The organism is Helicobacter pylori NQ4053 (genome assembly GCF_000274605.1).
GTDB classification, from domain to species: domain Bacteria; phylum Campylobacterota; class Campylobacteria; order Campylobacterales; family Helicobacteraceae; genus Helicobacter; species Helicobacter pylori_CV.
This window is the reverse complement of sequence record NZ_AKNV01000006.1, coordinates 57672-173014: the sequence shown is the minus strand read 5'-3', so window position 1 is coordinate 173014 and position 115343 is coordinate 57672. Positions and strand designations below refer to the sequence as shown.

102 protein-coding genes, 4 tRNA genes, 1 rRNA gene and 4 pseudogenes (2 of these 111 cut by a window edge) are annotated in these 115343 nt (G+C 39.2%); 63 read left to right on the top strand and 48 right to left on the bottom strand.

The features are described 5' to 3' along the window. Together AYS37_RS05955 and AYS37_RS05950 are read left to right on the top strand one after the other, a co-directional pair. A pseudogene (locus AYS37_RS05955) lies at positions 1 to 464 on the top strand (HP1184 family multidrug efflux MATE transporter) (it extends 915 nt beyond the left edge of the window). 25 nt (positions 465 to 489) lie between these two features. After that, on the top strand, positions 490 to 1641 hold the full coding sequence (locus AYS37_RS05950) for a cation:proton antiporter (protein WP_000542869.1): 1152 nt from the start codon (positions 490 to 492) through the stop codon (positions 1639 to 1641). Positions 1642 to 1649: 8 nt separating this feature from the next. On the opposite strand, the gene AYS37_RS05945 is transcribed toward AYS37_RS05950, so the two are convergent. Both AYS37_RS05945 and AYS37_RS05940 read right to left on the bottom strand, forming a co-directional pair. Then, positions 1650 to 2411 (bottom strand): tRNA 2-thiocytidine(32) synthetase TtcA, encoded by a 762-nt coding sequence (locus AYS37_RS05945; protein WP_000312858.1) that lies wholly within the window; start codon positions 2409 to 2411, stop codon positions 1650 to 1652. Positions 2412 to 2428: 17 nt separating this feature from the next. After that, positions 2429 to 3721, bottom strand: a complete 1293-nt coding sequence (locus AYS37_RS05940) for an MFS transporter (RefSeq protein WP_341536703.1) — start codon at positions 3719 to 3721, stop codon at positions 2429 to 2431. Between the two features lie 178 nt (positions 3722 to 3899). Between AYS37_RS05940 and AYS37_RS05935 the strand changes: the two genes are divergently transcribed. From AYS37_RS05935 to deoD, 4 genes are all read left to right on the top strand, one after another. Then, positions 3900 to 3977, top strand: a tRNA-Met gene (locus tag AYS37_RS05935). 105 nt (positions 3978 to 4082) lie between these two features. After that, positions 4083 to 5339, top strand: coding sequence for a NupC/NupG family nucleoside CNT transporter (locus tag AYS37_RS05930; RefSeq protein ID WP_000577840.1), 1257 nt, complete (start codon positions 4083 to 4085; stop codon positions 5337 to 5339). A gap of 11 nt (positions 5340 to 5350) precedes the next feature. Further along, complete coding sequence (locus AYS37_RS05925) at positions 5351 to 6592, top strand: phosphopentomutase (RefSeq protein ID WP_001172207.1); 1242 nt, start codon at positions 5351 to 5353, stop codon at positions 6590 to 6592. After that, complete coding sequence (deoD, locus tag AYS37_RS05920; RefSeq protein WP_000200507.1) at positions 6589 to 7293, top strand: purine-nucleoside phosphorylase; 705 nt, start codon at positions 6589 to 6591, stop codon at positions 7291 to 7293. Before AYS37_RS05925 ends, deoD begins: the two co-directional genes overlap by 4 nt. Before the next feature lie 145 nt (positions 7294 to 7438). Here the strand turns inward: deoD and AYS37_RS05915 are convergent, their stop codons facing one another. Further along, a complete protein-coding gene (locus tag AYS37_RS05915; protein WP_001129176.1) occupies positions 7439 to 7951 on the bottom strand; it encodes a GIY-YIG nuclease family protein in 513 nt (170 codons plus the stop codon). Further along, complete coding sequence (locus AYS37_RS05910; protein WP_001874715.1) at positions 7911 to 9209, bottom strand: Eco57I restriction-modification methylase domain-containing protein; 1299 nt, start codon at positions 9207 to 9209, stop codon at positions 7911 to 7913. Before AYS37_RS05910 ends, AYS37_RS05915 begins: the two co-directional genes overlap by 41 nt. A 670-nt stretch (positions 9210 to 9879) precedes the next feature. On the opposite strand from AYS37_RS05910, the gene hopQ reads away from it, so the two are divergent. From hopQ to AYS37_RS05890, 3 genes are all read left to right on the top strand, one after another. Further along, positions 9880 to 11802 carry a Hop family adhesin HopQ gene (hopQ, locus tag AYS37_RS05905; RefSeq protein WP_000751532.1) on the top strand — a complete coding sequence of 641 codons (1923 nt, stop codon included), beginning with the start codon at positions 9880 to 9882 and terminating at the stop codon, positions 11800 to 11802. Positions 11803 to 12286: 484 nt separating this feature from the next. Next, positions 12287 to 13594, top strand: coding sequence for an NCS2 family permease (locus AYS37_RS05895; RefSeq protein ID WP_000505423.1), 1308 nt, complete (start codon positions 12287 to 12289; stop codon positions 13592 to 13594). 128 nt (positions 13595 to 13722) lie between these two features. Beyond that, positions 13723 to 14946, top strand: coding sequence for a sugar MFS transporter (locus AYS37_RS05890; RefSeq protein WP_001174210.1), 1224 nt, complete (start codon positions 13723 to 13725; stop codon positions 14944 to 14946). A gap of 272 nt (positions 14947 to 15218) precedes the next feature. On the opposite strand, the gene AYS37_RS05885 is transcribed toward AYS37_RS05890, so the two are convergent. From AYS37_RS05885 to AYS37_RS05865, 5 genes are all read right to left on the bottom strand, one after another. After that, positions 15219 to 15770, bottom strand: a complete 552-nt coding sequence (locus AYS37_RS05885; protein ID WP_000120142.1) for a hypothetical protein — start codon at positions 15768 to 15770, stop codon at positions 15219 to 15221. A 121-nt stretch (positions 15771 to 15891) separates the two neighbouring features. Further along, positions 15892 to 16725, bottom strand: a complete 834-nt coding sequence (locus AYS37_RS05880; protein WP_001874711.1) for a transporter substrate-binding domain-containing protein — start codon at positions 16723 to 16725, stop codon at positions 15892 to 15894. Between the two features lie 48 nt (positions 16726 to 16773). Then, positions 16774 to 17520, bottom strand: a complete 747-nt coding sequence (locus AYS37_RS05875; RefSeq protein ID WP_001274192.1) for an amino acid ABC transporter ATP-binding protein — start codon at positions 17518 to 17520, stop codon at positions 16774 to 16776. Position 17521: 1 nt separating this feature from the next. Further along, positions 17522 to 18193 (bottom strand): ABC transporter permease subunit, encoded by a 672-nt coding sequence (locus AYS37_RS05870; protein WP_000538551.1) that lies wholly within the window; start codon positions 18191 to 18193, stop codon positions 17522 to 17524. Between the two features lies 1 nt (position 18194). Then, positions 18195 to 18848 carry an amino acid ABC transporter permease gene (locus AYS37_RS05865; protein ID WP_001162490.1) on the bottom strand — a complete coding sequence of 218 codons (654 nt, stop codon included), beginning with the start codon at positions 18846 to 18848 and terminating at the stop codon, positions 18195 to 18197. 179 nt (positions 18849 to 19027) lie between these two features. Between AYS37_RS05865 and AYS37_RS05860 the strand changes: the two genes are divergently transcribed. Next, positions 19028 to 21121 carry a carbon starvation CstA family protein gene (locus AYS37_RS05860; protein ID WP_195182785.1) on the top strand — a complete coding sequence of 698 codons (2094 nt, stop codon included), beginning with the start codon at positions 19028 to 19030 and terminating at the stop codon, positions 21119 to 21121. A gap of 510 nt (positions 21122 to 21631) precedes the next feature. On the opposite strand, the gene hofH is transcribed toward AYS37_RS05860, so the two are convergent. Both hofH and pgi read right to left on the bottom strand, forming a co-directional pair. Continuing rightward, positions 21632 to 23047, bottom strand: coding sequence for an outer membrane beta-barrel protein HofH (hofH, locus tag AYS37_RS05855; RefSeq protein WP_000710272.1), 1416 nt, complete (start codon positions 23045 to 23047; stop codon positions 21632 to 21634). Positions 23048 to 23352: 305 nt separating this feature from the next. Next, positions 23353 to 24990 carry a glucose-6-phosphate isomerase gene (gene pgi, locus AYS37_RS05850; RefSeq protein WP_000957648.1) on the bottom strand — a complete coding sequence of 546 codons (1638 nt, stop codon included), beginning with the start codon at positions 24988 to 24990 and terminating at the stop codon, positions 23353 to 23355. 63 nt (positions 24991 to 25053) lie between these two features. On the opposite strand from pgi, the gene AYS37_RS05845 reads away from it, so the two are divergent. Continuing rightward, complete coding sequence (locus AYS37_RS05845; RefSeq protein ID WP_000944805.1) at positions 25054 to 26214, top strand: HP1165 family MFS efflux transporter; 1161 nt, start codon at positions 25054 to 25056, stop codon at positions 26212 to 26214. A gap of 6 nt (positions 26215 to 26220) precedes the next feature. Here the strand turns inward: AYS37_RS05845 and AYS37_RS05840 are convergent, their stop codons facing one another. Together AYS37_RS05840 and ccoS are read right to left on the bottom strand one after the other, a co-directional pair. After that, complete coding sequence (locus tag AYS37_RS05840) at positions 26221 to 27192, bottom strand: NAD(P)-binding domain-containing protein (protein WP_000076653.1); 972 nt, start codon at positions 27190 to 27192, stop codon at positions 26221 to 26223. 26 nt (positions 27193 to 27218) lie between these two features. Further along, entirely contained in the window at positions 27219 to 27410 is a 192-nt protein-coding gene (gene ccoS / locus AYS37_RS05835; RefSeq protein ID WP_001090948.1) for a cbb3-type cytochrome oxidase assembly protein CcoS, read from the bottom strand. A gap of 128 nt (positions 27411 to 27538) precedes the next feature. Between ccoS and AYS37_RS05830 the strand changes: the two genes are divergently transcribed. The 3 genes from AYS37_RS05830 to ybeY all read left to right on the top strand — a co-directional run bounded on the left by AYS37_RS05830 (position 27539) and on the right by ybeY (position 29181). Further along, entirely contained in the window at positions 27539 to 28120 is a 582-nt protein-coding gene (locus tag AYS37_RS05830) for a DedA family protein (protein WP_001874710.1), read from the top strand. Positions 28121 to 28210: 90 nt separating this feature from the next. Then, positions 28211 to 28705, top strand: coding sequence for a flavodoxin (locus AYS37_RS05825; RefSeq protein ID WP_000516063.1), 495 nt, complete (start codon positions 28211 to 28213; stop codon positions 28703 to 28705). A 53-nt stretch (positions 28706 to 28758) separates the two neighbouring features. Next, complete coding sequence (gene ybeY / locus AYS37_RS05820) at positions 28759 to 29181, top strand: rRNA maturation RNase YbeY (RefSeq protein WP_000889560.1); 423 nt, start codon at positions 28759 to 28761, stop codon at positions 29179 to 29181. A 243-nt stretch (positions 29182 to 29424) separates the two neighbouring features. On the opposite strand, the gene fic is transcribed toward ybeY, so the two are convergent. The 6 genes from fic to fliW all read right to left on the bottom strand — a co-directional run bounded on the left by fic (position 29425) and on the right by fliW (position 38192). Further along, positions 29425 to 29958 carry a protein adenylyltransferase Fic gene (gene fic / locus AYS37_RS05815; protein ID WP_000549896.1) on the bottom strand — a complete coding sequence of 178 codons (534 nt, stop codon included), beginning with the start codon at positions 29956 to 29958 and terminating at the stop codon, positions 29425 to 29427. A 27-nt stretch (positions 29959 to 29985) separates the two neighbouring features. Beyond that, entirely contained in the window at positions 29986 to 30759 is a 774-nt protein-coding gene (gene proC / locus AYS37_RS05810; protein WP_000404508.1) for a pyrroline-5-carboxylate reductase, read from the bottom strand. A gap of 13 nt (positions 30760 to 30772) precedes the next feature. After that, the gene (gene hopL / locus AYS37_RS05805; RefSeq protein ID WP_000592753.1) at positions 30773 to 34483 is read right to left on the bottom strand and encodes a Hop family outer membrane protein HopL; all 3711 of its coding nucleotides are present in this window, start codon (positions 34481 to 34483) and stop codon (positions 30773 to 30775) included. Between the two features lie 23 nt (positions 34484 to 34506). Next, the gene (gene hopI, locus AYS37_RS05800; RefSeq protein WP_001179064.1) at positions 34507 to 36603 is read right to left on the bottom strand and encodes a Hop family outer membrane protein HopI; all 2097 of its coding nucleotides are present in this window, start codon (positions 36601 to 36603) and stop codon (positions 34507 to 34509) included. A gap of 108 nt (positions 36604 to 36711) precedes the next feature. Further along, complete coding sequence (gene murG / locus AYS37_RS05795) at positions 36712 to 37773, bottom strand: undecaprenyldiphospho-muramoylpentapeptide beta-N-acetylglucosaminyltransferase (RefSeq protein WP_000666670.1); 1062 nt, start codon at positions 37771 to 37773, stop codon at positions 36712 to 36714. A gap of 11 nt (positions 37774 to 37784) precedes the next feature. Next, entirely contained in the window at positions 37785 to 38192 is a 408-nt protein-coding gene (gene fliW / locus AYS37_RS05790; RefSeq protein ID WP_001105858.1) for a flagellar assembly protein FliW, read from the bottom strand. Between the two features lie 136 nt (positions 38193 to 38328). Between fliW and valS the strand changes: the two genes are divergently transcribed. The 9 genes from valS (at position 38329) to AYS37_RS05745 (ending at position 48219) form a co-directional block, all read left to right on the top strand. Beyond that, the gene (gene valS, locus AYS37_RS05785; RefSeq protein WP_001874708.1) at positions 38329 to 40947 is read left to right on the top strand and encodes a valine--tRNA ligase; all 2619 of its coding nucleotides are present in this window, start codon (positions 38329 to 38331) and stop codon (positions 40945 to 40947) included. A gap of 15 nt (positions 40948 to 40962) precedes the next feature. Beyond that, positions 40963 to 42309, top strand: a complete 1347-nt coding sequence (gene ffh / locus AYS37_RS05780; RefSeq protein ID WP_000484783.1) for a signal recognition particle protein — start codon at positions 40963 to 40965, stop codon at positions 42307 to 42309. A gap of 73 nt (positions 42310 to 42382) precedes the next feature. Beyond that, positions 42383 to 42613 (top strand): 30S ribosomal protein S16, encoded by a 231-nt coding sequence (gene rpsP / locus AYS37_RS05775; RefSeq protein ID WP_000216129.1) that lies wholly within the window; start codon positions 42383 to 42385, stop codon positions 42611 to 42613. Between the two features lie 16 nt (positions 42614 to 42629). Then, positions 42630 to 42983 (top strand): KH domain-containing protein, encoded by a 354-nt coding sequence (locus AYS37_RS05770; RefSeq protein WP_001292067.1) that lies wholly within the window; start codon positions 42630 to 42632, stop codon positions 42981 to 42983. After that, positions 42984 to 43538: a ribosome maturation factor RimM gene (gene rimM / locus AYS37_RS05765; RefSeq protein ID WP_000254328.1), complete on the top strand. Its 555-nt coding sequence runs from the start codon at positions 42984 to 42986 to the stop codon at positions 43536 to 43538. Beyond that, positions 43539 to 44228, top strand: coding sequence for a tRNA (guanosine(37)-N1)-methyltransferase TrmD (gene trmD / locus AYS37_RS05760; RefSeq protein ID WP_000672948.1), 690 nt, complete (start codon positions 43539 to 43541; stop codon positions 44226 to 44228). It abuts the gene before it with no gap. 21 nt (positions 44229 to 44249) lie between these two features. Next, the gene (rplS, locus tag AYS37_RS05755) at positions 44250 to 44606 is read left to right on the top strand and encodes a 50S ribosomal protein L19 (RefSeq protein ID WP_000797699.1); all 357 of its coding nucleotides are present in this window, start codon (positions 44250 to 44252) and stop codon (positions 44604 to 44606) included. 583 nt (positions 44607 to 45189) lie between these two features. Beyond that, the gene (locus tag AYS37_RS05750; protein WP_001874706.1) at positions 45190 to 45975 is read left to right on the top strand and encodes an NYN domain-containing protein; all 786 of its coding nucleotides are present in this window, start codon (positions 45190 to 45192) and stop codon (positions 45973 to 45975) included. A gap of 739 nt (positions 45976 to 46714) precedes the next feature. Continuing rightward, a 16S ribosomal RNA gene (locus AYS37_RS05745) occupies positions 46715 to 48219 on the top strand. Between the two features lie 888 nt (positions 48220 to 49107). On the opposite strand, the gene AYS37_RS05740 is transcribed toward AYS37_RS05745, so the two are convergent. Next, the gene (locus tag AYS37_RS05740; protein ID WP_000356265.1) at positions 49108 to 49437 is read right to left on the bottom strand and encodes a putative type II toxin-antitoxin system PemK/MazF family toxin; all 330 of its coding nucleotides are present in this window, start codon (positions 49435 to 49437) and stop codon (positions 49108 to 49110) included. Positions 49438 to 49554: 117 nt separating this feature from the next. On the opposite strand from AYS37_RS05740, the gene AYS37_RS05735 reads away from it, so the two are divergent. From AYS37_RS05735 to AYS37_RS05605, 27 genes and pseudogenes are all read left to right on the top strand, one after another. After that, positions 49555 to 50856, top strand: coding sequence for a DUF2130 domain-containing protein (locus AYS37_RS05735; protein WP_001157458.1), 1302 nt, complete (start codon positions 49555 to 49557; stop codon positions 50854 to 50856). Positions 50857 to 50898: 42 nt separating this feature from the next. Continuing rightward, positions 50899 to 53162 (top strand): annotated as a pseudogene (locus tag AYS37_RS05730) (ATP-binding protein). Positions 53163 to 53185: 23 nt separating this feature from the next. Further along, complete coding sequence (fmt, locus tag AYS37_RS05725; protein WP_001223520.1) at positions 53186 to 54097, top strand: methionyl-tRNA formyltransferase; 912 nt, start codon at positions 53186 to 53188, stop codon at positions 54095 to 54097. Further along, positions 54094 to 54731 (top strand): annotated as a pseudogene (locus AYS37_RS05720) (biotin--[acetyl-CoA-carboxylase] ligase). Before fmt ends, AYS37_RS05720 begins: the two are co-directional and overlap by 4 nt. 5 nt (positions 54732 to 54736) lie before the next feature. Then, entirely contained in the window at positions 54737 to 55528 is a 792-nt protein-coding gene (gene soj, locus AYS37_RS05715; protein WP_001874698.1) for a chromosome partitioning ATPase Soj, read from the top strand. Between the two features lie 3 nt (positions 55529 to 55531). After that, positions 55532 to 56404 carry a ParB/RepB/Spo0J family partition protein gene (locus AYS37_RS05710; RefSeq protein WP_001107415.1) on the top strand — a complete coding sequence of 291 codons (873 nt, stop codon included), beginning with the start codon at positions 55532 to 55534 and terminating at the stop codon, positions 56402 to 56404. Positions 56405 to 56514: 110 nt separating this feature from the next. Continuing rightward, positions 56515 to 56949 carry a FoF1 ATP synthase subunit B' gene (locus tag AYS37_RS05705; RefSeq protein ID WP_001027621.1) on the top strand — a complete coding sequence of 145 codons (435 nt, stop codon included), beginning with the start codon at positions 56515 to 56517 and terminating at the stop codon, positions 56947 to 56949. A 3-nt stretch (positions 56950 to 56952) separates the two neighbouring features. Then, positions 56953 to 57468 (top strand): F0F1 ATP synthase subunit B, encoded by a 516-nt coding sequence (locus tag AYS37_RS05700; protein ID WP_000498428.1) that lies wholly within the window; start codon positions 56953 to 56955, stop codon positions 57466 to 57468. Further along, positions 57469 to 58011 (top strand): F0F1 ATP synthase subunit delta, encoded by a 543-nt coding sequence (locus AYS37_RS05695; RefSeq protein WP_001153289.1) that lies wholly within the window; start codon positions 57469 to 57471, stop codon positions 58009 to 58011. A gap of 22 nt (positions 58012 to 58033) precedes the next feature. After that, positions 58034 to 59545 (top strand): F0F1 ATP synthase subunit alpha, encoded by a 1512-nt coding sequence (atpA, locus tag AYS37_RS05690; RefSeq protein ID WP_000080532.1) that lies wholly within the window; start codon positions 58034 to 58036, stop codon positions 59543 to 59545. A gap of 14 nt (positions 59546 to 59559) precedes the next feature. Beyond that, on the top strand, positions 59560 to 60465 hold the full coding sequence (gene atpG / locus AYS37_RS05685) for an ATP synthase F1 subunit gamma (protein ID WP_000002184.1): 906 nt from the start codon (positions 59560 to 59562) through the stop codon (positions 60463 to 60465). 32 nt (positions 60466 to 60497) lie between these two features. Next, positions 60498 to 61898, top strand: a complete 1401-nt coding sequence (atpD, locus tag AYS37_RS05680) for a F0F1 ATP synthase subunit beta (protein ID WP_001874697.1) — start codon at positions 60498 to 60500, stop codon at positions 61896 to 61898. Between the two features lie 10 nt (positions 61899 to 61908). Then, positions 61909 to 62280, top strand: a complete 372-nt coding sequence (atpC, locus tag AYS37_RS05675) for an ATP synthase F1 subunit epsilon (protein WP_001196330.1) — start codon at positions 61909 to 61911, stop codon at positions 62278 to 62280. Positions 62281 to 62290: 10 nt separating this feature from the next. Then, the gene (locus AYS37_RS05670) at positions 62291 to 62869 is read left to right on the top strand and encodes a MotA/TolQ/ExbB proton channel family protein (RefSeq protein WP_000887328.1); all 579 of its coding nucleotides are present in this window, start codon (positions 62291 to 62293) and stop codon (positions 62867 to 62869) included. A 43-nt stretch (positions 62870 to 62912) separates the two neighbouring features. Beyond that, on the top strand, positions 62913 to 63314 hold the full coding sequence (locus AYS37_RS05665; protein WP_001105112.1) for an ExbD/TolR family protein: 402 nt from the start codon (positions 62913 to 62915) through the stop codon (positions 63312 to 63314). An 18-nt stretch (positions 63315 to 63332) separates the two neighbouring features. Continuing rightward, positions 63333 to 64121 (top strand): energy transducer TonB, encoded by a 789-nt coding sequence (locus AYS37_RS05660; protein WP_000045107.1) that lies wholly within the window; start codon positions 63333 to 63335, stop codon positions 64119 to 64121. Next, positions 64118 to 65371 (top strand): Tol-Pal system protein TolB, encoded by a 1254-nt coding sequence (gene tolB, locus AYS37_RS05655; protein ID WP_001270010.1) that lies wholly within the window; start codon positions 64118 to 64120, stop codon positions 65369 to 65371. The genes AYS37_RS05660 and tolB overlap by 4 nt, the downstream gene beginning before the upstream one ends. Before the next feature lie 66 nt (positions 65372 to 65437). Further along, positions 65438 to 65977, top strand: a complete 540-nt coding sequence (locus AYS37_RS05650; protein ID WP_000831151.1) for an outer membrane protein Omp18 — start codon at positions 65438 to 65440, stop codon at positions 65975 to 65977. A gap of 7 nt (positions 65978 to 65984) precedes the next feature. Then, on the top strand, positions 65985 to 66980 hold the full coding sequence (locus AYS37_RS05645) for a hypothetical protein (protein ID WP_000825170.1): 996 nt from the start codon (positions 65985 to 65987) through the stop codon (positions 66978 to 66980). Further along, on the top strand, positions 66967 to 67524 hold the full coding sequence (locus AYS37_RS05640; RefSeq protein ID WP_001179295.1) for an FKBP-type peptidyl-prolyl cis-trans isomerase: 558 nt from the start codon (positions 66967 to 66969) through the stop codon (positions 67522 to 67524). Before AYS37_RS05645 ends, AYS37_RS05640 begins: the two co-directional genes overlap by 14 nt. A 32-nt stretch (positions 67525 to 67556) precedes the next feature. Then, entirely contained in the window at positions 67557 to 67763 is a 207-nt protein-coding gene (locus AYS37_RS05635; RefSeq protein ID WP_001088955.1) for a hypothetical protein, read from the top strand. 63 nt (positions 67764 to 67826) lie between these two features. Next, entirely contained in the window at positions 67827 to 68030 is a 204-nt protein-coding gene (locus tag AYS37_RS05630) for a flagellar biosynthesis anti-sigma factor FlgM (protein WP_001874695.1), read from the top strand. A gap of 150 nt (positions 68031 to 68180) precedes the next feature. After that, a complete protein-coding gene (locus tag AYS37_RS05625) occupies positions 68181 to 69119 on the top strand; it encodes a DNA cytosine methyltransferase (protein WP_025445981.1) in 939 nt (312 codons plus the stop codon). Between the two features lie 130 nt (positions 69120 to 69249). Continuing rightward, entirely contained in the window at positions 69250 to 69684 is a 435-nt protein-coding gene (locus tag AYS37_RS05620; protein WP_000260886.1) for a hypothetical protein, read from the top strand. Between the two features lies 1 nt (position 69685). Continuing rightward, positions 69686 to 71506 (top strand): flagellar hook-associated protein FlgK, encoded by a 1821-nt coding sequence (gene flgK, locus AYS37_RS05615; RefSeq protein ID WP_000508865.1) that lies wholly within the window; start codon positions 69686 to 69688, stop codon positions 71504 to 71506. A gap of 176 nt (positions 71507 to 71682) precedes the next feature. Next, positions 71683 to 73386, top strand: coding sequence for a gamma-glutamyltransferase (ggt, locus tag AYS37_RS05610; RefSeq protein WP_001254493.1), 1704 nt, complete (start codon positions 71683 to 71685; stop codon positions 73384 to 73386). Between the two features lie 243 nt (positions 73387 to 73629). Continuing rightward, the gene (locus AYS37_RS05605; RefSeq protein WP_000540111.1) at positions 73630 to 74400 is read left to right on the top strand and encodes an HP1117 family Sel1-like repeat protein; all 771 of its coding nucleotides are present in this window, start codon (positions 73630 to 73632) and stop codon (positions 74398 to 74400) included. A gap of 238 nt (positions 74401 to 74638) precedes the next feature. Here AYS37_RS05605 and AYS37_RS08665 read toward each other — a convergent pair whose 3' ends face one another. Further along, positions 74639 to 74839, bottom strand: a complete 201-nt coding sequence (locus AYS37_RS08665) for a hypothetical protein (protein WP_080023698.1) — start codon at positions 74837 to 74839, stop codon at positions 74639 to 74641. Between AYS37_RS08665 and AYS37_RS05600 the strand changes: the two genes are divergently transcribed. From AYS37_RS05600 to uvrB, 3 genes are read left to right on the top strand one after another with little or no spacing between them, the layout of a single operon-like run. Next, on the top strand, positions 74808 to 77777 hold the full coding sequence (locus tag AYS37_RS05600) for a DUF3519 domain-containing protein (protein WP_000775279.1): 2970 nt from the start codon (positions 74808 to 74810) through the stop codon (positions 77775 to 77777). The two genes, AYS37_RS08665 and AYS37_RS05600, sit on opposite strands and share 32 nt — an antisense overlap. Next, positions 77774 to 78511 (top strand): hypothetical protein, encoded by a 738-nt coding sequence (locus tag AYS37_RS05595; RefSeq protein WP_001108947.1) that lies wholly within the window; start codon positions 77774 to 77776, stop codon positions 78509 to 78511. Before AYS37_RS05600 ends, AYS37_RS05595 begins: the two co-directional genes overlap by 4 nt. Before the next feature lie 48 nt (positions 78512 to 78559). Further along, entirely contained in the window at positions 78560 to 80536 is a 1977-nt protein-coding gene (gene uvrB / locus AYS37_RS05590; protein ID WP_000923857.1) for an excinuclease ABC subunit UvrB, read from the top strand. Positions 80537 to 80560: 24 nt separating this feature from the next. Here uvrB and AYS37_RS05585 read toward each other — a convergent pair whose 3' ends face one another. From AYS37_RS05585 to AYS37_RS05560, 6 genes are all read right to left on the bottom strand, one after another. Next, the gene (locus AYS37_RS05585; protein WP_000816844.1) at positions 80561 to 81394 is read right to left on the bottom strand and encodes an outer membrane protein; all 834 of its coding nucleotides are present in this window, start codon (positions 81392 to 81394) and stop codon (positions 80561 to 80563) included. 297 nt (positions 81395 to 81691) lie between these two features. Continuing rightward, positions 81692 to 83014, bottom strand: coding sequence for an adenylosuccinate lyase (gene purB, locus AYS37_RS05580; RefSeq protein WP_000893890.1), 1323 nt, complete (start codon positions 83012 to 83014; stop codon positions 81692 to 81694). A 107-nt stretch (positions 83015 to 83121) separates the two neighbouring features. Then, positions 83122 to 84066: a thiamine pyrophosphate-dependent enzyme gene (locus AYS37_RS05575; protein ID WP_000238175.1), complete on the bottom strand. Its 945-nt coding sequence runs from the start codon at positions 84064 to 84066 to the stop codon at positions 83122 to 83124. 12 nt (positions 84067 to 84078) lie between these two features. Then, entirely contained in the window at positions 84079 to 85302 is a 1224-nt protein-coding gene (locus tag AYS37_RS05570) for a 2-oxoacid:ferredoxin oxidoreductase subunit alpha (RefSeq protein WP_001129858.1), read from the bottom strand. A gap of 9 nt (positions 85303 to 85311) precedes the next feature. Beyond that, positions 85312 to 85704: a 4Fe-4S dicluster-binding protein gene (locus AYS37_RS05565; RefSeq protein WP_000656179.1), complete on the bottom strand. Its 393-nt coding sequence runs from the start codon at positions 85702 to 85704 to the stop codon at positions 85312 to 85314. A 15-nt stretch (positions 85705 to 85719) separates the two neighbouring features. Continuing rightward, on the bottom strand, positions 85720 to 86280 hold the full coding sequence (locus tag AYS37_RS05560) for a pyruvate flavodoxin oxidoreductase subunit gamma (protein WP_000486454.1): 561 nt from the start codon (positions 86278 to 86280) through the stop codon (positions 85720 to 85722). Positions 86281 to 86570: 290 nt separating this feature from the next. Here AYS37_RS05560 and AYS37_RS05555 point away from each other — a divergent pair, with 290 nt between their 5' ends. Beyond that, a complete protein-coding gene (locus tag AYS37_RS05555) occupies positions 86571 to 87233 on the top strand; it encodes an outer membrane protein (protein ID WP_001874693.1) in 663 nt (220 codons plus the stop codon). A 6-nt stretch (positions 87234 to 87239) separates the two neighbouring features. On the opposite strand, the gene AYS37_RS05550 is transcribed toward AYS37_RS05555, so the two are convergent. Next, positions 87240 to 88547 carry a hypothetical protein gene (locus tag AYS37_RS05550; RefSeq protein ID WP_000576595.1) on the bottom strand — a complete coding sequence of 436 codons (1308 nt, stop codon included), beginning with the start codon at positions 88545 to 88547 and terminating at the stop codon, positions 87240 to 87242. A 170-nt stretch (positions 88548 to 88717) separates the two neighbouring features. Between AYS37_RS05550 and AYS37_RS05545 the strand changes: the two are divergent. After that, positions 88718 to 90012 (top strand): annotated as a pseudogene (locus AYS37_RS05545) (glycosyltransferase family 8 protein). Positions 90013 to 90023: 11 nt separating this feature from the next. Here AYS37_RS05545 and AYS37_RS05540 read toward each other — a convergent pair. The 4 genes from AYS37_RS05540 to AYS37_RS05525 all read right to left on the bottom strand — a co-directional run bounded on the left by AYS37_RS05540 (position 90024) and on the right by AYS37_RS05525 (position 94208). Continuing rightward, positions 90024 to 91070 carry an NAD(P)-dependent alcohol dehydrogenase gene (locus tag AYS37_RS05540; RefSeq protein ID WP_001265759.1) on the bottom strand — a complete coding sequence of 349 codons (1047 nt, stop codon included), beginning with the start codon at positions 91068 to 91070 and terminating at the stop codon, positions 90024 to 90026. A 170-nt stretch (positions 91071 to 91240) separates the two neighbouring features. After that, the gene (locus tag AYS37_RS05535; RefSeq protein WP_001126887.1) at positions 91241 to 92251 is read right to left on the bottom strand and encodes a glucokinase; all 1011 of its coding nucleotides are present in this window, start codon (positions 92249 to 92251) and stop codon (positions 91241 to 91243) included. Further along, positions 92238 to 92921: a 6-phosphogluconolactonase gene (gene pgl, locus AYS37_RS05530; RefSeq protein WP_000542234.1), complete on the bottom strand. Its 684-nt coding sequence runs from the start codon at positions 92919 to 92921 to the stop codon at positions 92238 to 92240. The genes AYS37_RS05535 and pgl overlap by 14 nt, the downstream gene beginning before the upstream one ends. Positions 92922 to 92930: 9 nt before the next feature. Then, the gene (locus AYS37_RS05525; RefSeq protein WP_000883588.1) at positions 92931 to 94208 is read right to left on the bottom strand and encodes a glucose-6-phosphate dehydrogenase; all 1278 of its coding nucleotides are present in this window, start codon (positions 94206 to 94208) and stop codon (positions 92931 to 92933) included. A 65-nt stretch (positions 94209 to 94273) separates the two neighbouring features. Here AYS37_RS05525 and edd point away from each other — a divergent pair, with 65 nt between their 5' ends. The 3 genes from edd (at position 94274) to hcpC (ending at position 97687) form a co-directional block, all read left to right on the top strand. Next, entirely contained in the window at positions 94274 to 96100 is a 1827-nt protein-coding gene (gene edd, locus AYS37_RS05520; protein ID WP_001124075.1) for a phosphogluconate dehydratase, read from the top strand. 18 nt (positions 96101 to 96118) lie between these two features. Continuing rightward, a complete protein-coding gene (locus tag AYS37_RS05515) occupies positions 96119 to 96745 on the top strand; it encodes a bifunctional 4-hydroxy-2-oxoglutarate aldolase/2-dehydro-3-deoxy-phosphogluconate aldolase (protein WP_001152795.1) in 627 nt (208 codons plus the stop codon). Positions 96746 to 96814: 69 nt separating this feature from the next. Further along, positions 96815 to 97687, top strand: a complete 873-nt coding sequence (gene hcpC / locus AYS37_RS05510) for a Sel1-like repeat protein HcpC (protein ID WP_000892771.1) — start codon at positions 96815 to 96817, stop codon at positions 97685 to 97687. 199 nt (positions 97688 to 97886) lie between these two features. On the opposite strand, the gene AYS37_RS05505 is transcribed toward hcpC, so the two are convergent. From AYS37_RS05505 to AYS37_RS05490, 4 genes are all read right to left on the bottom strand, one after another. Next, the gene (locus AYS37_RS05505) at positions 97887 to 98639 is read right to left on the bottom strand and encodes an SDR family oxidoreductase (RefSeq protein WP_000940258.1); all 753 of its coding nucleotides are present in this window, start codon (positions 98637 to 98639) and stop codon (positions 97887 to 97889) included. Positions 98640 to 98660: 21 nt separating this feature from the next. Beyond that, complete coding sequence (locus AYS37_RS05500; RefSeq protein WP_000714296.1) at positions 98661 to 100196, bottom strand: hypothetical protein; 1536 nt, start codon at positions 100194 to 100196, stop codon at positions 98661 to 98663. Between the two features lie 551 nt (positions 100197 to 100747). Continuing rightward, a tRNA-Ala gene (locus tag AYS37_RS05495) sits at positions 100748 to 100823 on the bottom strand. 16 nt (positions 100824 to 100839) lie between these two features. Then, positions 100840 to 100916: transfer RNA gene (locus tag AYS37_RS05490), tRNA-Ile, on the bottom strand. Between the two features lie 116 nt (positions 100917 to 101032). Between AYS37_RS05490 and galE the strand changes: the two genes are divergently transcribed. Next, entirely contained in the window at positions 101033 to 102067 is a 1035-nt protein-coding gene (gene galE, locus AYS37_RS05485; RefSeq protein WP_001186107.1) for a UDP-glucose 4-epimerase GalE, read from the top strand. On the opposite strand, the gene truA is transcribed toward galE, so the two are convergent. Genes truA through AYS37_RS05465 form a run of 4 tightly spaced genes read right to left on the bottom strand, consistent with a single transcriptional unit; the run spans position 102061 to position 105502 of the window. After that, positions 102061 to 102789: a tRNA pseudouridine(38-40) synthase TruA gene (gene truA / locus AYS37_RS05480; protein ID WP_001203318.1), complete on the bottom strand. Its 729-nt coding sequence runs from the start codon at positions 102787 to 102789 to the stop codon at positions 102061 to 102063. The genes galE and truA overlap by 7 nt on opposite strands. Next, positions 102790 to 103827, bottom strand: a complete 1038-nt coding sequence (locus tag AYS37_RS05475; protein ID WP_000589935.1) for an LptF/LptG family permease — start codon at positions 103825 to 103827, stop codon at positions 102790 to 102792. A gap of 10 nt (positions 103828 to 103837) precedes the next feature. Continuing rightward, positions 103838 to 104467, bottom strand: coding sequence for a protein-L-isoaspartate O-methyltransferase (gene pcm / locus AYS37_RS05470; protein ID WP_001084546.1), 630 nt, complete (start codon positions 104465 to 104467; stop codon positions 103838 to 103840). A gap of 9 nt (positions 104468 to 104476) precedes the next feature. Then, on the bottom strand, positions 104477 to 105502 hold the full coding sequence (locus tag AYS37_RS05465) for a ribonucleotide-diphosphate reductase subunit beta (protein ID WP_000453975.1): 1026 nt from the start codon (positions 105500 to 105502) through the stop codon (positions 104477 to 104479). A gap of 198 nt (positions 105503 to 105700) precedes the next feature. On the opposite strand from AYS37_RS05465, the gene AYS37_RS05460 reads away from it, so the two are divergent. Beyond that, positions 105701 to 105785, top strand: a tRNA-Leu gene (locus AYS37_RS05460). A gap of 36 nt (positions 105786 to 105821) precedes the next feature. Here AYS37_RS05460 and pseC read toward each other — a convergent pair. The 6 genes from pseC to accB all read right to left on the bottom strand — a co-directional run bounded on the left by pseC (position 105822) and on the right by accB (position 111105). After that, positions 105822 to 106949, bottom strand: coding sequence for a UDP-4-amino-4,6-dideoxy-N-acetyl-beta-L-altrosamine transaminase (pseC, locus tag AYS37_RS05455; protein ID WP_001874690.1), 1128 nt, complete (start codon positions 106947 to 106949; stop codon positions 105822 to 105824). Further along, the gene (locus AYS37_RS05450; protein ID WP_000036581.1) at positions 106946 to 107545 is read right to left on the bottom strand and encodes a hypothetical protein; all 600 of its coding nucleotides are present in this window, start codon (positions 107543 to 107545) and stop codon (positions 106946 to 106948) included. The genes pseC and AYS37_RS05450 overlap by 4 nt, the downstream gene beginning before the upstream one ends. 92 nt (positions 107546 to 107637) lie before the next feature. Continuing rightward, positions 107638 to 108186, bottom strand: a complete 549-nt coding sequence (locus AYS37_RS05445) for a hypothetical protein (protein ID WP_000362790.1) — start codon at positions 108184 to 108186, stop codon at positions 107638 to 107640. Next, on the bottom strand, positions 108186 to 109148 hold the full coding sequence (locus AYS37_RS05440) for a type II restriction endonuclease (RefSeq protein ID WP_001193848.1): 963 nt from the start codon (positions 109146 to 109148) through the stop codon (positions 108186 to 108188). Before AYS37_RS05440 ends, AYS37_RS05445 begins: the two co-directional genes overlap by 1 nt. Before the next feature lie 92 nt (positions 109149 to 109240). Beyond that, a complete protein-coding gene (locus AYS37_RS05435; RefSeq protein ID WP_001874689.1) occupies positions 109241 to 110608 on the bottom strand; it encodes an acetyl-CoA carboxylase biotin carboxylase subunit in 1368 nt (455 codons plus the stop codon). A gap of 14 nt (positions 110609 to 110622) precedes the next feature. Further along, positions 110623 to 111105: an acetyl-CoA carboxylase biotin carboxyl carrier protein gene (gene accB / locus AYS37_RS05430; protein ID WP_001053767.1), complete on the bottom strand. Its 483-nt coding sequence runs from the start codon at positions 111103 to 111105 to the stop codon at positions 110623 to 110625. Positions 111106 to 111234: 129 nt separating this feature from the next. Here accB and dcd point away from each other — a divergent pair, with 129 nt between their 5' ends. Then, the gene (gene dcd, locus AYS37_RS05425; protein WP_000523106.1) at positions 111235 to 111801 is read left to right on the top strand and encodes a dCTP deaminase; all 567 of its coding nucleotides are present in this window, start codon (positions 111235 to 111237) and stop codon (positions 111799 to 111801) included. 159 nt (positions 111802 to 111960) lie between these two features. Then, positions 111961 to 114084 carry an outer membrane beta-barrel protein gene (locus AYS37_RS05420; protein WP_000916394.1) on the top strand — a complete coding sequence of 708 codons (2124 nt, stop codon included), beginning with the start codon at positions 111961 to 111963 and terminating at the stop codon, positions 114082 to 114084. Positions 114085 to 114167: 83 nt separating this feature from the next. Here the strand turns inward: AYS37_RS05420 and AYS37_RS05415 are convergent, their stop codons facing one another. Next, complete coding sequence (locus AYS37_RS05415) at positions 114168 to 114848, bottom strand: 16S rRNA (uracil(1498)-N(3))-methyltransferase (protein WP_001213175.1); 681 nt, start codon at positions 114846 to 114848, stop codon at positions 114168 to 114170. Beyond that, the gene (locus AYS37_RS05410; protein WP_000892089.1) at positions 114849 to 115280 is read right to left on the bottom strand and encodes a hypothetical protein; all 432 of its coding nucleotides are present in this window, start codon (positions 115278 to 115280) and stop codon (positions 114849 to 114851) included. It lies immediately after the preceding gene. A gap of 55 nt (positions 115281 to 115335) precedes the next feature. Between AYS37_RS05410 and hemH the strand changes: the two genes are divergently transcribed. Then, positions 115336 to 115343, top strand: the 5' portion of a protein-coding gene (gene hemH / locus AYS37_RS05405) for a ferrochelatase (RefSeq protein WP_001049086.1). The gene runs 1000 nt beyond the window's last position; 8 of the gene's 1008 nt are visible here — the first part of the coding sequence; the start codon lies at positions 115336 to 115338; the stop codon falls past the right edge of the window.

The window sequence follows — 115343 nt, the reverse complement described above, 5'->3', positions numbered from 1 at the left end:
ATTTAGAGCGCGTGAAAGAGGTGTTTGTTTTTGGTTTGAAAGCAGCGTTTTGTATAGGGATTGTTTTCTATGGCGCTTATTATTTCTTAGATGAATTTTTAATCAAGCTTTATTTGCAGCCAAGCGAACAAGACCCCCTTTTTATGCAAGAGACTAAAAGAGCGATGAATATTTATTATGTGGGCTATGTTTTTTTAGGCATGACTTTGTTGTGCGCGGTGTTTTTCCAATCCATTCAGCGCACTAAAAGTTCGTTTATCATCACGATTTCGCACACGCTGGGGTTTATCGTTATCCTATTGCCGATTTTAAGTCATTTCTATGGGATTAATGGCATTTGGGTAACTTACCCTATTGCGCAATTTTTAGCGTTTTTAGTAGCGTTAGGGGTAACTTATTATGAAATCAAAAAAGGGGTTTTTACCACTTATAAAGAGAAAAACCCTATCGCTTTGAAAACTTAACTAATAAATAAGGTAAAATTAAGACATGCATGCAGAATTTTTCACTTTCGCGCTCATTATGCTTTTAATTGTGATGGCCCCTTATATGTCTAGAATCTCTCGTTTGCCTATCACGGTTGTGGAGATTTTATTTGGGTCTGTTGGGGCGTATGTGGGTTTTATTGAGCCAACCAAGGGCTTTGAAATCATGTCTGAGATTGGCTTTTTATTTTTAATGTTTTTATGCGGTTTGGAAGTGGAAATTTATTTGTTTAAAAAATTAGGGGTTTCTCTTTTAAAACGCATTTTTGCTTATCTGTTGATTTTATACACGCTTTCGTTCATCCTTACTTTTAGCCTTAATTTAGAGCCTATTTTCATGGTGATTTTCCCTATTATTAGTTTGGGCATGATCATGACTTTAGTCAAAGATTATCGTAAAGAGATTTTGTGGCTTGATTTGGTTTTAAAAGTGGGCGTTATTGGGGAATTGTTGAGCATTTTTGGTTTGGTGGTCGTGGATGGGGTGTATTCGCATGGTTTGGGCATGGATTTGATTAAAGATTTAGGCATTCTCATTGTTTTTTTAATCTTAATTATCGTGGCGTTTCAAATCTTTAAGACTTTGTTTTGGTGGTTCCCGCATTTAAAGCTTTTTGTGATGCCTAAAAGCAGTCAGTTTAACCAGGATGTGCGTTTTTCGCTCATGCTCTTTTTTTCACTAGTTGCGATCGTGGTGTGGCTCAAAATAGAAATGGTTTTAGGGGCGTTTCTAGCAGGGTTGGTCGTTTCTACTTTTTTCCCTCATAAATCAGAATTGATCCACAAGCTCAATGATGTGGGTTTTGGGTTTTTTGTGCCTTTGTTTTTCATCCATGTAGGCTCTACTTTAGACTTAAAATTAGTGTTTTTAAACCCGCATTTGATTCTCCAAGGGATATTGATTGTCATAGCGATGTTAAGTTTGCACTTAATCACTTCAACCTTATTGTGGCGCAAATACTTTAAAGAGGCTAAGCATTTATTTTCATTCGCTTTAGGGGCTTCTATGCCTTTAACTTTTTTAGTAACCACAGCAGCGGTAGGCTTAAAAGCGCAAGCGATCTCACAAAACACCTACTACGCATTGCTCATGGCGGCTATTTTTGAAGGCGTATTATTCACGATTGCGATCAAAATACTCAACAAAAAAGCTTGAATGAAAGCTTAAGCGTCTAAATATTTAGAGTCGCTAAAGCTGTTCGCTTGAACATTGTTGAACGCGTTTTCTAAGCTGTCAAAGAAACGAGGGTGCAAATTTTGCATTTCTTTTAAGAAATTTTTAGTGGCTAATCGCGCGATAGGGGGCTTATCAGAGGTGGGCTGTTTGGCTGGGCAATTGCAATCAGGGGCGACGGGGATATTTTGAGAAGTAACAAAATGAATGCTACTGGCTTCTCGAACCTTAATCAAAGGGCGGATCACTAATAAGCCGTTTTCAGCCCTATAAATGGGGGGCATGCTCCTTAAACTCCCGTTATAAGTGAAATTCATAAAAAAGCTCTCTACGGCGTCATCTAAATGGTGCGCGATAGCGACTTTATTATAGCCTTCTTCTAAAGCTTTAGAATACAAAGTCCCTCTTCTCAAACGAGAACAAAACGAACAAAACGAGCTTTTTTCACGGCGTTTTTCGTTGATGGTGGCAGCGATTTGGGTGTAAATGATCTCATGCTCAATGCCCTGCTCTTGGCACAAATCGCTCAACCATTTCAAATCTTCGCCCAAACCATAATGCACGGTAACCGCTTTAAAATCAAATTTGAAAGGGGCATGTTTTTGCATCCTGGCTAAGATGCAAGCGAGCATGATAGAATCCTTACCCCCACTCAATCCTAATAAGATTTTATCGCCTTCTTCTATGAGTTTGTAAGTGGCGTTGGTCTTGCCTACAATGTGTAAGACTTTTTTAGAAATTTCATAGGCCATTTTTGATCCTTAATTATTTATTTTCTAAAGTTTTGCGCTAAGCGAATGATTTCTTCTTCGCTAATGTGATCGGAATTATATTTCACAATAATGATTTCTTCGCTAATATTAACATACCATTCAATGATTTTGTCCCCTAAAGTTTCAAATTGTTCCTCATTATAAGCGTCTAGGGGGAAATAGACATTTTTTTGCTTGGAAGGGTTGCTGAGTAAAAAGAGCGATAGTCCCCAAATAAGCCCTAAAGCTACAACAATTAAGCTTGTGTTAGAAACGCCTAGATGATGGTAGCTCAACCCTCCGCTCACGCCCCCAACAAAGCTCCCCAAATAGCCAAAAGTAGTGAATTGCCCTAAAACCTTGCCTTTTTCATGCGCTCTGGCGAATTTGGACGCTAAAGATTGCATGATAGGCTCTAAGGTGGCAAAGCCAATGAAGAAAAACGCCACCCCAAGAATGAAGAGCCATAAATATTTTCCTAAAAAGCTAGAGTCGGCTAAAAACAAGCACAAATAACTCACCACAAACAACAGCGCACCAGAAAGCATCACCCCTTTAGGCTTGTTGTATTTTTCAGCCATAACGCTCGCTACCCCCATGCTTAAAACCCCTAATAAGGCGCCAGGCACATACACCAAGATCAAAAAGCTTTCATCTTTATGAAATTCATTCACTAAGGCTAAAGGGATCAGCACAAAAATAAGCGTCATGAACGCTTTTTCAAAAAAAGAGCTTAGATATAAAAGATACAAGGCTTTAGAGTTGGGTTGGTAAGCTTTTATGTTTTTGATCTGGTAAGAAATTTTGGGAGCGTCTTTGACTTTTAAAAGCATCAATAAACTCAATAGAGTTAAGATCGCAGTGAGTAAAAAGAGCCATTTTGCCCCCCCCAAAAACGCCACAACCCCAGGACCAATCGCCATGCTTATAGTGAAGCTAATGAAAATAAACGCTCCCATGATTGCCATGGCTTTAGTGCGCTCTTCTTCTTTCACTTCATCAGCCACCATCGCGCTAACGACCCCCCCTAAAGCCCCCATGCCTTGAATGAAGCGCCCTATAACGAGCCAAACAATATCATTCGCCACAAAGCACACTAACGAGCCAATTAAAAACAATAACAAGCACACCATAACGACCACTTTACGGCCGATTTTATCGCTAAGAATGCCCATGGGGGTTTGAAAAATGATTTGCGTGAGATACGCTCCGCCCACAGCCAAACCTATAAGCAAGGGACTGCTTGAATGGAAACTATCCGCATACAAACTGATGACAGGCAAAACGATAAAAAGCCCCAAAAACCGCAACGACGACACTAACGCTAATGGAAAAATTTTCTTAAACATGCGGGTTATTTTACAAGAAAATAACTAATTTTTATCATTAATTTAGGAAAGTAGGATTGATAATAAAAGTTTAATTTTAATGGATTTTTAAGAAAATTTTTTGTATAATCTCATTCTTTATTTTTATAAAATTGCTTGTGTCAAGGTAGCTCAGCTGGTTTAGAGCGCTGGTCTCATAAGCCGGAGGTCGGGGGTTCAAGTCCCCCTCTTGACACCATGATTTTGATTTAAACTTCATTTAATTTTCGTTTAATCTTTTTTTTAGCAAAACTAAACTACAATAGCCTTGCATCTTTTAATTTCTTACATTAGGGATTTGACGATGATTTTTAGCTCTCTTTTTAGTGTTGTAGGGATGGCGGTGCTTTTTCTTATTGCTTGGGTGTTTTCTAGCAATAAAAGGGCTATTAATTATCGCACGATTATCAGCGCCTTTGTGATTCAGGTGGCTTTGGGGGCGTTGGCTTTATATGTGCCTTTGGGTAGGGAAATGCTGCAAGGTTTAGCCAGTGGCATACAAAGCGTGATTGGTTACGGCTATGAGGGGGTGCGCTTTTTATTTGGCAATCTCGCTCCAAACGCTAAGGGCGATCAAGGGATAGGAGGCTTTATCTTTGCGATCAACGTTTTAGCGATCATTATCTTTTTTGCTAGTTTGATTTCACTTCTATATTATTTAAAAATCATGCCTTTATTTATCAATCTCATTGGTGGGGCGTTGCAAAAATGCTTAGGCACTTCTAAAGCAGAAAGCATGAGCGCAGCGGCTAATATTTTTGTAGCGCACACCGAAGCGCCCCTAGTCATTAAACCTTATTTGAAAAGCATGAGCGATTCAGAGATTTTTGCGGTCATGTGCGTGGGCATGGCTAGCGTTGCGGGGCCTGTGTTAGCCGGGTATGCGAGCATGGGCATTCCTTTGCCTTATTTAATCGCCGCATCGTTTATGTCTGCTCCTGGGGGGTTGTTGTTCGCTAAAATCATTTACCCGCAAAACGAAACCATTTCTAGCCATGCAGATGTTTCTGCAGAAGAGCATGTCAACATTATAGAAGCTATCGCTAATGGGGCAAGCACAGGGCTTCATTTAGCCTTGCATGTGGGGGCGATGCTTTTAGCCTTTGTGGGGATGCTCGCGCTCATTAACGGGTTTTTAGGGGTTGTAGGGGGATTTTTAGGCATGGAGCATTTGTCTTTAGGGGTGGTTTTAGGCACGCTTTTAAAACCTTTGGCCTTTATGTTAGGCATTCCTTGGAGCCAAGCCGGGATTGCCGGGGAAATCATAGGCATTAAAATCGCGCTCAATGAATTTGTGGGCTATATGCAATTATTGCCTTATTTGGGCGATAACCCTCCTTTAATCTTGAGCGAGAAAACCAAAGCGATCATTACTTTTGCGTTGTGCGGGTTTGCTAACTTAAGCTCAGTCGCCATGCTCATTGGGGGGCTTGGCAGTTTAGTGCCTAAAAAGAAAGATTTCATTGCCAGGCTTGCTTTAAAAGCGGTGCTTGTAGGCACGCTTTCTAATTTCATGAGCGCGACTATCGCCGGGTTATTCATAGGGTTAAGCGCCAATTAAAAGGATAAGGCATGCAAAAAAGAGTGGTAATCTTATTATTGGATTCTTTTGGTATAGGGGCTAGCGAAGACGCTAAGGATTTTGGCGATTTGGGGGCGAACACTTTAGGCAATATCGCTAAGGCTTGTTTCAATAACCTAGCTAATTCTAACGATCGCAATGGGGCTTTGAAGTTGCCTTATTTAGAGAGTTTGGGACTAGGCTTGAGCGCTTTAAAAGCCGCAAATGAATTGCCCTTAGGCTTTGAATTGAAACCTAATTTAATAGGGGCTTACGCTTACGCCAAAGAACTTTCTAGCGCTAAGGATACGATTTCTGGGCATTGGGAGATGATGGGCGCGCCCGTTCTTTTTGAATGGGGGTATTTTAAAGACAAAACCCATTCGTTTCCTAAAGAAATTTTAGATGAAATCATGCACAAAACTAAGATTAAGGGCTATTTAGGGAATTGCCACGCATCAGGGACAGAAATCATTAAAGATTTAGGCGAAAAGCATTTAGAAACTTTATACCCCATTTTTTACACTTCAGCGGATTCGGTGTTTCAAATCGCTGCGCATGAAGAAAGGTTTGGGCTGGATAATTTATACGCTCTTTGTGAAGAAGCGTTTCAAATTCTAGAACCTTTAAAGATCGCTAGAGTGATCGCACGCCCCTTTATTGGCACCAATAGAGGCAATTTCAAGCGCACCTCTAATCGCAAAGACTATGCGATAAAGCCCCATAAAAAATTGCTTTTTGAAACATTCATTGAAGAAAAGCAGGGCGAAGTCATTAGTATTGGAAAAATCGCTGATATTTACGCTCATGTGGGGATCACTCAAAAGTTCAAAGCCGGTAGTTTGATGGAGCTATGCGATGTTACTTTAGAGCAAGTCAAAAACGCTAGAAACAACAGCTTGATTTTTACGAATTTTGTGCATTTTGATAGCGATTATGGGCATCGGCGCGATGTTAGCGGGTATGCTAACGCTTTAGAGTATTTTGATTTGCGCTTAAAAGAGGTTTTAGACAATTTAAGGGAAAACGATTTGCTCATTCTTTGCGCCGATCATGGGTGTGATCCCAGCTTTAAAGGCACCGATCACACACGAGAATACATTCCTGTTTTGTTTTATCACAAGGATTTACAACCAGCCTTTTTAGGCAAGAGCGAGTCGTTTGCGGATATTGGGCAAAGTATCGCTTATTTTTTGGGATTAAGCCCCCTAGATTATGGCAAAAACTTATTAAACTTTAAAGGACAACCATGACCTCTCACATCAACGCTAAAATCGGCGACTTTTATCCTCAATGCCTTTTATGCGGCGATCCTTTAAGGGTGAGCTACATTGCAAAAAAATTTTTACAAGACGCTAAAGAGATCACGAATGTGCGTAACATGCTAGGCTTTAGCGGGAAGTATAAGGGTAAGGGGATTTCTTTAATGGGGCATGGCATGGGCATTGCGTCATGCACGATTTATGTAACCGAACTCATTAAAACCTATCAGGTTAAAGAGCTTTTAAGGATTGGCACTTGCGGGGCGATTAGCCCAAAAATCGGCTTGAAAGACATTGTCATGGCCACTGGAGCTTCAACGGATTCTAAAACCAATCGGGTGCGTTTTTTAAACCACGATTTGAGTGCAACGCCTGATTTTGAATTGAGTTTAAGGGCGTATCAAACAGCAAAGCGTTTGGGTATTGATTTGAAAGTGGGCAATGTTTTTTCAAGCGATTTTTTCTATTCTTTTGAAACGCATGCCTTTGATTTGATGGCCCAATACAACCACTTGGCTATTGAAATGGAAGCGGCAGGGTTATACGCCACGGCGATGGAATTGAACGCTAAGGCTTTATGCTTATGCTCAGTCTCAGATCACTTAATCACTAAAGAAGCCTTAAGCCCTAAAGAAAGGGTAGAAAGCTTTGATAACATGATCACTCTAGCCTTAGAGATGATGACACAATGACGATTGAAAATAATTTTAAAGAGCAAAAACTTATTCACTCCACTGAGTAAAACCATCAAATTTAGCTCTTTATATATAACTTTAGTGTGGAGATTATTTTTGACCATACTTTAAAAAACATATGTAATGCATAAAAATATTCTTTTTAAGTCTGTGTGCATCCGATAGGTTTTTTATTATGATTTTTAATAAAATTTTCTAAAATCACATTCTCAGCCCTTTTAGAAGTTGAAAAACTATCTTGGTAAGTTTTACCAAATAGGGTATAGGTAGGTTGTTCTGGAAAAAATGCATACACTTGTACGATTTTATTAATCTTTAAGAGCGATTGCAATACAAAATAATTTGTTGTGGAGCAAGTGCCATTTTTACGATATTCTACTTTTCCGCAATTATAAGATTGCACTCGCTTCGTAATGGGCGTAATGCTATGACCGATTTTAAAAATTTTACCTTGAATAACAAACACATATACAAGTCCTTCGTTTTTCATATTCTTTTCATCAATGGCGTTGATTTCTAATTTTTCCAAACTATTATTAGGGACTAATTCGCATAACAAGTTAAAATACTCTTTGTATTCAAAGTCCTTGTAATCAATTTCATCTTTTAAATCATCAACACTCTTTAAAATTATATCGCTCTTTCTTTTTGCCATAATACGCCCCATTAAATTTTTGGATAAATTCTAATTCTTGCTTGTTTAGAACAATACTTTCTAATAAAGGTAAATGCTGTAACACTCTAATGTTATTAAAATTTCCATAACGAGTGAGATTATTAAGAAATAAATAAATCTCATTATCTAATTCGGTTTTAATTTTTAAGGCCTCTTTGTAGTTTTTGCAACGCACAAACGCAATGCTTTGTGTCATGCCACAATTATCAATAAATGTGCCGTATTGATTGGTTAAAGATAAAAAGACTTTATAGCCTTCTTGATATTTGTGGGGGATTTTACTATATACGACTTGACTAGGGGTATGGATAATCTTATAAGGGTAGTCCTTATTTTGAATGGGCGATAAAAATTCTTTCTTGGTTGTCCTGTGTAGAAAGCTTGTCGTTTCTATTTTGTAGGTAGGTAAATGAGCGTTATTAATCGTTTTGTCTAAAATGCTACAAACCAATTCGTTTAAATACAAGGGAATAAAATTTAAATGAGTTTTAAGCGAAACTCTTTGTCTGTCTTTTAAAACATAATGATTTTCTACGCTAAAACTTTTTTGATTAGGGACTTTTTGCAATAAAAACCAAGTGAAAGATGAGCCAACTTTTTTAAAGTATTTTTTAGCTCCGCCAATATTAAGATGGATAAATTGATACTGTGAGAGTAAGTTGGGTAAAACATTCCTATCCGAAAAACTCATCCAATGATTAGGCACAATGAATAGAATATAACCCCCATTTTTTGTAAGCTCTAAGGCTTTTTTAATAAAGTCTCTTGCCAGATTATGATTTTTAGAGGTGCGACCTAGTGCATTAAATTTAGCAAAAGGCGGGTTAGCCACGATTAAGTCATAAAGCGTAGCCCTATCAAATTTTAAAAAATCCTTACAGCTTAAATGGATATTGCTCCCAAAATATCTTTTAACATGCTCAATGCGTTTAGGGTTAATCTCATTAAAATACAGATTGTTTAAAGAAGTCTTAGTCTCTAAATAAGCAAAAAAATTCCCATTCCCACAACAACAATCTAAAATTTTTAAATGTTCTTGTTTAAAAAAATCGCTTGGGATAGTGTCTATCATTTCTTTCACACAATCTAATGGGGTGCAAATATCATTAGAATTAACAAAATGACTTGTGTCAAAATTGAGTGTGTCAAAATACGCTTTAATTTGCGAAAAACTATGTAATTTGATGCGTTCGTGATTTAAAAAAGGGCGTTCTTCTATCAAAGGGAGAGATAGCACTATTTTTGAACCTTTTTAATTTTATTGGCGTTTCCTAAATCCATTATATCATATCCACCTTTATAATTTCATTAGTGTTTATTTTCTATTTCTTAAGAAATAAGCTTTTGATTATCTTTTATAAAAAATCTATCGTTTTTTGGCGGAGTTTTTTAAAATCTAGTATTCCAAGCAAAGAACGCTAAAAAAAGAATATTAGGGCTAATTTAAAGAGTTTTTATAACCCCATAAGTTAAGGATAAGCTTTAAAGGAAAACCCTTAAAGCTAAAAAGCCTTAAGGGAACTTTGGAAAAACTAAAGCTATCGTTTTACAGAAACTTCGTTTGACAAAACTACCGCTTCAATAAAACAACAACTTTACACCCCAAAAACGAAATTTCAAGGTATAATGTTTTCCAAGAGTTTTTGCCATGTTTTAGAGCCATGACAAACTCCTTTTATGGATTTATCCCCATAATTGCACTTATGGGGGCGTTTATTTTACAACAATCTTTCTAAAACAAAATCCAAATTAAATTAAAAACACTCTTACAAGTTTGATTGAATGCGTCAAAACACCCTAAAACTTTTTTGAAATCCAATAAATTTATGATAAAATTAAACGTATTGTAAATAAATTCTCATTTTGATACATTTTTTGCAATAAAACATTACTTTAAGGAACATTTTATGAAAAAAACGAAAAAAACAATTTTGCTTTCTCTAACTCTTGCGGCGTCATTGCTCTATGCTGAAGACAACGGCGTTTTTTTAAGCGTGGGTTATCAAATCGGTGAAGCGGTTCAAAAAGTGAAAAACGCCGACAAGGTGCAAAAACTTTCAGACACTTATGAACAATTAAGCCGGCTTTTAACCAACGATAATGGCACAAACTCAAAGACAAGCGCGCAAGCGATCAACCAAGCGGTTAATAATTTGAACGAACGTGCAAAAACTTTAGCCGGTGGGACAACCAATTCCCCTGCCTATCAAGCCACGCTTTTAGCGTTGAGATCGGTGTTAGGGCTATGGAATAGCATGGGTTATGCGGTCATATGCGGAGGCTATACCAAAAGTCCAGGCGAAAACAATCAAAAAAATTTCCACTACACCGATGAGAATGGCAACGGCACTACAATCAATTGCGGTGGGAGCACAAATAGTAATGGCACTCATAGTTCTAATGGTACAAATACATTAAAAGCAGACAAAAATGTTTCTCTATCTATTGAGCAATATGAAAAAATCCATGAAGCTTATCAGATTCTTTCAAAAGCTTTAAAACAAGCTGGGCTTGCTCCTTTAAATAGCAAAGGGGAAAAATTAGAAGCGCATGTAACCACATCAAAGGATCAACAAGATAATCAAACTAAAACGACAACTTCTGTTATTGATACGACTAACGATGCGCAAAATCTTTTGACTCAAGCGCAAACGATTGTCAATACCCTTAAAGATTATTGCCCCATGTTGATAGCGAAATCCAGTAGCAATGGTATGGTTAGCAGCACAAACGCCCCTTCATGGCAAACAGCCGGTGGCGGCAAAAATTCATGCGCGACTTTTGGTGCGGAGTTTAGTGCCGCTTCAGACATGATTAATAATGCGCAAAAAATCGTTCAAGAAACCCAACAACTCAGTGCCAACCAACCCAAAAATATCACACAACCCCATAATCTCAACCTTAACACCCCTAGCAGTCTTACGGCTTTAGCTCAAAAAATGCTTAAAAACGCGCAATCTCAAGCAGAAATTTTAAAACTAGCCAATCAAGTGGAGAGCGATTTTAACAAACTTTCTTCAGGCCATCTTAAAAACTACATAGGGAAATGCGACGCGAGCGCTATAAGCAGTGCGAATATGACAACGCAAAATCAAAAGAATAATTGGGGGAACGGGTGTGCTGGCGTGGAAGAAACTCTGAATTCATTAAAAACAAGCGCCGCTGATTTTAACAACCAAACGCCTCAAATCAATCAAGCGCAAAACCTAGCCAACACCCTTATTCAAGAACTTGGCAATAACCCTTTTATGAATGTGGGCATGATCGCTTCTTCAACCACGAATAACGGCGCCTTGAATGGCTTTGGCGTGCAAGCGGGCTATAAGCAATTTTTTGGAGAAAAGAAAAGATGGGGGTTAAGGTATTATGGTTTCTTTGATTACAACCACGCCTATATCAAATCCAATTTCTTTAACTCGGCTTCTGATGTTTGGACTTATGGGGTGGGTAGCGATTTGTTGTTTAACTTTATTAATGATAAAAAAACCAACTTTTTAGGCAAGAACAACCATTTTTCTATGGGGCTTTTTGGTGGCATCGCGCTAGCAGGGACTTCATGGCTTAATTCTCAATTCGTGAATCTAAAAACCGTAAGCAATGTCTATAGCGCTAAAGTGAATACGGCTAACTTCCAATTTTTATTCAATTTAGGCTTGAGAACCAATCTCGCTAGACCTAAGAAAAAAGATAGTCATCATGCAGCTCAACATGGCATGGAATTGGGCGTGAAGATCCCTACCATTAACACGAATTACTATTCTTACTTGGGAACTAAACTAGAATACCGAAGACTCTATAGCGTGTATCTCAATTATGTGTTTGCTTACTGAATGGTTTAAACCCTCTTTTTTAAAAAAGGGGGGGGATTTGAACTCTAATAAAAAACCTCTAAAGTTAAAAATTTTCAAAAAAACAACCGCTTTACACCCCAAAAAAGAAATTTTAAGGTATAATGTTTCCGCCATTTTTATTTTCGTTTTTAGTCTTCCATGGCAAACTCCTTTTTAGAATTTATCCCCATAATCGCTCTTATGGGGCGTTTGTTTTGCAACAATCTTTTCAAATTTAAAAAAACGCTCTCTCAAAAACCACTAAAGAGTAAAATTACCTTACAAGATGAGCTTTTTTGTGATTTTTATTAAAAACGATCATTTTTTAGCGGAGTTTTTCTAAAAAAAGGGTTTTTTACTCACTTCTTTTGATTGAAACAACACAATCAAGCATCTTAAGGCAATTTAAAATAAAATAGCGCTAGCATAACCCCAAAGCCCCTTATTAAATTAATCTATACCAAATAGTAAGGAGTTATCTAACATGGGGTTTTTCAAGCTTAAAGAACACAACACGAACATTGCCACCGAGTTTAGAGCGGGTTTAACGACCTTTATCACCATGATTTACATCGTGCCCTTAAACGCTCTTATCCTTTCTCACGCCAACATGCCTTATGAAGCCCTTTTGAGCGCGACTGCCATTATCACTATCTTATCGAGTGTGTTTAACGGGTTATGGGCAAACACCCCCATCGCTATGAGCGTGGGCTTAGGGTTGTCAGCTTATTTCAGCTTTGGATTGGTTCAGGGGCTAAAACTCCCTTGGCAGAGCGCTTTAGGCATCGTAGCGCTCTCGGGAGCGATTTTTGTGATTTTGTCTTTCACTAAATTTAGAAGTTGGGTCATGCGAAGCATTCCTAGCGATTTAAGGCGTGCGGTGAGCGCGGGGATAGGGGCTTTTATCGCATTCATTGGCCTTAAAGAAATGCATATTGTCGTTACCCATAAGGCTACGCTTGTAACCTTAGGCGATTTTGGCGATCCGCATGTGTTATTGGGGGTTGTGGGGATCATTTTGACTTTCGCGCTCTACACGCTTAAAATCAAGGGTTCTTTTATTATAGCGGTCTTAATCACTTCCATTCTCGCATGGGTTTTAAAGCTAGCCCCTTACCCTAGCGAATTTTTTTCTATGCCTGCTAGCATTAGTCCTATCGCTTTCCAATTAGACATTAAGGGCATTTTTTTTGATGCGAGTGGGGCTTTCACTTTAGCGTTAGTGCCAGTCATCATCACTTTTTTTGTAACCGATTTGTTTGATTCTTTAGGCACGCTTGCAGGGATTGGTCATAAGACTGATTTTTTCAATGATGAAGAAAAAAATAAGGAATTGGAAAGGACTTTGGAAGCGGATGCGGTGGCTTCTTTAGGGAGCGCGGTGGTGGGCGTTTCTACTACGACAGCTTTTATAGAGAGCGCGAGTGGGGTTGAAGAGGGGGGCCGCACAGGGCTGACAGCGGTTTTTACCGGATTATTTTTTGTTTTAACGCTCTTTTGCTTGCCTCTTTTAAAAGCCATTCCTAGCAATGCGATTTATCCGGTGCTGGTGGTAGTAGGGGTTTTGATGTTTAGCGTGTTAGAGGGGGTGAATTTTAAAGACATGGCCATTAGCGTTTCCACTTTTTTAACCGTGGTGATGATGCCCTTAACCTTCTCCATTGCCGATGGCTTAGCCTTTGGCTTTTTGTCTTATAGTATCATCAAATTGGTTCAAAAAGACTTCAAAGCGCTCAATTCAGGCATCATCATTCTCTGCATCATTTCTGTTTCTGTATTTATCTTTCGTTAAGCTCTTTTTAAGGGGCTTTGCATTTTTTACTCATTTCATGCCTCTTTTTCTTTATTTAGACAGATTATTATCTTAAAATAATTGTAATATCATTATTATTATATCAACTCAATAAAAAAGGAGAAGGTATGCAAAAAACTTCTAACACTCTGGCGCTGGGGAGTTTGACAGCGCTATTCTTTCTAATGGGTTTTATCACGGTTTTAAACGACATTTTGATCCCACACTTAAAGCCCATTTTTGACTTGACCTATTTTGAAGCTTCGCTCATTCAATTTTGCTTTTTTGGGGCGTATTTTATCATGGGGGGAGTCTTTGGGAACGTGATCAGTAAAATCGGCTACCCTTTTGGCGTGGTGCTTGGTTTTGTGATCACAGCGACGGGGTGTGCGTTGTTTTATCCGGCGGCGCATTTTGGCTCTTATGGGTTTTTTTTAGGAGCGTTGTTTGTTTTAGCGAGCGGGATCGTGTGCTTGCAAACCGCCGGCAATCCTTTTGTAACCTTGCTTTCTAAAGGTAAAGAAGCCAGAAACCTGGTTTTAGTCCAGGCGTTCAATTCGCTTGGCACGACTTTAGGGCCTATTTTTGGGAGCTTGTTGATTTTTAGCACGACTAAAATGGGCGATAATGCAAGTTTGATAGACAAATTAGCGGACGCTAAAAGCGTTCAAATGCCTTATTTGGGCTTGGCGGTGTTTTCGCTCATTTTAGCGCTTGTGATGTATCTTTTGAAATTGCCTGATGTGGAAAAAGAAATGCCTAAAGAAACGACTCAAAAAAGCCTGTTTTCGCACAAACACTTTGTTTTTGGGGCTTTGGGGATCTTTTTTTATGTGGGGGGAGAAGTGGCGATTGGCTCATTCTTGGTGCTAAGCTTTGAAAAGCTTTTGAATTTAGACCCTCAATCAAGCGCGCATTACTTGGTGTATTATTGGGGCGGCGCGATGGTGGGCCGTTTCTTAGGCAGTGTTTTGATGAATAAAATTGCCCCTAATAAATACCTGGCTTTCAACGCCTTAAGCTCTATTGTTCTCATTGCTTTAGCCATTCTTATTGGAGGCAAGATCGCTCTATTCGCTCTGACTTTTGTGGGCTTTTTCAACTCTATCATGTTCCCTACCATCTTTTCTTTGGCTACGCTCAATTTAGGGCATCTCACTTCTAAGGCTTCTGGAGTGATTAGCATGGCGATTGTGGGAGGAGCGTTAATCCCCCCCATTCAAGGTGCGGTTACAGACATGCTAACAGCAACCGAATCAAATTTGCTCTACGCTTATGGTGTGCCGTTATTGTGCTATTTTTATATTCTCTTCTTTGCGCTTAAAGGGTATAAGCAAGAAGAAAACTCCTAAAAAAAGGGGGGGGTTTCTTTCTTCTTTCCTTTCTTTTATCTTGTTTTAAAAATCAGTAATAAAGAACTTGACTTTAATCAAGCAAGCGCTCTATAAAAGGTTTTATTTGTCAGTATTTGATGAGAGCAGAGCTTTTTTAACAACTTGAGGCAAAAACACAAACAGGGTTTTTAAAATTTTTAAGATGCAATCAAAAATATCCGCAATGAATAAGAAAAATCCCCTAATTACAAAAGATTAAGAGATTTTAAGAATGAAGCAAAGAATAAAGACTAGTAAATGGGTTTAGTGTCTTTGAATTTATATTCCGTAAGAAACCCAGTGCCATCAAAATTACCCACCAAAGAGATCTTTGCAATATCACCCACTTGGCAATCCGTCTCTAAAATAAGATAAGGCACTTCATCTTTACCGATTAAGGTGATCACTCGGCCCTTTTTTTCACGACTTTGCTTGGGGAACTCTTTAGAATCAAGGCCTGTGGTATTATCGCCGGTTTGGAGCATTCTAAAAGCATAGCACATGCCATCATTGATTTGAGCGCTATAAATTTTGCCTTTTTTAACTTCTTTTTTAACCCCCGGTTTAACCGCAATGCGTATTTCTGAGTGGATCTCAGCTTCTTGCATTTTGCCTTTATAATCTCGCACCTGAACCTTATGCACGCCATTAGGATCTCCCTTTTTAAGTAGAGAATCTTCATAGCTGAATTTTTGAATGTCTAAATCCCCATCAACAAAACTCCTAGCGTCAAGCTGAACGCTCAAAAGCCCTAGCAACCCAATTAATGAAAATTTCAAACAACGCTTATAAAAATAACTCATCAACAAATCCTTTCAATGTAAAATCAAACAAATATATCCCAAAATGAAAAACAAAAAGATCACAAAATTGCTAATTTAGCAACAAAAACGCGTTCTGTCAAGAAATCAAAGCCTAAAGAAATCATTCAAAAATAATTTCTTCCGGTTTGATTTCATCGCCATAAACAGGCTCTAAAGTTTCCTTGTAAGCTTCTTTTAAAAAGTCGCTAGAAATGAGGGAATCAATTTCGTTATTCAACCATTCTAAAAGCTTAGGGTTGCCTTTTTTAATCGCTGGAGCGATCACATCCTTATCGCCAAGGCTTGTAATGCCTAATTTAAACTCAGGGTGCTGTTTCGCCCAAGCGAGCAACAAAGTGTTGTCATGGGCTAGAGCGGTAGCCTTATTGTTTAAAAGGGCTAAAAAAGTCTCTGTGTTTTGCTCAAATTTCAAAAGTTTGATGTTGGGGTAATTTTTAGTGAAATAAAAATCCGCTGTCGTGCCTTTATTCACAATCAACTCTTTATCCTTCAACTCTTCTATATTTTTAATGACCCCATCTTTAGAAATCACCCCCAAAGCGACTTTCATATACGGCTTAGCGAAATCCACGGCTTTTTCTCTTTCTTTAGTGCGCGTGAAATTAGCCATGATAATATCCACTTTATTGGCTTTTAAAAATTCCACCCTAGCTGAAGCTTCTACAGGAATAAACTCAATCTTATTTTCATCGCCCAATAAATCAAGGGCCATGCGTTTAGCGATGACTACATCATAGCCTTGATATTTCCCTTTAGAATCCACAGATCCAAAAGGAGGCTTATCGCTAAAAACCCCCACTTTTAAAACCCCTCTTTGTTTAATGACTTCTAAAGCGTCTTTCTTTTCTTTATGGCTATCAGAGCATGCATTAAAGACTAAAGCGATTAAAACTAAAAATAGCCCCCACATTTTAAAAAGCCCGTTCGTTTTCATAAAAACACCTTTTTTTGAAATTAAAATCATCTTTTTAGCAAAACTTGTTTAACAGCTCCCTAAAAAATGGAAAGTTTCTAAAAATTTTTGCGCTCTTTGAGATTTCGGGTGGTTAAAAAATTCTTTAGCGCTGTTTTCTTCAGCGATTTTACCGCTATCAAAAAACACGACTTTGCTAGCGATTTTTTGGGCGAATTTCATTTCATGCGTTACAATCACCATGCTCATGCCCGTTGTGGCTAATTCTAAAATCACTTCTAAAACTTCTTTAACCATTTCAGGGTCTAATGAGGCGGTTACTTCATCAAAAAGCATGATTTTTGGCCGCATGCATAAAGAACGCACGATGGCTACTCGTTGTTTTTGCCCACCGCTCAATTCTTTAGGGTAAGCTTGTTGTTTATGCTCCAAACCCACTCGCTTTAAAAGCTCTACGGCTTGAGAAATGACCTCATCTTTGGATCGTTTTTGCACTTTTAAAGGAGCGAGTAAGATATTATCCAGCACATTTAAATGCGGGAACAATTCATAATTTTGAAACACCATGCCTATTTTTTGGCGCATTTGATTCCAATTAGTGGTTGGCGTATTAAGGTTAGTGTTTTCAAAAAGAATTTCACCTCCATCAATCTTTTCAAGCCCGTTCAAACATTTTAAAAAAGTGCTTTTCCCGCACCCGCTAGGCCCTAAAATCACTGCCACTTCACCCTTATTCAAAGTGAAATTGATGCCGTCTAAAACCAAATGGTTTTGATAGGTTTTTTTTAACCCTTTGGTTTCTAAAATCGCGCTCATTTTACCCTCTAATGTATTGGAATTTTTTTTCTAAATAGGAACTATACAGGCTCAAACTATAGCATAAACTAAAATAAAACATTAAGATAACGCCATAAACCACAAAGCTCGCATTAGGCATGCGTAAGAGGTTAAGCTCTATGATTTGCTGGCCCACTTTTAACAAATCAATCGCTCCAATGAGAGAGACTAAGACCGTGGTTTTAATCATGCGCGTGAATAAATTAAGGCTTGAGGGCAATAAAGACAAAAAGCTTTGGGGGAAAATAATATTAAAAATCACCTTTTTTGAATCTAAGCCTAAAGCCAGAGCGCTTTCTACTTGGTGTTTGCTCACGGAAGTTAAAACCCCTCTAGTCAAATCCATCATTTCAGCACCCCCCCACAAGCTAAAAACAATAACGCTCGCTAAAACCGCACTAATATGCAAATCAAACCAGCTCGCTAACCCAAAATACACGATAAAAAGCCATGCTAAAAGCGGGATGATGCGAATGCTTTCTAAATACACACGACACGCTAAAACCATTATTTTAGAACCAAACGCCATCAAACTCCCCAAAAGTATTCCAACAACGATTGAAATCATTGCAGAGCTAAGAGCGATTAAAAGAGTGGTTTCAAACCCTTCTAACAAACGCTTAAGATTGTCTAATTCTAACAAAACTCCCATTTTAAGCCACTTTCTTTTTAAAAGAACGCTCTAAGATCACAAACAAAGCGCTCAAAGGGAGCAAAGCGATCAAATAAGTGAGGCTTAACATCAACAGGCTTTCAGTCGTTTTGTAATAAATGCCAATAAAATCTTTCGCCACAAACATAATATCGGTTAGGGCTATCGCGCCCACCACCGAAGTTTCTTTGAGTAAAAAAATCACATTTGCCCCTATGGAAGGCATGGAAACGCTTAAGCTTTGAGGCAGAATAATATAATACATCATTTTCAAAGGGCCAAACCCTAAACTCAAAGCGCTTTCTCTTTGAATGGAAGCCAAGCTCTTAAACCCAAGCAAAAAACTTTGACTCATATACCCCCCACCCAAAAACCCTAACGCTAAAATCGCGCACTCTAAAGCGCTCAAACCGATTTCATTCAACCCATAATACAAAAAGAAAAGCTGGATGAGTAGGGGCGTGTTCCTAGCGATTTCGCCATAGATATAGACAATAGGAGAGAGAAAGCGCGTTTTAAAATACAAAACGATCGCGCACAAAAACCCCACCAAAAGAGAGAGCAAAATCCCAAAAAAAGAAATATAAAGCGTGAGTTCTAATCCCTTAAAAAACGCAGGGATGGAGTGAAACATAAAATCCCAATCTAATGCCATAACGCTTACCTTAAAATTGATGGCGCTTAACGCACCACATTAAAAAACAGCTCTCATTTGCCCCAATTGTTAGAAGTTTGGAAAACCCAAATCTTTATTATGGGAAGTTTATGAGCCATTCAGTCCTTATTCAAAGAAAATTTGGATTATAATAAAAAAACTGGCTGAAATTAACAACAATGGTTAAACAACCATTAAATGGAGAGGACATGCAAAAAAGTTTAGTTTCTTTGGCTTGGGTTTTTGCCGCTATTTTAGGGGCGATCTGTTTAGGGGTGTTAGCCTTACACAAGGGCGAGAGCATTAACACACTATGGCTTGTAGTAGCGAGCGCTTGCATTTATAGCATAGGCTATCGTTTTTATAGCCATTTTATCGCTTATAGGGTGTTAAAGCTAGACGATAACAGAGCCACGCCCGCATGTATAAGGAATGACGGCAAGGATTTTGTGCCTACGGATAAAGCCATCACCTTTGGGCATCATTTCGCCGCTATTGCTGGGGCTGGCCCTTTAGTAGGTCCGATACTGGCCGCTCAAATGGGTTACTTGCCCTCTATCTTATGGATTTTGATAGGCTCGGTTTTAGGGGGTTGCGTGCATGATTTTGTGGTGCTTTTTGCTTCCATTAGGCGCGATGGCAAGTCTTTAGGCGAAATGATCAAGCTTGAAATGGGTCAATTTGTAGGCATGATCGCAAGTCTTGGCATTTTAGGGATCATGCTCATTATCATTGCGATTTTAGCGATGGTGGTGGTGAAGGCTTTAGCGCATTCGCCTTGGGGCTTTTTTACGATCGCTATGACCATTCCCATTGCGATTCTTATGGGGCTTTACATGCGGTTTTTCAGGCCGCATAAGATTTTGGAAGTTTCTATTATCGGCTTTATTTTGTTGATTATAGCGATTTATGCGGGCAAATATATTTCTTTAGATCCTAAACTAGCGTCAATATTCACCTTTGAGGCCAGTTCTTTAGCGTGGATGATCATGGGTTATGGGTTTGTGGCTTCTATTTTACCGGTATGGTTTTTACTCGCTCCACGAGATTATTTAAGCACTTTTTTAAAAATTGGCGTTATAGGGGTGTTGGTTGTGGCTATTGTTTTTGTCGCTCCGCCCTTACAAATCCCTAAAATCACGCCCTTTGTAGATGGCAGTGGGCCTGTGTTTGCAGGAAGCGTGTTCCCTTTCTTGTTTATCACGGTGGCTTGCGGGACGATTAGCGGCTTTCATGCTTTAATTTCTTCAGGCACGACCCCTAAAATGCTCGCTAAAGAAAGCGACGCCAGGCTAGTGGGCTATGGCTCTATGGTGATGGAAAGCGTTGTGGCTCTTATGGCGTTGGTGTGCGCAGGGATCTTGCACCCAGGGCTTTATTTCGCTATCAATTCCCCAGAAGTGAGCATCGGTAAAGATATAGCTGATGCGGCTTCGGTGATTAGCTCATGGGGGTTTAGTATCAGCGCTGAAGAAATCAGTGAGATGACTAAAAACATTGGCGAAAGCTCCATTTTGAGCCGCACCGGTGGGGCGCCCACTTTTGCGATCGGTTTAGCGATGATCGTGTATCACATTTTAGGGGATCCAAGCGTGATGGCGTTTTGGTATCATTTTGCGATTTTGTTTGAAGCTTTGTTCATTTTAACCGCTGTGGATGCTGGCACACGAACCGCTCGTTTCATGATCCAAGATTTGCTCGGCAATGTTTATAAGCCTTTGGGTAATCTTAGTTCTTATAAGGCTGGGATTTTTGCCACTCTTTTGTGCGTGGCAGGGTGGGGGTATTTCTTGTATCAAGGCACGATCGATCCTAAAGGGGGGATTTATACGCTATGGCCTTTATTTGGCGTGAGCAATCAGATGTTAGCGGGCATGGCGTTGTTGTTGGTTACGGTGGTGTTGTTTAAAATGGGGCGTTTTAAGGGGGCGATGGTAAGCGCCTTGCCGGCAGTTTTGATTTTAGCAATCACTTTTTATAGCGGTATTTTAAAGGTGGTGCCAAAGAGTAATGATAGCGTGCTGAATAACGTTTCGCATGTGGCGCAAATGCAAATCATCAAAGAAAAAATGGCTACCACTACCGATGAAAAAGCGCTAAAAACGCTCCAAAAATCCTTTTTTAACCATGCGATTGATGCGATTTTGTGCGTGTTTTTCATGCTTGTAGCGCTTTTAGTGCTGATCGTGAGCGTTAGGATTTGCTCAAACGCTTATTTTAAAAATCAAATTTACCCGCCGCTGGCTGAAACGCCCTATATCAAAGCCGCTTGAATAAAAAAGGGGTTTTAACCCCCTTTAAATCCATTGAAAAATTTGACCCTATCCTTACAAGAAGCGATTAAAATTTTGGCTCTGTTAATTTAATAGGGGTATTAAAACTTTATTTTAATTTCTTAAAAATGGGGTTTTGGCTGCTTCGTTTTAAACCCATTTCTTGAAGGGGATAGGGGGTATTTTTGAGATCATTCCTCCTTTTAACCCCAACTAAATCCGCCTAAAACCCCCTAATCCCAAAGAACGCTTTCAAAAAGCTATCGCTTGTTTGAAATTAAAAATGAACTTGTATTTTGCTTAATGGGTATGATTTAAAAAGGGCTTTTGCTTGAAAAGAAATTTTATATATAGAGATTAGAGGAACAGCGTTAAAAAACGCTTATCATATCGTAGGAGACAGCATCAAAATAATGCCTACTATATTTTGTGATCATAGCATCAAAAAGACGCCTACCATAATCATAAGGGGTAGCATCAAAAGACGCCTACCATAATCATAGGGTAGCGTCAAAAAGACGCTACCAGAGCCGTGTATAAAGCGCTCCTGTCAGAATAAAGGGCGGGGAAGTCTTTAGGCACAGGCCCGTTTTCACCCGGTTTAAAGCCTTTGTTAGTATGCACGCCATAATATGCAAGATCCACGCTGCCGCTCAAATATTCATTGAATTTATAGCCTAAAGAGATCATCGCTCTCGCTTCCCAAGAAACCACTGAATTGGAATATTGCGTGGCGAATTTCCATGTGAATTTTTTGGCAAAATGAGTGCCACCACAAGAAAGGAAAATGGTAGCGGCGTCTCTTTTAAGGGCTGTGCCTGTAAAACCCGCATAGACGCTGTTACTCCCCATGATCACACCGCTTGGATTCCCCATGTTGCCTATCCAACCATTAGCGTTTTGAAAGACTTTATAAAAAGCGATTGAAACATTGTAATTGTTGATGTCAAAGCGTTGGCGGATGATGAGGTTTTGCCCGTTTTGAGTGGCAGGCGTGTCGTATTTATAGACCGGACTCCCATTGGATTTAACGATCATCCAAGGGTAGTAAATGGGGAAAAACCCTATGACAGCTGTATCAGAGCGAAAGCCTGTGCCGCTAAAATTAGGGTTAGAGTCCCAACCAATTTTAACGCCTGGAGCGTTAAAGATTTGAGGCGAAAGGTAATAAAAGCCTTCTATGAGGAAACGATGAGGTTTATAGGTGAGTTGCACCGCATGCGTGCCATAAAGCACCTTTCGCCCATGGCTATCATAACCTCCCTTATCGTTTTTGGTAAAACCTCCGCTATAAGTGGTCCGTGCGGCAAACCAATCCATTAAAAACGAACCGTAAGCGAACGCCCTCCCAAAAGAGCTAAACCAAGTCAAGCGTGCATGCTTGTATTGCCCAGAAACTTGAAAGCCTTGCGTTTGACCGCTTTTATAAGGCATAGTGGATAAATAGCGCCCGGCTTTTATTTCAAAATAATTCTTATAAGCGTATTCCAAATACGCATCGCTAAAGACATAATTGCGGACATTTTTATTGTGTTTCATGTTCTGTGTTTCAAGGCTATCGGTCTGTAAGATATTCGTATAGCCCCCCATAAACCCATCGTAATAACCAAAGAGGTTGTAAGCCACAGATCCATCTTCAAACTTCTTCGTGCCGTCATAAAAAATAGATCCCACCATGCCCCCTATTTTGCCTTTTAGAACATGGTCTGAAACCTTTTTGGGTAACAGGCTAAAACCAAGCCCTAAATAGCCCGCAATCGTTGCGAATTGCTGCATAGGGTAGATACCTCTTTCTTTATTGATTTTATGCTGGTTAAAACCGATCGTGCTGGATTGATCCACAAAGCCGTTGAGCTTAGCTTCAAAACCTTGCAAAGAAGAGCTTAAAAATGCCCCAAAGAATAAAACCTGACTTGCCTTTTTCATGCATGCCTCCTAAAATGAGATTGATAAATGCAAATACTTTTAAAGATAAATCTATTCTTTAGTTTTTATTATTCTTAGCTTTGAAATAATTATAATATGTAAAATAATGCGTATGATGAGAAAGTCAAGCTTTTAAAAGCTAAAAACGATTAATTTGTGGAAAATTTACTCTCTTTAAATTCAAATGGCTAATATATGGTGCTAAAATCCGTTATGATTAACGGATGATTTTGAATGGAGCGCTTGAGAATGGGGTTAAGCTTCGCTTTATTGTTTTTAGGTTTTATCTTGTTGTAAGATAAAGCCTATTGGTTGTAATTCCTATACAATTCTATTAAATGCTTAGTGGAGCTGTCAAAATAAGCGTTGCTTTTGTGCCCTTCTAATTCTTGTAAAATCGGCACGGCCAGTTCTTTCCCAAGCTCCACGCCCCATTGATCAAAGCTGTTAATATCCCAAATAACCCCTTGCACAAAGACTTTATGCTCATAAAGAGCCACTAACGCCCCAATATTGCTTGGTGAAATCTTTTCTAATAAAAGGATATTAGAGGGGCGGTTGCCAAAAAACACCCTGTGGTGGGCCAAGTCTTTGGCTTCATCTTTGTCTAAGCCTTTAGAAAGCAATTCCCCAAGCGCTTCTTCATAACTCTTGCCTTTCATGAAAGCTTGCGCTTGCGCTAAAACATTGCTGAATAAAATCTCATGATGGCCTTTAGCGTTAGGCTTTTTATCTAAGGAAGCGATAAAATCAATGGGGATTAAATGCGTGCCTTGATGCAAGAGCTGGAAAAAGGCGTGCTGAGCGTTAATACCCATATCGCCCCAAACAACAGGGCATGTGTCATAGGGGATGGTTTCGCCTTTTTTGCTGATGCGTTTGCCATTGCTTTCCATATCCAATTGCTGAATGAATTTAGGGAAATGCCTCAAATACTGATCATAAGGAGCGATTAAATGGCTTTTGGATTGGAAAAAATTGATATACCACACGCCAATCAGCCCCATTAAAACGGGTAAATTGCTTTCAAAAGGGGCGTTTCTAAAATGCTCATCCATCAAATACGCCCCTTTCAAAAGAGCGTTAAAATTTTTCTTCCCTAAATAGATCATAATGGATAAGCCAATAGCCGACCACAAGCTATAACGCCCCCCTACAAAATCCCAAAATTCAAACATGTTATGCTCGTCAATGCCAAATTGTTGCACGGCTTCTTTATTGGTGGATACCGCTACAAAGTGCTTAGCGATATGCCTTTCATCGCCGCTCCTTTCTACAAACCATTTTCTAGCGGTTAGGGCATTGGTTAAGGTTTCTTGGGTGGAAAAAGTCTTAGAAGCCACGATAAAAAGCGTGCTGGCTGGATTGATTTTTTCCAAAACATCTAAGATCTGCGTGCCATCCACATTAGACACAAAATGCATTTTTAATCTCGGGTGGCCGTAGCGTTTTAGGGCGGTGCAAACCATTAAAGCGCCCAAATCTGACCCCCCAATACCGATATTGACAATATCGGTGATCACTTGATTGGTATAGCCTAATCTTTTACCGCTCCTCACGCTATCGCTAAAGGCTCGCATGCGTTTTAAAACGCTCCGAACGCTTTTTAACACTTCCATGTTGTCTAGCAAGATTTCTGCGTCGTTCAAGCTTCTTAAGGCGGTGTGTAAAACGGCCCTTTTTTCGGTGGTGTTGATTTTTTCGCCCTTAAACATCGCTTCAATCTTTTCTTTTAAAGAGCAGTCGTTCGCTAATTCAAAAAGAAGCTTTAAAGTGGTATCATTCAAGCGGTTTTTGGAATAATCCAAGCTCAAGCTTTCCAATTGCACGAAATAACGGCTCGCTCGCTCTTTATCTTTAAAAAACCAATCGCGCATGTGCACTTCTTTGATTTCTTCATAATGTTTGAGTAATTTTGGATAAGTTTTTAATTGGGTTAGCATCAATACCCCTTAAATAAAAGATATAACGCTGTATTATAAGCTAGTTTTAATTATAATTTTCAAATGTTAAGAAAAAACATTTTAGCTTACTATGGGGCGAATTTTCTCTTAATCATCGCTCAAAGCTTACCCCATGCGATTTTAACCCCCTTGTTGCTTTCTAAAGGGCTTAGTTTGAGTGAAATCTTGCTCGTGCAAACCTTTTTTAGCTTTTGCGTGCTAGTGGCTGAATACCCGAGCGGCGTTTTAGCGGATTTGATGAGCCGGAAGAATTTATTCCTGGTTTCTAATGTGTTTTTAATCGCTAGTTTTTCGTTTGTGCTGTTTTTTGATAGCTTTATTTTCATGCTTTTAGCATGGGGGCTGTATGGTTTGTATAGCGCATGCTCTAGCGGCACGATTGAAGCTTCACTCATCACAGACATTAAAGAAAACAAAAAGGATTTGTCCAAGTTTTTAGCCAAAAACAATCAAATTACTTATTTGGGCATGATTATAGGGAGTTCTTTGGGATCGTTTTTGTATCTCAAAATCCATGCGATGCTGTATATCGTGGGGATTTTTTTAATCATGCTTTGCGCGCTAACGATCATCATTTATTTTAAAGAAAAAGAAGCGGATTTTAAAAGCCAAAAAAGCCTGAAACTCCTTAAAGAGCAAGTCAAAGGCAGTCTTAAAGAGCTTAAAGATAACCCCAAGCTTAAAATTTTGTTAGTGGGGCATTTGATTACGCCCATCTTTTTTATGAGCCATTTTCAAATGTGGCAAGCGTATTTTTTAAAACAAGGCGTTAAAGAGCAATACCTTTTTATGTTTTATATCGCTTTTCAAGTGATTTCTATCCTCATTCATTTTTTAAAAGCCAAAAATTACAGCCAAAAAATCGCTCTGAGTTCGCTTGTGGTGTTGCTTGGCGTTAGCCCCTTATTGCTTAGCAATATCCCTTATTGTTTCATAGGGGTGTATGTGCTCATGGTGGCGTTTTTCACTTACATGAGTTATTGCTTAAACTATCAATTCTCCAAATTTGTTTCTAAAAACAACATTTCCTCGCTCTCATCGCTTTTATCAAGCTGTGTGCGCATGATCTCTGTGCTAGTTTTATCGCTCAGCAGTTTGGAACTGCGTTACTTCTCACCCCTAACTATCATCACCATGCATTTTGCCCTAACGCTTCTCATCCTCTTTTTCTTTTTGTATAAGGCTAAGCCGTTTGATGAATGAGCGGCTTTAAGAGTGCAACCTTTTAGCGATTTCTTGCGCAACATCATAGCCATGATTGAGTGCGGTAGCGATGCTCGCTCCTGATTTGAATAAAATATCGCCCACGATGAACAAATTAGGGATATTGTTGCTCTCTAAATTTTCTTTCACCACAGGGATATTGGTGCTAGGATCTAATTCTAAAGAACAGCGTTTAAAAAATTCTAAAGGGGTAGAGCCACCGATCGCATACAGCAAGCGATCAAAACTCTCGCTCGTGTTATCGGTGAAATTCACCTTAATTTGAGTGTTATCTTCTTCTAGGCTTTCAATATCCACTCCAAGCTTGCTTTTAAGCGTGTTATTGTTTAGGACTTCTTGCAAGTTTTTAGCGTTGTCTTCATTGATGCGGCTGAATTCTTTTTTGCGGTAATTGAGAGTGGTTGGGGTGGTTTTGCACAAAGCAATGGCGTATTCCACCGCTGAGTTGCCTCCGCCGATCACAAGGGTTTTTTCATTTTCCTTACAATCATTGATGCTAAAAACCACTTGTTTGGAGAGCGCAACAGGGATTTTATAAGTAGGGCGGTTTGGTTGGCCCATTTTCCCGATCGCAACCACCACAAATTTAGCATGATAGGTTGTGTTAGAAGTGGTGGTGATTTTGAACAATTCGCCTTCTTTTTTCACGCTCTCAATATCGGTTTTATAGCTTGGCGTGATGCTATGCTCTTTTAAAAGGTTAGTGAAATTCTCTAAAGTTTCTTCTTTAAAGCTGTCTTTAAAAGGGATATGCCCTTTAAGCTCTACGACTTGCTTTTTATAATCTTTATCAATCCTTTTACCGGCTTTATAAAACTTCTCTAACATGCCTGAATGGCTTTCGGTTTTTTCGCATAAAAGCACTTTTTTAACGCCGGCTATTTCGCATTCTACGGCCGTGGCAATGCCCCCAGGCCCTGCGCCCACTATCAACACGTCTAAAATTTCTTGACTCATTTTCTATCCTTTTTATTTTAATTCTTTTAATTCTCTTGGCGTTTTTCTTGTAAAATCGCTTCGTTCAAATCGCTCGCGCTGTCATACAACACGCTTTCAAGCATGCGTTTTTCATCGTCAAACTGACCGCTTTTAACCCCCCATAAAAACGCTATTAAGCCTACCAATCCCATAAGCACTGAGACAACTAACATGATGGTTAAAATTTCTGTATTCATCTCTATATCTTTTAGATTATTAGGATAATGCTGTCATTATATTATACTAAAAGATAGCGTTTAAATCACCAATAGGTTGAATAAGTTTGGATAACATGAAAATAAAAACGAATCAAAAGAGGGTTTTTATGCAAGAAGCGTTGTTGCGTTTTCAAGAGGGCTTTAAAGAGTGGGGTTATCTTATTTTATTTTTATATTCTTTAGGGGGTGGGTATGTGGGGATTGTCATCGCTTCCATTTTGAGCGCTACCACGCACGCTTTAGATATAAAAATAACCATTCTTGTCGCTTTTTTAGGGAATATGGTAGGGAGTGGGGCTCTTGTAATCTTTGCCCGCTATCAAAAAAGAGAGTTTTTAAAGTATTTTCATAAGCATAGAAGAAAGCTTGCTTTGGCGAGTTTGTGGGTGAAACGCTACGCCTTGCTCATGATTTTTGTCAATAAATATTTGTATGGGATTAAAAGCGTTGTGCCTTTGGCAATTGGTTTTAGCAAATACCCTTTAAAAAGGTTTTTATGGCTTAATGTTTTGTCCAGTTTTTTGTGGGCGCTAATCGTGGGGAGCGTTTCTTTTAAAGCGAGCGATTGGGTGAAAACGCTGTATGAAAGGCTTTCTCATTACACTTCGTTTTTTGTGATAAGCTTTGCTCTTATCGTGCTTTTAATATGGTTTTTATTGAAACGATATTCGCGCAAAATGGGTTTTTAAGCAAGATGTTTAATTAAATGTGCTAGACTATGCCCACAAGCATTCGCTAAAAGCGGGTGCGTTAATATCTTAAAAATAAGGATTGAGAACATGGGAAAAATTGGTATCTTTTTTGGGACAGACAGCGGGAACGCTGAAGCTATCGCTGAAAAAATCAGCAAGGCTATTGGTAATGCGGAAGTGGTTGATGTGGCTAAAGCTTCTAAAGATCAATTTAATAGCTTTACAAAGGTTATTCTAGTCGCTCCAACAGCGGGTGCTGGTGATTTGCAAACAGATTGGGAAGACTTTTTAGGCACGCTAGAATCGAGCGACTTTGCGAATAAAACCATTGGGCTTGTGGGCTTAGGCGATCAAGACACTTACAGCGAAACTTTCGCAGAAGGCATTTTCCACATTTATGAAAAAGCTAAAGCCGGCAAAGTAGTAGGGCAAACTTCTACTGATGGTTATCATTTTGAAGCTTCTAAAGCGGTAGAAGGCGGTAAATTCGTGGGTCTTGTGATTGATGAAGACAATCAAGACGATCTCACTGATGAGAGGATTTCAAAATGGGTAGAACAAGTTAAAGGTTCTTTCGCTTAATCTTTATAAGCCCTAAATTTTAGGGCTTTTTTAAACTTCTTTTTATATCTTTAATGCTAGAAATAGACAACCAAACCCCGCTGGAATCAGACTTTTTATTATTAGAAAAAATCGCAAATGTTTTAGCCCCCACTCAAATCATTGAGCTTGTTTTGGTGAGCGATGAAACCATGCGAGAAATCAACAGGGATTTAAGGGGTTGCGATTACGCTACCGATGTTTTGAGCTTCCCTTTAGAAGCGATTCCGCACGCCCCTTTAGGGAGCGTGGTGATTAATGCGCCATTAGCTCAAGAAAACGCCCTGAAATTAGGGCATAGCTTAGAAAATGAGATCGCTCTTTTATTCATTCATGGGGTGTTGCACTTGCTAGGCTATGACCATGAAAAAGATAAGGGTGAACAACGCCAAAAAGAGGGCGAACTCATTAAAATTTTTAACTTGCCTTTGAGTTTGATTGAACGCACACAGGATTAGTTTTAGATTGCTTTAATGCTTACAAATAAAGCTTTTAATTTCTTTTAAAATGGGGCTTTAATTATTTTGTCTTATATTTTAAATTTTATTTTATAGTAAAGGGGGGATAGGAGGTAAAACATTTTCTCCTGCAACCCCCAACTAAATCCCACTAATCCCCTAAGATCGCATTATAAAAAACTATCTCTTGACTAGCGTCAAACTCTTTCGTATTGGATTATAAAAAATGATTTTAGTATTTTTTCAAAGCCCTTCATAGTAATACGACTGCGTGATGCCTTTAATGAAAGTTAAGGGATCGTTGGTATTAGAACTCAAATGCTTTTTTAAAAGCGTTTTGATTTCCAAATCATTCACAGGACTCCTTTTTATCGCACTCAAATAAGCGGCTTTATCAATCCTTTCCCAAAGCACGATTTTTTTCAATTCCTTTTTAAGCAACAAATCAAGCCATATCCTTGTGGCTCTGCCATTACCTTCCAAAAAAGGGTGGGCGATATTCATTTCCACATATTTTTCTATGATTTGATTGAAATTATTTTGCGGCATGCTTTCAATTCTGGGTAAAATCAAATCCAAATACAAACAGTTAGCGAACCTGAAATTCCCTTTAGAGATATTTTTATCCCTGATTTTCCCGGCAAATTCATACAACCCTTCAAACAAAAACCGATGGATTTCTTGCAAGCCCTTGATTGTGCCTACTTCTATGGTGTCAATCAGACCGCTTTGGATCAAATGCTTGGCTTTTTCTAAACTCTGTCTGTCTAAATGCATCGCGCTGATTTTTTAAGAGTGTAATTTTTAGAGGCGCATTTTTTTCACGCTTTCATGGCATGCTTTTATAAACGCTCCTCTAACCCCCTTTTTTTCTAAAACGCTCAAGCCTTCAATCGTTGCGCCTTTAGGGGTGCAAATTTGCTCTATAATCACCTCAGGGCGTTCTTTTTCTAACAGCTTGGCAAAGCCTTTAAAACTCATTTTCACCAATTCTAAAGAATCTCTAGCGTTCAAGCCCTCTCTAATGCCGGCATCTTTCAAACCGCTCGCTACCAAGCTTAAAAAAGCGAGTGCGCTCCCGTTTGTCGCCACGCTAGAATCCACCTGCTCTTCATTGCCCACTCGCACGCAATTCCCAAAACTCTCAATAATACTCAAAGCTTTCTCGCTTATTGAAGGTGCAACCGATTTTTCACACACCGCCGTAGAAGATAGGGCGAATTTGCTCGCAATGTTAGGCATGCATTTTAAGTAATGTAAAGAATTAATCGCATCGCTTAAAGCTTCAAAACTCACGCCAGCTAGTGCGCTCAAAACGCTTTTAGCTTGCCCTTGATAATTAAAATCCTTAAGGTTGTAAGGCTTAAAAAGTAAAAACACGAATTTTTGGTGTATATCAATAGCGTCTTTATAAGGCACGATTTGAGCTTGAATGTTTTTTTCTTGTAAAAAGGGGGCGATTTTTTCAGGGTTTCTTCCGGTGATTTCTAAAATAAAACGCTTGGATAAGATCTCATGAGAGCCTTCTAAAATCGCTTGAGCCATATTCCCATAGCCGATGAATTGTAAGATTTCCATGACACACCCTTTTTTAAAACCCCATGATGTAATTGATATAGAAAGTATAAAGTCTCCTATAGCTCACATCAGCCCCGGCGCTATTCAAATACGCTTGATTGATGAGAGGCACTTTGATCCCAAATTCCACGCTCTTTTGGCTGATAACCCCTTGATTGTGGAATTTCTTAGCGAAACGCTTAAACTCCGCAAAGTTGGTGCGCACCCCAAAATTCAGCGCCACTTGAAAATTCGTTGAATGGATGTCATTAGCGTTCCCCCAGTTGTCAATGATTTGTTGCCTTAAGGAGCTAAGCCAGGTTGCGCCACCCAGTTGGACCCCAGCAAATAGCCCAAAATTCAACGCTTTAGTGTTGTAAGTCCTCCTGAACAAGTTCCATAAAAAATCCGTGCCTACCCCATAAGCAAAGATATTCGCTTTCACGCTTTGATTGGCTAGGCCTATTTCACTAAAGCCGTAATCAAAGAAAAAATAATGCCTAAGGCCCAATTTCCTAGCCTTACCAAAGAAGTATTTATAGCCTATGCCAACCCCTAAGCCGTTGCTCATGCCATGTTGGGTGCTTTTAGAGGCCGCATACTGGCTTAAAACGGGTTGAGAGCCGTAGTTATTGGCTTGATTTTGCGCGTTTTGAACCTGATTTCTGGCGTTAATCATCGCATCAATGAGCTTTTGTTGCACCATAAAGAAGGTTTTATCCCCTAAAAGCTGTCGTAAGGTTTGCGAGAACGACTGAATGGTGGTGGTGTTAGAAGTGATTTCTTGGAGCAAGGTTAAAATCGCATTAGGGCTAATATCGTTTTGCAAGGCTTGAAACCCTTGAGAAATAGCGCTCGTGATCGCTTGAAAAGCGCTTGTAAGACTAGTAGATACATTACTATCATTATTTTGGATAAACCCAGCGGTTTTAATAAATTCAGTGAGCAAATGGATTAAATTATTCGTATCGCTCACCCCATTCATAGGGATTGCCCCTAAAAGGTTGATAAGCCCACCGGAGCAAGTAGAGCTAGTGCCACTACTACCATTACACAAATTACTGAGACTGCTACTATTACTTTTTAGCGCTTCAAAGAATTGTTTTAAGCCGTTTTCAACGCCTTTATTATTCCCAGAGCTGGCGATAATGTTGGCTATTTTTTGGGCGTCATTATAGACTTTTTGCAAGCTATTATTTTCATTAGTGGTTGCGTTAGTGGTTGCGGTGGTGGCGCTTTGTGTTTTGCTAGGGGTGTAGCAATTGTTCCCACTCGTTCCATTGCTTCCGTTGGTGCTATTGCATGGCGTATAGCCGTTGTTACTGCCACTATTACCGCTACTATTATAAGTCCCTAATTTCCCATCGCTGGCGTCTGTGAGCATCTGGTAGGCTGTGTTGATTTGACTAGTCCCATTTCCACTGCTTCCCCCATTACTGCCCCCATTAACGCTCTTAAGATTTGTGATGATTTGATTGAGCAAACCATTACTAGTGAGCGTGATTTGTTGGACATTGTAGGTGATGCTGCTCCCACCACTGCTCCCGCTTTGAGTTGTCGCTTGTGTTTGATACCCTAAAGCGCTTTGCAACCCGCTGTAATAAGCCTTAGAATCGGACCACTGCTGATAGCACCAGTTGGTATTATTACTCCCATTCATTCCATTTGCGCATGGACTATTTGTATTTGCTGATCCGCTTGTTTGTTGGGTTTGCTGGCTTTGAGCGATCATGGCTTGCACTGAAGTGGGCGTTTGTTGGTCAATCGTATTGATGAGCTGGTAAAAATTCGCTCTCAATTGGATGCGTAAATCTTGGTTATTGCTAGTAGTTAAATTTTGCGATTGATTCCCATTGGTGTTATAAATCGCATTCGCCCAAGCTTGGATATTACTGCTTTGGCTTTGAAAAGCGCTTTGAATGCTTTGTTGGAAATTGCTGACATTTTGCAACACGGTGTTTAAAGCTCCCATTACCGTGCTGTTAGGAGATTGTGTGGTTGGCCCACTATTTTGGGCTAAATTAGTCGTTTTAGTTTCTTCTTCATTGTTCACAACCACCATCGCTTTCAGTTTGGGAGCGTTGCTTTTAGCTTGAGCGGTAGCGCTAGCCCCATTAGTAGAGCTTAAAATGTTTTGCAATTGGGAGTTCCCGCTGATACTCAAACCCCCAGAGTTGCCGCATGAGCTTGTCCCGGATTGTGTCCCATTAGTGCATAATATCTTGGCGTTTTTTTGCAAATTTTCTTCTGAAGTTTTTAAAGAGTTATAAACGCTCCACACTTGAGAAACCAAGTTGAAAGAATTCACGCCGATCTGCTCTTTGCCCCCTATGGTTTGGACTTTGGAGGTAGCGACTAAAGAATTATCAAAGCTGTTTGTGCTGTTTGTAGAGCCATTTGTGGAGCTTGTGGCTGAGCATGAAATCCCGCTAGAAGCATCGCTAGAAAGGCTTCCAGTAGCACTTGCGCAATCATAGGCGCTGATATTTTGCCCTTGAGCGTTGGTAACCGTGCCGATTTGGTAATTGTTAGAAGTGTTTTTGAGCAAGTTTTTAGGCTCAGTGAAACTGATCCAAGAAATTTGTTTTAAAGCGTTATTGTATTGTTCTATCGTGCTTTCATAGGCTTGGAAATTCAAGGCGTTGTGCAAGTTGTTTAAAATATAAGTGGTGTTGTTGATCGCATTGTTGTCTAAAGCGTTGATAGCAACGCTTTGAAGCTTTTGAGCGATGGCTTGGACTTGCTGGTTGGCTTGGTTGTTTGAAGTGGGGGTTGCGGCTAAAGGGGCTAAATTTTGGATGAATTGCTCCAAACACTGGACTTGATTGGTACAACCATTGGGGTTATTTTGGTTATTAGCGCTTAATTCCCCTTGTAAGGTGTTCATTAAAAGGGTGTTGTTGTATTGTTGTTGGTTGTTGCTGTTTGAAGAAGTAGAGCCTAAAATGGAATTAGCTGGATAGAATACGACTTGTCCTGGTGGGTTTAGCACCACATGCGTTGAGGTTGTGGTAGGGAAAACCCCCACCCCTAAAGTGTTTAAAGCGTTAACAAGAGCGCTCACATAAGCGGTATTATTGCTAGAGGCATTCACCGCATCGGTCAGATTGGAGAGTAAGGATTGCGCGTAAGTGGTGCTAGTGGTTTTAGTGATGCTGTGTTCAATTTGTTGCAATAATTCCGCCATGGATTGCGCGGTGCTTTGGAGCTGGGCTTTGACTTCTTGGGTGTTGTTGCTGGGATTAAGGCTATTGATAGAGCTAATGATGCTAGTGCTTAGCGCGATGCCTTTATCAAACGCGCTCTGGGTGTTGGAAAGGAGTTTGGCTGTGATTTGTGAAGAGTGGGCTTTTAAGGGATCAGAGCTTCCTTTAAGCCCTATGATTTGCTGGGAAATGCTAGAGATTTGACGGCTAGAATAAAAGTCTTTTCTTTTGCCAATTTGGTTTAAGATATTAGAAATGCCCTCTAATTGGTTGCCAACAGTGTTACTCACGCCATAGCCTAAAGCGTCAATGACGCTTTGAGAGCTTAAAGTGATTAAACCGGTAGTAGGCCCTGCAATATTGATCGCGCTTTGGGTTACGCTATTGATGATATTTTGATTTTCTAAAAGTTGTTTGTTATTGATGAATTGTTGCGTGCCACCGATTTGATAGCCTACAGACATATACCAGCCATTGTCTTCAGCTAAGAGGGAGCTAACCAAAAAGAATAGTATGAATTTTTTAGTTTTTTTTATCATATATTTTCCCTTATTTTGTTTGATTAAAAGCCTATGTTGTAGCCCACATAAAAACTAAAGGCTCTTCTATATTTCGCTGTAACGCCTTCTGATTGGTAATAGGTGTGATAAAGCACCGGTATTTTAAGGCCAAATTCTACCCCTTGAGAAAAACGGGATCTTTTTTGATGAGCGATTTTGGAAAAATTAGTCCTTATGCCTAAATCAAAAAGGAATTGGAAAGAAGTGTCTTTGGGCTTAAGATGGTTGCCATCCACTTGATCTAAAAAATTCGTTTTCCAGGTTTGCCCTGCAAGTTGGATGCCGGCAAAAAAACCTATATCTATCGCTTCAGTCCCTCTTTTTCGGGTAAAAACATTATAAAGAAAGTCTGTGCCTGCCCCATAGCTAGAGAGAGTGGCTTTCACTAAAGAAGATCCTGTGCCAAATTGCGCGTAACCAAAATCATAAAAGCCATAATACCTAAGCCCAAACATGCGCTTTTTGCCGAAAAATTGCTTATAGCCCATTTTCACGCCAAAGCCGTTCATGTTATTAGAATTAGAGTTATGCTCCAAAAAATTCCTAGCAAAGCCCATTTGATAGACTTGATTCACTTTAGTTTGCATTTCATCAATCACCCCACCAATCACTGCTTTAGAGCGATAAAGCCCATAAGCCATTAAAGTTTTTGCCGTGGGGGAATAGGGGTTGGCTAAGATCCTGTCTATTTGCGCGGGGGTGGGGGCGTTTGTGGCTTGCTCTAGTTGGTTCATGATGACTTTTTGTTCTTGCTGGGCTTGTTGTGGGGTTAAAGTATTTTGTGGGGTTTGACTATTAGCACCATTCAATTGCCCCCCATAGCTAGGCAAGAAATTCAAACCTTTATTGTTTAAATCCAAATAGGGGGCGACCCAATTGGTGATGAAATTCCCATACGCTACGGTGTTACTAAGCAAGCTTTCCCCATAGTTGATCGCATCTTGCATCTGGCTATAGCTTGAAGTGCCTGTCAGTTTAGCGGCTTTATTGGCGAAATTTTGCATGCCTGAAAAAATCATAGAAGCGGTGATGCCATTAGCGATGATGCTATCCGCTAAATAATAGACTGCCGAGCTGGGGTGGTAGGTGTATTGGCCATTGCCTGATCCAACTGTCGCTCCAGCGGGTAAGTTTTTTAAGGGCGCTTGGGTAGTGCCATTAGTGCCGTTTTTGGTGTAATAACCCGGGCCGCTAAAGCTTTGGTAGCCTTGTTGGGAATCGCTGCCATTAGGGGCTTTGTTGTAAGTGAAGCCAAATTGCTTTTCATTCGCTAGCCCCCCTAAAATCCCTGCTTGCATTAAAGCCTGGAAGATGTTTTGGGCGTTTTGAGCGATAGATTTAGCTTCATTGGTAGCGGTGCATTGGTTTTGAGTGCTGCAAATGGTTTGATTACTTGTGGCTAAGCCGTCTTGTAAAAGGTGTTGCAACACTTCGGGGCTAAAATTTACAGAGCTGCCGCTAGGGGCGCTAAAGGATTTATTCGTTAAGGTTTGGTTATACCAGAGCGTGGTTAAAGCGTTGGTAATATCATCGTTTAAAGCGTTCATGGTATTGGCTAGACCCTCAGGCAAGGCAATAACAGTGCTTTGATTGCCAAATTTGACTTCAACGAGTTTAGCGTTAGGAAGATTTTCAGGGTTACGGATTAAAGTCTCGCCGATGAGTTGGGTGAGCTTGTTTAAATTATTGACTAAAGATTGCATATCAAAAGTGGCATTGACATTGCCTCTTGGGGGGTTGTTGCCTGTATCGCCATTTTGGGCGTTTTGTTGATAGCCCCCCGCATAGAGCAAACATCTTTTAGAAGGATCAGGGCAGAGCATTTGCATTAAAACCCTAGTTTGTTGGCCCATCGCTTCTAAATAATAGGCTAAAGGCACCGCTGCAGATTCTAGAGCGATAGCGTTTTGGCGGATGTAGGTGGATGCGTCTTGACTGGCGTTAAGCCCTGAGTTATCTACCCTTTGAACGGCTAGAGAAGTTTGATAACTCACCCCCATAAAAAACCCGTCATCTTCTGCCACTAAGGGATTGAGAAAAAATAAGGGGAGTAGGCTAGAATAGATAAGCCATTTTTTATTAAAAACAAAGTTTTGCAAGGGGTTATCCTTTTCTTTTTATAAAGATTTGAGCTATCCTAAATTTTATCTTATTTATCGCTTAAGTTTAATGGTTAGTCGCTTAATTGTTGATTAAAATGGGCTGTTTTAGGCGCTCAAAATCGTTTCAATGATGGTTTTTGCGCCGTCTTTAGCGATTTTTTGTTGCAATTGGTTGCTGATAGTGGTTAGGTTTTTATTGCCTTGATCGTCTTTTTGGTTGAGCTTTCTAATAACTTCAAAGAGTTTTTTAGGCAATAATTCATTTTGAGGCACAACATAGCATAAGTTTTCTTTTTCAAATTCTAAGACATTGTAATACTGGTGGTTATTGCTCGCAAAAGGGTAGGGGATAAAAATCGTGGGTAAGCCATTGGCACACAATTCCCACACACTACTAGCACCCGCTCGGCTCACGCACAAATCCGCTCTGTGCATGACTTCTGTGATGTTGTTGTGGAAAGCGAACAAATCTATCTTATCCAACAGCCCTAATTCCTGGTAAAAAAAACGCATTCTTTCATGAGCGTTTGAGCCGCAAATGTGCGTGATTTTAATCCCTTGTTTGGTGAGTTTGGGAGCGTTTAATAACGCAAATTCATTGATCGCTTTCGCCCCTTGAGAACCGCCTAAAAATAAGATATGTTTGATTTCAGTTCGAGTCCTGGCGGAATCAAAAAAAACGTTTTGCACGGGATAGGAGGTTAAAACATGATTTCCTTTATCTTTAAAAGCGTAGCTTGAAAACACCGCCTTAGCTTTAGGGGAAAGGTAGCGATTAAGAGAGCCTTTAATGGCGTTTTGCTCATGGATATAAAGGGGTATTTTATTAAGCAAGCTTGCAAAACTCGCCGGCCCTGCACTAAACCCTCCCACGCTAATGGTGTGCGTGATCTGGTGTTTTTTTAAAATCTCTTTGGCTTTGAAAGTCGCTTTAATTTGCAAGAATAAAGAGCCTATTTTTTTAAAAAAGCTTTTATTGACCACGCCTTGCGTGTTGAAAAAATAGCGTTCGCTAAATAAGGGGCTGTTTTCAAACCATTCTCTATCTTGCCCATAAGTGGAGCCTAGATAAATAGCCTCTATGCCTTGCTTTTCTAATTCTATGGCTAAGGCTTTAGCGATAGAGAGATGCCCCCCTGTGCCTCCCCCTGTAAGAGCGAATTTCATGCTAGAAACCCTTAAGCTCGTTCTCTTTCTTGAATCACAAAGCTTTTTAAAGGATCTCTAAAGCCAAAATCCGGGTAATCCATCATAGAAAGCGCGACTTGAGCGCCAAAGCCATTTTTGGAATTAAACACTAAGGGGGCTAAGAAATTAACCATAGAATCTTCTAAATTTTTTTGCAACACGACCACGCAATACACCTCCACTTTGGAATGAGAATCTAATTCTAGCAGTAATTCTATATATTTGGGTATCACAAAGCTGTATTCCCTCAAACAATAAGGATTCACTAAGACCATATCCAACGCCATGGGTGAGTTCGTTTGACTAACCAATCGGCTGAATAAGGAATCAATTTTTTCCAAACGCACTTCATTGATATGCTCAAATCCTAAAATAGGGGCTTTTAAAAAGTAATTCACTGGGCTATCCTTTTTAATTTAAATGCTTTGTTGTATAATTTTAAAAAAATACGCAACAATTAAAAGCGTAAAAGCAAAAGGCGTTCCAAATCCAACCATTTTTTAAGGAACGCTCTATTTTAGGATAATAATGATAATGAAACAAGAACCCACCACCTACCAACCAGAAGAGATAGAAAAAAAGATTTATGACATTTGCTCTCATAGGGGGTATTTTGAAATTGATGGCAATGAAAAAATCCAAGAAAAAAACAAACGATTTTGCTTGATGATGCCCCCTCCTAATGTGACCGGCATCTTACACATAGGGCATGCTTTAACTTTAAGCTTGCAAGATATTTTAGCGCGCTATAAGCGCATGGACGGGTATAAGACTTTGTATCAGCCCGGGCTTGATCACGCCGGCATTGCGACGCAAAATGTCGTGGAAAAGCAGCTTTTAAGTCAAGGGATTAAAAAAGAAGATTTAGGGCGTGAAGAGTTCGTTCAAAAAGTGTGGGAGTGGAAAGAAAAGAGTGGGGGAGCGATTTTAGAGCAAATGAAGCACTTAGGCGTGAGCGCGGCCTTTTCTAGGACTCGTTTCACGATGGATAAGGGCTTGCAAAGAGCGGTTAAATTGGCGTTTTTGAAATGGTATGAACAAGGTCTCATCGTTCAAGACAATTACATGGTGAATTGGTGCACTAAAGATGGGGCGTTAAGCGATATTGAAGTGGAGTATGAAGAGCGTAAGGGGGCGTTGTATTATATTAGATATTATTTAGAAAATCAAAAAGATTATTTAGTGGTGGCCACCACGCGCCCTGAAACTTTGTTTGGCGATAGCGCGCTTATGGTCAATCCTAACGATGAGAGATACAGGCATTTAGTGGGGCAAAAAGTGATCTTGCCTTTAATCAATCGCACAATCCCTATTATCGCTGATGCGCATGTAGAAATGGAGTTTGGCACAGGGTGTGTGAAGGTTACCCCTGGGCATGATTTTAACGATTATGAAGTGGGCAAACGCCACCATTTGGAAATGATTAAAATCTTTGATGAAAAGGGGATTTTGAACGCGCATTGTGGGGAGTTTGAAAATTTAGAACGATTAGAGGCTAGAGATAAGGTCGTAGAAAGATTAAAAGAAAACGCCTTATTAGAAAAGATAGAAGAGCACACGCATCAAGTGGGGCATTGCTATCGTTGCCATAATGTGGTAGAGCCTTATGTGTCTAAGCAATGGTTTGTCAAGCCTGAAATCGCTCAAAGTTCCATTGAAAAAATCCAACAAGGTTTAGCACGATTCTACCCTTCTAATTGGATCAATAATTATAACGCTTGGATGAGGGAATTACGCCCTTGGTGTATCAGCAGGCAATTGTTTTGGGGGCATCAAATACCGGTGTTTACTTGTGAAAATAACCACCAGTTTGTAAGCCTAGACACCCCTTTAAGTTGCCCTACTTGTAAGAGTGAAAAACTAGAGCAAGATAAAGATGTGCTAGACACATGGTTTAGTTCAGGGCTATGGGCGTTCTCTACTTTGGGGTGGGGGCAAGAAAAAAGCGGTTTGTTTAATGAAAACGATTTGAAAGATTTCTACCCTAACACAACGCTCATTACTGGGTTTGACATCCTCTTTTTTTGGGTGGCTAGGATGCTCTTTTGCAGCGAATCGCTTTTAGGCGAATTGCCTTTTAAAGACATTTACTTGCACGCCTTGGTTAGGGACGAAAAGGGCGAAAAAATGAGCAAATCTAAAGGTAATGTGATCGATCCTTTAGAGATGATAGAAAAATACGGCGCGGATAGCTTGCGTTTCACTTTAGCCAATTTGTGCGCTACGGGTAGGGACATTAAGCTTTCTACTGCGCATTTAGAAAATAACAAGAATTTCGCCAACAAGCTTTTTAATGCGGCGAGTTACTTGAAACTCAAACAAGAATCTTTTAAAGATAAAGAGCGTTTGAATGAATACCAAACGCCTTTGGGGCGTTATGCGAAATCGCGCTTGAATCTTGTTGCTAAAGAGGTTCGTAACGCTTTAGACAATTATCGTTTTAATGACGCCACGACTTTATTGTACCGCTTTTTGTGGGGGGAATTTTGCGATTGGTTCATTGAATTTTCTAAAGTGGAAAATGAAGCGATAGACGAATTAGGGAGCGTGTTAAAAGAGGCTTTAAAACTCTTGCACCCTTTCATGCCCTTTATCAGTGAGTCTTTATACCACAAGCTCAGTAACACGGATCTAGAAAACGCTCATTCTATCATGATCATGCCTTACCCTAAAGATTTGGCGCAAGATGAAAAATTAGAGCATGAATTTGAAGTGATCAAAGATTGCATTGTGTCTTTAAGGCGTTTAAAAATCATGCTAGAAACCCCACCGATTGTTTTAAAAGAAGCGAGCGTGGGATTGAGGGAGAAAATAGAAAACACAGAGCGTTTGCAAAATTACGCCCAAAAATTAGCGAGGTTAGAAAAAGTCAGCGTGATTAGTTCTAAGCCTTTAAAGAGCGTGAGCGATGTGGGGGAATTTTGCCAAACTTATGCGAATTTAGAAAATCTTGATTTAAGCCCGCTCATTGCTCGTTTAAAAAAGCAGCTAGAAAAACTGGAAAAAGAAAAACTAAAACTCAATTTGCACAATGAAAATTTTGTCAAAAACGCGCCTAAAAGCGTGCTAGAAAAAGCCAAAGAGAGTTTAAAAACGCTTTTGGAAAAAGAAAGTAAAATTAAGCAAGAATTGGATTTGTTAGAACAACCATAATAAAAAGGATAGAAAATGTTTCAAGCGTTAAGCGATGGGTTTAAAAACGCGCTCAATAAAATCCGCTTTCAAGATGATGAAAAAGCGCTAGATCGGGCGTTAGATGAATTGAAAAAAACGCTTTTAAAAAACGATGTGCATCATAAAGTGGCTAGAGAATTGCTCAAAAAAGTGGAAAGCCAGACTAAACTTAGTGGCATTGGCAAGCAGCAATTTTTAGACGCTTTAGAAAAGAGTTTGTTAGAAATCTTAAGCGCTAAAGGGAGCAGTGGTTTTACTTTCGCTCAAACGCCCCCTACCGTGGTTTTAATGGCAGGTTTGCAAGGGAGCGGTAAGACAACCACCACCGCTAAACTCGCTCATTATTTAAAAACCAAAAATAAAAAAGTGCTTTTATGCGCATGCGATTTGCAACGCCTAGCGGCGGTGGAGCAATTAAAGGTTTTGGGCGAACAGGTGGGCGTGGAAGTTTTTTATGAAGAAAATAAAAGCGTGAAAGAAATCGCCAACAACGCTTTAAAAAAGGCTAAAGAAGCGCAATTTGATGTTTTACTTGTGGATAGTGCGGGGCGTTTAGCCATTGATAAAGAGCTTATGCAAGAATTAAAGGAAGTTAAAGAAGTCTTAAACCCCCATGAAGTGCTGTATGTCGCAGACGCCTTGAGCGGGCAAGATGGGGTCAAAAGCGCGAACACCTTTAATGAAGAAATAGGCGTGAGCGGGGTGGTGTTAAGCAAGTTTGATAGCGATTCTAAAGGGGGTATCGCCTTAGGCATCACTTACCAATTAGGCCTACCCTTGCGTTTTATTGGGAGCGGGGAAAAAATCCCTGATTTAGACGTGTTTGTGCCTGAAAGGATTGTGGGGCGTTTGATGGGGGCTGGAGATATTGTCTCGCTCGCTGAAAAAACCGCCAGCGTTTTAAACCCTAATGAAGCCAAAGATTTAAGCAAAAAGCTCAAAAAAGGGCAATTCACTTTCAACGATTTTTTAAACCAAATTGAAAAAGTGAAAAAATTAGGCTCTATGAGTTCTCTGATCTCTATGATTCCGGGTTTAGGGAATATGGCAAGCGCGCTAAAAGACACGGATTTAGAAAGCTCTTTAGAAGTGAAAAAAATCAAGGCTATGGTCAATTCCATGACCAAAAAAGAGCAAGAAAACCCCGAGATTTTAAACGGCAGCCGAAGAAAAAGGATCGCTTTAGGGAGCGGCTTAGAAGTGTCTGAAATCAATCGCATCATCAAACGCTTTGATCAGGCGAGCAAAATGGCGAAACGACTCACGAATAAAAAGGGTATTAGCGATTTGATGAATCTAATGAGTCAGGCTAAAAATCAAACGCCCCCTAAAATGCGTTAAGTTTTAAGCATGTTTTAGGCGCTTTTGTTGTATAATCTCAAATTTAATACGAATATTTTAGGAGATTTTTGTAATGACAGTCATTAGACTCACTCGTATCGGGAGAAAGAAAAAGCCTTTTTACAGAGTGGTGGTAACCGATTCTAGGAAAAGAAGGGATGGAGGCTGGATTGAATCCATTGGGTATTACAACCCTTTGAGCGAGCCTAAAGATATTAAGATTGATAAGGAACGCTTGAATTACTGGAAAAGCGTGGGGGCTAAAATGAGCGAGAGGGTGGAAAAACTTTCTCAAAAAGCCTAAGGTTTTGTGAGGCTAAATGAGCGAATTAGATCCTTTGAACACGCCTTTTTCTCAAGCTGATTGTAAGGACTATTCGTATTGCGTGGCAACTTTTTTAGAAAAATATTTAAAAAAGGTTGTTTCTTTCCCGCAAGCTTTGAGCGTGGAGTACACGCTTTTAGAAGATAAAGTCAAGCAAATCACGATTTATACCCACCCATCAGACATGGGGCATGTGATTGGCAAAGAGGGCAAAATGGTGAGCGCGATTAAGGCGTTCGTTTCTGGTGTGAAAGCCAAAGACGGGTTTTCTTATAAAATCGTTGTTTTTGCGAGTAATGATAAAAATGGTGATAAAAATCCCCATGCTTTAGGCGATCAAACGCCTTGAATGGTTTCTATGCTTTTAGTGGGCAGAATTGGTAAAAGCGTGGGGCTTAATGGGGGGTTAAAGCTTCATTTAGAGAGCGATTTCCCGGAGTGTTTAAAAAAGGGCGTTAAGGTGAGCGTCGCTCCAACCAACGCTTTCTCTCGAGCTTCTTCTTTTAAAGAATATACAATCCATTCTTATGAACATGCCAAAAACCTGTTGTTTTTAGAAACTATCCACACGCCCGAAAAGGCTAAAGAGCTGACTAATTTAGGGCTTTTTATGAGTGAAGAAGAGAGCAAGAAACTTTGCGTTTTAAAAGAGGGTGAGTTTTTTTATTGCGATTTAGTAGGGCTTAGCGTGGTGGAAGAAAACGAGATTCTAGGAAAAGTCATAGAAATCCAAAGGATTTCTCAAACAGATTATTTCATGGTTGAAACCACGCTTAACTTGGTTGAAAAAGGTTTGGCTAAGATTTTTTTAATCCCTTATAGGGATTTTTATATCAAAGAAATCCTTTTGCAAGACAAAAAAATAACCACCCATAACGCTAAAACGCTTTTAGAGAATAGTTGAGTGAAATTCAGCGTTTTAACCCTTTTCCCGCAACTCGTATGGCCTTATTTTGAAGATTCTATTTTAAAAAGAGCGTTAGAAAAAAACCTTTTTGAATTAGAAGTGTTAAACCTTAGAGATTTTAGCGCTAATAAATATCAAAAAGCGGATCACACGCTCATTGGTGGGGGTGCGGGGCAGATTTTAGACCCAGAGATGATAGAAAACGCGCTCCACTCTGTTAAAAACCCTAAACACACGATTTTTTTAAGCGCGGTGGGCAAGCCTTTCAAGCAAATAGACGCGATGCGTTTGGCTCAAAAAAAGCATGTCATTTTGGTGTGCGGGCGTTATGAGGGCTTTGATGAACGATCTATTGAACTTGGTGCTGATGAGGTTTTTTGTATAGGCGATTTTATTTTAACAGGGGGCGAGCTTGGGGCGTTGTGCTTGATAGATAGTATCGCTCGCCACATTCAAGGGGTTTTGGGTAACGCCCAATCTTTAGAAAATGAGAGTTTTGAAAATGATTATTTGGAGGCCCCTAATTTCGCTAACGCTGTTTTTAAATCCAAAGAAATCAATAAAATCCCTACACCTTTAGAATATTCTAAAGGAAATCATGCTAAAATCAAGCAACTAAAACTTGATTTGTCAAAATTAAGGACAAAATTTTACCGCCTTGATTTATTCAAACAGCACAAATCATGAAATTGACATTAAGGAAAACACATGAAAAACCGCTACATTCAGCAGTTTGAAGACGCTCAATTAAAAGACAAGACCATGCCAGCATTTAAAGCCGGCGATACTTTAAGGCTTGGTATCACCATTAAAGAAGGCGAAAAAACACGAACTCAGTATTTTGAAGGCGTGTGCATTGCGATTAGAGGCAATGGCGTGGATAAGACTTTTTGCGTGCGTAAAATAGGGGCTAACAATATCGGCGTGGAGAAAATTTTCCCTTTTTATAGCGAAAGTTTGGCGAGCGTTGAGGTGTTGCGCGTGGGCAGGGTACGCCGCGCGAAGCTCTACTACTTGCGCGATAGGAGAGGTAAGGCAGCAAGGATTAAAGAAGTCCGCCATTAACTTCAAGGCTTTTTATCAGTCATGCTTCAATCAATGCTGATGGGTAGAACGCTCTTTAGGGGTTGAAATCCGTTTTTTAACCGCTTCTCTTAAAATTAGTGTAGAACTTTTTAAATGGATTGGATTGGCTTGAAAAAGAGTTTTTAATCCCTTTTTAGTTTTTACTACCAACTTTTTTAAAGTTTTCTTTAGTGTTGGCATTCGTTTTTTCAAGGCAAAGTTTTAATAACTTCTTTTCTAGATAACTTCTTTTCTGGCTTGCTATCTGTTAAAAAAGGTTAAAAGCGTTTTTTACCATCAAAATACAAAAAGCCTGACGCAAGTTGGGCGATAACTCCTTGAAAAATCGATCCTTGGGAGGTTAGGGGGATTAAAGGATTGATGAGAATATTAAATGCGAAATATCCCCCTATGTTTTCAAGAAAGTTTTACTATAAAGTTTTTAAAAAATGAAAGAAATTAATTAAGGCTTTGAGTGTCTGTATTTGATGAGAACAGAACCTTTATTTTAAAAAACAAGGCATGTTTAAATCCCATGCTATACTCAAACCCTTATGGCAAAATTCATATTTTGGGAGAAAGCATGGAAAAAACTGAAACCACGATTTTTGTGGATTGGGAAAATCTCCTCGCCGATTTGAAAGCAATCCAAGAAACGGATGAGCGTTTAAAAGAGTCTAATTTTAATTTCAACAATCCCGATCAACTCTCAGCGCTAATCCGTTCGTTTTTGGAGCCTGAAGAGGAATTGAAGCGGATCTATTTTTATGTATCTGAGCCTTTCACAGAAGCTGAACCTAGAATCAAGAGCGATAAAAAAGAAGAGCTTGAAAAGTATAAAGAGAATAGTCCCAAAGATTATGAGGAAAGAGTGCGTAAATCAGGGATTATGCAATCTTTCAACCATGCGATCGCCCAACAAAATCAAGTGAAATTACGAGTCGGGCGGGTAAAGTTCAAATTCGTATATAAGTTCGAAGACAAAGAAGTCTATAATGGTCTAGAAGCCAAGATTTTCATACCTTACTTAAAGTTGCGTCAAAAACAAGTTGATGCACTGTTGGCACACGATATTACCAAGCTGTATTGCACCAAACAAGGAGGGTGTATTTTGCTGTTCAGCAGGGATACCGATTTTGTGCCTGTGTTAGAAGCCGCTTGGGAGAAAGGCTTTGAAGTCTTCATCGCCAACATTCAAGAAAGCCCCAATTCTGTCCCTTCAGACTTGAAGAAGTCTTGCAATGTGAGAGAGTGCAGTGTCGCTGAAATTGTAGATAACTTGCCTCAGCACACCCCCAAGAAAAAGAACTTTTCCCCCAACGAGCCTTTTAACAACCCATTTAAAGACCAACTTTTTAAGAAGAACTAACGCGCTTCCCCCCACTAAGGGGACAAAAAAGCACCCAATTTAAAAGGGTTAGCTTAAGCGGATTTTTTCTAAATCCATGATTTCATTTTTTGCTCTACTATGGAGTGATTTTTGAAAACGGAGATAAATTAGCGCTTATAGTAGTGGTTTTATGGAGAATGCGCGCGTGTTTTTTGGCGGTATTTAGATTTTTCAAAACCCAATTATTTTAAAATTTTAACTTACTCTGTCAAAAATTTTTATAGTTTAAGCAAACCTTAAGCTTTCTATGACTATACTTTCATTTCCTTGTTTCAGCAAGGGCTTTTAAAAAGTCGCTTGATACCTTACAAGGATAGCTGATTAAAAGCAAACGATCTTTGAAAACTAAGCAAATTGATAGAAGTTCTTTTTAAAGGGATATTCTAAATGATTTAAGGATAACTTATTTGAAAGAGTGAGGGTTTTTATAACTTTCATTCTTTTATAAGAAATTCTTATCCAACCAGTGCCAATCAATTTCATTGATTATGATGATTATATCATTATGATTGATGACTGATATGGCATGAGAGTATTTTAGGTTAGCGTTTGGCTAAACCTTTTTAAAAAGTTTCTTTCTGTTTTGTTGTTGTAATACTTAAGAACACAACCCGTTTTATTCAATAATCAAATAAAACGAGTTCTTGTGATACGCTAAAGCTGTTGTTAGGAATAACAACAGCCTATCAAAAAACAAAAGAGCTTTGGGACAAACACTTTTATGGAGAGTTTGATCCTGGCTCAGAGTGAACGCTGGCGGCGTGCCTAATACATGCAAGTCGAACGATGAAGCTTTCTAGCTTGCTAGAAGGCTGATTAGTGGCGCACGGGTGAGTAACGCATAGGTTATGTGCCTCTTAGTTTGGGATAGCCATTGGAAACGATGATTAATACCAGATACTCCCTACGGGGGAAAGATTTATCGCTAAGAGATCAGCCTATGTCCTATCAGCTTGTTGGTAAGGTAATGGCTTACCAAGGCTATGACGGGTATCCGGCCTGAGAGGGTGAACGGACACACTGGAACTGAGACACGGTCCAGACTCCTACGGGAGGCAGCAGTAGGGAATATTGCTCAATGGGGGAAACCCTGAAGCAGCAACGCCGCGTGGAGGATGAAGGTTTTAGGATTGTAAACTCCTTTTGTTAGAGAAGATAATGACGGTATCTAACGAATAAGCACCGGCTAACTCCGTGCCAGCAGCCGCGGTAATACGGAGGGTGCAAGCGTTACTCGGAATCACTGGGCGTAAAGAGCGCGTAGGCGGGATAGTCAGTCAGGTGTGAAATCCTATGGCTTAACCATAGAACTGCATTTGAAACTACTATTCTAGAGTGTGGGAGAGGTAGGTGGAATTCTTGGTGTAGGGGTAAAATCCGTAGAGATCAAGAGGAATACTCATTGCGAAGGCGACCTGCTGGAACATTACTGACGCTGATTGCGCGAAAGCGTGGGGAGCAAACAGGATTAGATACCCTGGTAGTCCACGCCCTAAACGATGGATGCTAGTTGTTGGAGGGCTTAGTCTCTCCAGTAATGCAGCTAACGCATTAAGCATCCCGCCTGGGGAGTACGGTCGCAAGATTAAAACTCAAAGGAATAGACGGGGACCCGCACAAGCGGTGGAGCATGTGGTTTAATTCGAAGATACACGAAGAACCTTACCTAGGCTTGACATTGAGAGAATCCGCTAGAAATAGTGGAGTGTCTGGCTTGCCAGACCTTGAAAACAGGTGCTGCACGGCTGTCGTCAGCTCGTGTCGTGAGATGTTGGGTTAAGTCCCGCAACGAGCGCAACCCCCTTTCTTAGTTGCTAACAGGTCATGCTGAGAACTCTAAGGATACTGCCTCCGTAAGGAGGAGGAAGGTGGGGACGACGTCAAGTCATCATGGCCCTTACGCCTAGGGCTACACACGTGCTACAATGGGGTGCACAAAGAGAAGCAATACTGCGAAGTGGAGCCAATCTTCAAAACACCTCTCAGTTCGGATTGTAGGCTGCAACTCGCCTGCATGAAGCTGGAATCGCTAGTAATCGCAAATCAGCCATGTTGCGGTGAATACGTTCCCGGGTCTTGTACTCACCGCCCGTCACACCATGGGAGTTGTGTTTGCCTTAAGTCAGGATGCTAAATTGGCTACTGCCCACGGCACACACAGCGACTGGGGTGAAGTCGTAACAAGGTAACCGTAGGTGAACCTGCGGTTGGATCACCTCCTTTCTAGAGAAAAGCTTTTAATATTCGCTTATTGAAAGCCAAGAGTATTACCTGACAAAAGAACTTCTTGTTGCTTAGTTTTGAAAGATTGAGCTTATTCTTTCTTTTTTTACTTCTTGATTTTGTTTAATTCTTGTTTGCTTATTGTTTGTTATTTCTTAATGCTTATATTTTTAGTTGTTGGTGTCTTTATATTTAATGTTTAATGTGTTTAGTTTACTTGTTGTTTGTTATTTCTTACTTATTGCGTTTTAATTTTTATGTCTTAATCGTTTGTTTTTTACGCTTTAATATTAAAGTTTTAGTTTTGGTGTTTTGCTTCTTGTTTCTTTGTGTTCTTAAGGTTTTTTACTGCTTGTGGTTTGTGGTTGTTGTTTAATGTTTTTAGTTTGTTGTTTCACCTTGTCTTTTGCTTGCTTGATTTTGGTTTGATTGTGTTTCGTGTTTGTGTTTTATTTTTCTTAAATCTCATTTCTTTTGTTTGAGTGTTGGATTTAGTGTTGGACTTTCTTAATTCTTATGTTTGATTTTTTGATTCTTGTTTCTTTGTGTTCTTAAGGTTTTTTACTGCTTGTGGTTTGTGGTTGTTGTGTTGGAGTTTTACTTGTTACTTCTTGGGTTTTAATTTCTTTCGGATCTAATTGAACAAGTTGTTGGCGTTCAAAATTGCGTGCCTGAAAATCAATGCAATAACTCAAAAATAATAGAATCGTTTTCATAGGGGGCAACTAGGTGCATGCCAGAATAATGGAATTGAGTGCAAGAAAGTGCAATAAATGTGCTGTAGGGTTTTAATAAGGGATTTCTATTGTGTGGGTTGAGTTTGATAACACTTCCAAAAGCAATTGGTTTTATACTTTTGTTTTCATCAGATTGGCTTTGTAAAATAACTTATTCTAAAAAATGATTGATGAGCGGTGCTCTATGCGCTGATGCGGGTCTGGGGATAGACGCCTTTTGTAATGCTGATGCAAGACTTCTTCCCATTGTATTATTCTCTAAAACTTGCGCTTTTGGGACAACTTGCAACTGATCAATCATTATCTCAATTGCTTCATTTATAATGTAGTTTTTATGCGAAGGGTATTTTTTGCCTTTTTTATTTTTTGTTGTTTGTGGGAATGCTAAGAAAAAGTCCTTACCTTCATAGATGACAAAATAAGGGCGTTTTTCTCGTTGCTCATGACCTTTATTATGTCTGTTTTTATAATAAATGTCCATGTTAATAACTCCTTATTTAAAGCCCTATTTTACTGAACTTATTGGATAAAACCTGCTTAAGTTAAATTGATCCCATTCTGTTATAAAATATAAAAAATCAAATCTTAAAGGAAAATCATGCAAGAAAATCAGACCATTCCTTTTAAATGCCCCAAGTGTCAAGCGCCAATTAATGTGAGTGAAGCGCTATACAAACAGATTGAGCTAGAAAATCAAAGCCGGTTTTTAGCCCAGCAAAAAGCGTTTGAAAAAGAAGTGAATGAAAAAAGAGCGCAGTATCACACTCATCTTAAAATGTTAGAGCAAAAAGAAGAGACCTTAAAAGAGCGAGAGAAAGAGCAACAGGCTCAATTTGATGAGGCGGTCAAACAAGCGAGCGCGTTAGCCTTGCAAGATGAAAGGGCTAAAATCATTGAAGAAGCCAGGAAAAACGCTTTTTTAGAGCAGCAAAAGGGCTTGGAATTGTTGCAAAAAGAATTAGACGAGAAGTCCAAACAAGTTCAGGAATTGCACCAAAAAGAAGCGGAAATTGAAAGGCTCAAAAGAGAAAATAACGAAGCAGAGAGCCGATTGAAAGCGGAAAATGAAAAAAAATTGAATGAAAAATTGGATCTGGAAAGGGAAAAAATAGAAAAAGCCTTGCATGAAAAAAACGAATTGAAATTCAAGCAGCAAGAAGAGCAATTAGAAATGTTAAGAAACGAGTTGAAAAACGCTCAAAGAAAGGCGGAGCTAAGCTCGCAGCAATTCCAAGGCGAGGTGCAGGAATTAGCGATTGAAGAGTTTTTGAGGCAAAAATTCCCCCTAGATAGTGTTGAAGAAATTAAAAAAGGGCAAAGAGGGGGCGATTGCATTCAAGTGGTGCATACTAGGGAATTTCAAAATTGCGGGAAAATTTATTATGAGAGCAAACGCACTAAAGAATTTCAAAAAGCTTGGGTGGAAAAGCTTAAAAGCGACATGCGAGAGATTGGGGCTGATGTGGGGGTCATTGTGAGTGAAGCGTTGCCTAAAGAGATGGAGAGGATGGGGTTATTTGAAGGGGTGTGGATGTGTTCGTTTGAAGAGTTTAAGGGGTTGAGCGCGGTGTTAAGAGAGGGGGTTATTCAAGTGAGTTTGGCTAAAAAAAGTCAGGAAAATAAGGGCGATAAAGTGGATCTGCTCTATCATTATTTGACAAGCTCTGAATTTTCTATGCAAGTGAATGCGATTATAGAGGGGTTTGAGCAATTGAGAGCGGATTTAGAAAGCGAAAAACGCGCGATGGCTAGGATCTGGAAAAGCAGGGAAAAACAAATTGACAAAGTGTTTGAGGGTACGATTAACATGTATGGCTCTATCAAGGGCATTGCAGGTAATGTGATAGGGCAAGTGAAAGCGCTAGAGCTTGGGTATGATGGGGAAGATTTAGAAGATTAGTTTTTGTGGTGCACTTTGAGATAATATTAATTAGGAGAAAATATGGGTAATAAAGATAAACAACAACAGAATATAAGCAGTGGGATTTCTCAAATCGTATTAAAAAATGCGGCAACTTTTGATGAAAATGGGGCGAGTTTTGAGAATTTAAATTCTATCAACTTTATTTATGGGGCTAATGGGAGTGGTAAGACAACCACTTCTAGTTTTTTAAAAAATCTAGCTGAAAATAGGATTGAAAACAAGTTTGCTAATAGCAAAATAGAGTTGCATAACAGTGAGAATTTAAATATTGAAGTTTATAACAAGCAATTTAAAGAAGAGCAATTTAGAAACTCTCAAGTTAAAGGCATTTTTACGCTCGGTAAAAAAACAAACGAGAATTTAGAAAACATTGAGAGCAAGAAAGAATCAATAAACAAAGAGAAGGAAAAGAAGAAAAAGAATAAAGAAAACTTGCAAAATTTAACACAAGAAAAGGAAAAGGAAGAAAAGGATTTTGTTGATAGGTGTTGGGAAAAACTTTATAAAAAATTTGAAGAGGATTTTAAAGAAACGCTAGAAGGTTTTAAGCGTAAAGAGAAGTTTAAAGAAAAATCCTTAAGGAATTTGAAAACGATAAACACAATAAAATCGAGATAGTAAGGCTAGAAGAATTAAAAGAAAAAATTGGGATCGTTTTTAGTAAAAACCAAACAGAATTGGTGCCATTGGAATGCGATTTAACAGATTTTGATTCTATTGAAAACCATTCTATTTGGGAACAAAAAATTGTAGGGAGTGGTGGTGTAGCCATTGCAGATTTAATAAAAAAATTAAGCAATGAAGATTGGGTAGCTTGGGGTAGAGAATATATAAAAGAAAATAGTATATGCCCTTTCTGTCAAAAAGAAACCATTACCGAAGAATTTAAAAAACAACTAGAATTGTATTTTGATACAAATTATCAAGAATCTACTGAAACGATCAAAAAAATGAAAGAGGACTACACAAACAAAACCGCTGAGGTGTTGGAGCGACTTGATAAGATTGTTGAAACAGAACAAAAGAATCAACAAACCAAATTAAACACAGAGATTTTTAAAAGAATTATTGAAACCTTGAAGAGCAAAATCAATGGGAATCAACAAAAGATGCACGATAAGAGTAAAGAGATGAGCAGAAGTTTTGAGCTAGAAAGCACCAAAAATGAGATAAAAGAAATTAGAGATCTGATTGATACAGCTAACCAGCAAATAGCCAATCATAATGAGATAATAAAAGACACTAAAAACCAGAAAAAGAATTGCGTGGAGCAAACTTGGAAATTTCTAGTCAATGAATTTAAAAGTGATATACAAGAATATAATAAAAAGTATTGCGGTTTGAAGAAAGGGATAGACAATTTAGATAAAGAAATTAGGGAAAATCAAGAAAAGATAAAGAAATTAGAAAATGAAATTAGGGAATTAGAAAAAAACATGGTGAGCATAAAGCCCATTGTCAATGAAATCAATACGCTTTTAGAAGGGTATGGGTTCACGAATTTTGGTTTGGCATGCACTGAAGATGAAAAATCTTATCGTATTCAAAGAGAAGATGGTCAATTAGTGGGAGAAACACTGAGCGAGGGTGAAGTTACTTTCATCACTTTCTTATATTATTATCATTTAACAAAAGGCTCTTTAAAAGAGAACGATATATCAAAAAATAAGGTTTTAGTGATTGATGACCCCATTTCAAGTTTAGATAGCAATATATTGTTTATAGTGAGTGTTTTAGTTAAGGATCTTATGAAAGAAACCACGAAAGAAAAAACAAACATCAAGCAAGTTATTATACTAACCCACAACACATATTTTTACAAGGAAATTACATTAGAACATGATTTAAAACACTATAAAGGGAAATATTCTTTTTGGATAATTAGAAAGGATAATAATATTTCAAAAATTAAAAATTATAAAGAAAATCCCATTAAAAGTTCCTATGAATTACTATGGCAGGAAGTAAAAAAAGCAAAAGAAAATAATATTTCTTGGGTATCTTTACAAAATGTTATGCGAAGAATTATTGAGTATTACTTTAGGATTTTAGGCGGTTTTGAACATAATCATAACTTGAGTGAATGTTTTAAGGATATTGGAGAACGGAAAATGTGTAACTCTTTCATTTTATGGTTTAATGATGGCTCTCATGGGATTTCAGATGATTTGTTTGTGCAAAGTCAAGATACAAGTATTGAGACATATTTAAAAGTTTTTGAAAAAATATTTAAAGAAACCGGTCATGAAGCTCATTATAAAATGATGATGGGAATAAAGTAATTGAATTAAAAACAAGGAATAACATGCGTATCGTATTTATGGGAACGCCGGGGTTTGCTGAAGTGATCTTAAGGGCGTTAGTTAGAGATAAAGACATAGAAGTGGTGGGGCTATTCACTCAAAGGGATAAACCTTTTGGGCGTAAAAAGGAATTGAAAGCCCCAGAGACTAAAACATACATTTTAGAAAATCATTTAAATATCCCCATTTTCCAACCGCAAAGTTTGAAAGAGCCTGAAGTTCAAATTTTAAAAGACTTGAAGCCTGATTTTATCGTGGTGGTGGCTTATGGTAAGATTTTGCCTAAAGAGGTTTTAACCATCGCTCCTTGCATTAATGTGCATGCATCGTTATTGCCCAAATACAGGGGGGCTTCGCCCATTCATGAGATGATACTCAATGACGATAGGATTTATGGCATAAGCACCATGCTTATGGATTTGGAATTGGATAGCGGGGATATTTTAGAAAGCGCTTCATTTTTAAGAGAAGATTATTTGAATTTAGACGCTTTAAGTTTAAAATTAGCGCATATGGGAGCGGATTTACTCCTTTCAACGCTCAAAAATTTCTCTTCTATCACAAGAAAACCTCAAGATCATATGCAGGCTAGTTTTTGTAAAAAAATCACCAAAGCCGATGGTTTAGTAGACTTTAAAGATGCTAAAAGCTTGTTTTTAAAATCGCTTGCGTTTAAATCTTGGCCAGAAATCTTTTTAGAAAATAACCTTAAACTTTTAGAAGTGGAGTTGGTGGAGAATGAAAAAAGCCACAAGGAAGGCGAGATTTTGAGAATTGATGAAAAAGGCGTTCTTGTGGGTTGCTTGAAAGGCAGCGTGCGTATAGCAAGGTTGCAAGCGGTGGGTAAAAAGCCTTTGAAAGCGAAAGATTATTTGAATGGCAAGCGTTTGAAAATAGGCGGTATTTTGGCATGAGACAATGTGAAAAAAAGGTTTTTGATAGCCTGCCTTCCACGCAAACCTATCTTTTAGAAAAACTTAAAAATAACGAACTCAAAGCCCCTATTTTAGTCTTGGCTAAAAACCAAAGCGCTGGGATAGGCAGTAGGGGGAATATTTGGGAGGGTGCAAAAAGCGCTTTGACTTTTTCGCTCGCTTTAAACGCAAGCGATTTGCCTAAAGATTTACCCATGCAAGCGAACGCTTTGTATTTAGGGTTTTTATTCAAAGAAGTTTTAAAAGAGCTGGGCTCTCAAACCTGGCTCAAATGGCCTAACGACTTGTATTTAGGGAGTCAAAAAATAGGGGGCGTGCTGGTTAATATTTATAAAGGCATGCGGGTGTGCGGAATTGGCGTGAATAGGGTTTCAACAAAATGGGCATGTTTAGATATTGGCATAAGCGATGATTGGATTATAGAGGGCTTTTTAAAAAAATAGAAGAAAATCTTTTTTGGGGGGAAGTTTTAAGTAAGTATGCGTTAGAATTCCATAAAAACCACTCTTTTAGCTTCCATAATGATTGCAATGAAGCGGTGAGTTTGAAAGATGCGGAATTGTTAGAAGATGGCCGTGTTTGTATTAAAGGTAAGATTTATGATAGGATGTGAGTATGATGAATGAAATCATTGCAGTGGCTAATCAAAAAGGGGGTGTGGGCAAAACGACAACAGCGGTTAATTTAGCGGCTTCTTTAGCGGTGCATGAAAAAAAAATCTTGTTGATTGATTTTGACCCTCAAGCCAACGCCACTTCAAGCTTGGGTTTTAGGCGCGATAAAATTGATTATGATATTTATCATGTGCTGATTGGCCGTAAGCAAATTTCTCAAGTGATCTTAAAAACCCAAATGCCTTTTTTGGATCTAGTGCCTTCTAATTTGGGTTTGGCCGGGTTTGAAAAAACCTTTTATGACAGCCAAGATGAGAATAAACGAGGCGAGCTCATGCTCAAAAACGCCTTAGAGAGCGTGGTGGGACTTTATGATTATATCATTATTGATTCCCCGCCAGCTCTAGGGCCTCTCACGATCAATTCGCTTTCAGCAGCCCATTCGGTGATCATTCCTATCCAATGCGAATTTTTCGCCCTTGAAGGCACTAAATTATTGCTCAACACCATTAGAATGCTGCAAAAAAGCACGAACCCTAAGCTCAAAATCAGAGGGTTTTTACCCACAATGCATGTCCCTCAACTCAATTTGACAAAAGGGGTTTTAGCGGAATTGTTCAAGTATTTTGACTCAGAGTTTTTTAGAGATTCAGCTACAGGAGAGTATATTATGATCCCTAAAAGCGTGAAACTAGCGGAATCGCCTAGCTTTGGCAAACCCATTTTACTCTATGATATTAAATCTAATGGCAGTATCGCTTATCAAAAATTAGCTCAAAGCATTCTTCAAGGGTAGCATATGGCAAAAAATAAAGTGTTGGGTAGGGGTTTAGCGGATATTTTCCCTGAAATCAATGAAGTGTATGAGCAGGGGCTGTATGAAAGAGCGAATCGGGTTGTGGAGCTTGGTATTGATGAGGTGATGCCCAATCCTTACCAGCCCAGAAAGGTCTTTAGCGAAGATTCTTTAGAAGAATTAGCGCAATCCATTAAAGAACATGGTTTGTTGCAACCGGTTTTAGTGGTGAGTGAGAACGGGCGTTACCATTTGATCGCTGGTGAAAGGCGCTTAAGAGCGAGCAAATTAGCTAAAATGCCTACGATTAAAGCGATTGTTGTGGATATTGAGCAAGAGAAAATGCGTGAAGTGGCGTTGATTGAAAATATCCAACGAGAAGATTTAAACCCTTTAGAGTTGGCTAGATCTTATAAAGAATTGCTTGAAAGCTATCAAATGACCCAAGAAGAGCTGTCTAAAATCGTTAAAAAATCCCGAGCCCATGTGGCCAATATCATGCGCTTATTGACGCTCTCTTCTAAGGTTCAAAACGCTCTTTTAGAAGAAAAAATCACTTCAGGGCATGCAAAAGTCTTGGTGGGTTTGGATGAAGAAAAACAAGAATTGATTTTAAATTCCATTATAGGGCAGAAACTCAGCGTGCGCCAGACAGAAGATTTAGTGCGTGATTTTAAAATAAACGCAAATTTTGACAATAAAAAACATGGTTTCAAGCAAACCCAAACGCTCATCGCTGAAGATGAATTAGAACGCTTCAATCAAAGTTTGTGGGATCATTACAAGCTTAAAGCCACTTTGAAAGGGAATAAAATCGTTTTACGATGTTATGAAAATTCTCTTTTAGAGGCTTTTATGAAAAAAATGATGTCTTAACGCTTGAATATCCTCAAATTTTAAGCGATTTTTTGTTAAGATAGAGTTAATGTTTTTATAACAAATGCGAGTTTCAAATATTTTGTAGGATTTTAGGAAAGAAATAGGTTATGAATATATCGGTTAACCCCTATTTAATGGCGGTCGTTTTTGTGGTGTTTGTGTTATTGTTGTGGGCGATGAATGTTTGGGTGTATAGGCCTTTGTTGGCTTTTATGGATAACAGACAGGCAGAGATAAAGGATAGCTTGGCTAAAATCAAAACGGATAACACCCAAAGCGTGGAGATTGGTCATCAAATTGAGACTCTTCTTAAAGAAGCGGCTGAAAAACGCAGAGAAATAATAGCAGAAGCGATTCAAAAAGCCACAGAGTCCTATGACGCTGTGATCAAGCAAAAAGAGAACGAACTCAATCAAGAGTTTGAAGCGTTCGCAAAGCAATTACAAAATGAAAAGCAAGCACTAAAAGAGCAGTTGCAAGTGCAAATGCCGGTATTTGAAGACGAGTTAAACAAGCGTGTGGCTATGGGTTTAGGGAGTTGATGGATGTTTGTAGTTAAAATGGTGTTAGGGTTTTTGATCCTTTTAAGCCCTTTGTGTGCTACTGGATTGGATATTTCACAAACAGATATTATAGAGCGTTCTTTAAATTTCCTTTTATTTGCGGGGATTTTGTGGTATTTTCTGGCTAAAAAACTGCGAGCGTTTTTGCACTCCAAAAGCCTTGAAATCTCCAAACGCTTAGAAGAGATTCAAGCCCAACTTAAAGTGAGTAAAGAAAATAAGAAAAAACTCTTAAAAGAATTAGAGCAAGCCAAAGAAAAAGCTGAATTAATTATTTCTGATGCGAATAAAGAAGCTTACACGATCACGCAAAAATACGAATTGCAAACCAAAATGGATGTGGAAAATTTGATCAAAAATTCTAGGGCGTTGATGGATTTAGAAGTTAAAAAGATCAAAAGAGAGCTGGTTGAAAGCGTTTTTAAAGATCTAAGAGAGAGCAAAAAAGTCTCTTTCAATGCGCAAGATTGCGTGAATATTTTGAAACAAAGGCTTTAAATGCAAGATTTAAAAGTGATCTCTAAGCATTATGCTAAGGCGTTGAAAAACCACACTAAAAGCGATCTAGCGTTATTGGAAGAAATCGTTGTAGGGCTTAAAAATGTAGCAGAAGCCATAAAATTACACAAACTCAACCAGGTGTTAGCTCATGTTTCTTTAAAAGTTAAAAAAGAGGTTGTATTTGAAATCTTAGAAAAAATAACTTCTATAAAAGCATGTTCAGTTTTAAAGCCTGTAATGGAAGTGGTGTTAAAAAATAACCGGCTTGACATGTTGGAATTAGTCGCTGAAGAGCTGTCTTTTGATTCTAAAAGGACTTTAGAAGCCACACTTTTAGTCCCAGAAAAGCTTGAAAATAATGAACTAGAAGCCGTGCAACAAAAATTGCAAGTGCGTTTTAACGCCCCTGTAGAAATCGCTCAAGACACTTGGTCTAAAAAAGGGGTTTCTTTGAGCGTTTCAAGCCTAGATTTAGAAATAGGCTTTTCTAAAGAAGAGATTTTAAAGAAAATAGAAAAACAGGTTATTCAATCTATTTAATCAATCTAAGGAGATAAAGATAATGTCCCAACTAAAATTGGAAGAAATCAGCTCGGTTATTGAAGAAAAAATCAAGAATTTTGAACTTGATTGCGATATGGCTCAAGTAGGAAAAGTCGTTTCATACGCTGATGGTGTGGCTAAGGTTTATGGCTTAAATGGTGTGATGTCGTATGAAGTGCTGGAGTTTGAAACAGGGGATAAAGGCGTTGCGGCTAACTTAGAAGAAGATAGCGTTGGCGTGATTGTGTTTGGTTTTGGCAACAATATTAAAGAGGGGACTAGCGTTAAACGCACGAAGAGTTTGATGAAAGTTCCTGTTGGCGATGCGGTTGTAGGGCGCGTGTTGAACGCTTTGGGTGAGCCTATTGATGGCAAGGGTGAGATAGAAACGAATGAGTTTAGCCTAATAGAGCAAAAAGCCCCGGGCATTATGGACAGAAAATCTGTGCATGAACCTTTGCAAACAGGCATTAAAGCCATTGATGCGTTGGTGCCTATTGGGCGCGGGCAAAGGGAATTGATTATTGGGGATAAACAAACCGGTAAAACCACCGTAGCGATCGATGCGATCATTAACCAAAAAGGGCAAAATGTGATCTGTATCTATGTGGCTATTGGGCAAAAAGAATCCACTGTCGCACAAGTGGTCCGCAAATTAGAAGAATACGGAGCGATGGAATACAGCGTCGTGATCAACGCTTCGGCTTCCGATTCAGCTGCGATGCAATATTTAGCCCCTTATTCAGGTGTGGCTATGGGGGAATACTTTAGAGATCATGCCCGCCATGCCCTAATTATTTATGATGATTTGAGTAAGCATGCTGTCGCTTACAGAGAGATTTCTTTGATTTTGAGGAGACCCCCAGGTAGGGAGGCTTTTCCTGGAGATGTGTTTTATATCCACTCACGGCTTTTAGAAAGAGCGGCTAAACTTTGCGATGAAAAGGGTGCGGGTTCTTTGACCGCACTCCCTATTGTGGAAACTCAAGCGGGCGATGTTTCAGCTTATATCCCTACGAATATCATTTCTATTACAGACGGACAAATTTTCTTAGAAACGGATTTGTTTTATTCAGGGATCCGCCCGGCTATCAATGTGGGCTTGTCGGTTTCAAGGGTTGGAGGGGCCGCTCAAATCAAAGCGACCAAGCAGGTTTCAGGGACTTTGCGCCTGGATTTAGCGCAATACAGAGAGTTGCAAGCCTTCACGCAATTCGCTTCTGATTTAGATGAAGCGAGTAAAAAGCAATTAGAAAGGGGGCAACGCATGGTGGAAGTGCTGAAACAAGCCCCTTATTCGCCCTTGCCCATTGAAAAGCAAGTGGTCATTATTTATGCTGGGGCTAAGGGCTTTTTAGATAGCGTGAGCGTGAAAAAAGTCGTGGATTTTGAAGAGCAACTGCACCCTTTCTTGGAAGCAAAATACCCCCAAGTTTTAGAAGAAATCCACACTAAAAAAGCGCTAGATAAGGATTTAGAAGCCATGCTAAGAAAAGTCTTAGAGGAATTCAAGCTCACTTATAGCGAGTAGGAGACGGCTAGAATATGGCGAATTTAAGAGACATTAGAAAGAAAATTGGAAGCGTTAAAAACACGCAAAAAATCACGCATGCGATGAAACTCGTTTCCACTTCCAAGCTAAGAAAGGCCGAAGAAGTTGCAAGAAATTCCAGAGCGTATGCACTGAAACTAGACGCTGTGTTTGATGATGTGCTATCCAAGATGAAAAATCAAGGGATTGAAGACATTCAAAGCAAGTATTTTAGGGAACTAGAAAGACTTGAAATCAAAAAAGTGGATATTATTTTTATCACAGCCGATAAGGGGCTTTGTGGGGGCTTTAACACCAATACCATTAAAAAAGTTTTAGCATGCACGAATGAATACAAAGAAAAAGACATTAAAGTGCGTTTGCGCGGTATTGGTAAAAAGGGTAATGAGTATTTTAGCTTTAACGGGATAGAGGTTTTAGACAAGATCAATAATTTAAGCTCTATGCCTAATTATGAACGCGCGCAGGAATTCATGAAAAAAGTGGTAGAGGATTATTTGAGTGGGAAAACCGATAAGGTGATCATCATTCATAATGGCTTTAAAAACATGATCACTCAAGAAATAAGAGTCAAAACAATTTTGCCTATTGGGTATAAAATCATCCACCAAAACCCCCAGCCTAGTGAGACGCAAGAGACCATTACTAGTGAGCCAAGCGGGAGTGAAGATGAAATTTTAGACTCTTTAGCAGAAAAATATGTGGAGTATAGTTTATACTACGCTTTGATTGATTCTTTAGCCGCAGAGCATAGTGCTAGAATGCAGGCTATGGATACAGCGACGAATAACGCTAAAGATTTGGTTAAGACTTTAACCATTTCTTATAATAAAGCCAGACAAGAGGCGATTACGACCGAGCTAGTAGAAATCAATGCTGGCGTAGAAGCCCTAAAATAAAAATTACATTACAATAAGGAGCGATGAAAGCAATGGAAGGTAAAATCATTCAGGTTTTAGGCCCTGTGGTAGATGTGGAGTTTGAATCCTATCTACCGGCGATTTTTGAAGCGTTAGACATTAATTTTGAAGTCAATGGCGTTCAAAAATCTTTAGTTTTAGAGGTGGCAGCCCATTTGGGAGGTAATCGGGTGCGAGCGATTGCAATGGATATGACAGAAGGCTTAGTGCGTAACCAAGTTGTCAAAGCTCGTGGCAAAATGATTGAAGTGCCTGTGGGTGAAGAAGTGTTAGGGCGCATTTTTAATGTTGTGGGCGAGAGCATTGACAATTTAGAGCCTCTTAAGCCGTCCTTAACTTGGCCCATTCACAGAAAAGCCCCTAGTTTTGAGCAACAAAGCACTAAAACAGAAATGTTTGAAACCGGCATTAAAGTCATTGACTTGCTTGCGCCTTATTCTAAGGGCGGTAAAGTAGGCTTGTTTGGCGGGGCTGGCGTAGGGAAAACGGTGATCATTATGGAGCTTATCCACAATGTGGCTTATAAGCATAACGGGTATTCGGTGTTTGCAGGTGTGGGGGAGCGCACCAGAGAAGGGAACGATCTGTATTTTGAGATGAAAGAAGGGGGTGTTTTAGACAAAGTCGCGCTGTGCTATGGGCAAATGAATGAGCCACCAGGCGCAAGGAACCGCATCGCATTCACCGGCTTGACGATGGCGGAGTATTTTCGTGATGAAAAGGGCTTAGATGTGTTGATGTTTATTGACAACATCTTTAGATACGCTCAAAGCGGTGCGGAAATGAGCGCGCTATTAGGCCGTATCCCTTCAGCCGTAGGGTATCAGCCCACGCTAGCCGGGGAAATGGGGAAACTTCAAGAGCGTATCGCTTCCACTAAAAATGGCTCTATCACTTCGGTTCAAGCGGTGTATGTGCCAGCAGATGACTTAACTGACCCAGCTCCTGCTTCGGTGTTTGCGCATTTAGATGCGACTACGGTGTTGAATAGAAAGATCGCTGAAAAAGGGATTTATCCGGCGGTGGATCCTTTAGATTCCACTTCAAGGATTTTAAGCCCTCAAATGATCGGCGAGAAGCACTATGAGATCGCTACCGGTATCCAGCAGGTTTTACAAAAATACAAGGATTTGCAAGACATTATTGCGATTTTGGGATTAGACGAATTGAGCGAAGAGGATAAAAAGATTGTTGAGAGAGCCAGAAAAATTGAGAAGTTTTTATCCCAGCCGTTCTTTGTGGCTGAAGTGTTTACAGGAAGTCCCGGTAAATATGTAACCCTTCAAGAGACTTTAGAAGGCTTTGGAGGGATTTTAGAGGGCAAATACGATCATATTCCTGAAAACGCATTTTACATGGTGGGCAGCATTCAAGAGGTTTTAGAAAAAGCTAAAAACATGAAAAATTCCTAAAGGTTTTGCCATGGCTTTGTTGAAAATTAGTGTGGTAGTTCCTGAGGGGGAAGTTTATACAGGAGAGGTTAAAAGCGTTGTGTTGCCAGGAGTTGAAGGGGAATTTGGGGTGCTTTATGGGCATAGCAACATGATCACTTTGCTTCAGGCGGGAGTGGTTGAGATTGAAACCGAAAACCAAAAAGAGCACATTGCGATCAATTGGGGCTATGCAGAAGTCACTAATGAACGGGTGGATATTTTAGCCGATGGGGCGGTCTTTATTAAAAAAGAATCAGACGACAGAGATGATGCTATCTCTAGGGCTAAAAAGCTTTTAGAGGACGCAAGCTCTGACAGGTTAGCTGTCTCTAGCGTGCTGGCTAAGATTGAGTCTTTTTAAGGGGATAATCATGTTAGATTCAATCGTTTATTTTTTCAATAAGAGCGGGTTTGTTACCACGCTTGTTTTAGTTTGGATTTCGCTTTATTTGGTGATGACTTTATGGGTGTTTTTGTATAAAAGCATTGTGTTAAAGATTGAACTCAGGCGCGAGATGCAATCTTTGTCTAACATTCTTAATGGAGCGCAAGACGCTCCAGAGCATTTTATGTTTAATAAAAAAAGAAATGATGAAACCAAAAGGTATTCTAATGAATTGTTGCAGGCTTGGAAACATCAAGTTCTTAAACAAAGCACGACGGGTTTAGTGGTGTTGAGCATCATCTCTTCTACAGCCCCCTTTATTGGCTTGTTTGGAACGGTGGTTGAAATTTTAGAAGCGTTTAACAATTTGGGCGCGTTGGGTCAAGCTTCTTTTGGGGTGATCGCACCCATTATTTCTAAGGCTCTTATTGCCACCGCTGCAGGGATTTTAGCGGCCATTCCAGCCTATTCTTTTTACTTGATTTTAAAACGCAAGGTGTATGATTTATCGGTTTATGTGCAGATGCAAGTGGATATTTTGTCTTCTAAAAAAGAAAGCTTTTAAGGGGATTTTATAAATATCTTAAATAGGGAGTTAGAAGGTTTTTATGAATTATGATAACTATTGGGATGAAGACAAACCAGAACTCAATATCACGCCCTTAGTGGATGTGATGCTTGTTTTATTGGCTATTCTTATGGTAACGACGCCCACTCTCACTTATAAAGAAGAGATTGCTTTGCCTTCTGGTTCAAAAACTGCTAGAGCCACTCAAGATAAAGTGATAGAGATACGCATGGATAAAGACGCAAAAATCTATATAGATAGTCAAACCTATGAATACAACTCCTTCCCGGATACTTTCAATTTGCTTTCTAAAAAATACGATAAAGATACTAGGGTGAGTATCCGTGCGGACAAGCGATTGACCTATGACAAAGTGATTTATTTGTTAAAAACGATTAAAGAAGCGGGTTTTTTAAAAGTTTCTTTAATTACAAGTCCTTAAAAAGTAGGGCTAATTTGCATGAGTAAGAGCGCGATCTTTGTTGTTTCTGGCTTTTTAGCGTTCTTGCTCTATGTTTTGTTGTTGTATGGCTTGTTGCTAGAAAGGCACAATAAAGAAGCGGAGAAAATCCTTTTGGATTTGGACAAAAAAAACGAACAAGTCATTGATTTGAATTTAGAAGATTTGCCAAGCGATGAAAAAAAAGATGAAAAAGTAGTTGAAAAAAATGCAACTGATAAGGAGGGCGATTTTATTGATCCTAAAGAACAAGAAGAAAGCCTTGAAGATATTTTTTCTTCACTCAATGATTTTCAAGAAAAGACAGACACAAACGCTCAAAAAGATGATCAAAAAAATGAGCAAGAAGAAGAGCAAAGGCGTTTAAAAGAACAGCAACGCTTAAAGCAAAACCAAAAAAATCAAGAGATGTTGAAAGGTTTGCAACAGAATTTGGATCAATTCGCGCAAAAACTAGAAAGCGTTAAAAACAAAACTTTAGATTTGCAAATCCCTAAACAAGATGGGGTTGATGAAAAAGCCTATCAAGAGTGGTATGCTCAAATCTATCAGATTTTATATAAAGGTTGGAAAGGGGTTTTTTATCACAAGGCTTCAGTGAGCGCGTTGATTATGATCACTAAAGATGGGGAGTTTGATTATACCATTCTTAGCTACTCCGATTTTAAGGATTATAACAAGAGTGTGATGACCCTTTTAAATGATTTAAAGAAAGTGGATTTTCCCCCATATCCTGGAGGAAACATGGTTTCTATTAAAGTTAATTTCACCACTAAGGAAGAACAATGAGGTATTTATGGCTTTTTTTAATAAGCGCTATAGGGCTTTTTGCAACAGATAAAACACTAGATATTATTAAAACCATTCAAAAACTTCCTAAGATTGAAGTGCGTTACTCTATAGATAACGATGCCAATTACGCTTTAAAATTGCATGAAATCTTAGCGAATGATTTAAAGACTAGCCAACATTTTGATGTTTCTCAAAACAAAGAACAAGGCGCTATCAATTACGCAGAACTCAAAGATAAAAAAGTCCATCTTGTAGCGCTGGTGAGCGTGGCGGTAGAAAACGGCAATAAAATTTCACGATTAAAACTTTATGATGTGGATACAGGAACGCTCAAAAAGACTTTTGACTACCCTATTGTAAGTTTAGATCTATACCCTTTTGCAGCGCACAACATGGCCATTGTGGTGAACGATTATTTAAAAGCCCCTTCTATCGCTTGGATGAAGCGCCTGATTGTTTTTTCTAAATACATTGGACCAGGAATCACAAATATCGCACTAGCGGATTATACGATGCGTTATCAAAAAGAAATCATCAAAAATAACCGACTCAATATTTTTCCCAAATGGGCGAACGCTGAGCAAACGGAGTTTTATTACACGCAGTATGGCGAAAGAACGCCCATGATTTTAAAATACAATATTCAAAAAGCCACTCATGAGAATATCGCTAGCTCTCAAGGAATGGCTGTGGTTTCTAGCGTGAGTTCTGATGGCTCTAAAATTTTAATGTCTTTAGCCCCTGATGGCCAACCGGATGTTTATTTGTATGACACGCATAAAAAAACTAAAACCAAAATAACGCGCTATCCGGGGATAGATGTTTCAGGAGTGTTTTTAGAAGATGACAAGTCTATGGCTTTTGTTTCAGATAGATCCGGTTATCCTAACATCTATATGAAGAAATTGGGGTTAAAAGAGAGCGCGGAGCAACTCCTTTATGAAGGAAGAAGCAATGAATCCATTGACGCTTATAAAGATAGTATCGTGTATGTGAGCCGAGAAAACCTTAATGAATTTGGCAAAACGGTGTTTAATTTGAATTTGATCACTCTAAACAGCAAGTATATCCGCAGGCTTACCGTGAATGGCTCTAACCAGATGCCTCGTTTTTCTACGGATGGGAGAAATATCATGTATATCAAAAAGACACCCCAAGAATACGCCATGGGGCTTATTTTGCTAGACTATAACCAGAGTTTTTTATTCCCTTTAAAGAATGTGAAAATACAAGCCTTTGATTGGTAAGGTTAAATTAAGCGAATGTGAGTTAGTATTTACATTCATTGAAATTTTATTTTTGGAGAATTTATAATGAAGAGATCTTCTGTATTTAGTTTCTTGGTAGCTTTTTTATTGGTAGCTGGCTGTAGTCATAAAATGGATAATAAGACTGTGGCTGGCGATGTGAGCGCTAAAACGGTTCAGACTGCGCCTGTTACTACAGAACCAGCTCCAGAGAAAGAAGAGCCTAAACAAGAGCCAGCTCCAGTGGTTGAAGAAAAGCCGGCTATTGAAAGCGGGACTATCATTGCTTCTATTTATTTTGATTTTGACAAGTATGAGATCAAAGAATCCGATCAAGAGACTTTAGATGAGATCGTGCAAAAAGCTAAAGAAAACCACATGCAAGTGCTTTTGGAAGGCAATACCGATGAATTTGGCTCTAGCGAATACAACCAAGCGCTTGGCGTTAAAAGGACTTTGAGCGTGAAAAACGCTTTAGTCATTAAAGGGGTAGAAAAAGATATGATCAAAACCATCAGTTTTGGTGAAACCAAACCCAAATGCGTCCAAAAAACTAGAGAATGCTACAGAGAAAACAGAAGAGTGGATGTCAAATTAGTGAAGTAATTCTAGGATGAAAAGGCTTTTTTTTATCCCTTTTATCGCTCCCTTTTTTCTCAATGGGGAGCCTTCAGCGTTTGATTTACAAAGCGGAGCTACTAAAAAAGAACTCAAGCAGTTGCAAGTCAATAGTAAGAATTTTTCTAATATTTTGACCAAAATCCATTCGCAAGTGGAAGCTAACACTCAAGCTCAAGAGGGTCTAAGGAGCGTTTATGAGGGGCAGGCTAATAAGATTAAAGATCTCAATAACGCTATCCTTTCCCAAGAAGAATCCTTGCGAGCCTTAAAAGCCTCTCAAGAAGTGCAAGCTAACACGCTCAAGCAACAATCGCAAACTTTAGAGGATTTAAGGAATGAGATTCACGCTAACCAACAGGCCATCCAACAGCTAGACAAGCAAAACAAAGAGATGAGTGAATTATTGACCAAATTAAGCCAAGATTTGGTTTCACAAATCGCCTTAATCCAAAAAGCCCTCAAAGAACAAGAGGAAAAAGCTGAAAAGCCGCTCAAATCAAGCGTTCGATCCAATGAGACCCCCCTTTCAAAAGCCGAAGCCCCAAAAAATCAAGAGAAAAAAACCCAAGAAAAGGCAAAAATTGAGTTTGATAAAGATTTGTCCAAGCAAAAAGAGATCTTTCAAGAAGCTCTGTCTTTTTTTAGAAACAAATCCTATGCAGAAGCCAAAGAGCGTTTGTTGTGGTTAGAAGCCAATAGTTACAGACTTTATTATGTGCGTTATGCGCTTGGAGAAGTGGCTTATGGGGAAAAGAGGTATAGAGAAGCGATCAAATATTACAAAGAGAGCGCTCTTTTAAATCAAAAAGCGTCTTACATGCCTGTGCTTTTGTGGCATACGGCATGGTCGTTTAAAAAAATCAAAGACGATCAAAACTATTATAAATTTTTAAACACTTTGCAGCACTTGTATCCTTCAAGCGAACAAGCTAAAATGGCGCAAAAAATCTTAGAAAACAAGGAGAAACACCACCATGCAAAACCATGATTTAGAGTCAATCAAACAAGCCGCTTTGATTGAATATGAAGTGAGGGAGCAAGGCTCTAGCGAAGTGCTAGACAGCAATATTTCTAAAGAGCCTTTAGAGTTTATTATAGGCGCTAATCAGATCATAGCAGGGTTAGAAAAGGCGGTATTAAAGGCTCAAATTGGCGAATGGGAAGAGGTTGTTATCGCCCCAGAAGAAGCTTATGGGGTTTATGAAAGCAGCTATTTGCAAGAAGTCCCTAGAGATCAATTTGAAGGCATTGAATTAGAAAAAGGCATGAGCGTTTTTGGGCAAACTGAAGACAACCAAACCATTCAAGCCACTATCAAAGACTTTAGCAACACGCATGTGATGGTGGATTATAACCACCCGTTAGCCGGGAAAACTTTAGCGTTCCGTTTCAAGGTTTTAGGTTTTAGAGAAGTGAGCGAAGAAGAAATTTTAGCTTCACACCATGGCGGTGGGACAGGTTGCTGTGGCGGTCATGGGGGTCATGGCAAAAAGAAAGGTGGGGGTTGTGGTTGCTCATGCTCGCATGGGTAATTAGGGTATAGGAGTATTTAAAAGGCAAGGTCATGAATAGTTCTAACCTCAAAAATTGGCTATTCCCTACCATTTGCTTTTTTTTATTTTGTTATATTTTAATTTTTTTAATGTTTTTTATGTTTAAAAGTTTGCAATCGCAATCTTTTGGCTCTGTGGCAGAAACCGGAAAAAAACCCATCACCACCACCAAGAAATTTGGTAAGGAATTGCAAAAACAGATTTCAAAAATCCATTAACTTTTTTTCTTTTTTGCCGATACTTGCTGTAATGGAATGAATATTAAATTAAAGGATTTTACAATGATCAATGCCGTTTCTTCTCTTGCTCCGGTGCAATCTTTGGGGAATTACAAGCGTGTGGAAAAGAATGAAAAAGTTGAAAATAGTGAAGCCGCTCTTGATAGGGTAGCTGAAATCAAGAAAGCGATTGAAAATAACCAGTATAAAATCAACTTGCATGAGACTTCTCACAAAATGGCACAGGATTTATTGGGGATAAGCTAGGGGCTTCATTTCTAGGGGGTTTATTCTTGCAGTCGTTTTGTTTTCATTAAATTTTAGTTTCTTTATGTTTTAAAATGAGTTTGTTGCTTTCTTAAATAGGGCGTGTTTTTATTGCGTGTCAGGAATGATTGATTGGAAATTTTAACTTTTATGGATTTTTGCTCTGGTATTGGTGGAGGCCGTTTGGGCTTGGAGCGATGCCATTTAAAATGCGTAGGGCATGCAGAAATCAATCATGAAGCCCTTAGAACTTATGAATTATTTTTTAAAGATACCCATAATTTTGGGGATTTGATGCGAATCAACCCTAATGATTTACCCGATTTTGATGCGCTCATTAGTGGGTTTCCTTGTCAAGCTTTTTCTATCAATGGCAAAAGGAAGGGGCTTGAAGATGAAAGAGGGACGATTATTTATGGGCTTATTCGTATCTTAAAAGTCAAACAGCCCAAATGTTTCTTGCTTGAAAATGTTAAGGGCTTGATTAGTCATAAGCAACAAGAAACTTTTAAAACCATTATCAAAGCCCTACAAGAAGCGGGCTATACAACTCATTATCAAATTTTAAACAGCGCTGATTTCCAATTAGCCCAAAAGAGGGAACGCCTTTATATCGTAGGGTTTAGGAAGGATTTGAAACACCCATTTCATTTCCCTTTAGGTTTAGCCAATGATTATTGTTTTAAGAATTTTTTAGACACTGATAATGAATGCTATTTGGATGTGAGTAACGCTACTTTCCAAAGATACTTGCACAACCCATACAACCACAACCGGGTTTTTTTAGAGAATATCTTAACTTTAGAAAACGCCGTTTTAGACACAAGACAATCTGATTTAAGGTTGTATTTTAATGTTTTTCCTACTTTAAGGACTTCTCGGCATGGTTTGTTTTATACCCAAAAAGGCAAAATCAAAAGATTAAACGCTGTTGAAAGCTTGCTTTTGCAAGGATTTCCTAGGGATTTGATCGCTAAGATTAAAAATAATCCTAACTTTAAAGAAAGCCATTTATTATCCCAAGCGGGGAATGCGATGAGCGTGAATGTGATTGCTGCAATCGCACAGCAAATGTTAAAAGCGATTTAATAAGGGAGCTTTAAGGGGAAAATGATTTCAAAATACCCCTATCCCCTTAAGAAATTGAGTTTTATAATAAAACTAAAAATGGCATAGTATTTGCTTGAATACGGCTGAAACAAGAGCTAAAGGATTTGTTATGGTCGTTTTACATTCTCATTTAGAAAACGCGCTCAACCAATTGAAAGAATTGATTGATTTAACGGAGTGCGATATAAGAGACATCAAGCTCGCTAAACACACCGAAATTTTTGAAAGAAACCATCAAAAACAGCTAGCGATTCAAGCTTTTGAGAAAGAAAAAGCGAATATAGATGCACAAATGTTGTCTTTAAAAAATCAATTCCCTGATAAAGAAATGAGTGAATTATTAGACGAAAAAACGAGCGATTTTTTAAACCAAATGCGAGAGTCCTTGCTTGTTTTGAAAGAAAAAAACTTGATTTATTCGCGCATGGCGTTTGCGGTTTCTGAGTTTTATTCTTCGCTCATCCAACAAATCATTCCCCATGACACTTGCGATTATAAAGGCTCTAGGCATGTGGGGAGTCATTTTTTAAGAGTGCAGGCGTAAAATGGGCGGAATCTTATCTTCACTCAACACTTCTTACACGGGCCTGCAAGCCCATCAGAGCATGGTGGATGTTACCGGGAATAACATTTCTAATGCCAGCGATGAATTTTATAGCCGTCAGCGCGTGATTGCAAAGCCCCAAGCGGCCTATATGTATGGCACTAAAAACGTGAATATGGGCGTGGATGTAGAAGCCATTGAAAGGGTGCATGATGAGTTTGTTTTTGCTCGTTACACGAAGGCTAATTACGAAAACACTTATTACGATACAGAGTTTTCGCATTTAAAAGAAGCGAGCGCGTATTTTCCGGACATTGATGAAGCGAGCCTTTTTACGGATTTGCAAGATTATTTTAACTCATGGAAAGAATTGTCTAAAAACGCCAAAGACTCCGCTCAAAAACAGGCTCTCGCTCAAAAAACAGAAGCTTTGACGCACAACATTAAAGACACTAGAGAAAGATTAACGACCTTACAGCACAAGGCGAGTGAAGAATTAAAAAGCGTGATTAAAGAAGTCAATAGCTTGGGTTCTCAAATCGCTGAGATCAACAAACGCATTAAAGAAGTGGAAAACAACAAGAGTTTAAAGCATGCCAATGAATTAAGGGATAAGCGAGATGAGTTAGAATTCCATTTGCGAGAGCTTTTAGGGGGGAATGTTTTTAAAAGCAGCATTAAAACTCATTCGCTTACAGATAAAGACTCAGCGGATTTTGATGAGAGCTATAACCTTAACATTGGGCATGGGTTCAATATCATTGATGGTTCTATTTTCCATCCTTTAATGGTTAAAGAGTCCGAAAATAAAGGGGGTTTGAACCAAATCTATTTTCAAAGCGATGATTTTAAGCTCACTAATATTACTGACAAGCTCAATCAAGGGAAAGTGGGGGCGTTATTGAATGTGTATAACGACGGCTCTAATGGGACTTTAAAAGGCAAATTACAAGATTATATTGATTTGTTGGATTCTTTTGCTAGGGGCTTGATAGAATCCACGAATGCGATTTACGCTCAAAGCACGAGCCATCATATTGAGGGCGAGCCGGTGGAGTTTAATAGCGATGAAGCCTTTAAAGACACTAATTACAATATCAAAAACGGCTCGTTTGATTTAATCGCTTACAACACCGATGGTAAAGAAATCGCCAGAAAAACCATTGCTATCACGCCCATTACAACCATGAACGATATTATCCAAGCCATTAACGCTAACACCGATGACAATCAAGACAACAACACCGAAAACGATTTTGATGATTATTTCACAGCGAGCTTTAACAATGAGACTAAAAAGTTTGTTATCCAGCCTAAAAACGCTTCGCAAGGGTTATTTGTTTCTATGAAAGATAACGGCACGAATTTTATGGGAGCGTTAAAACTCAACCCTTTTTTTCAAGGCGATGACGCTTCTAATATCAGCTTGAATAAAGAATATAAAAAAGAGCCTACCACTATCCGCCCATGGCTTGCCCCCATTAACGGGAATTTTGATGTGGCGAACATGATGCAGCAATTGCAATACGATAGCGTGGATTTTTATAACGACAAGTTTGATATTAAACCAATGAAAATCAGCGAGTTTTATCAATTTTTAACCGGTAAAATCAACACGGACGCTGAAAAATCAGGGCGTATTTTGGACACTAAAAAGAGCATGTTAGAGACCATTAAAAAAGAGCAACTCTCTATTTCGCAAGTGAGCGTGGATGAAGAAATGCTGAATCTGATCAAGTTTCAAAGCGGCTATGCCGCTAACGCTAAAGTCATTAGCGCTATTGATCGGATGATAGACACTTTATTGGGGATTAAACAATAAGTTTTCTACCCATAGCGTTTTTATCAAACAAGCCTTATTAAACTTATTTTTTAAACTCTATTCATTTTAAAACTCATTAACGATAATGCTTAATAGCCATTATAAGCTATAAGCGAGAGGGTGTTTTGTAAAGCTTGTGTTATAATAACGATTATTGTTGATTGAAAGGAAAACAGATGAGACGGAGTTTTTTAAAGACGATTGGCTTGGGCGTGATAGCGCTCTCTTTGGGTTTGTTAAACCCTTTGAGCGCGGCGAGTTACCCTCCCATTAAAAACACTAAAGTAGGGTTAGCCCTTTCTAGCCACCCGCTAGCCACTGAAATTGGGCAAAAGGTTTTAGAAGAGGGAGGCAATGCGATTGATGCGGCGGTAGCGATTGGCTTTGCTCTTGCGGTCGTCCATCCTGCAGCAGGCAATATTGGTGGAGGCGGTTTTGCGGTTATCCATTTGGCTAATGGTGAAAATGTTGCCTTAGATTTTAGAGAAAAAGCCCCCTTAAAAGCCACTAAAAACATGTTTTTAGACAAGCAAGGCAATGTAGTCCCTAAACTCAGCGAAGATGGCTATTTGGCGGCTGGGGTTCCTGGAACGGTGGCGGGCATGGAAGCGATGTTGAAAAAATACGGCACCAAAAAACTATCGCAACTCATTGATCCTGCCATTAAATTGGCTGAAAATGGTTATGCGATTTCACAAAGACAAGCAGAAACCCTAAAAGAAGCAAGGGAGCGGTTTTTAAAATACAGTTCTAGCAAAAAGTATTTTTTTAAAAAAGGGCATCTTGATTATCAAGAAGGGGATTTGTTTGTCCAAAAAGATCTAGCTAAGACTTTGAATCAAATCAAAACGCTAGGCGCTAAAGGCTTTTATCAAGGGCAAGTCGCTGAGCTTATTGAGAAAGATATGAAAAAAAATGGGGGGATTATCACTAAAGAGGATTTAGCCAGTTACAATGTGAAATGGCGCAAACCCGTGGTAGGGAGTTATCGTGGGTATAAGATCATTTCTATGTCGCCGCCAAGTTCGGGAGGTACGCATTTGATCCAGATTTTAAATGTCATGGAAAATGCGGATTTAAGCGCCCTTGGGTATGGGGCTTCTAAGAATATCCATATCGCTGCAGAAGCGATGCGTCAGGCTTATGCGGATAGATCGGTTTATATGGGAGATTCTGATTTTGTTTCGGTGCCGGTGGATAAATTGATTAATAAGGCGTATGCCAAAAAGATTTTTGACACTATCCAGCCAGATACGGTCACGCCAAGCTCTCAAATCAAACCAGGAATGGGGCAGTTGCATGAGGGGAGCAACACCACGCATTATTCTGTAGCGGACAGGTGGGGGAATGCAGTCAGCGTTACTTACACCATTAACGCTTCTTATGGGAGCGCTGCTAGTATTGATGGGGCAGGATTTTTATTGAACAATGAAATGGATGATTTTTCCATAAAACCAGGAAACCCTAATCTCTATGGTTTAGTAGGGGGCGATGCGAATGCGATTGAAGCCAATAAACGCCCTTTAAGCTCCATGTCGCCTACGATTGTGTTGAAAAACAATAAGGTTTTTTTGGTGGTGGGAAGCCCTGGAGGGTCTAGGATTATCACTACAGTGTTGCAAGTGATTTCCAATGTCATTGATTATAACATGAATATTTCTGAAGCGGTCTCAGCCCCAAGATTTCACATGCAATGGTTGCCTGATGAATTAAGGATTGAAAAGTTTGGCATGCCCGCTGATGTGAAAGACAACCTCACTAAAATGGGCTATCAAATCGTTACTAAGCCGGTCATGGGCGATGTGAATGCGATCCAAGTTTTACCTAAAACTAAGGGGAGCGTTTTCTATGGTTCAACGGATCCAAGGAAAGAATTTTAATCCTATTTAGCCTTATTTTTTTGGGAAGGGGGACTTTTTTAGCGAGAAAGTCTTAAATTTAGTTTTAAAATTCATAAAAATAGTGTAAAATTTCTCATTACAAGAGATGATATTAGATCTAAAATGGTGTATGCAGAATGGAGTTTGAGAATGTTTGCTGGTTCTAGAACGCATGCAGTTTCTTTTTTTAAGATTGGTAGCTATTGACATTATGTTTGATCTTATTAAAGCAGAGGAGTAACAATGGGATACGCAAGCAAATTAGCCTTGAAGATTTGTTTGGCAAGTTTATGTTTATTTAGCGCTCTTGGTGCAGAACACCTTGAACAAAAAAGGAATTACATTTATGAAGGGGAGGAAGCTTATAATAATAAGGAGTATGAGCGAGCGGCTTCTTTTTATAAGAGCGCTATTAAAAATGGCGAGCCGCTTGCTTATGTTCTTTTAGGGATCATGTATGAAAATGGTAGGGGTGTGCCTAAAGATTACAAGAAAGCGGCTGAATATTTTCAAAAAGCGGTTGATAACGATATACCTAGAGGGTATAACAATTTAGGCGTGATGTATAAAGAGGGTAGGGGCGTTCCTAAAGATGAAAAAAAAGCCGTGGAGTATTTTAGAATAGCTACAGAGAAAGGCTATACTAACGCTTATATCAACTTAGGCATCATGTATATGGAGGGTAGGGGCGTTCCAAGCAACTATGTGAAAGCGACAGAGTGCTTTAGAAAAGCGATACATAAGGGTAATGTAGAAGCTTATATCCTTTTAGGGGATATTTATTATAGCGGAAATGATCAGTTGGGTATTGAACCAGACAAAGATAAGGCTGTTGTCTATTATAAAATGGCGGCTGATATGAGTTCTTCTAGAGCTTATGAAGGGTTGTCAGAGTCTTATCAGTATGGGTTAGGCGTAGAAAAAGATAAAAAAAAGGCTGAAGAATACATGCAAAAAGCATGCGATTTTGACATTGATAAAAATTGTAAGAAAAAGAATACTTCAAGCCGATAACTCTCAAACTTGGGCTTGATTCAAGGATTTTTGTTTTATTTTAAGTAGCATGCGTTTTTTGAACAATTGATTTGAAGCGATAGATTAAAGATATTGCATTTTTCATGACTAAGTGGCTTCCTACCAAAAACTTTAGCTAAAAAACATTGCTTGCTATAACCTTGCTTTGTTTGTCTCGCCTAAATATTCTCTTAACAAACCTCTAAATTTACCAACTCCAAACAATAGCGAGCGGGTTTCATAAGCTTTTTAAAAACGACGCTAAGATCGCCGAAAGCCTAAAACCCGCTATTACGAAAAACTTAAGCCAAGGTTTAGCGACCACTTTAAGCGGAGCGTTAAAATACCAATGGACTAAATTCACGCTAGGAACACTATACAGGAACGCACCCGATCGCATTTTAGGAGTGAAGTTACCTAAAGCCCTAAACGAAGCCACCGCAGGAGCGGCCTTAAAGTATCACATTAAAAGAGCGCTTGAGAGAAGCCACTCTATAAGCGATTTTAGTAAAAATTTAGAACTAAGCGCCCAAAACGCTAAATTTAGCAACAACACGCTTAAAATCATTGAAGAGCTTACTAATGGCGTTAAAAGCGCGAGCGAAGAGATCAAAACAAAAGCGTTTGATTTTTCTAATCAAAAACTCACTAACGAGCAGATCAAAGAGTTATTAAATAACACAGAAATCCCTACAAGCGGGAGAGACGCGATCACTTTTGGAGTGAATAACCTAAACCCTGAAATCGTTGAATTTTTACACAAAAACAACAAAAAAATGATTATAGAAAAAGCCTCTAACAAAGAATTAGAGCTTTTAAAAGACGCTAACTTTAAGCACCCTGAAAACATAAGAGCGAGTTTAGATCATGATGCTATCGCTCATATACTTAAAAGGCATGGCGTTAATTCTGTTAATGTTAAAAATGGTGAAATCCCTGTTACGAACGAAGACATAGCGAATTATAGATATATCATTAATAACGCTGATGCAATTATTAGGACTTTAGACAAATACGATAAAGAAGCTATAACGGCGTTTAAACAAGTTAATGGCTATGCGGTAGTGGTAGAACAAGCGATCAATAAGAAAAATGAATTAGCTTTAAAAACAATGTATAAGAACAATGGGAGTTATAAAAATAATGAAGTCTATAAAGAATTTTCAAGCACCTCACTCGACGCTGATGCGAAGGTGCGCCATAGGTTGAGTTCCTATAGTGGTGCTACAGAGAATAATACACCAAAACCGCTAACAGATCAAGAGGATTTATTAAAAACAAGCGAAAATTTAAACGAAACCACACAAGAAGTTAAGAATTTAAGCCCACTAGAGCAAGCCAACGCCGAAAAGCTTCTTAAAGAACAACGCGCTACAACCCCACTCAAAGAGTTTGGCACTAATTACCCCGAGTTTGCTTTAAAGCCAAAAGAAGCGTTAGAGAAACTATTGCAAGAGAAAAACGGACAAGTTGCAGGCACAGCTTACAGGGACGATTTAGGAGGGATTGATTTTGTGTGGGGCAAGGATGGAGAGGATGGCTACGGATTAGCGCACATCTTAGAAAAGAGAGAAAAACAATACACAAGATTAGGATTAAATGCAGAGCAAATTAAAGAAAGAACAGATGAGCTATTAAAATCTATCCCTGAAGTCATTGAGAACGGAACGTTATTTAAAGACGATTTAGGGCGCATTAGCGTGGAATTAAATAACATAAGAGTGGGGCTAAAAAACACATGGGATAATAACAATCTAAATAATCATTTTGTGGTTACTAGCTATGAGAGAGATGAAAAAGTATTAAGGGAGTTAGAAACCAAACCGCCACTTTCTAACGATTACAAAGACAATAGCAACTATAGTGCCTTAAACCTTAATGAAAACAATTCTACTAAAGAAGGCCTAACAAGTCAAGAAACGCCTCTTTCTATATTAGAAAAAAGCCAACTAGAAAAGGAAAAGAAACTAGAAAGCGAAAGATTAGCTAAAGCAGAAAAAGAACGTGCTCAAAAGATTAAAGATAAAGAACAAGCCGAATTGAGAGATAAAATCAGAGCGCAAAAAAACGCCACGCTAGGTAAAAGCGAATTAGACAGAGAAATCGCCAAAAGTGAAAATATACCCTATAAAGAGCTAGAAAATGCCCCTAAAACGAGCGTTAGCTTAAACGATGACGAGATATACCCCTTAAAGTTTGTGATCGTCAATAAGAGCGATTTAAAGCCCAATTTCAAAAACACTGGCACGCAAACACGCACCGCAGTGGATAGCAAGAAAGTAGAAGAGATAGCCAAGCGCTTTGATCCTAAATTGATTGTAGGGCGCGGGGGTTTTGATGATTTGCCCATTATCTTAACAGACGGGCAAGTTATCGCAGGCAACCACAGGATACAAGGCATGCTGAACTTCACCGCAGAGAGCCGAAAAAAATACGAACAAGCGATTAAGCAGAACTTCAACATTAGTTTAAAGCCTAATGAGCTTTTAGTGCGCATGCCAGAGCAGGAATTAAACGACAAGGAGATCCTTAAATTAGCGAGCAAATCTAACGAAAACCGAATAAACAGCTTTAGCGATACGCTTTTGAGTGCGATGAGCAGTTATAACGACAAATTGAAACATTTACCGCATAAATTTGAAAGCGACAGCGTGGAGAATTTAGCCAATCAGGTTGCAAGAGTGTTAGAAAGAGACGCTAAACACCCAAGCGCTAATCAAGTGGAAAACGCTAACCTTTGCCTTTTGAGTCATTACGCCAGAAACACCCCAAATAACAGCTTTTTAGAAGTGTTTGATAACGCTTATAAAAACCTAGACAGAGAACAATTTAAAGCGTTTAAGGAAATGTTTGCCAATAACAGCGCGAATTTTCATAATCTCAATAACGATACCATGATTAAAAATTTCACGATTTCACCTTATCTAACCGATGCACTAGACACTACCGCTAAAATGCTTAAAAGCGGCAACAGATTTGATAATTTTTCTAAGTTAGCGCATGACATTGACTACTTAGTCAATAGCACAGATGAAAACGGCATGAATGCTTTCATTAAAGAAAATAAGGACGCTTACAATAGCCTAATAAGCCAATTATTAGGGAGTTCCTTTGCGCGCTTTTTGCGCCTTGAAAATCCTAGTGCGCAGTTCTATAACTTTTTAGTAAAAGCTAAAGAACAAATGATAGAAAACGCATCCAATGTTTTCACAGGAACGAGTAAGCCTATTAGCCAAATAAATATATTTGATTTCATTAAATACGGCATTGAAAGCGGTAGAAGCAGTAAGGAGAGCAGTGAATTATTAGATCTACTGCCAGAGTTAGAAAAAAAGTTTAACGCCCATGAGAAGTTTTTACAAGGATCTAAAAAATGAATTATCCTAATTTGCCTAACAGCGCTTTAGAAATCACCGAACAGCCAGAAGTGAAAGAAATCACTAACGAGCTTTTAAAGCAATTACAGAGCGCTTTACATAGTAACGCGCTTTTCACCGAGCAAGTGGAATTAAGCCTTAAAGGGATTGTTAGGATTTTAGAAGTGCTTTTAAGTTTGGATTTTTTCAAGAATGCGAACGAGATTGATAGCAGTTTGAGAAATTCCATTGAATGGCTTAATCACGCCGGCGAGAGCTTAAAAAACAAAATGAAAGAATACGAGCGCTTTTTTAGCGAGTTTAATACGAGCATGAAAAGCAACGAGCAAGAAGTAACCAACACCCTAAACGCTAACGCCGAGAACATTAAAAGCGAAATTAAAAAGCTAGAAAATCAATTGATAGAAACCACGACAAGACTTTTAACGAGCTATCAAATCTTTTTAAACCAAGCCAGAGATAACGCTAACAACCAAATCACAGAAAACAAAACCCAAAGCCTTGAAGCGATCACCGAAGCGAAAACGAACGCTAATAATGAAATAAGCAACAATCAAACGCAAGCGATAACTAACATTAACGAAGCCAAAGAAAGTGCTACAACGCAAATAAACGCCAATAAGCAAGAAGTTTTAAACCACATCACGCAAGAAAAGCAACAAGCTACAAGCGAGATCACCGAAGCGAAAAAGACCGATCATTATCAAAACATTGATTTTTTTGAGTTTGAATAAGGCTTGTTAAAAACCACTATAATACCCCTAAAAAATGCGAGTTTAAAGATGCTTTTATTTGATTTAAAAAGCCCTTATCCACCAGCAGGCGATCAGCCCCAAGCCATAGAAGCTTTAACAAAAAGCTTGAGAAATAACAACCATTATCAAACTCTAGTGGGGGTTACAGGGAGCGGTAAGACTTATACGATGGCCAATATCATCGCTCAAACCAATAAACCCACTTTGATCATGAGCCATAATAAGACCTTATGCGCGCAGCTTTATAGCGAATTTAAGGCGTTTTTCCCTCATAATAGGGTGGAGTATTTTATCTCCCACTTTGATTACTACCAGCCTGAAAGCTATATCCCTAGAAGGGATTTATTCATTGAAAAAGACAGCTCTATTAACGATGACTTGGAGCGTTTGAGATTGAGCGCGACCACTTCGCTTTTAGGTTATGATGATGTGATCGTGATAGCGAGCGTTTCGGCTAATTATGGTTTGGGTAACCCTGAAGAATATTTGAAAGTCATGGAAAAAATCAAAGTGGGCGAGAAGCGCGCTTACAAGAGCTTTTTATTAAAGCTAGTGGAAATGGGTTATAGCCGTAATGAAGTGGTGTTTGATAGGGGGAGCTTTAGAGCGACGGGGGAATGCGTGGATATTTTCCCCGCTTATAATGACGCTGAATTTATCAGGATTGAATTTTTTGGCGATGAGATAGAAAGGATTGCTGTCTTTGACGCTTTAGAAAGAAATGAAATCAAGCGCTTGGATTCTGTCATGCTTTATGCGGCCAGTCAGTTTGCCGTAGGGAGTGAGAGGTTGAATTCAGCCATTAAAAGCATTGAAGATGAACTCGCTTTAAGATTGAAATTTTTTAAAGAGCAGGATAAAATGCTTGAATACAACCGCCTCAAACAACGCACCGAGCATGATTTAGAAATGATTAGCGCGACCGGTGTGTGTAAGGGCATTGAGAATTACGCGCGCCATTTTACGGGTAAAGCCCCTAACGAAACGCCTTTTTGCTTGTTTGATTATTTAGGGATATTTGAGCGGGAGTTTTTAGTCATTGTGGATGAAAGCCATGTGAGTTTGCCGCAATTTGGAGGGATGTATGCAGGGGATATGAGCAGGAAAAGCGTTTTAGTGGAATATGGTTTTAGATTGCCTAGCGCTTTAGACAACCGCCCTTTAAAGTTTGATGAATTTATCCATAAAAATTGCCAGTTCCTTTTTGTGTCCGCTACGCCCAATAAGCTCGAATTAGAGCTTTCTCAAAAGAATGTCGCTGAGCAAATCATTCGCCCTACAGGGCTTTTAGACCCCAAATTTGAAGTGCGAGACAGCGATAAGCAAGTCCAGGATTTATTTGATGAAATCAAGTCAGTGGTGGCCAGAGGTGAAAGGGTGCTAATCACCACGCTCACTAAGAAAATGGCAGAAGAATTGTGTAAATATTATGCTGAATGGGGCTTGAAGGTGCGTTACATGCATAGTGAAATTGATGCGATTGAAAGAAATCACATTATCCGCTCTTTAAGGCTTAAAGAATTTGACATTTTAATAGGGATCAATCTTTTAAGAGAGGGGTTGGATTTGCCTGAAGTCTCTTTAGTAGCGATCATGGATGCGGATAAAGAGGGGTTTTTAAGGAGCGAAACAAGCCTCATTCAAACCATGGGGCGAGCCGCTAGAAACGCTAATGGCAAGGTTTTATTATACGCTAAAAAGATCACTCAAAGCATGCAAAAAGCCTTTGAGATCACGAGTTACAGGCGCACTAAGCAAGAAGAGTTCAATAAAATCCATAACATCACCCCTAAAACCGTTACGCGCGCTTTAGAAGAGGAGTTGAAATTAAGAGACGATGAAATCAAAATCGCTAAAGCTTTAAAAAAGGACAAAATGCCTAAAAGCGAAAGGGAAAAAATCATTAAAGAATTGGATAAAAAAATGCGAGAATGCGCGAAAAATTTGGATTTTGAAGAAGCGATGCGTTTGAGAGACGAAATCGCTCAATTAAGAACGCTTTAAACGCTATCGCTTAAAAACTGTGCTTTAAAAACTATAAGTGTAGTTGAAATAAACCGAGTAATTGCGCCTGAAATCAACTTGATACAACAAGCTGTTGATCCCGTATTCTAAAAATCGTAAAACTTTTAAGACATTTTCACTATTATTGCTAATGTTATTCATGGAATAATAGTGGTTAAAATAATAAGTAGGGATTTTAATCCCAAAGCCAAATTGGTTGCGCTTATTCCCTAAACGAACCCCTAAATCCACCAAAAACTGGAAGCCGTTTGAATTCACTTTCCCGCCAAAAGTGTTTTGAAGAAGCGTTTGATACAATAACGCATCGCTCAATTTGTCATACACCCCGGCAAAAGCAACTCCCAGATTGAACCCAGCAAAAAACTTATCCCCATTATAAGCGTTAAGCAATAAATCCATATAAGTGCCGTAAGTGGAAATGATAACAGACTGCGATTCTTTTGGGCCATAAAGAGAGGCGCTCAAATCATAAAACAGCCCCCACCTGAAGCCAAACCACTTCGTTTCTTCATGCTTACCCACCCACTTATAGCCCACTTGAACGCCAAGACCATTAGACACATACGAATTTTTAAAAACAGGGCTTAGACTATCGCTGAAAATAATCTGACTCTTATTGAATCGTTGGGATAAATTCAAGTTGCTAGAGTTGTGCTGAATGCTCCCCAACTGATACCCAAGCCCCAGATAAAACGCCGATCTATCCGCATAGCGTTTGATAGGCGAAACCACCTTTTTATTAAAAAAAGTGTAATCCCCTTTAGTCAAAACATCTTTAAAGCTCTCTGCATTAAGCGCATAAAAAAGCCCTAAAATTAACCATAACGCTCGTTTCAAAAAAGCCCTTTGATTGAAATTTTAATTTTTTACAAATTGGTTTTAAACTTTATTGTATCGTTTTAAACTTTATTAAACTCGTTTTCTTAAGGGGATAAGGGGTATTTTGAAATAATCTTCCCCTAAAACCCCCAAAAAAACCCTAACCTTTCAAGAGCGTTTTTTTAAGAGGTTATCGTTTGATTAAAATCAAGCTTTTTGATTATATCTATTCTAAAAACGCTTTGAGTTTTTTTAAATTCTACAATCAATAATCCATAAGAACAAAGCCAAAAAATTTTAGGCTAAAAACGCGCCTTATTCAAACACCCTTTTAAAAATCGCTCCCACATTTTTAGTGTAATAGCTGTAATCAAAACATGCTTTGATTTCGTCCTCGCTCAAATATTTTTTCAAGCGTTCATCATTGAGTAGGGCGTTTAAAAACAAATTTTCATCAGCGTTTTTAAAAGCGCCTTGTTGCAAAACCTCCCATATTTTCATCGCATTTTCTTGCACGATAGAATAGCTTTCTTCTCGGCTCAAACCTTTTTTGGGCAATTCCAATAACACCCGTTGCGAAAAAACTAACCCCCCACTCAAAGCTAAATTTTTAAGCATGTTTTTAGGATAAACCACCAGATTTTCAATCACGCCATTCAAGCGGCTGAGCATAAAATCGCTAGTGATAAACAGATCGGGCAGCGCAAAACGCTCCACAGAGCTATGGCTCATGTCCCTTTCATGCCATAAGGCGACATTTTCTAACATAGGGGTAGTAAAAGAGCGAATCACCCTACAAAGCCCGGTGATATTCTCGCTCAATATGGGGTTTCTTTTATGGGGCATTGCAGAGCTCCCTTTTTGCCCTGTTGAAAAAGCTTCTTCCACTTCATAGACTTCACTGCGTTGCAAATGGCGGATATTGACAGCGATTTTTTCACAACTACTCGCCAAAAGAGCCAGATCGCATGCAAGCCTAGCGTAGCGGTCTCTTTGAATGACTTGATTGCTGATATTGGCGGTTTTTAAGCCTAAAAATTCGCACGCTAATTCTTCTAATTCTAAGGGGGCGTGCGCGAAATTCCCCATAGCCCCACTGATCGCTCCCACGCTGATAAATTCCATCGTTAAATCCAAGGCTTTTAAATGCCGTTTGATTTCATCAGCAAAAAGGGCTAACACTAAGCCAAAAGTAATGGGCTCGCCAAACACCCCATGGCTTCTGCCTACCATTAGCGTGTCTTTATGCTCTAAAGCCCTATTTTTAAGGGTTTCATAGAGGTTTTTAACGCCTTTTTGAATGAGTTTTAAGCTTTTGGTCATCAATAACGCCATAGCCGTATCAATGCAATCGCTAGAAGTGATCCCATAATGAAAGAAGCGGGATTCTTCGCCCAAGCTTTCAGCCACGCAAGTGGTGAAAGCGATTAAATCATGCTTAGTGGTTTTTTCAATTTCTTTGATGCGCTCAAGATTGAATGCCGCTTTTGAGCAGATTTTTTCACAATCGCTATCTTGGATTTGCCCAAGCTTGTTCCACGCCCTAACGACAGCTTTTTCCACTTCTAAATAGGTTTCAAACTTGGTTTGCTCATTCCATAGGGCTTTCATTTCTTCATTCGCATAGCGTTCTAACACCGACAATCCTTAAAATCAAAATGGGATTATGTTACTTTAAAGGGGTTTAAAAAGTCAAGGGGGAAAATCGCACAAGACGCAAAAAGCGCCTTGATTTAATGGAAGAGTTATACTTTAGCTTCTTCTCTGCGTTGCAAGTATTCCCAACGCTCATTCACATCTTTTTGCAATTCTTCAATGATGTGTTCGTTTTCCTTTTTGAAAAGGTGTTTGAAGCGCTTTTGAGCCCCTAAATAATCCCTTACAGGAATGATATTTCTGGGGCGGTAAGTGATTTTCAATTCCCTGCCATTAAAGACTTCAAACAAGGGGAACATCAAACTATCCACAGCCATATCCGCTAATTCAATGGTCTTATTGGAATCAAATTTCCATTCAGTCGTGCATGGGCTAAGAGCGTTGATAAAGCAAGGCCCTTCAGTGTCTAGCGCGGTTTTAATCTTTTTATTCATGTCTTTCCATTTGTTAGGAGAGAGTTGCGCTACATAAGGGACCCCATGGCTTGCCATGATATTGACGATGTCTTTTTTCTTTTCTTTTTTACCAAAGCTAACTGATCCCGCTGGCGTGGTAGAAGTGCTAGCCCCTAATGGCGTAGATCCGCTTCTTTGACCGCCGGTATTGGCGTAGTTTTCATTATCCAAGCAAATGTAAGTCATGTCATGCCCTCTTTCCATGCAACCGCTGATGAATTGAAAACCAATATCATAACTAGCCCCATCGCCTCCAAACGCCACGAATTTCGGTCTTTGACCTTGATAGCGACCCTTATTCACTAAAGCCTTATACATCGCCTCAACCCCCGAAATAGCGGTAGAGCCATTTTCAAAACCGATATGAATCCAAGGCACATCCCATGAAGTGTGCGGGTACACAGCCGAGCATACTTCTAAACAACCGGTAGAATTGCCTAAAACAATAGGCCCATCTACAGCGTTTAAAACTTCGCGCACAATGATGCCATGCCCACAACCCGGGCAAAGCAAGTGCGAGCCTTGAAATTTCTCAGCACTTTGGCTAAAACCTTTGAGTGTTTTGACTTCTTTTACCATGATATTTCCTTTTTAAAAAAAGCTCATTTTAGGGCCACGCAAGCCTACGAATTGTTGGGTAGGGTGCGTGAGCGTGCCTTTAAGAGCGTCTTCATTGATTTCTTCAAAAATCTCGCATAAATGCGCGATCGTCATGTCCCTTTCGCCTAAACCATAAATGTAGTTAGACACCACGGGGTGTTTAGTCCCTTGCGTTTGATACACCGCGCTCGTTACTTCATTAAACATCGCCCCCATAGCGCCCGCTGGAGAGCTCTTGTCTAAAATCGCTAGAGCCTTAAGATTTTTCAAATCCTGCCCCAATCTTTCATAGGGGAAAGGGCGTAAGGAATGGATAGTGGCCACGCCAGCCTTAATGCCTTTTTTACGCATTTCTTTAGCCGCTACGATAGCGGATTCATAAGTAGTGCCTAACGCAAAGATAGCGATTTCAGCGTCTTCTAGCTGGAAAGTTTTAGTCAAATGGTATTGTCTGCCTGTGAGTTTAGCGAAATCATTAAACACTTCTTCAATCACAGAAGACGCGCTCATGATGGCATGGTGGAGTTGGGCTTTATGCTCATAATGCCATTCTTCTTCAGCTTGCGCGCCATAGCTTACCGGTTTATTAAAATCTAAAAGGGAATGTTTGGTTTGGTATTCGCCTACGAATTGATAGGCCACTGCATCGCTCAAAGGGCGGACATTTTGCACGGTGTGCGAGCATAAAAAGCCATCTTGATTGACGATAGTAGGCACGCGCACCTTTTGGTGTTCTGCGATTTTAAACGCCATTAAAGTGAAATCGTAAGCTTCTTGGGGGTTGCATGTGCATAAACTGATCCAGCCAGAATCCCTGCTTAAATACATATCAGAATGATCGCCATGGATGTTTAAAGGGGCCGCTAAAGCGCGATTGACTAAATTCAAAACGATAGGCAAACGCATGCCAGAAGCCTGGTATAAAACCTCTACCATTAACGCTAAGCCTTGAGAGCTAGTCGCAGTGCTAACTCTCCCACCGGCAGCCGCAGCTCCCACGCATGCGCTCATGGCGGCATGCTCAGATTCCACTAAAACAAACTCGCCATCAACATAGCCGTTATCCTTAAACGAGCCATAATTTTGCACAATGGGCGTTGAAGGGGTGATAGGATAGGCTGCGATGACATCAATTTGAGCCTGTCTCAGGGCGTTAGAGCTAGCGGTATTGCCATCCCACACTTCTATCTCTTGCAATTCGATACTTTTTGCCATATTTTTTCCTTATGATTTTTTCTTTTCTTGTTTTTGCGGCCATTGAGTGAGAGCGGTGGCAGGCTCAATTTGTTCTTCAAACATCCATAGCGATTTAGGGTTAGTGGGGCAGACATCCACGCACACGCCACAGCCTTTACAATGAGAATAATCCACGCCCTTTAATTTGCCCTCTCTTGAAAGAATGGCAGCGTCTGGGCAATAAACCCAACAATTAAAGCAATTGATACAAATAGTATTGTTATGCACAGGCTTAGCCACGCGCCAATGAGCCACTGAAGTGGTGAAGTAACTTTGCTCAGTGTAATGGCGCTCATCATTGTGTTTTTCCATTTCGCTTTGCGCGTTCTTTTCAAAAGGGAAGAGCACCGCTCCCATTTCAAATTCATTCCAATCTTTCATCTTTAATCCTTAATGTTATTGAACTTCTTCATAAGCTCTTTGGATAGCGAGCATGTTAGCGTCAATGACTTCTTGCGTGAGTTTTTTGCCTAAAACTTTTTTAAAAGCTTCTTTAAAAGCCTCAATTTCAAGCATGCCAGACACTTTCATTAAAGCCCCTAGCATGGGCGTGTTGGGGATAGGGCGTTTTAAGGTTTCCATAGAGATTTTTAAACAATCCACCAAAAACACCTTACGGGTTTTTAATTCAGGTTTTTTTTCAAACAATTCTTCTTTGTTAAGGTAGCTAGTGATGATATAGGTCGTGTCTTCTTTTTCGTTAGCGAAAATGTTCTCAATGAAAACCAAACCAGGGTCAATCACTAGCACATAATCCGGTTGCATGAAGCGTTCATGGTTTAGAATAGGCTCATCATCAATGCGGTTATAAGCCATCATAGCAGCCCCCCTTTTAGCTGAACCATAAGAAGCGAACGCTTGCACTTCTTTGCCTGTTTTTGAAATCACATCAGCTAGCCCTTTAGCGCCGGTGATAGCGCCTTGACCAGCTCGCGCATGCCATCTAATTTGAAACATGGTAATATGTCTCCTTAATATCGTATAAAATAAATTGAATTTAGCCCAAATATTATACAAGAAAAACTATTAATGTGTCTTATAACAATATCTTTTTAGGAATTTTTATAGGAAAATGGGGGCATACCTACAAGAATTATGGCTATTTTATGGCTATTTATTCTAAAAAGATAGGCGTTCTTAATCAAAACCACTAATATTTATTTTAAACTTTGTTATTATTTAAGGTGTGATTTGATTTTAGTCTGTATGGGGCAAGTGTGGGGCAGGATAACAAAAGGAATTGGGTTATGAATAAAACAACGATTAAAATATTGATGGGCATGGCGTTATTATCATCGCTTCAAGCCGCAGAGGCAGATCTTGATGAAAAATCAAAAAAACCTAAATTTGCGGATAGGAATACGTTTTATTTAGGGGTTGGGTATCAGCTTAGCGCAATCAACACATCTTTTAGCACCGAGTCTGTAGATAAATCGTATTTCATGACCGGCAATGGCTTTGGTGTGGTGTTAGGGGGGAAATTTGTGGCTAAAACGCAAGCTGTAGAGCATGTGGGTTTTCGTTACGGGTTGTTTTATGATCAGACCTTTTCTTCTCACAAATCCTATATTTCTACCTATGGTTTAGAATTTAGCGGTTTGTGGGACGCTTTCAATTCGCCAAAGATGTTTTTAGGGTTGGAGTTTGGCTTAGGCATCGCTGGGGCGACTTACATGCCAGGAGGGGCTATGCATGGGATTATCGCTCAAAATTTAGGCAAAGAAAATTCGCTTTTCCAATTGCTTGTGAAAGTGGGTTTTCGTTTTGGCTTTTTCCACAATGAAATCACTTTCGGGTTGAAATTCCCTGTCATTCCTAACAAAAGAACTGAAATTATTGATGGCTTGAGCACGACTACTTTATGGCACCGCTTACCGGTCGCTTATTTCAATTATATCTATAATTTTTAGATATGGTTATTTAGAGGTTTTAGATTTGACAAAATCAATCAACTCTCTTGTGTCTATGGTTAGGGTTAAGAATTGCTGATAAGTGGTGATCCACTTGCCCCCTTTCCCATACAAATGATACCCATCGCCCCCACCTAAAAAGTTAAAAAACGCATCCGCTCGCACGCTTATCCATTTATTTTTATAGACATAATAAAGCCCTATCATGTCAAAATTAGGGGCTCTATACCATGGCAATCCGGTATAAAGGGATTGGCCATAAGTGGCATAAAAATGCATTTGGGGTTTGTTGGAAAAATAGTATCTGTTAAAGATCCCAAAGCCTTTGTATTGCGCTTGGGCGTAAAATTCCCCCCCAAAGCTGTTATAAAATTGAGCGTTTTTGCACTCGCTAGCATAACGCACGCAATAATGGGTTTGAGACGACTGCGTGCCAAAGGTCATAAAAATATTGTCCATATAAGGCATGAGATTTTTAAAATCCGCTTTTAAATAAGCATGATAATAAACCCTGTCTAAAATGGTAGGGTTAGAGTATTTCCCTATTTCTCCGCCTTGTGGGTTATCTTTTTGGCTGAAATAAGGGTAGCCATTAGGCCATTGTGGGGTTGCATCGCCTGGTTTTAAGTAAGAATTACCGCCGTAAGGGTAATTATCTCCCATGCTATGATGGCTGGCGTTATGAAAAATGACAAGCTGCCCCCCTAAACCTAAATACCCTTTAAGAAACTGAAATTCTGAAGAAACAAAATACAAGAATTGATCAAAATCGTAATTTTTCTTTTTGGGCTGGTTGTTCCAATTACGCCCCCCATACCAATCAACAACGCCCTCAAACCATCCATTCCACCAGCGGTTAGGATCGTAAGCTGGTTTGAATTGGAATGCTCCTCCTCTAAAAGTGGGGTCTATAAACCAAAAAAGTTTTTTAAAAGCGCTTAAAGGGTAATGCCCTATTTGATAGCTTCGCGGCACAATGCCTAAAAAAAATCTCAAATTTTTCCCTATGTATTGGTAATACATGGTAACCCCCCACGAATAAGGGAAATAGCTATAATGCATGTGTAAATTTTGGATAAACCACGCTCCAAACATCAAGGCCTGTCTTTTGTCCAATTGAACGCCAATTTGAGGCATGAGACGACCTTGCATTTTGGTTAGGCTATTCCAATAGGGGTTGTTAGCTGGGGCCACTAAATTGAAATTAAAGCTCATGAACTTCAAGTCATAGACAAAACTAGCCGCTTTTATTAAGGGTGGTATTAAAAAACCTGAAATTAACAACGCATAAAGAGATTTTTTTAAGAAAATCAAACTAAAACACAGCCCCTTTCATCAACGCCTTTTAAAAATGGTGGCAAAAATAAGGTAAAATTTTAAATTAATTTGCTTTAAAAACAACATAAAAACCAAAAACAGAACCCTTTCAAGTTCTGTTTTTTTTTTGGATAAAATAGCCATTAAAAAAGGGTGTTTCATTTTTCATGACTTCAGCTTCAAGCCATTCTTTTAAAGAACAAGATTTTCATATCCCTATCGCTTTTGCTTTTGATAAGAATTACCTCATTCCTGCGGGCGCGTGTCTTTATTCCTTGCTAGAAAGCATCGCTAAAGCCAATAAAAAAATCCGTTACACCCTACACGCTTTAGTGGTAGGCTTGAATGAAGAAGATACAGCAAAGCTTAATCAAATTACAGAGCCTTTTAAAGAATTTGCTACTTTAGAAGTAAAAGATATTGAACCTTTTTTAGACGCTATCCCTAACCCTTTTGATGAGGATTTCACCAAGCGTTTTTCTAAAATGGTGTTAGTGAAGTATTTTCTAGCGGATTTATTCCCCAAATATTCCAAAATGGTGTGGAGCGATGTGGACGTTATCTTTTGCAATGAATTTAGCGCTGATTTCTTAAACATTAAAGAAAATGATGAGAATTATTTTTATGGGGTTTTGGAAGTTGAAAAGCACCACATGATGGAAGGGTTTTTGTTTTGTAATTTAGATTACCAACGCAAGAAAAATTTCACCTTAAGAATGCATGATCTTTTAAAGGGGAATGAGGCTAAAGGGGAGTTGGATTTTACGAAATGGTGTTGGCCCAATATGAAAGCTTTAGGGGTTGAGTATTGCGTTTTCCCTTGGTATTACACCATTAAAGATTTTTCTAATGCGTATTTAAACGAGAATTACAAGAAAACCATTTTAGAGGTGCAAGAAAACCCTACTATTATCCACTATGACGCTTGGTGGGGGGCGGTGAAGCCTTGGGATTATCCTTTTGGTTTAAAAGCGGATTTGTGGCTGAACGCTTTGGCTAAAACCCCATTTATGAGCGACTGGATTGATTCGATCGCTAGGGTGGAAATAGGCAGTGAAAAATGGCATCGCTACCACAGTATCGTTGCCTATCACTACTACTTTCCCCTATGGAAGACTGAAGAGCAGATCGCCCATGACGCGCTCAAGACCTTTTTAGACCATTATTTTTCGCGCATCCATGCCACAATCAAGCAAGAAAATCTCGGAATGTTCTTGAACCACTACTTCTCGCATGCCCATACAGAGATCAAAGAAAACTCCCTTGAAGCGTTCTTGAACCACTACTTCTCGCATGTTTATAGGCTCCCTAAAAATGCACGAAAGAAACTCTTTAGGGTGTTTGTCAAACACTGCATCCTCATACCACTCAAGAGCCTTGTGGGTAAGACTCTGCGATTCTTAAAACTCCATGCACTGGTGAAAAAATCCTAATCCAACTCAAGCTCTTAAAAAAGAGCTAGAGCCAAAACCTTTAATCAAACGATTTTTTCATGTCAATCACATAACGGAATTTCGCTTTCCCATGGGTTAGGTTATGATAAGCGGTGTCAATATCCTTGCCTAAAATCAAATCTATTTCAGGGTAAATATTGTGTTTGATAGAAAAATCCATCATCTCTTGGGTTTCTTTAATGCCCCCAATCAATGAGCCATAAACCTTGCGATTGCCCAAATGGATAAATTCAAAAACATTGAGTGCTGGAGCAACTTCTACAGGAGGGAGCCCTACAAGGGCTAATTCGCCACTATAAGTTAAGAGCTTGAGGTAGTCTTTTAAATTATAATGGGTAGGAATGGTTGAAATGATAAAATCCAATTCTTCTTTGCATTGTTTGGGGTCCGTGTAGAAATGTTTAACTCCCATGCTTAAAGCGTCCTGCTTTTTGTGTTCGTTTCTTGCAAAAACGCTCACTTCAGCCCCCATAGCCACAGCGTATTTAACCGCCATGCTTCCTAGCCCGCCAAACCCAGCGACGCCAACTTTTGTGCCTTTAGTAACCTTAGAAAATTTTAAGGGCGAATAAGTGGTGATGCCCGCGCAAAGCAAGGGGGCTACTTTTTCTAAAGGAGCGCTTTTATCCACGCTAATCACATAGTTTTCATCCACGACAATATTATTAGAGTATCCGCCCATGTGGGGTTCGTTGCCATGGAAAGAATCCAAACAATCATAAGTAAATACCACTTTGGCGCAAAATTGCTCTTGGTGTTCTTTACAGGGCTTACACGCCTTACATGAATTGACAAAACAGCCCACGCCCACCACATCGCCAACCTTAAATTTCTTAACTTCCTTACCCACTTCTTTGATGACCCCAGCAATTTCATGCCCAGGAACCATAGGGTAAATGCCTTCTTTCCATTCGCTATAAGCGCTATGAATATCGCTATGGCAAATCCCTGCATAAAGAATGTCAATCAGCACATCTTTAGGGCCTACAGCATGGCGGCTAAAATCATGGGGCTTGAAATGCCCGTCTTTAGAAAAAATAGCAAAACCTTTAGATGGAACTCTCATAAAAACTCCTTGTTTCATTAAAATACCGCTATTGTATCGTTTTTATGGTTTGCTTATGTTTCTATAGGTTTAACTAATTTTATAGCTGTTGGTTATATGGTAGCGTTGTTTGGCATGCTCTAAACGCACCCCTTACACTAATCGCTTTTATCTTAAGCGGCTACTATTTGCTAAATTTTATCATGCAGTAAGTAATTCTCTAACGCAATGCCTGCCCCATCAAGTCCGGGAGTTTTTTTCAGCACGACATGCACAGGGATAGAAGCGAGAAACGCTCCCATGCGCCCTTTCGTTTCAAAACGCGCTCTAAAGGGCGAAGTTTTAAAATAATCAATGAATCGTGGGATAATCCCCCCACACAAATACACGCCCCCTCTAGCCCCCAAAGTGAGAGCCACATCAGCAGCGAGCGTGCCAAGCATGGAGCAAAAAGTGTCCAAGGTCAATCGGCATATAGGGTAATCCCCATTCAAAGCGCGTTCGCTAATGATTTGCGGGGTTAATTCAGCCTTGCTTAACTTCGCCACTTTTTCTAAGCCTTTGCGTTTAGACAGGGCTTCATAAATCAGCACCAGACCGCTCCCGCTCAAAAACCTTTCCGCGCTCACATGGTTGAATTTAGAGCGGGCGTATTGCCACACTAAAATTTCTAAATCATCAAAAGGGGCAAAGCTCACATGCCCTCCTTCGCCGGGCAAGACTTTCAAAGAGCCATCGCTATTTTGGATAAGAGTGCTTACCCCAAGCCCGGTTCCTGGCCCTAAAATCGCTTTAGGGGCGTTGATCTCGCACTTAATCCCGCCTATTTGGGCCAGATCGTTTTCTTGCATCGCGCTAATGGCATAGGCTTGCGCGACAAAATCATTGATGACAAGCAATTTTTTTAAAGTCAAACATTGCCGTGTCGTTTCAATAGAAAAAGTCCAATGGTTGTTAGTCATTTGGACAAAATCCCCCATAATGGGCGTAGCCACAGCAAAAGAGCCATAAATAGGGTGCAGTTTAAGGCTTTCTTTGCATTTAGAAAGGTAAAACCGCACCGCATCGCTCAAGCTTTCAAAATCTTCGCACCGCAAGACTTCAATGCATTCAATCTGTCGTGGGGCGACTTCCAAACCAAAGCGCGCGTTCGTGCCGCCAATATCGGCTAAGAGTCTTGGGTAAGTTTCAGTTTTTGGCATAAAACACCTCCGTGGTAACTTTTTTAGAATGTAAAATCCGAGCAATCGGCAGAGAATAGGGGGCGTTTTCTTTTAAAGCCTTTTCTAAAACCTCCCTTTTTTCTACTCCGCTAATGCTTAAGAAAAGTTTTTCGCAATTTTCTAAGGCGTTGATAGACATGCTCAGGCGCTCATAAGGAGCGTTAATTGGCTTAGTCAAAACGATATTTTCTTTTTCTTCGTTTAAAAAAGCGCTCGTTTCGGGAAAAAGGCTAGCCGTATGCCCATCAGTCCCCATGCCCAAAATGGCTAAATGGGGCTGTTTGAAATGCTGGTTAGCAAAATGAAAAAGTTCGTTTGTATCGCTAGAAATCTTTTTGGGCAAAAGCGGGGTGAAAGAAGCTTTTAAGGCGTTATTTTGCAACAAGTAATCATGCAATAATTTGGTGTTGCTATCCTTGTGGCTTGTGTCTATAATGCGTTCATCTACTAAACTGATTAAACACGCATGCCATTTGAGATCTAAAACGCTCAATTTTTGCAACAAGCTAATGGGCGAACGGCCTCCAGAAAAAGCGATAGAAACTTGATGATGCTTTTTTAAAGCGGCGTTAAAAAATTCTTTAAAACGCTCTGTTAAAGCCCTGTGGCAATCTTTCAAATTTTCAAATTCAAACAATTGATAACCCATGAAATCCCTTTATTGATAGAGTGGTTTTAAAAATTCTAATTCGTTTAAATTATGGCTTTCATAGGAGTATAAGGGCGTGGCGTTATTGATAAAACCCTCTATGAGCGTGTCAATAAACACCCATGACGCTTCTAATTCCAATTGGTGGGCGAAATTATTGTGGTTATTTTGTATCGCATCATAGAGCAACTTAGCATAGGGCTGTAAAAATTCTTGTTTGTTATGGGTTTCTAAAATAAGGGGGTTTTGATGATCTTTTAGGGTGAGGGTGATTTTATCTTGAGAGAGGAAAAATTCTAGCGTATTGACTGCGTTAAAATGGATTTTCACGCTCGCTTGGTTGTGGGGCATTTTTTTAGCGTGCTTAATATAGAAAGGCACGCCTTTAAATTTAGGCGTATCCAAAAAGGCTTTAATAGCGACAAAAGTCTCTGTCTGGCTCTCTTTATTAACCTTATTTTCATCTCTATAGCCTTGATATTGGGCCCGAATGACCTGTTTTTTAAAATCTTTTGGGGGTTGTAAGGTTTTTAAAACTTTGATTTTTTCTTTCCTCAAATCCTTTAAATCGTTGGGTAAATCTGTAGCGATAAGGGATAAAACTTGCAAGAGATGGTTTTGAACCATATCCCTTAAAGCCCCGATTTTATCGTAAAATTCGCCCCTTTCTTCCACCCCTAAAGTCTCATACACACAGATTTCAACCGCACTGATTTGATCCCATAAAATGCTTAAGATAGGGTTATTCAGGCGCAATTCAAGGATATTTTGAACGCCCTTTTTCCCTAAATAATGATCGATTCTAAAAATTTGCTCTTCTTTAAAAAAAGCGCTAATGCTTTGGAAAATCTCTTTACAAGTCTTTAAATCATGCCCTAAGGGTTTTTCTAAAATCAAGCGAGTGTTAGCGTGATTGAGCGCATTTTGGGCCAAATTTTGAGCGGTCGTTGCAAAAAAACTAGGCGAGATAGAAAAGTAGAAAATCAAGGGCTTATTGTTTGTAGCGATTTTACTCAATTCTCCAAAGTCTTTAGGGTTATCCAAACGAACGCAAAAATAACTGATATGGGCTAAAAATTCCTCACCCTTTTCTCTTGAATGCAACTGCGTTTTTTCGCAAAGAAGCGTTAAAAATTCTTCATTGGATAGCTCCTTACGCCCCGATGCGATAATTTTAGAATCTTTTTTAAAACCATAATGGGTATAAATTTCATAGAGCGAAACAAAGAGCTTTCGCATGGCTAAATCCCCAGTCGCGCCAAAAAGAACCAAATCAAAATCTAGCATCAATAACCCTTTTAGAGTGTTTTTAAGTTATTATTATATATTAAATCTTAATTGAAGGGGTGTTCATGCCTAAGCATTCTTTAGAACAAATCAAAGAAAAAATTACAGAGCGTAGCAAAAAAACCAGAGAGCTTTATTTGGAAAATATCTTTAACCCTAAAAACCAGCCCAAGATTGAGAGTTTGGGTTGCGCGAATATTGCGCATGTTACAGCGAGCATGCCAGAGCATTTAAAGATGCCTTTAGGTTCGCATAAAAGAAAGCATTTTGCGATCATCACCGCTTATAACGATATGCTTTCAGCCCACCAACCTTTTAAAAATTACCCTGACTGGATTAAAAAAGAATTGCAAGAGCATAACGCCTATGCGAGCGTCGCTAGTGGGGTGCCAGCGATGTGTGATGGTATCACGCAAGGTTATGATGGCATGGAATTGAGCTTATTCAGTAGAGATGTGATTGCCTTAAGCACCGCCGTAGGGTTAAGCCATAATGTTTTTGACGGGGCGTTTTTTTTAGGCGTGTGCGATAAAATCGTGCCAGGCTTGCTTATAGGAGCGTTAAGTTTTGGGAATTTAGCGAGCGTGTTTGTGCCAAGCGGGCCTATGGTGAGCGGAATAGAAAATTATAAAAAAGCCAAAGCGCGCCAAGATTTTGCAATGGGAAAAATCAACAGAGAAGAGCTTTTAAAAGTGGAAATGCAAAGCTATCATGATGTGGGTACTTGCACTTTTTATGGCACGGCTAATTCTAATCAAATGATGATGGAGTTTATGGGGTTGCATGTGGCTAATTCTAGTTTTATCAACCCTAACAACCCCTTACGGAAGGTTTTAGTAGAAGAGAGCGCCAAAAGATTAGCGAGCGGGAAGGTTCTGCCTTTAGCCAAACTCATTGATGAAAAAAGCATTCTTAACGCTCTCATAGGCTTAATGGCAACCGGAGGTTCTACTAACCACACTTTGCATTTGATCGCTATCGCTAGATCGTGTGGGGTGATCCTCAATTGGGACGATTTTGACGCAGTCTCTAATCTCATACCCCTTTTAGCTAAAGTCTATCCTAACGGATCAGCGGATGTGAACGCTTTTGAAGCGTGTGGGGGATTAGCGTTTGTGATCAAGGAATTGTTAAAAGAGGGGCTTTTATTTGAAGACACTCATACCATCATGGATACAGAAACGCAAAAAGGCATGCAAAATTACACCAAAACCCCCTTTTTAGAAAACGACCAATTGGTGTATAAAGACGCCATCAATCATAGCCTGAATACGGATATTTTACGCCCTGTGAGTGAGCCTTTCGCCGCTAATGGGGGGCTTAAAATTTTGAAGGGTAATTTGGGGCGGGCCGTGATTAAAATTTCAGCCATTAAAGATGAGCACAGGAAAGTCAAGGCCAGAGCGATTGTTTTTAAAACCCAAAGCGAATTTTTAGAACGCTTTAAAAATAAAGAATTAGAAAGGGACTTTGTGGCGGTCTTGCCTTTCCAAGGGCCTAAGTCTAACGGCATGCCAGAATTGCACAAACTCACCACGAATTTAGGGGCTTTGCAGGATATGGGCTATAAGGTTGCGCTGGTTACGGATGGACGCATGAGCGGGGCGAGCGGGAAAGTGCCTAGCGCGATCCATTTAAGCCCTGAGGGAGCGTTAAACGGGGCGATCATTAAGATTAAAGATGGCGATTGGATAGAATTAGACGCTCCTAATAACGCTTTGAATGTGCTTGAAAAGGATTTTGAAAATAGAGGCATCAACCCTTTGTTTTTAGAAACCTTGGAAAATTTAGAAAAGCCTACTTTTGGGCTGGGTAGGGAATTATTTACAAGCTTGAGATTGAATGTTAATACGGCTGAAGAGGGTGGCATGAGTTTTGGCATAAAGGTATAAAAATATAAAGGAGATAAAATGCAAGATAAAATAATAGAAGTTTTACAAATCAGCCCCATTGTCCCTGTGGTGGTGATTGAGGATTTAAACGACGCTGTGCCTTTAGCGCAAAGCCTGATAGAGGGGGGTATTCCAATCATAGAAGTAACTTTGCGCTCCAGTTGCGCTTTAGAAGCCATAGAGCTTATCGCTAAGAATGTACCAAAAATGCGCGTGGGAGCTGGCACGATACTCAATCTCACTCAATTAGAGCAAGCGCAAAATAGGGGGGCAGAGTTTTTGATTAGCCCGGGCCTTACGATAAAGCTTTTAGAACACGCAAAGAAAAAAGGCATGCCTTTAATACCTGGGGTTTCTAGCAGTAGTGAAGTCATGCAAGCCTTAGAATTGGGTTATCACGCTTTGAAATTTTTCCCGGCAGAGTATTGCGGGGGCGTTAAACTTTTAAACGCTTTTAATGGCCCTTTTAAAGGGGTGAAATTTTGCCCCACTGGGGGGATTAGCGTGGATAACATGCGTTCTTATTTGGCTTTGGAAAATGTTGTGTGCGTGGGGGGGAGCTGGCTTACCCCTAAAGATTTAATTCAAAACAAAGAGTGGGATAAAATCACAGAAATTTGTAAGAGGGCGTTAGCTTTAAGATAACAAAGAGATCATGGCGTTTTGTATTTGCTTAATAACACTATAATAAAATTTTTAATAAGGAGATACATCATGTTAGAAAATGTCAAAAAATCCCTTTTTAGGGTTTTGTGTTTGGGTGCGTTGTGTTTAGGGGGGCTAATGGCAGAGCAAGACCCTAAAGAGCTTGTGGGTTTGGGTGCAAAGAGCTACAAAGAGCAAGATTTCACTCAAGCGAAGAAATATTTTGAAAAAGCGTGCGATCTGAAAGAAAATAGCGGGTGTTTTAATTTAGGGGTGCTTTATTATCAAGGGCAAGGGGTGGAAAAAAATTTGAAAAAAGCCGCTCAATTTTACGCTAAGGCTTGCGATTTGAATTATAGCAATGGGTGTCATTTGCTAGGGAATTTATATTACAGCGGGCAAGGCGTGTCCCAAAACACCAACAAAGCCTTACAATACTACTCTAAAGCGTGCGATTTGAAATACGCTGAAGGGTGCGCGAGCTTAGGGGGGATCTATCATGATGGTAAAGTGGTAACTAGGGATTTTAAAAAAGCGGTGGAATATTTCGCTAAAGCTTGCGATTTGAACGATGGCGATGGTTGCACGATATTAGGGAGCTTGTATGATGCAGGCAGAGGCACGCCTAAAGACTTGAAAAAAGCACTCGCTTCGTATGATAAAGCTTGCGACTTAAAAGACAGCCCAGGGTGCTTTAACGCAGGGAACATGTATCATCATGGCGAAGGCGCGGCGAAGAATTTTAAAGAGGCTCTCGCTCGTTATTCTAAGGCATGCGAGTTGGAAAATGGCGGAGGGTGTTTCAATTTAGGGGCTATGCAATACAATGGCGAAGGCGTAACAAGGAATGAAAAGCAAGCCATAGAAAACTTTAAAAAAGGCTGTAAATTAGGCGCTAAAGGGGCATGCGATATTCTCAAGCAGCTTAAAATCAAAGTTTAGTTTGAATAAGGCTTGATCAAACGGCTTTAAAAAAGCGGTCTTCTTGGGTTAGGGGGGATTTTAGGGGAGAATGATTTCAAAATACTTCCTATCCCCTTAAGATGATGAGTTTAAACAACCAAAATCCCCTTTTTTTGAAACTTAAAGAGTTGTTAAAGTTTAAATTTATTCTTTAAACCCCTTAAATTCTTTAAACCCCTTAAGGGTTTTTATGGGTGGGTAGGGGAGCGAAAGTTTGGCTTGTGGGCATGATTTCTATGCGGTTGATATTGACATGCGAGGGTTGTTCGTAAATCCATAGCACGATGTTAGCAATATCTTGTGGCTTAAGGTAAAGGGTGTTTTCATAGACAGATTGGGCTTTGATTTTATCGCCTTTAAAGCGCACCATGCTGAATTCGGTTTCGCCACACAAACCGGGTTCAACATTACTCACTCTAATGTTAGTGCCAGCCAAATCCGCTCGCAAATTTAAAGAAAATTGTTTCACAAACGCCTTGCTCGCTCCATAGACATTCCCACCAGGATAGGGGTAAGTGCCAGCGATAGAGCCAAGATTGATGATAGTCCCTTGGTCATGCTCTATCATAGAGGGCAAGATCAAACGAGTGAGATACAACAACCCCTTGATATTCGTGTCTATCATGATTTCCCAGTCGTCTAACTCGCATTCATAAGCCTTGTTCAAGCCTAGCGCTAAGCCGGCGTTATTGATTAAAGCGTCAATGCGATCCGTCATGGAAAAAATAGTCTCTATCGCCCGCTTAGTTTCAAGCTTGTTTTGAAGATCAAAACACAGGGGAATGAAATGCTTGGGATAAGCGAGCTGTAATTTTTGCAAATTCTCTTTTCGCCTCCCTGTGCCAAAAACCACATGGCTTTTTTGTAAAAACGCTTTAGCGATTTCTAACCCAAACCCTGAAGTCGCCCCGCTAACTAAAATGTGCGCCATTTCTATCCTTTAAAATCAGGTTTAAAAAAGCCCCTTAAGCCCTTTTTCAAGCTTTTCCTTGAGCTTATCATCTTTAAGCAAATGATCTAAACCTTTTTTAAGGGTGTCGTTTTTCAAGATTTCTTTCAAGCCTTGTTGCAAGTTTTGCTGAATGGCTTTTTCATCTAAAATGAGGGAAAATTTTGGCTGGTGCATGCTGCCTTGAAGTTTCATTTTAAAAATGAATTTTAAGATTTCCGCATCCATGAGCATGTCCATTTGCTTGGTGTTTAAATCCAACAAGCCGTTATGGATTTTCAATTGGGTTTTGGGGCTTTTTAAACTCAAATCAGAGAGCAGGCGTTGCTGGTTGATTTGGCTTACTAGATTGGCATCGTTATAGATTTCTTTAGTAATATCAAATTGAGAAATGGAGTAGAGGAAATCGCTGAATGCATTTTTGAGGAATCTTGCGTTTTTTAGGCGGGCTTTCAATGCACCTTGCTTAGCGATAAAATCATAATCCAAGTTAGCGTCTGCAATGGATTGGAAAAATTTAGGGTAGTTGAATAAATCTAAGGCTTTTAAAGTGGAAATATTGGAAAAACGGGCTTTCAAATCTTTATTTAAAAGCGTGAAATCCAGCGCGCCGTCTAGTAAATTTGAATGGCCGCTGACTTTTAAAAGTTTGGGGCTTTGCTCTATATTGCCATTTAAAGTCAAGCTCCCTTTTAAGGGGTGGTTGGTAATGTTATAGAGTTTGGCTAGGTTGGGGATTTCTAAAGTGTAGGGGGCGTTGAGTTTTAAAACAGAGAAAAGATATTCGCTTTTTAGGGCTGTAAAATTAACTAAAGGGCTGGTTAGGGTGGTATCGCTGATGGCTTTGTTTTCTTTAAAATCGCTTGAGTGCGAGAGGCTGAAGATAAGCGTGTCTTTAAGGTTTAAATGAAACATTTGATTGATTAGGGCGTTATTGATTAAAGCGTTATTGGCTGTTAGAATCAAATGCCCTTCTAAAGGCTTTAGAGAGTTAAAATCCGCTTGTAAGGACACTTTTGCGTTCGCATAAGCGGGGCGGTTGAGTAAATAAAGCAAATCTTCTAAATTAGCGTCTTGTGCGTTCAAATTTAAGTGAGAAAGCTTGAAATTATCTAAAAGGGCGTTGTAGGCAGTGTGGGATTGAGCCACATTAGAGACGCCTTGAATCACAAGGGCTTTTCTATGCCCTTTAATGTTCCCATAAGTAACAATGGTCCCCCTTAAGGGGTAGGGTATCCATTCTTTAAAAGAGCGTAAATTTTTAATATCTATATGGTAATTCAAATTTACGCTTTGCTTTAAAAGTGAAAAATCCCCCTTAAGAATGAGCGTGGAATCATCGTTAGCTTGAGCTTTAAAATCCAAAGAGTTGAATCTCAATTTAAAGGTTTTAATGCTCAAGTAGCGTTCGTTCGGGTTGATTTTTTTCTCTATATACGAAGCGATGATTTTATTCCCCCATTCTGTAAAAAGGATAAGATAGGTTGTTAAAAGGCCGATTAAAAGAAGCACGAGTAGGGTATAAAGAAATTTTTTCATGTTTGTTTGTCCTTGAAATAAATTGAATGGAATATATTAGCTTGTTTTGTGAGGGTTTCTAACATTTTTTCCACGCTCTAACGAAAGGCTTAAATTGAGCTGATAAAGAAAGAATTAAGCGCTCAAAACCCACAATTTAGTAACAACACGCTTACAATCATTGAAAAACTCAATAACGGCGTAAAGATTAGCAGTAATTTAGATAGTAGGAGTAAAAATTTTTATAGCGATAGGAATTTTATAGATTTTAAGGGTGCTAGTCTATACTTTGGGATCACCCTTATGCTAATGAGAAATGTTACACCAAAAGCCCTAAAAATTTAAGCCAATAAAGCCACCAAGCTAGAAAGCGAAAAGTTATAAAGCAAAAGAGATTTTGTGCAATTGCAATATAAAGAACAAAGCAAACAAAAAATCTCAATCCAACTCAATCTTTTATCAAGGAGCTTTGAGTTAAAAGACTTGCGGCGTTAAACAAAGACGATCCAATCGTTTAAGATTTCTCAACCAAGACACGACTGATAAAAAGAAAAAATTTAAGGAGAAAACAATGGTGGAGAATAGCGGGATCGAACCGCTGACCTCCTGCGTGCAAAGCAGGCGCTCTCCCAGCTGAGCTAATTCCCCAAAGATTGTAAAAGAATGGTGGGCTTAGGAGGAGTTGAACCTCCGACCTCACCCTTATCAGGGGTGTGCTCTAACCACCTGAGCTATAAGCCCTTTAAAGCCAATAAAGATGAAATTATAGGTTAAACTTTCTTAAAAAATCCTTAAATGATAAATGGGGATTAAGATGTTATAATACTCGTTATTTTTTCATTTCAAAAGGGGTTTTTATGGCATTATTATTCACAGGGGCGTGCGGGTATATAGGCTCGCATACCGCAAGGGCGTTTTTAGAAAAAACCAAAGAAAATATCATTATTGTAGATGACTTAAGCACCGGTTTTTTAGAGCATATCAAAGTGTTAGAGCGTTACTACCCTAATAGGGTTACTTTTATTCAAGCGAATTTGAATGAAACGCACAAATTAGACGCCTTTTTGAATAAGCAACAGCTAAAAGACTCTATTGAAGCTATTTTGCATTTTGGGGCTAAAATCTCAGTAGAAGAATCCACGCGCTTGCCTTTAGAATACTACACCAACAACACGCTCAACACTTTAGAGCTTGTCAAACTTTGTTTAAAACATGCAATCAAGCGTTTTATTTTTTCTTCTACGGCCGTGGTTTATGGCGAATCTAGTTCAAGCTTGAACGAAGAAAGCCCCTTAAAACCCATTAATCCTTATGGAGCGTCTAAAATGATGAGCGAAAGGATTTTGTTGGACACTTCTAAAATAGCGGATTTTAAATGCGTTATTTTGCGCTATTTCAATGTGGCTGGGGCATGCATGCATAATGATTATACCACGCCTTACACGCTAGGGCAGCGCACGCTTAACGCCACGCATTTGATCAAAATTGCATGCGAATGCGCGGTGGGGAAAAGGAAAAAAATGGGGATTTTTGGCACTAACTACCCCACAAGAGACGGCACTTGCATTAGGGATTATATCCATGTAGATGATTTGGCTAACGCGCATTTAGCGAGCTATCAAACCCTTTTAGAAAAAAATAAGAGCGAGATCTATAATGTCGGCTACAATCAAGGCCATAGCGTGAAAGAAGTGATAAAAAAGGTTAAAGAAATCTCAAACAACGATTTTTTAGTGGAAATTTTAGACAAACGACAGGGCGATCCAGCAAGCCTTATTGCCAATAACGCTAAAATCTTACAAAACACCACCTTCAAACCCCTTTATAACAACCTAGACACCATTATCAAAAGCGCTCTAGATTGGGAAGAACACCTTTTGAAATTTCAATAATACACCCTGTGCAAATACAAGCCATTAGCCATTATGGGCGTTCTTATAGTGGCTTTAATGTTATGGATTTGCGCTTGAATTTCAGCGATCGTGATTTTTTCTAGTGAATATTGAACGCATGCTTGAATGATCAAACGCACGCTGGAGCGTAAAAACGCATCGCCAATGATTTTAAACACCACGCACTCATGCCCCATGATAAAGGTTTTATAAGCCAAAGCGTTAAAGATGATGCGATTAGGGTTGGTTGTAGCCCCACCTTCTTTCTTAAACATGGAAAAATCATGCTTGCCCGTGAATTGCTTTAAAGCGGTACTTAATAAATCTAATGATCCATAATCCCCGCAAGCGATATAAGGTGCTAAAAAAGGCGTTTTTAAATTCTTCGTCAAAAGGTAACGATACGCTCTTTTTTGAGCGTCAAAACGCGCATGGAAGTTTTTTTCTTCTAGCTTTTTTAAGACAATATGCGGAGCGAGTTTGGGGGCTAGATAATAAAATAATTTATTAGCGCTCCAGTGTTTTGGAGCGTGAAAAGACAGCACTTGGTTGTTCGCATGCACGCCTTTATCCGTGCGCCCAGCCGCAACCACAACGCTTTTAATCCCTAACGCGTTTAAAGCGCTTTCTATTTTGTCTTGCACACCGAGTTTGTTGGGCTGTTTGGCATAGCCTAAAAAATACGCCCCATCATAAGCGATAGTGGCCTTAAAGCAACGCATTTAATAACGCTTTAAAATGAACTTTCTAAACAACAAATAAGAGGCAAACGCCCAAATAAAGGGGAAGAAAAAGGTCATCAAAAACAAATCCGTAGAAATCACATGCACCATTAAAAAATAAACCCCAACCGCTCCAAGGACATAAAAATAACTCCAATTCGTTTTGAATCGTGGGTTGGCGATGCCAAATAAAGGGATTAAAAACATGCTCGCTAAAGGGAATAAGGAAACTAAGATCGCTTGAGAAAAACGGCGTTTTTGATTTTTATTAGCGTTTTTACCAAAGGCTTTTTTCCAATAACCTAAATAATCCGTGCCTTGCAAATAAGCCGCATCATTAGAATTGAAAGACTTGAGCTTGTTGCGCAAATGCAATTCTTCAAAATCAACTTTACGCATTTTATCGCCTTGAGTGAAATACGCATGCCCGTTATACAAATTCAATTCAAACACGCCGTTTTGATTGTTGATATTGCCTTTTTGGGCCAGAATGAAGCTTTCTTGAGAAAGGCTTTTATTAGAAAAAAGCACTAAATTATCATAGGAATTGTTCTCAGCCTTATCCACATACACGAGCCAATCGCCTAATTTTTGCCCGAATTCACCCGCTCTGATGTTAATATCAATCTTGTCTTTTTTTTGACGCAAAAACCCGTAATAAGCGCTCTTAGAAGTGGGGATTAAAATAAGCGAAAACACCAATAAAATCGCGCTCACTAACAGACTTAAAGGCACAAACGCTTTAGTCATTGTTTTGGGCGAAACCCCTAAAGAGAAAAACACTAACAATTCATGGTCATAGCTAAGCCTTGAAAGCCCTAAAGCGCAAGCCGCAAAAAAAGTGATCGGCAAAATAAAAAAAATGGTTCCTGGTAAGGAATACAAAAAGAGTTGCACCAGATCTAAAAAGCTCACTTTAATCACGAGCGTTACGCTTGCGATACTGATTAATAGCACGATAGAAGAGATAAAAAACAGCACTAAAAAGAAGGAGAAAAAGACTTGCGAAACCGCCATGAAAAGATAGTGTTTGATCATGCTTTAATCTTTATTGCACCCCATCTACAACAGGCACAAACGAGCATTTTTCTAACACTTTTTGGACGCGCAAAGCGTTATTTTGCTTCACAAAGCGTTTGATGACTTGCTCGTTATTTTCTTGAATGGGCGCAACTAATATCCCGCCTTCTTCAAGCTGATCAATAAGTGCTTGAGAGATATTTTTAGCGCAAGCAGAGAATAAAATCCTATCATAGGGGGCGTATTGATCCCAGCCCTTATTCCCATCAGCGAATTTAACATGAACGTTGTCTAAACCGAGATTTTTAAGGCGCAAACGCGCTTCTAAATACAGGCTTTCAATCCTTTCAACGCTAAAAACGCGCCTGAAAATTTGAGACAGCACCGCCGCTTGATAGCCGCTCCCGCAGCCAATTTCTAGCACGCTATCCACATGATCAATTTCTAAATATTGCGTCATTTTGGCCACGGTTAGGGGCGAAGAGATGTATTGTTGCGCTTGCATAGAAAGCGCGTTCAAAGTGTAGGCAAAATGTTTAAAAGGGGCTGGCACAAAAACTTCCCTTTCAATGCTCTCCATGGCCTCTCTCACTTTGGGGTGCAAATTGAAACGCTTGTGGATTTCTTCACACATCAAATGGTTTTTGATACTATTCAAACAAGCCCCTTAAAAATCATCAAAACTCACGCTCCCTTTAGCGTAATTACTCACCCTAGCCTCAAAGAAATTGGAGCGTTGCTCATTGAAACTTGAAAAGCTCTCTACCCATTTAATGGGGTGTTGGACGCCATAAACTTTAGCGATACCCACCTTACTCAAACGGCTATCCGCTAAAAACTGGATGTATTGCTCAATCAAGCTTGAAGTGAGCCCTAAAATCTTGCCTTGCGTGATATAATCCCCCCACAAAGCTTCAATTTCTACCGCTTTTTTAAACATTTCTATGACTTCATTAATCAATTTTGGCGTGAATAGATCCGCTCTTTCATTCCTTAAAGCGTTGATCATATTTTGGAATAAAATCAAATGCGTTACTTCATCTCTTTGGATAAAACGAATCATTTGCGCTGATCCTAGCATCTTACCGCTCCTAGCCAAAGTGTAAAAATAGCTAAACCCGCTATAAAAATAAATCCCCTCTAAAATCTGGTTCGCAAAAAGCGCTTTGAGGATGTTTTCTTCTGTGGGGTTTTTGGCTAATTCCATATACACTTGCGCGATATAATCGTTCTTGCTTTTTAATTGCATATCGTTACGCCACATGTCATAAATTTCTTCAGTATTCGCGCTAATGCTTTCTACCATCACCGCATACGCATGGCTGTGTAAGGCTTCCTCATAAGCTTGACGCACCAAACACAAATTGATTTCGGGGCTGGTGATGAAGGGATTGATATTATCAATTAAATTATTGGTTTGCAAGCTATCCATAAAAATGAGTTGCGCTAAAGCTCTGTCATAGCCGATCTTTTCTTCTGCGCTCAATTTCAAATAATCCCTTTTGTCATCGTTCATGCTCACTTCTTCAGCAAACCAAGTGTTAGCGAGCATCGTTTTCCACAAATGATCCGCCCATTGATACTTGATTTTATTCAAATCAAACATGCTTGTAGGATTACCCCCAAAAATCTTTCTTTCATTCACACTTTCTGTAGAATCGGGGTTGTAAATTTTCTTGCGTGAAACTTCCATTTTGTTCCTTAATTTCCTTAAAACTATCTAATGATATAGTCTCGTTAGAATACCTTAAAAGAATTTAAAACCCCCTAAAAGCCAAAAAAACTCCAAATTTTAAAAAACTTCAATTTTTCAGTATTTTTAAAGGATTAAAAAGCTAAAATACTGCTTCTTTATTTTCTACTTCTTAATGCATGCGATGGCGTGCGGTGTGCGGAAGTGGCGAAATTGGTAGACGCACTAGACTTAGGATCTAGCGCCGCAAGGCATGAAGGTTCGATTCCTTTCTTCCGCACCATTCTTAGTGATTAAGATTTGAAGCCCTAAACGGAACTTATTCTATTTTAAAACTCTCAAAAGTTTTTAAAACGCTATGAGCGATGTTTTGAACGCTCTCTAAATTTAAATTCGCATGACAAGGCAAGGAAATTTCAGCGTTATAAAAATCCTCTGCACTTTTTAATGGGGCTGTATTGAAGAGCTGTTGGTACAATTGGTATTGATAAATAGGTTTGTAATGCACTTGGGCTAAAATGCCAAGCTTGTGCAAATTTTCTAAAATGGATCTTTTAAATGTAAAAAATTTTTGATCCATTAAAATAGGGTAAAGGTGGTTAGAGCTTTGGTGTTTTAACAAGGGGTGTAAAGGGGTGAAATAAGGGTTATCTTTAAAAATCCTGTCATAAACTAGAGCGATCTCTTCTCTTTTTTGCATTAAAAAGGGGGCTTTTTTGAGCTGGCTCAAACCCAAAGCGCTTTGGATTTCATTCAAACGGAAGTTATGCCCTACGCTTTTGACTTCGCCTTCAAAAAAATCTTTTTTGAGCATGCCATGAGAGCGAAACAATTTCATTTTTTCATATAATTCGCTATCGTTAGTAACGACCGCTCCCCCTTCGGCCGTAGTGATGGGCTTAATGGCATGGAAACTAAACACGCTCGCTAACGCAAAGCCTCCTACTTTTTTGTTTTGATACTCGCTCCCTAGAGCATGCGAGCTGTCAGAAAGAAAACTCAAAGAATACTTTTTGCAAAGCTTTTGAACGCTTCCTGCTTCCACGCTTTTACCGGCATAATCCACGCTCACTATGGCTTTGGTTCTTTCGTTAATGAGCTTTTCTAGGGCTAATTCATCTATATTGCCATCGTTTTTAATTCCAGCAAATACGGGTTTGTAACCGCTTTCTAAAAGCATGTTAGCTGTCGCTACAAAGCTTATAGGGGTGGTGATTATTTCATTACAATCAGCACTAAATTCGCTAAAATTCCTATAGAGCGTTAAAAGGGCTGAAGTCGCGCTGTTAAACACTAACGCATGCTTAACGCCCAGAAACTCGCACAAAGTTTCTTCAAATAACAGAGAGCGTTTGCCTTGCGTGAGCTGTTTGGAATTTAAAACCTCTAAAACAGCCTTTTTATCTTCTTCATCTAAACAAGGCTCGCTATAAGCAAACTCTTTCAAGCGAGCAAGTCTTGCAAGCGAGATGGGGTGATCTTGCTTGTGTCATGGACATCTTGGAATTTTTGAGCGTTCAATCTTGTTTTATCTAAGGTGTTGTATTCCTTGTTCAAATGATTCGTTTCAGCGAGCTGTTTTTTCCACTGGTGCAAAGAGTTTTGAATGTTTTCTTTCTCACTTTCTAATGATTTTGAAAATTTCTCCAAAGCCTTTGTGTCGTCAATATCAATATTGCTAGGGAGTTTCAAACCATCATTGCCTGATTTTTGGTTGAAAGAATCAATCGCTTTATCTAAACGGCTTTTGAAATGCTCAAAATCGCTTCGATCTTTTTCATTATTATGAGCGTAAGCTTTAGAAATCCCCACCAATTCCTTAGCGTCTTTATCCATGCCCTTTAAGCTTTTGAGACGGCTTTCTAAATCCCCTATGGCTAGGTTATCCTGCTTAGCTTGTTTGGCTAATTTGATTTTTTCATCATTCTCTGAAAGATTTTGAATTTCCTTATTTTCTTCTTTTCTTGCGTGCGGACTAACTTTTTGACTATGGTAATCCCTCATCGTTAAAGGCGGGTTATAATTGTTTGAAATCTTAGACATCCTATCCTCCACTTCATTTTATTTCTTAAAGACAAGATAAGCAAACTCTATTCCTAAAAACATTTTAATCCACTTAATTCTATCTAAAAATATTAATCTAACTCTAAAACCCTTTCTAACTCTTTGATGAGATTTGTAATTTCTTTCAATTCTTTAATATTGAGAGTGAGTTTATAATTGACTTGATTATCAGGATTCATTGGCACCAATTGCTTTTTAAATTCATTTTGTTTCATAAAGTATTTTCTTTCTTTATGAATGTAGTTGATTTCATCTTTTTTAAAAACTCTATAAAGCAATTTGTCCTCGCACACTCCTAAGCAAATCAAAAAATCATAGTTGTATCGTGGGTTTATGCCATTGAACTGAAAAGTGTTGTTAGTTCTGCCTTTTCGTGCGGTTTTAACTTCAAAAGACACACCGCTTTTTGTCATAATATCGTATTCATCATGAATAATGCCATCATTGATCACTCCATCTATAGCGTTAAGCACGCTTTTTAAAAACTCTTCACCAATCTGCCCTATAGCGTTGGCTTCAAAATCTCTAATTTTTGAAAAAATAGCGTTGTAATCTTGCCCTAAATTCAATTCTTTATGTTTTTTTTCAATAATTTTTAAAAAAGTTTGTTCTAAGTCCATCAATTATCCTTTAAGCTATCCAAATGATCATGTAGGGCTTGAAAAATATGGCTTTTGCCTAAATGATAGCAAGAATTAGTCGCTAAACTTGCGTATTTTGTCCAATCAATTTCTTGGAATAGTTTTTTTAATTTAGCGTTTAAAACCTTGTTGGCGCTAGTAAATACCACAGCAATACCAGATTGATACTTAACTTCCTCAAAATTCTCTACAATTTGTGTGCTTTTATAAAAAGTTGATGAAATGTAAAAAGACGCTTTTTGATTAAAAATCCACTCTTTACCGCATTCTCTGTTTTTAGCCAATGAAACCGTGAAAACCTTGATATACTCGCCAAAGGGTTCTTTATGGCGATTCTTATACCAAGAAAATTCACTTTTTTTGTTTTGATACTTTTTGCTCCAAATTTGAAACACGCAATGCACATCCACTTCTTTATTTTTAAAGTCTATAAACGCATTTTTTTCTAAGCGTTCGCTATAAAGCAGATTTAAACCTTTCACACGATACTTAATAGAGCCTTTTCCTTGGCTTTCAAAGAACATGGGTAAGATAAAACACACAAAATCACAATTTCTAGCATGGTTGATAAATTCTAACGCCATAACCCCACGATGCCCAAAAGGAGGGTTGCCCAAGCAAATCACTTTTTGATGCGTGGGCAATTGATAATTTAAAAAATCGCATTGAATAAAACCATCTCTTTTAGGTTCAATGTCTATGCCAATGCGTCTATCTTTAGGGAACAAGTCATAAAACACCCCATCGCCTGCACTTGGTTCTAAAAAAATAAAGTCATCTAGATTTTCGTATTTTTTAATCACTTCACAAGCTTTTTGAAAGCATTTTAAAGCCACACTAGGCTTAGTGAAATACTGATCTAGAACATTGCTAGAATTTTCTTTCATCTCATTGCCATTGACATAGCGTTTAGGGGTAATTTCTTTAAACAAGGTTTGCATGAAAAAACTTTACTATAAAACTACAAAACTTAATGCTGACTTTTTCTGATCGCTTAAAACCCTTAAACTATGCTTAAAAAAATCCTTAAAACTTAAAAATTTTCTTCTAAATATTTCGTGTGGATTTTTGCTTGCCTGAAATCCGCATTTTCAAGCATCTCAAGGTGGAAAGGAATGGTCGTTTTAATGCCTTCTACTTTAAATTCCCTTAAAGCCCTTTTCATCTTGGCGATCGCTCTTTCTCTGTTTTCACCCCACACAATGAGCTTGCCAATCATAGAATCATAGTGCGTAGGCACGACATAATGAGCATGTGCATGCGAATCAAGGCGCACATTCACCCCACCAGGGGCGATCCATTCAGTGATTTTACCCGGGCTTGGGTAGAATTTTTTAGGATCTTCTGCCGTGATTCGGCATTCTATCGCATGCCCTTTGAGAGAAAAGCTTTCTTGCTTGGGCAATTTTTCGCCTTGAGCGATTTTAATCATCCACTCAATGAGATTTAACCCGCTCACCATTTCGCTAATGGTATGCTCCACTTGCAAACGAGTGTTCATCTCCATGAAATAAAAATCTTTCATGTTAGAATCAAGCAAAAATTCAAAAGTCCCCGCCCCCACATAGCCGATGTATTTAGCAGCCTTGATCGCTGTTTCTAACAAACGCTCACGAACACCCTCTTCTAAAACCACCGCCGGGGTTTCTTCAATGAGCTTTTGCTGGCGTCTTTGCACCGAGCAATCCCTTTCGCCCACATGAATGACATTACCATGCTTATCGGCTAAAATCTGGACTTCAATGTGCTTAGGTTTGTTGATGAATTTTTCTAAATACACGCTCCCATCGCCAAACGCGCTCAAAGCTTCCGTTTCGGCGGCTAAATAAAGGTTTTTAAGCTTGGATTTATCTTCTACGACACGCATCCCCCTTCCGCCCCCACCAGCGGCCGCTTTAATGATGACAGGGTAGCCGATTTTATCAGCGATTTCTTCAGCTTCTTGATAGCTTTTAAGCAACCCTTCACTGCCCTCAATCACAGGCATGCCGGCTTCTTTCATCACGCTTTTGGCTTTGGATTTGTCGCTCATTAAAGCCATGACTTTTGCGCTCGGACCAATAAATTCTAAAGAATGGTGCGAGCAAATCTCTACAAAATTCTGATTTTCACTCAAAAACCCATACCCGGGGAAAATCGCATCCGCTTCAAACAATTCTGCTGCACTAATGATCGCAGGGATATTCAAATAACTCTCGCTGGATTTGGCCCCACCTATACACACTTTTGCGTTAGCCGTATTGAGGTAGTGGGCGTCCTTATCAGCGATCGAATAAATCGCTATGGATTCTTTACCCATTTCTTGAATGGTTTGGATCGCTCTTAAAGCGATCTCGCCTCTATTAGCGATCAAAATGCGTGAAAGCTCTTTTTTTTCTACCTTTTTATTTTCTTTATTCACTTTGTTCATGGATTTTAAAGCTTTTCAACTTTGATGAGTTTCGTGCCGTATTCTACCGGTTGAGCGTCTCCCACTTCAACAGAAACCACCTTGCAAGGGTATTCCACTTCAATTTCATTCATGATTTTCATCGCTTCTACAATGCCCACGATTTGCCCTTTTTTAAGCGTATCGCCGGCTTTGACATAAGGCTCAGCCCCAGGGGAGGGCGCATGATAAAAAGTGCCTACCATAGGCGAAAGCACGAAATCTTCTTTTTTATCCACAATAGGGGTGCATACCATAGGCACAGGGGTTTGAGCGCTTGGCATGCTCGCTTCTACCATGATGGGGGCTTGGATGGAGGCTTGAGAATGAGCGGGATTTAGCGCATTTTTTTTCGCATAAGCGGATTCTTTATCCAAAACCAATTCAAAATGCTCATGCTTTAATTTCAAATGCCCTAAATCAGAAGCTTTAAATTCTTTGATCAACTCTTCAATTTCAGAAAGGTTCATAACGATCTATTCCTTATATTATTTTAAAATATGCCACAAACACATCATCTTACTAACCATAAGCGTTTTTAGCAAAAAATTATTGTTATAATAACATAATTATTAACAAACTTTAAAGGCTTTGTGCGTATGGGATTAAAAGCGGATTCTTGGATTAAAAAAATGAGTTTAGAGCATGGCATGATTAGCCCTTTTTGCGAAAAGCAAGTCGGTAAGAATGTGATCAGCTATGGTTTGAGCAGTTACGGGTATGATATTAGAGTGGGGAGTGAGTTCATGCTCTTTGATAACAAAAACGCTTTAATTGACCCTAAAAACTTTGACCCTAACAACGCGACTAAAATTGATGCGAGTAAAGAAGGGTATTTTATCTTGCCCGCTAACGCGTTCGCCCTAGCCCATACGATAGAGTATTTTAAAATGCCTAAAGACACCTTAGCGATTTGTTTAGGCAAAAGCACTTACGCTAGGTGTGGGATCATTGTGAATGTTACGCCTTTTGAGCCGGAATTTGAAGGCTATATCACGATTGAAATTTCTAACACCACCAATTTACCGGCTAAAGTCTATGCCAATGAGGGGATCGCGCAAGTGGTGTTTTTACAAGGCGATGAAATGTGCGAGCAAAGCTATAAAGACAGAGGCGGTAAGTATCAAGGGCAAGTGGGTATCACTTTGCCTAAAATTTTAAAGTGATTTGAAGAAAGATAAAAGCACTTATCCTTGTGAGCGTTGTTTATTTTTAAATACAAACAATACCGCAATTTCTCAAAAATATATTATAATACGAAAATTCAGTTTGATTGAGTTACACACTCTTTGAGAGCAAAACGCTAAACCATTTAGGAAATTACCATGCTAAAACTCGTTAGCAGAACGATTTGTTTGTCCTTAATCGGCTTATTCAACCCTTTAGAAGCCTTTCAAAAAAACCAAAAAGACGGCTTTTTTATAGAAGCCGGGTTTGAAACCGGGTTATTAGAAGGAACGCAAACTAAAGAACAAACAATAACCCAAAACACCCAAAACACCCAAAAAATCTATGAAAACCCCCTAACCCACCCACAAACTAAAGAACAAAACAAAAGCGATACAGCCACCCCACAAAGTGCTTACGGAAAATACTACATACCCCAAAGCACCATTTTAAAAAACGCAACGGCTTTATTCACCACGGACAATATAGAAAATGGCTTAACTTTTTATTCTCAAAGCCCTGTGTATGCGAATATGGTTAATGGGAGCGTAACCATACAAAACTTTCTGCCTTACAATTTAAACAATGTTGAACTGAGTTTTAAAGACGCTCAAGGCAAGGTGGTCAATTTAGGCGTGATAGAGACTATCCCTAAGGATTCTCAAATCATTCTGCCTGCAAGCTTGTTTAATGATTCAGAATTTGAACAAGCTGATAGCTTTAATTACCAACAACTTCAAGCCACTGCCACACAATTTTCTGATGCTAACACGCAGAGTTTGTTTGAAAAGCTCAGCAAGATCACAACCAATGTAACGATGAGTTATGAAAACGCCGATACTAACAATTTTAAAGGTAATTGCCATGATTGTGTGTCAGATTTCACCCCACAAACCGCAGAAGAATTGACCAATTTAATGTTGGATATGATTGCGGTGTTTGACTCTAAATCGTGGGAAGAAGCCGTTTTAAACGCTCCTTTCCAATTTTCTAACAGCCCATCAGAATGCGGATCTGACTTTCCTAAGTGCGTGAATCCTTTCAATAACGGGCGTGTCGCTCCCATCTATGAAAAATACGTGCTAACCCCACAATCCGTTATAGATGCGTTTAGAAGAACGATCAATCTTGAAGTGAATATCCTAAAATCAGGGTTTGTAGGGCTAGGGTATGAACTTGATGATAATGATGGTAATCTGGGGATAGAAGCTTCTGCATTAAATCCTGAAAAATTGTTTGGTAAAACTTTGAACAAAGTTGATATTGTGGAATTAAGAGACATTATCCATGAATTTAGCCACACTAAAGGTTATACCCATAATGGGAACATGACTTATCAAAGGGTGCGTTTGTGCCAAGAAAACGGCGGAGCTATACAAGAATGTGAGGGTGGAAAAGAAGAGTTAGTCAATGGGAAAGAAGAACTAAAATTTACAAACGGAAAAGAAGTAAAAGATCAGGATGGTTACACCTATGATGTGTGCTCTCGTTTTGGCGGCAAAAATCAGCCCGCTTTCCCTAGCAATTACCCCAATTCCATTTATACTGATTGCTCTCAAGTCCCCGCCGGGCTTATAGGCGTTACCAGTGCGGTTTGGCAGCAACTCATTGATCAAAACGCTCTACCGGTGGATTACACTAATTTGAGCAGCCAAACCAACTATTTAAACGCCAGTTTGAACACGCAAGATTTTGCGACCACTATGCTTAGCGCGATCAGTCAAAGCCTTTCATCTTCTAAATCTAGCACCACTACCTATCGCACTTCAAAAACCTCACGGCCCTTTGGAGCCCCCCTATTAGGCGTTAATCTTAAAATGGGCTATCAAAAATACTTTAATGATTACTTAGGGTTGTCTTCTTATGGCATCATCAAATACAACTACGCTCAAGCCAATAACGAAAAAATCCAGCAATTAAGCTATGGCGTGGGAATGGACGTGTTGTTTGATTTCATCACCAATTACACCAACGAAAAGAACCCTAAAAACAATCTAACCAAGAAAGTTTTCACTTCCTCTCTTGGGGTGTTTGGGGGGTTAAGGGGCTTATACAACAGCTATTATTTGTTGAATCAATACAAAGGGAGCGGTAATTTAAATGTGACCGGTGGGTTGAATTACCGCTACAAGCATTCCAAATATTCTATAGGCATCAGCGTTCCTTTAGTCCAGTTGAAATCTAGGGTCGTTTCTAGAGATGGCGCTTATACCAATTCTATCACCCTTAATGAAGGGGGCAGTCATTTTAAAGTGTTTTTTAATTACGGGTGGGTATTTTAAATTTTAAAACTTTGCTTTACTTGAAGCTTTTTAGCAAAAAGTTAAGTTTTTAGAATTTGTTTTTAAAACTTTTGCGATACCCCCTAAATTTGCGCGATACTCGCCACAAACACGCACGCACTCTCGGATTTTAGCACCATATCTAACGGGATGCGATAAATTTCACGCTCTTTAAAATATTCTCTTTCTGGTTCGCTAAAGCCCCCTTCAGGCCCTATGATAACGCCCTTTTCAAAATCCGCGCTTGCGGGTAAGATTTCGCCGTTAAAATCCAAAACGCTCGCCTTAGGGTAGGCGTTTAATACCTCTTTAGTGTTTAAAAACACTTCCAATTCCATTAAAGCACTGCGGCCGCATTGCTCGCAAGAATTAATCAGAATCTTTTGGAAGCGCTCTAATTTGGCGCTATCTATTTTTTCATTACGCTGGCTAAAATCCGCATAGAACAAACTCAACTTGCTCACGCCTAACTGGTTTAAAAAGGGTAGGATTTTTTCAACGCTTTTGATTTCAATCACGCTTAAGATCAAATGCGTTTTTTTACTGGCCATAACCTCTAATAATCGCGCGCCCACTAGCCTTAAAAGGGCGTGTTTTTTAGCGATTTCTGCATGCTCATAGGTGTATAAAAAGCCGTCTTTTAAATTCCTTAAATCCAAACGACTCGCGCTTTTGATACGCCTTGATCGGTATAAATGCGTGTAACTCTCGCCTTCTATTTTTAAAACAGGCTCTTTGGCTAAAGGGTGGTAGACAAAACGCATTCAAAGGCCCATTAACACAACAATAAGAATCGTTTCTAAAAAATACAGGATTTTAGCCTTTTTAATATACGCTTCCATCCTTTCTTTTTTAGTGATAGCGAATTTCACGCTTTTATGGCGTTTGATTTCTGCTATAAGCATCAACAACAGCCCTAAAAGCATGATAACAGCGCTAAAAGAAAATTCAAATTGCTGCATCGCCCAAATAAAAATCCCGCTCAAAAGAGCGATGCTTAAAAGAATGTAAATCGCTGGCATGACAAGATAGATTTTTTTGTTCAATTGGATGAAATTCTTTTCTTTAAAAAGGGTGTAAAGATTGATCATAAAGGCTAGGGCAAGCAAGGCGGCAAAAAAGGCATGGATAAGCAAGGATTGAGCCATCACAGAAGAATCTTGTGTATTTAATGCTTGCAAACTCATCTCTAACATTAACTTCTTTCTAACGATTTATTTTTTATTAATCGTTTTATTTTAGCATGCACTAATGAATTT

Bases quoted from the DNA above. Each gene is read 5' to 3' on its own strand.
- AYS37_RS05950 (WP_000542869.1), top strand. From the start codon at position 490: ATGCATGCAGAATTTTTCACTTTCGCGCTCATTATGCTTTTAATTGTG.
- AYS37_RS05945 (WP_000312858.1), bottom strand. From the start codon at position 2,411: ATGGCCTATGAAATTTCTAAAAAAGTCTTACACATTGTAGGCAAGACC.
- AYS37_RS05930 (WP_000577840.1), top strand. From the start codon at position 4,083: ATGATTTTTAGCTCTCTTTTTAGTGTTGTAGGGATGGCGGTGCTTTTT.
- AYS37_RS05925 (WP_001172207.1), top strand. From the start codon at position 5,351: ATGCAAAAAAGAGTGGTAATCTTATTATTGGATTCTTTTGGTATAGGG.
- deoD (WP_000200507.1), top strand. From the start codon at position 6,589: ATGACCTCTCACATCAACGCTAAAATCGGCGACTTTTATCCTCAATGC.
- AYS37_RS05915 (WP_001129176.1), bottom strand. From the start codon at position 7,951: ATGGCAAAAAGAAAGAGCGATATAATTTTAAAGAGTGTTGATGATTTA.
- hopQ (WP_000751532.1), top strand. From the start codon at position 9,880: ATGAAAAAAACGAAAAAAACAATTTTGCTTTCTCTAACTCTTGCGGCG.
- AYS37_RS05895 (WP_000505423.1), top strand. From the start codon at position 12,287: ATGGGGTTTTTCAAGCTTAAAGAACACAACACGAACATTGCCACCGAG.
- AYS37_RS05890 (WP_001174210.1), top strand. From the start codon at position 13,723: ATGCAAAAAACTTCTAACACTCTGGCGCTGGGGAGTTTGACAGCGCTA.
- AYS37_RS05885 (WP_000120142.1), bottom strand. From the start codon at position 15,770: ATGAGTTATTTTTATAAGCGTTGTTTGAAATTTTCATTAATTGGGTTG.
- AYS37_RS05880 (WP_001874711.1), bottom strand. From the start codon at position 16,725: ATGAAAACGAACGGGCTTTTTAAAATGTGGGGGCTATTTTTAGTTTTA.
- AYS37_RS05875 (WP_001274192.1), bottom strand. From the start codon at position 17,520: ATGAGCGCGATTTTAGAAACCAAAGGGTTAAAAAAAACCTATCAAAAC.
- AYS37_RS05870 (WP_000538551.1), bottom strand. From the start codon at position 18,193: ATGGGAGTTTTGTTAGAATTAGACAATCTTAAGCGTTTGTTAGAAGGG.
- AYS37_RS05865 (WP_001162490.1), bottom strand. From the start codon at position 18,848: ATGGCATTAGATTGGGATTTTATGTTTCACTCCATCCCTGCGTTTTTT.
- AYS37_RS05860 (WP_195182785.1), top strand. From the start codon at position 19,028: ATGGTTAAACAACCATTAAATGGAGAGGACATGCAAAAAAGTTTAGTT.
- hofH (WP_000710272.1), bottom strand. From the start codon at position 23,047: ATGAAAAAGGCAAGTCAGGTTTTATTCTTTGGGGCATTTTTAAGCTCT.
- pgi (WP_000957648.1), bottom strand. From the start codon at position 24,990: ATGCTAACCCAATTAAAAACTTATCCAAAATTACTCAAACATTATGAA.
- AYS37_RS05845 (WP_000944805.1), top strand. From the start codon at position 25,054: ATGTTAAGAAAAAACATTTTAGCTTACTATGGGGCGAATTTTCTCTTA.
- AYS37_RS05840 (WP_000076653.1), bottom strand. From the start codon at position 27,192: ATGAGTCAAGAAATTTTAGACGTGTTGATAGTGGGCGCAGGGCCTGGG.
- ccoS (WP_001090948.1), bottom strand. From the start codon at position 27,410: ATGAATACAGAAATTTTAACCATCATGTTAGTTGTCTCAGTGCTTATG.
- AYS37_RS05830 (WP_001874710.1), top strand. From the start codon at position 27,539: ATGCAAGAAGCGTTGTTGCGTTTTCAAGAGGGCTTTAAAGAGTGGGGT.
- AYS37_RS05825 (WP_000516063.1), top strand. From the start codon at position 28,211: ATGGGAAAAATTGGTATCTTTTTTGGGACAGACAGCGGGAACGCTGAA.
- ybeY (WP_000889560.1), top strand. From the start codon at position 28,759: ATGCTAGAAATAGACAACCAAACCCCGCTGGAATCAGACTTTTTATTA.
- fic (WP_000549896.1), bottom strand. From the start codon at position 29,958: ATGCATTTAGACAGACAGAGTTTAGAAAAAGCCAAGCATTTGATCCAA.
- proC (WP_000404508.1), bottom strand. From the start codon at position 30,759: ATGGAAATCTTACAATTCATCGGCTATGGGAATATGGCTCAAGCGATT.
- hopL (WP_000592753.1), bottom strand. From the start codon at position 34,483: ATGATAAAAAAAACTAAAAAATTCATACTATTCTTTTTGGTTAGCTCC.
- murG (WP_000666670.1), bottom strand. From the start codon at position 37,773: ATGAAATTCGCTCTTACAGGGGGAGGCACAGGGGGGCATCTCTCTATC.
- valS (WP_001874708.1), top strand. From the start codon at position 38,329: ATGAAACAAGAACCCACCACCTACCAACCAGAAGAGATAGAAAAAAAG.
- ffh (WP_000484783.1), top strand. From the start codon at position 40,963: ATGTTTCAAGCGTTAAGCGATGGGTTTAAAAACGCGCTCAATAAAATC.
- rpsP (WP_000216129.1), top strand. From the start codon at position 42,383: ATGACAGTCATTAGACTCACTCGTATCGGGAGAAAGAAAAAGCCTTTT.
- AYS37_RS05770 (WP_001292067.1), top strand. From the start codon at position 42,630: ATGAGCGAATTAGATCCTTTGAACACGCCTTTTTCTCAAGCTGATTGT.
- rimM (WP_000254328.1), top strand. From the start codon at position 42,984: ATGGTTTCTATGCTTTTAGTGGGCAGAATTGGTAAAAGCGTGGGGCTT.
- rplS (WP_000797699.1), top strand. From the start codon at position 44,250: ATGAAAAACCGCTACATTCAGCAGTTTGAAGACGCTCAATTAAAAGAC.
- AYS37_RS05750 (WP_001874706.1), top strand. From the start codon at position 45,190: ATGGAAAAAACTGAAACCACGATTTTTGTGGATTGGGAAAATCTCCTC.
- AYS37_RS05740 (WP_000356265.1), bottom strand. From the start codon at position 49,437: ATGGACATTTATTATAAAAACAGACATAATAAAGGTCATGAGCAACGA.
- AYS37_RS05735 (WP_001157458.1), top strand. From the start codon at position 49,555: ATGCAAGAAAATCAGACCATTCCTTTTAAATGCCCCAAGTGTCAAGCG.
- fmt (WP_001223520.1), top strand. From the start codon at position 53,186: ATGCGTATCGTATTTATGGGAACGCCGGGGTTTGCTGAAGTGATCTTA.
- soj (WP_001874698.1), top strand. From the start codon at position 54,737: ATGAATGAAATCATTGCAGTGGCTAATCAAAAAGGGGGTGTGGGCAAA.
- AYS37_RS05710 (WP_001107415.1), top strand. From the start codon at position 55,532: ATGGCAAAAAATAAAGTGTTGGGTAGGGGTTTAGCGGATATTTTCCCT.
- AYS37_RS05705 (WP_001027621.1), top strand. From the start codon at position 56,515: ATGAATATATCGGTTAACCCCTATTTAATGGCGGTCGTTTTTGTGGTG.
- AYS37_RS05700 (WP_000498428.1), top strand. From the start codon at position 56,953: ATGTTTGTAGTTAAAATGGTGTTAGGGTTTTTGATCCTTTTAAGCCCT.
- AYS37_RS05695 (WP_001153289.1), top strand. From the start codon at position 57,469: ATGCAAGATTTAAAAGTGATCTCTAAGCATTATGCTAAGGCGTTGAAA.
- atpA (WP_000080532.1), top strand. From the start codon at position 58,034: ATGTCCCAACTAAAATTGGAAGAAATCAGCTCGGTTATTGAAGAAAAA.
- atpG (WP_000002184.1), top strand. From the start codon at position 59,560: ATGGCGAATTTAAGAGACATTAGAAAGAAAATTGGAAGCGTTAAAAAC.
- atpD (WP_001874697.1), top strand. From the start codon at position 60,498: ATGGAAGGTAAAATCATTCAGGTTTTAGGCCCTGTGGTAGATGTGGAG.
- atpC (WP_001196330.1), top strand. From the start codon at position 61,909: ATGGCTTTGTTGAAAATTAGTGTGGTAGTTCCTGAGGGGGAAGTTTAT.
- AYS37_RS05670 (WP_000887328.1), top strand. From the start codon at position 62,291: ATGTTAGATTCAATCGTTTATTTTTTCAATAAGAGCGGGTTTGTTACC.
- AYS37_RS05665 (WP_001105112.1), top strand. From the start codon at position 62,913: ATGAATTATGATAACTATTGGGATGAAGACAAACCAGAACTCAATATC.
- AYS37_RS05660 (WP_000045107.1), top strand. From the start codon at position 63,333: ATGAGTAAGAGCGCGATCTTTGTTGTTTCTGGCTTTTTAGCGTTCTTG.
- tolB (WP_001270010.1), top strand. From the start codon at position 64,118: ATGAGGTATTTATGGCTTTTTTTAATAAGCGCTATAGGGCTTTTTGCA.
- AYS37_RS05650 (WP_000831151.1), top strand. From the start codon at position 65,438: ATGAAGAGATCTTCTGTATTTAGTTTCTTGGTAGCTTTTTTATTGGTA.
- AYS37_RS05645 (WP_000825170.1), top strand. From the start codon at position 65,985: ATGAAAAGGCTTTTTTTTATCCCTTTTATCGCTCCCTTTTTTCTCAAT.
- AYS37_RS05640 (WP_001179295.1), top strand. From the start codon at position 66,967: ATGCAAAACCATGATTTAGAGTCAATCAAACAAGCCGCTTTGATTGAA.
- AYS37_RS05635 (WP_001088955.1), top strand. From the start codon at position 67,557: ATGAATAGTTCTAACCTCAAAAATTGGCTATTCCCTACCATTTGCTTT.
- AYS37_RS05630 (WP_001874695.1), top strand. From the start codon at position 67,827: ATGATCAATGCCGTTTCTTCTCTTGCTCCGGTGCAATCTTTGGGGAAT.
- AYS37_RS05625 (WP_025445981.1), top strand. From the start codon at position 68,181: ATGGATTTTTGCTCTGGTATTGGTGGAGGCCGTTTGGGCTTGGAGCGA.
- AYS37_RS05620 (WP_000260886.1), top strand. From the start codon at position 69,250: ATGGTCGTTTTACATTCTCATTTAGAAAACGCGCTCAACCAATTGAAA.
- flgK (WP_000508865.1), top strand. From the start codon at position 69,686: ATGGGCGGAATCTTATCTTCACTCAACACTTCTTACACGGGCCTGCAA.
- ggt (WP_001254493.1), top strand. From the start codon at position 71,683: ATGAGACGGAGTTTTTTAAAGACGATTGGCTTGGGCGTGATAGCGCTC.
- AYS37_RS05605 (WP_000540111.1), top strand. From the start codon at position 73,630: ATGGGATACGCAAGCAAATTAGCCTTGAAGATTTGTTTGGCAAGTTTA.
- AYS37_RS05595 (WP_001108947.1), top strand. From the start codon at position 77,774: ATGAATTATCCTAATTTGCCTAACAGCGCTTTAGAAATCACCGAACAG.
- uvrB (WP_000923857.1), top strand. From the start codon at position 78,560: ATGCTTTTATTTGATTTAAAAAGCCCTTATCCACCAGCAGGCGATCAG.
- AYS37_RS05575 (WP_000238175.1), bottom strand. From the start codon at position 84,066: ATGGTAAAAGAAGTCAAAACACTCAAAGGTTTTAGCCAAAGTGCTGAG.
- AYS37_RS05570 (WP_001129858.1), bottom strand. From the start codon at position 85,302: ATGGCAAAAAGTATCGAATTGCAAGAGATAGAAGTGTGGGATGGCAAT.
- AYS37_RS05565 (WP_000656179.1), bottom strand. From the start codon at position 85,704: ATGAAAGATTGGAATGAATTTGAAATGGGAGCGGTGCTCTTCCCTTTT.
- AYS37_RS05560 (WP_000486454.1), bottom strand. From the start codon at position 86,280: ATGTTTCAAATTAGATGGCATGCGCGAGCTGGTCAAGGCGCTATCACC.
- AYS37_RS05555 (WP_001874693.1), top strand. From the start codon at position 86,571: ATGAATAAAACAACGATTAAAATATTGATGGGCATGGCGTTATTATCA.
- AYS37_RS05540 (WP_001265759.1), bottom strand. From the start codon at position 91,070: ATGAGAGTTCCATCTAAAGGTTTTGCTATTTTTTCTAAAGACGGGCAT.
- AYS37_RS05535 (WP_001126887.1), bottom strand. From the start codon at position 92,251: ATGCCAAAAACTGAAACTTACCCAAGACTCTTAGCCGATATTGGCGGC.
- pgl (WP_000542234.1), bottom strand. From the start codon at position 92,921: ATGGGTTATCAATTGTTTGAATTTGAAAATTTGAAAGATTGCCACAGG.
- AYS37_RS05525 (WP_000883588.1), bottom strand. From the start codon at position 94,208: ATGCTAGATTTTGATTTGGTTCTTTTTGGCGCGACTGGGGATTTAGCC.
- edd (WP_001124075.1), top strand. From the start codon at position 94,274: ATGCCTAAGCATTCTTTAGAACAAATCAAAGAAAAAATTACAGAGCGT.
- AYS37_RS05515 (WP_001152795.1), top strand. From the start codon at position 96,119: ATGCAAGATAAAATAATAGAAGTTTTACAAATCAGCCCCATTGTCCCT.
- hcpC (WP_000892771.1), top strand. From the start codon at position 96,815: ATGTTAGAAAATGTCAAAAAATCCCTTTTTAGGGTTTTGTGTTTGGGT.
- AYS37_RS05505 (WP_000940258.1), bottom strand. From the start codon at position 98,639: ATGGCGCACATTTTAGTTAGCGGGGCGACTTCAGGGTTTGGGTTAGAA.
- AYS37_RS05500 (WP_000714296.1), bottom strand. From the start codon at position 100,196: ATGAAAAAATTTCTTTATACCCTACTCGTGCTTCTTTTAATCGGCCTT.
- galE (WP_001186107.1), top strand. From the start codon at position 101,033: ATGGCATTATTATTCACAGGGGCGTGCGGGTATATAGGCTCGCATACC.
- truA (WP_001203318.1), bottom strand. From the start codon at position 102,789: ATGCGTTGCTTTAAGGCCACTATCGCTTATGATGGGGCGTATTTTTTA.
- AYS37_RS05475 (WP_000589935.1), bottom strand. From the start codon at position 103,827: ATGATCAAACACTATCTTTTCATGGCGGTTTCGCAAGTCTTTTTCTCC.
- AYS37_RS05465 (WP_000453975.1), bottom strand. From the start codon at position 105,502: ATGGAAGTTTCACGCAAGAAAATTTACAACCCCGATTCTACAGAAAGT.
- AYS37_RS05450 (WP_000036581.1), bottom strand. From the start codon at position 107,545: ATGTCTAAGATTTCAAACAATTATAACCCGCCTTTAACGATGAGGGAT.
- AYS37_RS05445 (WP_000362790.1), bottom strand. From the start codon at position 108,186: ATGGACTTAGAACAAACTTTTTTAAAAATTATTGAAAAAAAACATAAA.
- AYS37_RS05440 (WP_001193848.1), bottom strand. From the start codon at position 109,148: ATGCAAACCTTGTTTAAAGAAATTACCCCTAAACGCTATGTCAATGGC.
- accB (WP_001053767.1), bottom strand. From the start codon at position 111,105: ATGAACCTTTCTGAAATTGAAGAGTTGATCAAAGAATTTAAAGCTTCT.
- dcd (WP_000523106.1), top strand. From the start codon at position 111,235: ATGGGATTAAAAGCGGATTCTTGGATTAAAAAAATGAGTTTAGAGCAT.
- AYS37_RS05420 (WP_000916394.1), top strand. From the start codon at position 111,961: ATGCTAAAACTCGTTAGCAGAACGATTTGTTTGTCCTTAATCGGCTTA.
- AYS37_RS05415 (WP_001213175.1), bottom strand. From the start codon at position 114,848: ATGCGTTTTGTCTACCACCCTTTAGCCAAAGAGCCTGTTTTAAAAATA.
- AYS37_RS05410 (WP_000892089.1), bottom strand. From the start codon at position 115,280: ATGTTAGAGATGAGTTTGCAAGCATTAAATACACAAGATTCTTCTGTG.